At 44.7% G+C, this 115,343-nt stretch carries 112 protein-coding genes, 1 other RNA gene and 3 pseudogenes (1 of these 116 running past the window's edge); 87 read left to right on the top strand and 29 right to left on the bottom strand.

Translation table 11 applies throughout. The features are described 5' to 3' along the window. From ACE4RR_RS03610 to ACE4RR_RS03535, 16 genes are all read left to right on the top strand, one after another. A protein-coding gene (locus ACE4RR_RS03610) for an acyltransferase (RefSeq protein WP_375534032.1) crosses the window boundary here: on the top strand, positions 1-356 show its 3' portion. 136 nt of this gene lie to the left of the window's left edge; only the last 356 of its 492 coding nucleotides appear in the window; the start codon falls outside the window, past its left edge; its stop codon occupies positions 354-356. 180 nt (positions 357-536) lie between these two features. Further along, entirely contained in the window at positions 537-1,724 is a 1,188-nt protein-coding gene (locus ACE4RR_RS03605) for an ATP phosphoribosyltransferase regulatory subunit (RefSeq protein ID WP_375534031.1), read from the top strand. Continuing rightward, on the top strand, positions 1,717-2,355 hold the full coding sequence (gene hisG, locus ACE4RR_RS03600; protein WP_375534030.1) for an ATP phosphoribosyltransferase: 639 nt from the start codon (positions 1,717-1,719) through the stop codon (positions 2,353-2,355). The genes ACE4RR_RS03605 and hisG overlap by 8 nt, the downstream gene beginning before the upstream one ends. Next, positions 2,352-3,629, top strand: coding sequence for a histidinol dehydrogenase (gene hisD, locus ACE4RR_RS03595; protein WP_375534029.1), 1,278 nt, complete (start codon positions 2,352-2,354; stop codon positions 3,627-3,629). The genes hisG and hisD overlap by 4 nt, the downstream gene beginning before the upstream one ends. Beyond that, the gene (gene hisB / locus ACE4RR_RS03590; protein ID WP_375534028.1) at positions 3,626-4,216 is read left to right on the top strand and encodes an imidazoleglycerol-phosphate dehydratase HisB; all 591 of its coding nucleotides are present in this window, start codon (positions 3,626-3,628) and stop codon (positions 4,214-4,216) included. Before hisD ends, hisB begins: the two co-directional genes overlap by 4 nt. A gap of 20 nt (positions 4,217-4,236) precedes the next feature. Continuing rightward, entirely contained in the window at positions 4,237-4,884 is a 648-nt protein-coding gene (hisH, locus tag ACE4RR_RS03585) for an imidazole glycerol phosphate synthase subunit HisH (protein ID WP_375534027.1), read from the top strand. Beyond that, a complete protein-coding gene (hisA, locus tag ACE4RR_RS03580; RefSeq protein WP_375534026.1) occupies positions 4,877-5,611 on the top strand; it encodes a 1-(5-phosphoribosyl)-5-[(5-phosphoribosylamino)methylideneamino]imidazole-4-carboxamide isomerase in 735 nt (244 codons plus the stop codon). Before hisH ends, hisA begins: the two co-directional genes overlap by 8 nt. Continuing rightward, positions 5,611-6,369: an imidazole glycerol phosphate synthase subunit HisF gene (gene hisF / locus ACE4RR_RS03575; RefSeq protein ID WP_375534025.1), complete on the top strand. Its 759-nt coding sequence runs from the start codon at positions 5,611-5,613 to the stop codon at positions 6,367-6,369. Before hisA ends, hisF begins: the two co-directional genes overlap by 1 nt. Beyond that, positions 6,366-6,992, top strand: coding sequence for a bifunctional phosphoribosyl-AMP cyclohydrolase/phosphoribosyl-ATP diphosphatase HisIE (hisIE, locus tag ACE4RR_RS03570; RefSeq protein ID WP_375534024.1), 627 nt, complete (start codon positions 6,366-6,368; stop codon positions 6,990-6,992). The genes hisF and hisIE overlap by 4 nt, the downstream gene beginning before the upstream one ends. A gap of 197 nt (positions 6,993-7,189) precedes the next feature. Next, positions 7,190-8,239 carry a tetratricopeptide repeat protein gene (locus ACE4RR_RS03565; protein WP_375534023.1) on the top strand — a complete coding sequence of 350 codons (1,050 nt, stop codon included), beginning with the start codon at positions 7,190-7,192 and terminating at the stop codon, positions 8,237-8,239. A 169-nt stretch (positions 8,240-8,408) separates the two neighbouring features. Further along, positions 8,409-9,353 (top strand): thioredoxin-disulfide reductase, encoded by a 945-nt coding sequence (gene trxB / locus ACE4RR_RS03560; RefSeq protein ID WP_375534022.1) that lies wholly within the window; start codon positions 8,409-8,411, stop codon positions 9,351-9,353. 682 nt (positions 9,354-10,035) lie between these two features. Next, positions 10,036-10,530, top strand: coding sequence for an NUDIX hydrolase (locus ACE4RR_RS03555; protein ID WP_375534021.1), 495 nt, complete (start codon positions 10,036-10,038; stop codon positions 10,528-10,530). Then, a complete protein-coding gene (gene rapZ / locus ACE4RR_RS03550) occupies positions 10,527-11,417 on the top strand; it encodes an RNase adapter RapZ (RefSeq protein WP_375534020.1) in 891 nt (296 codons plus the stop codon). The genes ACE4RR_RS03555 and rapZ overlap by 4 nt, the downstream gene beginning before the upstream one ends. Continuing rightward, entirely contained in the window at positions 11,414-12,358 is a 945-nt protein-coding gene (locus ACE4RR_RS03545) for a gluconeogenesis factor YvcK family protein (protein WP_375534019.1), read from the top strand. Before rapZ ends, ACE4RR_RS03545 begins: the two co-directional genes overlap by 4 nt. Positions 12,359-12,403: 45 nt before the next feature. After that, positions 12,404-13,366 carry a DNA-binding protein WhiA gene (whiA, locus tag ACE4RR_RS03540; RefSeq protein WP_375534018.1) on the top strand — a complete coding sequence of 321 codons (963 nt, stop codon included), beginning with the start codon at positions 12,404-12,406 and terminating at the stop codon, positions 13,364-13,366. Positions 13,367-13,411: 45 nt separating this feature from the next. Further along, the gene (locus ACE4RR_RS03535) at positions 13,412-13,669 is read left to right on the top strand and encodes an HPr family phosphocarrier protein (RefSeq protein ID WP_375534017.1); all 258 of its coding nucleotides are present in this window, start codon (positions 13,412-13,414) and stop codon (positions 13,667-13,669) included. A gap of 326 nt (positions 13,670-13,995) precedes the next feature. On the opposite strand, the gene clpP is transcribed toward ACE4RR_RS03535, so the two are convergent. After that, a complete protein-coding gene (gene clpP / locus ACE4RR_RS03530; protein WP_375534016.1) occupies positions 13,996-14,574 on the bottom strand; it encodes an ATP-dependent Clp endopeptidase proteolytic subunit ClpP in 579 nt (192 codons plus the stop codon). Positions 14,575-15,012: 438 nt separating this feature from the next. Here clpP and rpoN point away from each other — a divergent pair, with 438 nt between their 5' ends. From rpoN to smpB, 12 genes are all read left to right on the top strand, one after another. Continuing rightward, positions 15,013-16,368, top strand: a complete 1,356-nt coding sequence (gene rpoN, locus ACE4RR_RS03525; RefSeq protein WP_375534015.1) for an RNA polymerase factor sigma-54 — start codon at positions 15,013-15,015, stop codon at positions 16,366-16,368. Positions 16,369-16,829: 461 nt separating this feature from the next. Then, a complete protein-coding gene (locus ACE4RR_RS03520; protein ID WP_375534014.1) occupies positions 16,830-17,861 on the top strand; it encodes a sugar-binding transcriptional regulator in 1,032 nt (343 codons plus the stop codon). 85 nt (positions 17,862-17,946) lie between these two features. Further along, the gene (gap, locus tag ACE4RR_RS03515; RefSeq protein WP_375534013.1) at positions 17,947-18,951 is read left to right on the top strand and encodes a type I glyceraldehyde-3-phosphate dehydrogenase; all 1,005 of its coding nucleotides are present in this window, start codon (positions 17,947-17,949) and stop codon (positions 18,949-18,951) included. A 195-nt stretch (positions 18,952-19,146) separates the two neighbouring features. Next, positions 19,147-20,331 (top strand): phosphoglycerate kinase, encoded by a 1,185-nt coding sequence (locus ACE4RR_RS03510; RefSeq protein ID WP_375534012.1) that lies wholly within the window; start codon positions 19,147-19,149, stop codon positions 20,329-20,331. A gap of 27 nt (positions 20,332-20,358) precedes the next feature. Continuing rightward, positions 20,359-21,120, top strand: coding sequence for a triose-phosphate isomerase (gene tpiA / locus ACE4RR_RS03505; protein WP_375534011.1), 762 nt, complete (start codon positions 20,359-20,361; stop codon positions 21,118-21,120). Then, entirely contained in the window at positions 21,113-22,648 is a 1,536-nt protein-coding gene (gpmI, locus tag ACE4RR_RS03500) for a 2,3-bisphosphoglycerate-independent phosphoglycerate mutase (RefSeq protein WP_375534010.1), read from the top strand. The genes tpiA and gpmI overlap by 8 nt, the downstream gene beginning before the upstream one ends. Positions 22,649-22,681: 33 nt before the next feature. Next, positions 22,682-23,965: a phosphopyruvate hydratase gene (eno, locus tag ACE4RR_RS03495; RefSeq protein ID WP_375534009.1), complete on the top strand. Its 1,284-nt coding sequence runs from the start codon at positions 22,682-22,684 to the stop codon at positions 23,963-23,965. 226 nt (positions 23,966-24,191) lie between these two features. Beyond that, a complete protein-coding gene (gene secG / locus ACE4RR_RS03490; RefSeq protein ID WP_375534008.1) occupies positions 24,192-24,422 on the top strand; it encodes a preprotein translocase subunit SecG in 231 nt (76 codons plus the stop codon). Between the two features lie 192 nt (positions 24,423-24,614). Then, on the top strand, positions 24,615-25,400 hold the full coding sequence (locus tag ACE4RR_RS03485) for an alpha/beta hydrolase (RefSeq protein ID WP_375534007.1): 786 nt from the start codon (positions 24,615-24,617) through the stop codon (positions 25,398-25,400). After that, a complete protein-coding gene (locus ACE4RR_RS03480) occupies positions 25,381-26,136 on the top strand; it encodes an alpha/beta hydrolase (protein WP_375534006.1) in 756 nt (251 codons plus the stop codon). The genes ACE4RR_RS03485 and ACE4RR_RS03480 overlap by 20 nt, the downstream gene beginning before the upstream one ends. Positions 26,137-26,196: 60 nt before the next feature. Then, on the top strand, positions 26,197-28,524 hold the full coding sequence (gene rnr, locus ACE4RR_RS03475) for a ribonuclease R (protein WP_375534005.1): 2,328 nt from the start codon (positions 26,197-26,199) through the stop codon (positions 28,522-28,524). Between the two features lie 124 nt (positions 28,525-28,648). Next, entirely contained in the window at positions 28,649-29,122 is a 474-nt protein-coding gene (gene smpB, locus ACE4RR_RS03470; RefSeq protein ID WP_375534004.1) for an SsrA-binding protein SmpB, read from the top strand. Between the two features lie 38 nt (positions 29,123-29,160). Here smpB and yunB (ACE4RR_RS03465) read toward each other — a convergent pair whose 3' ends face one another. After that, complete coding sequence (yunB, locus tag ACE4RR_RS03465; RefSeq protein WP_375534003.1) at positions 29,161-29,964, bottom strand: sporulation protein YunB; 804 nt, start codon at positions 29,962-29,964, stop codon at positions 29,161-29,163. 149 nt (positions 29,965-30,113) lie between these two features. On the opposite strand from yunB (ACE4RR_RS03465), the gene ssrA reads away from it, so the two are divergent. The 3 genes from ssrA to ACE4RR_RS03450 all read left to right on the top strand — a co-directional run bounded on the left by ssrA (position 30,114) and on the right by ACE4RR_RS03450 (position 31,375). Then, positions 30,114-30,477: a transfer-messenger RNA gene (gene ssrA, locus ACE4RR_RS03460) on the top strand. A gap of 130 nt (positions 30,478-30,607) precedes the next feature. Continuing rightward, on the top strand, positions 30,608-30,886 hold the full coding sequence (locus ACE4RR_RS03455; protein WP_375534002.1) for an ArsR/SmtB family transcription factor: 279 nt from the start codon (positions 30,608-30,610) through the stop codon (positions 30,884-30,886). Between the two features lie 105 nt (positions 30,887-30,991). Continuing rightward, positions 30,992-31,375, top strand: a complete 384-nt coding sequence (locus tag ACE4RR_RS03450) for a VOC family protein (protein WP_375534001.1) — start codon at positions 30,992-30,994, stop codon at positions 31,373-31,375. A gap of 108 nt (positions 31,376-31,483) precedes the next feature. Here ACE4RR_RS03450 and ACE4RR_RS03445 read toward each other — a convergent pair whose 3' ends face one another. The 5 genes and pseudogenes from ACE4RR_RS03445 to ACE4RR_RS03425 all read right to left on the bottom strand — a co-directional run bounded on the left by ACE4RR_RS03445 (position 31,484) and on the right by ACE4RR_RS03425 (position 42,019). Beyond that, complete coding sequence (locus ACE4RR_RS03445) at positions 31,484-32,431, bottom strand: NAD-dependent epimerase/dehydratase family protein (protein WP_375534000.1); 948 nt, start codon at positions 32,429-32,431, stop codon at positions 31,484-31,486. Positions 32,432-32,448: 17 nt separating this feature from the next. Next, on the bottom strand, positions 32,449-33,561 hold the full coding sequence (locus tag ACE4RR_RS03440) for a glycosyltransferase (RefSeq protein ID WP_375533999.1): 1,113 nt from the start codon (positions 33,559-33,561) through the stop codon (positions 32,449-32,451). Between the two features lie 790 nt (positions 33,562-34,351). Then, complete coding sequence (locus tag ACE4RR_RS03435) at positions 34,352-36,733, bottom strand: NTTRR-F1 domain (RefSeq protein ID WP_375533998.1); 2,382 nt, start codon at positions 36,731-36,733, stop codon at positions 34,352-34,354. 630 nt (positions 36,734-37,363) lie between these two features. Beyond that, a pseudogene (locus ACE4RR_RS03430) lies at positions 37,364-38,428 on the bottom strand (NTTRR-F1 domain); the annotation flags it as partial. 477 nt (positions 38,429-38,905) lie between these two features. Further along, positions 38,906-42,019: an NTTRR-F1 domain gene (locus ACE4RR_RS03425; protein WP_375533996.1), complete on the bottom strand. Its 3,114-nt coding sequence runs from the start codon at positions 42,017-42,019 to the stop codon at positions 38,906-38,908. A 313-nt stretch (positions 42,020-42,332) separates the two neighbouring features. Between ACE4RR_RS03425 and ACE4RR_RS03420 the strand changes: the two genes are divergently transcribed. Both ACE4RR_RS03420 and ACE4RR_RS03415 read left to right on the top strand, forming a co-directional pair. Beyond that, a complete protein-coding gene (locus ACE4RR_RS03420) occupies positions 42,333-42,542 on the top strand; it encodes a hypothetical protein (RefSeq protein WP_375533995.1) in 210 nt (69 codons plus the stop codon). Positions 42,543-42,616: 74 nt separating this feature from the next. Then, on the top strand, positions 42,617-43,951 hold the full coding sequence (locus ACE4RR_RS03415; protein WP_375533994.1) for a glycosyltransferase: 1,335 nt from the start codon (positions 42,617-42,619) through the stop codon (positions 43,949-43,951). Positions 43,952-43,989: 38 nt separating this feature from the next. On the opposite strand, the gene ACE4RR_RS03410 is transcribed toward ACE4RR_RS03415, so the two are convergent. Genes ACE4RR_RS03410 through ACE4RR_RS03400 form a run of 3 tightly spaced genes read right to left on the bottom strand, consistent with a single transcriptional unit; the run spans position 43,990 to position 46,877 of the window. Beyond that, entirely contained in the window at positions 43,990-44,685 is a 696-nt protein-coding gene (locus ACE4RR_RS03410; protein WP_375533993.1) for an N-acetyltransferase, read from the bottom strand. Positions 44,686-44,709: 24 nt separating this feature from the next. After that, positions 44,710-45,771: a Gfo/Idh/MocA family protein gene (locus ACE4RR_RS03405; RefSeq protein ID WP_375533992.1), complete on the bottom strand. Its 1,062-nt coding sequence runs from the start codon at positions 45,769-45,771 to the stop codon at positions 44,710-44,712. Beyond that, positions 45,768-46,877, bottom strand: coding sequence for a DegT/DnrJ/EryC1/StrS family aminotransferase (locus ACE4RR_RS03400; protein ID WP_375533991.1), 1,110 nt, complete (start codon positions 46,875-46,877; stop codon positions 45,768-45,770). Before ACE4RR_RS03400 ends, ACE4RR_RS03405 begins: the two co-directional genes overlap by 4 nt. 217 nt (positions 46,878-47,094) lie before the next feature. On the opposite strand from ACE4RR_RS03400, the gene ACE4RR_RS03395 reads away from it, so the two are divergent. Then, on the top strand, positions 47,095-48,936 hold the full coding sequence (locus ACE4RR_RS03395; RefSeq protein ID WP_375533990.1) for a nucleotide sugar dehydrogenase: 1,842 nt from the start codon (positions 47,095-47,097) through the stop codon (positions 48,934-48,936). A 525-nt stretch (positions 48,937-49,461) separates the two neighbouring features. Here ACE4RR_RS03395 and ACE4RR_RS03390 read toward each other — a convergent pair. Beyond that, positions 49,462-51,255, bottom strand: coding sequence for a prolipoprotein diacylglyceryl transferase (locus tag ACE4RR_RS03390; RefSeq protein WP_375533989.1), 1,794 nt, complete (start codon positions 51,253-51,255; stop codon positions 49,462-49,464). Positions 51,256-51,462: 207 nt separating this feature from the next. Here ACE4RR_RS03390 and ACE4RR_RS03385 point away from each other — a divergent pair, with 207 nt between their 5' ends. The 5 genes from ACE4RR_RS03385 (at position 51,463) to ACE4RR_RS03365 (ending at position 54,499) form a co-directional block, all read left to right on the top strand. Beyond that, on the top strand, positions 51,463-52,164 hold the full coding sequence (locus ACE4RR_RS03385; protein ID WP_375533988.1) for a BMQ_0737 family morphogenetic spore coat protein: 702 nt from the start codon (positions 51,463-51,465) through the stop codon (positions 52,162-52,164). Between the two features lie 78 nt (positions 52,165-52,242). Continuing rightward, positions 52,243-52,797, top strand: coding sequence for a hypothetical protein (locus ACE4RR_RS03380; RefSeq protein WP_375533987.1), 555 nt, complete (start codon positions 52,243-52,245; stop codon positions 52,795-52,797). Between the two features lie 13 nt (positions 52,798-52,810). After that, positions 52,811-53,119 (top strand): hypothetical protein, encoded by a 309-nt coding sequence (locus tag ACE4RR_RS03375; protein WP_375533986.1) that lies wholly within the window; start codon positions 52,811-52,813, stop codon positions 53,117-53,119. A gap of 151 nt (positions 53,120-53,270) precedes the next feature. Beyond that, complete coding sequence (locus tag ACE4RR_RS03370; protein WP_375533985.1) at positions 53,271-54,206, top strand: aldo/keto reductase; 936 nt, start codon at positions 53,271-53,273, stop codon at positions 54,204-54,206. A gap of 53 nt (positions 54,207-54,259) precedes the next feature. Then, a complete protein-coding gene (locus ACE4RR_RS03365) occupies positions 54,260-54,499 on the top strand; it encodes a hypothetical protein (RefSeq protein ID WP_375533984.1) in 240 nt (79 codons plus the stop codon). 255 nt (positions 54,500-54,754) lie between these two features. Here the strand turns inward: ACE4RR_RS03365 and ACE4RR_RS03360 are convergent, their stop codons facing one another. Further along, positions 54,755-54,913, bottom strand: coding sequence for a hypothetical protein (locus ACE4RR_RS03360; protein ID WP_375533983.1), 159 nt, complete (start codon positions 54,911-54,913; stop codon positions 54,755-54,757). Between the two features lie 164 nt (positions 54,914-55,077). After that, on the bottom strand, positions 55,078-56,766 hold the full coding sequence (ilvD, locus tag ACE4RR_RS03355) for a dihydroxy-acid dehydratase (RefSeq protein ID WP_375533982.1): 1,689 nt from the start codon (positions 56,764-56,766) through the stop codon (positions 55,078-55,080). 201 nt (positions 56,767-56,967) lie between these two features. On the opposite strand from ilvD, the gene ACE4RR_RS03350 reads away from it, so the two are divergent. From ACE4RR_RS03350 to ACE4RR_RS03340, 3 genes are all read left to right on the top strand, one after another. After that, positions 56,968-57,276, top strand: a complete 309-nt coding sequence (locus tag ACE4RR_RS03350; protein WP_375533981.1) for a hypothetical protein — start codon at positions 56,968-56,970, stop codon at positions 57,274-57,276. Between the two features lie 25 nt (positions 57,277-57,301). Continuing rightward, entirely contained in the window at positions 57,302-58,183 is an 882-nt protein-coding gene (locus ACE4RR_RS03345) for a DUF4097 domain-containing protein (RefSeq protein ID WP_375533980.1), read from the top strand. 71 nt (positions 58,184-58,254) lie between these two features. Then, on the top strand, positions 58,255-58,455 hold the full coding sequence (locus ACE4RR_RS03340; RefSeq protein WP_375533979.1) for a hypothetical protein: 201 nt from the start codon (positions 58,255-58,257) through the stop codon (positions 58,453-58,455). Between the two features lie 41 nt (positions 58,456-58,496). On the opposite strand, the gene ACE4RR_RS03335 is transcribed toward ACE4RR_RS03340, so the two are convergent. The 4 genes from ACE4RR_RS03335 to ACE4RR_RS03320 all read right to left on the bottom strand — a co-directional run bounded on the left by ACE4RR_RS03335 (position 58,497) and on the right by ACE4RR_RS03320 (position 62,058). Beyond that, entirely contained in the window at positions 58,497-59,903 is a 1,407-nt protein-coding gene (locus ACE4RR_RS03335; protein WP_375533978.1) for a DUF2254 domain-containing protein, read from the bottom strand. Positions 59,904-59,978: 75 nt separating this feature from the next. Continuing rightward, positions 59,979-60,929, bottom strand: a complete 951-nt coding sequence (thpD, locus tag ACE4RR_RS03330; protein WP_375533977.1) for an ectoine hydroxylase — start codon at positions 60,927-60,929, stop codon at positions 59,979-59,981. Between the two features lie 520 nt (positions 60,930-61,449). Then, on the bottom strand, positions 61,450-61,785 hold the full coding sequence (locus tag ACE4RR_RS03325) for a spore coat protein (protein ID WP_375533976.1): 336 nt from the start codon (positions 61,783-61,785) through the stop codon (positions 61,450-61,452). A gap of 12 nt (positions 61,786-61,797) precedes the next feature. Beyond that, positions 61,798-62,058, bottom strand: coding sequence for a hypothetical protein (locus tag ACE4RR_RS03320; RefSeq protein ID WP_375533975.1), 261 nt, complete (start codon positions 62,056-62,058; stop codon positions 61,798-61,800). 227 nt (positions 62,059-62,285) lie between these two features. On the opposite strand from ACE4RR_RS03320, the gene ACE4RR_RS03315 reads away from it, so the two are divergent. The 18 genes from ACE4RR_RS03315 (at position 62,286) to sufB (ending at position 83,646) form a co-directional block, all read left to right on the top strand. After that, positions 62,286-64,664 (top strand): 3-hydroxyacyl-CoA dehydrogenase/enoyl-CoA hydratase family protein, encoded by a 2,379-nt coding sequence (locus ACE4RR_RS03315; RefSeq protein WP_375533974.1) that lies wholly within the window; start codon positions 62,286-62,288, stop codon positions 64,662-64,664. Between the two features lie 36 nt (positions 64,665-64,700). Beyond that, positions 64,701-65,879, top strand: coding sequence for an acetyl-CoA C-acetyltransferase (locus ACE4RR_RS03310; protein ID WP_375533973.1), 1,179 nt, complete (start codon positions 64,701-64,703; stop codon positions 65,877-65,879). A gap of 27 nt (positions 65,880-65,906) precedes the next feature. After that, complete coding sequence (locus ACE4RR_RS03305) at positions 65,907-67,691, top strand: acyl-CoA dehydrogenase family protein (protein ID WP_375533972.1); 1,785 nt, start codon at positions 65,907-65,909, stop codon at positions 67,689-67,691. 237 nt (positions 67,692-67,928) lie between these two features. Further along, positions 67,929-68,288, top strand: coding sequence for an arsenate reductase family protein (locus ACE4RR_RS03300; protein ID WP_375533971.1), 360 nt, complete (start codon positions 67,929-67,931; stop codon positions 68,286-68,288). A 52-nt stretch (positions 68,289-68,340) separates the two neighbouring features. Continuing rightward, the gene (gene gcvH / locus ACE4RR_RS03295; protein ID WP_375533970.1) at positions 68,341-68,724 is read left to right on the top strand and encodes a glycine cleavage system protein GcvH; all 384 of its coding nucleotides are present in this window, start codon (positions 68,341-68,343) and stop codon (positions 68,722-68,724) included. 723 nt (positions 68,725-69,447) lie between these two features. After that, complete coding sequence (locus tag ACE4RR_RS03290; protein WP_375533969.1) at positions 69,448-71,202, top strand: ABC transporter ATP-binding protein; 1,755 nt, start codon at positions 69,448-69,450, stop codon at positions 71,200-71,202. A 20-nt stretch (positions 71,203-71,222) separates the two neighbouring features. Beyond that, positions 71,223-73,031, top strand: coding sequence for an ABC transporter ATP-binding protein (locus ACE4RR_RS03285; protein ID WP_375533968.1), 1,809 nt, complete (start codon positions 71,223-71,225; stop codon positions 73,029-73,031). A gap of 630 nt (positions 73,032-73,661) precedes the next feature. Then, the gene (locus ACE4RR_RS03280) at positions 73,662-74,090 is read left to right on the top strand and encodes an MFS transporter (protein ID WP_375533967.1); all 429 of its coding nucleotides are present in this window, start codon (positions 73,662-73,664) and stop codon (positions 74,088-74,090) included. Positions 74,091-74,254: 164 nt separating this feature from the next. Further along, positions 74,255-75,277: a methionine ABC transporter ATP-binding protein gene (locus ACE4RR_RS03275; RefSeq protein WP_375533966.1), complete on the top strand. Its 1,023-nt coding sequence runs from the start codon at positions 74,255-74,257 to the stop codon at positions 75,275-75,277. After that, positions 75,270-75,938 (top strand): methionine ABC transporter permease, encoded by a 669-nt coding sequence (locus ACE4RR_RS03270; RefSeq protein ID WP_375533965.1) that lies wholly within the window; start codon positions 75,270-75,272, stop codon positions 75,936-75,938. The genes ACE4RR_RS03275 and ACE4RR_RS03270 overlap by 8 nt, the downstream gene beginning before the upstream one ends. 21 nt (positions 75,939-75,959) lie before the next feature. After that, positions 75,960-76,853: a MetQ/NlpA family ABC transporter substrate-binding protein gene (locus tag ACE4RR_RS03265; protein ID WP_375533964.1), complete on the top strand. Its 894-nt coding sequence runs from the start codon at positions 75,960-75,962 to the stop codon at positions 76,851-76,853. A 109-nt stretch (positions 76,854-76,962) separates the two neighbouring features. Beyond that, entirely contained in the window at positions 76,963-77,367 is a 405-nt protein-coding gene (locus ACE4RR_RS03260; RefSeq protein ID WP_375533963.1) for a carboxymuconolactone decarboxylase family protein, read from the top strand. A 456-nt stretch (positions 77,368-77,823) separates the two neighbouring features. Continuing rightward, positions 77,824-77,970 carry a YuzK family famiily protein gene (locus tag ACE4RR_RS21525; RefSeq protein WP_483860803.1) on the top strand — a complete coding sequence of 49 codons (147 nt, stop codon included), beginning with the start codon at positions 77,824-77,826 and terminating at the stop codon, positions 77,968-77,970. 406 nt (positions 77,971-78,376) lie between these two features. After that, complete coding sequence (gene sufC, locus ACE4RR_RS03255; protein WP_375533962.1) at positions 78,377-79,168, top strand: Fe-S cluster assembly ATPase SufC; 792 nt, start codon at positions 78,377-78,379, stop codon at positions 79,166-79,168. A gap of 18 nt (positions 79,169-79,186) precedes the next feature. Continuing rightward, positions 79,187-80,497: a Fe-S cluster assembly protein SufD gene (gene sufD / locus ACE4RR_RS03250; RefSeq protein WP_375533961.1), complete on the top strand. Its 1,311-nt coding sequence runs from the start codon at positions 79,187-79,189 to the stop codon at positions 80,495-80,497. After that, positions 80,497-81,720, top strand: coding sequence for a cysteine desulfurase (locus ACE4RR_RS03245; RefSeq protein WP_375533960.1), 1,224 nt, complete (start codon positions 80,497-80,499; stop codon positions 81,718-81,720). The genes sufD and ACE4RR_RS03245 overlap by 1 nt, the downstream gene beginning before the upstream one ends. Continuing rightward, positions 81,707-82,153 carry a Fe-S cluster assembly sulfur transfer protein SufU gene (gene sufU / locus ACE4RR_RS03240; protein ID WP_375533959.1) on the top strand — a complete coding sequence of 149 codons (447 nt, stop codon included), beginning with the start codon at positions 81,707-81,709 and terminating at the stop codon, positions 82,151-82,153. The genes ACE4RR_RS03245 and sufU overlap by 14 nt, the downstream gene beginning before the upstream one ends. 95 nt (positions 82,154-82,248) lie before the next feature. Next, positions 82,249-83,646 (top strand): Fe-S cluster assembly protein SufB, encoded by a 1,398-nt coding sequence (gene sufB / locus ACE4RR_RS03235; protein WP_375533958.1) that lies wholly within the window; start codon positions 82,249-82,251, stop codon positions 83,644-83,646. Positions 83,647-84,161: 515 nt separating this feature from the next. On the opposite strand, the gene ACE4RR_RS03230 is transcribed toward sufB, so the two are convergent. Continuing rightward, positions 84,162-85,202, bottom strand: coding sequence for a hypothetical protein (locus tag ACE4RR_RS03230; protein WP_375533957.1), 1,041 nt, complete (start codon positions 85,200-85,202; stop codon positions 84,162-84,164). A 327-nt stretch (positions 85,203-85,529) separates the two neighbouring features. On the opposite strand from ACE4RR_RS03230, the gene ACE4RR_RS03225 reads away from it, so the two are divergent. From ACE4RR_RS03225 to ACE4RR_RS03185, 9 genes are all read left to right on the top strand, one after another. After that, positions 85,530-86,396, top strand: coding sequence for a DUF72 domain-containing protein (locus ACE4RR_RS03225; RefSeq protein ID WP_375533956.1), 867 nt, complete (start codon positions 85,530-85,532; stop codon positions 86,394-86,396). Between the two features lie 60 nt (positions 86,397-86,456). Further along, entirely contained in the window at positions 86,457-87,281 is an 825-nt protein-coding gene (locus tag ACE4RR_RS03220) for a sulfite exporter TauE/SafE family protein (RefSeq protein ID WP_375533955.1), read from the top strand. A gap of 41 nt (positions 87,282-87,322) precedes the next feature. Beyond that, entirely contained in the window at positions 87,323-88,714 is a 1,392-nt protein-coding gene (locus ACE4RR_RS03215; RefSeq protein WP_375533954.1) for a bifunctional metallophosphatase/5'-nucleotidase, read from the top strand. A gap of 65 nt (positions 88,715-88,779) precedes the next feature. Continuing rightward, positions 88,780-89,082, top strand: coding sequence for a YunC family protein (locus ACE4RR_RS03210; RefSeq protein ID WP_375533953.1), 303 nt, complete (start codon positions 88,780-88,782; stop codon positions 89,080-89,082). Positions 89,083-89,193: 111 nt separating this feature from the next. Continuing rightward, entirely contained in the window at positions 89,194-89,988 is a 795-nt protein-coding gene (locus tag ACE4RR_RS03205; protein ID WP_375533952.1) for a thymidylate synthase, read from the top strand. Continuing rightward, positions 89,985-90,470, top strand: a complete 486-nt coding sequence (locus tag ACE4RR_RS03200; RefSeq protein ID WP_375533951.1) for a dihydrofolate reductase — start codon at positions 89,985-89,987, stop codon at positions 90,468-90,470. Before ACE4RR_RS03205 ends, ACE4RR_RS03200 begins: the two co-directional genes overlap by 4 nt. 64 nt (positions 90,471-90,534) lie before the next feature. Continuing rightward, positions 90,535-91,347 (top strand): sporulation protein YunB, encoded by an 813-nt coding sequence (gene yunB, locus ACE4RR_RS03195; protein ID WP_375533950.1) that lies wholly within the window; start codon positions 90,535-90,537, stop codon positions 91,345-91,347. Positions 91,348-91,589: 242 nt separating this feature from the next. Further along, positions 91,590-93,113: a sodium-dependent transporter gene (locus ACE4RR_RS03190; RefSeq protein ID WP_375533949.1), complete on the top strand. Its 1,524-nt coding sequence runs from the start codon at positions 91,590-91,592 to the stop codon at positions 93,111-93,113. 1 nt (position 93,114) lies between these two features. Continuing rightward, on the top strand, positions 93,115-93,219 hold the full coding sequence (locus ACE4RR_RS03185; RefSeq protein ID WP_375533948.1) for a methionine/alanine import family NSS transporter small subunit: 105 nt from the start codon (positions 93,115-93,117) through the stop codon (positions 93,217-93,219). A gap of 299 nt (positions 93,220-93,518) precedes the next feature. On the opposite strand, the gene ACE4RR_RS03180 is transcribed toward ACE4RR_RS03185, so the two are convergent. Then, complete coding sequence (locus tag ACE4RR_RS03180; RefSeq protein ID WP_375533947.1) at positions 93,519-94,493, bottom strand: M23 family metallopeptidase; 975 nt, start codon at positions 94,491-94,493, stop codon at positions 93,519-93,521. Between the two features lie 143 nt (positions 94,494-94,636). On the opposite strand from ACE4RR_RS03180, the gene lipA reads away from it, so the two are divergent. Then, the gene (gene lipA, locus ACE4RR_RS03175; protein WP_375534207.1) at positions 94,637-95,599 is read left to right on the top strand and encodes a lipoyl synthase; all 963 of its coding nucleotides are present in this window, start codon (positions 94,637-94,639) and stop codon (positions 95,597-95,599) included. Positions 95,600-95,625: 26 nt separating this feature from the next. Here lipA and ACE4RR_RS03170 read toward each other — a convergent pair whose 3' ends face one another. After that, positions 95,626-96,213 (bottom strand): YhcN/YlaJ family sporulation lipoprotein, encoded by a 588-nt coding sequence (locus ACE4RR_RS03170; RefSeq protein ID WP_375533946.1) that lies wholly within the window; start codon positions 96,211-96,213, stop codon positions 95,626-95,628. A gap of 128 nt (positions 96,214-96,341) precedes the next feature. On the opposite strand from ACE4RR_RS03170, the gene ACE4RR_RS03165 reads away from it, so the two are divergent. Further along, positions 96,342-96,632 carry a YutD family protein gene (locus tag ACE4RR_RS03165; protein ID WP_375533945.1) on the top strand — a complete coding sequence of 97 codons (291 nt, stop codon included), beginning with the start codon at positions 96,342-96,344 and terminating at the stop codon, positions 96,630-96,632. Between the two features lie 162 nt (positions 96,633-96,794). Here the strand turns inward: ACE4RR_RS03165 and ACE4RR_RS03160 are convergent, their stop codons facing one another. The 3 genes from ACE4RR_RS03160 to glpX are packed head-to-tail and all read right to left on the bottom strand — an operon-like array spanning position 96,795 to position 98,386. Then, positions 96,795-97,070, bottom strand: a complete 276-nt coding sequence (locus tag ACE4RR_RS03160) for a hypothetical protein (protein WP_375533944.1) — start codon at positions 97,068-97,070, stop codon at positions 96,795-96,797. Between the two features lie 53 nt (positions 97,071-97,123). Further along, the gene (locus ACE4RR_RS03155; RefSeq protein WP_375533943.1) at positions 97,124-97,393 is read right to left on the bottom strand and encodes a DUF3055 domain-containing protein; all 270 of its coding nucleotides are present in this window, start codon (positions 97,391-97,393) and stop codon (positions 97,124-97,126) included. A gap of 18 nt (positions 97,394-97,411) precedes the next feature. Continuing rightward, entirely contained in the window at positions 97,412-98,386 is a 975-nt protein-coding gene (glpX, locus tag ACE4RR_RS03150) for a class II fructose-bisphosphatase (RefSeq protein ID WP_375533942.1), read from the bottom strand. Between the two features lie 155 nt (positions 98,387-98,541). On the opposite strand from glpX, the gene ACE4RR_RS03145 reads away from it, so the two are divergent. The 7 genes from ACE4RR_RS03145 to ACE4RR_RS03115 all read left to right on the top strand — a co-directional run bounded on the left by ACE4RR_RS03145 (position 98,542) and on the right by ACE4RR_RS03115 (position 104,575). Next, positions 98,542-98,991 carry a DUF86 domain-containing protein gene (locus ACE4RR_RS03145; protein WP_375533941.1) on the top strand — a complete coding sequence of 150 codons (450 nt, stop codon included), beginning with the start codon at positions 98,542-98,544 and terminating at the stop codon, positions 98,989-98,991. Positions 98,992-99,005: 14 nt separating this feature from the next. Next, positions 99,006-99,776: a TIGR01457 family HAD-type hydrolase gene (locus ACE4RR_RS03140; RefSeq protein ID WP_375533940.1), complete on the top strand. Its 771-nt coding sequence runs from the start codon at positions 99,006-99,008 to the stop codon at positions 99,774-99,776. A gap of 48 nt (positions 99,777-99,824) precedes the next feature. Then, the gene (gene yutH / locus ACE4RR_RS03135) at positions 99,825-100,841 is read left to right on the top strand and encodes a spore coat putative kinase YutH (protein WP_375533939.1); all 1,017 of its coding nucleotides are present in this window, start codon (positions 99,825-99,827) and stop codon (positions 100,839-100,841) included. Between the two features lie 190 nt (positions 100,842-101,031). Beyond that, positions 101,032-102,333: a homoserine dehydrogenase gene (locus tag ACE4RR_RS03130; protein ID WP_375533938.1), complete on the top strand. Its 1,302-nt coding sequence runs from the start codon at positions 101,032-101,034 to the stop codon at positions 102,331-102,333. Continuing rightward, the gene (gene thrC / locus ACE4RR_RS03125; protein ID WP_375534206.1) at positions 102,333-103,403 is read left to right on the top strand and encodes a threonine synthase; all 1,071 of its coding nucleotides are present in this window, start codon (positions 102,333-102,335) and stop codon (positions 103,401-103,403) included. Before ACE4RR_RS03130 ends, thrC begins: the two co-directional genes overlap by 1 nt. Beyond that, entirely contained in the window at positions 103,393-104,325 is a 933-nt protein-coding gene (gene thrB / locus ACE4RR_RS03120) for a homoserine kinase (RefSeq protein ID WP_375533937.1), read from the top strand. Before thrC ends, thrB begins: the two co-directional genes overlap by 11 nt. A gap of 127 nt (positions 104,326-104,452) precedes the next feature. Next, the gene (locus ACE4RR_RS03115; RefSeq protein ID WP_375533936.1) at positions 104,453-104,575 is read left to right on the top strand and encodes a hypothetical protein; all 123 of its coding nucleotides are present in this window, start codon (positions 104,453-104,455) and stop codon (positions 104,573-104,575) included. Positions 104,576-104,750: 175 nt separating this feature from the next. On the opposite strand, the pseudogene ACE4RR_RS03110 reads toward ACE4RR_RS03115, so the two are convergent. Beyond that, positions 104,751-104,972 (bottom strand): annotated as a pseudogene (locus tag ACE4RR_RS03110) (NifU family protein); the annotation flags it as partial. Positions 104,973-105,196: 224 nt separating this feature from the next. On the opposite strand from ACE4RR_RS03110, the gene ACE4RR_RS03105 reads away from it, so the two are divergent. Further along, positions 105,197-105,505, top strand: coding sequence for a YuzD family protein (locus ACE4RR_RS03105; protein WP_375533935.1), 309 nt, complete (start codon positions 105,197-105,199; stop codon positions 105,503-105,505). 127 nt (positions 105,506-105,632) lie between these two features. Here the strand turns inward: ACE4RR_RS03105 and ACE4RR_RS03100 are convergent, their stop codons facing one another. Then, complete coding sequence (locus ACE4RR_RS03100; RefSeq protein ID WP_375534205.1) at positions 105,633-106,703, bottom strand: NAD(P)/FAD-dependent oxidoreductase; 1,071 nt, start codon at positions 106,701-106,703, stop codon at positions 105,633-105,635. Between the two features lie 456 nt (positions 106,704-107,159). After that, a pseudogene (locus ACE4RR_RS03095) lies at positions 107,160-107,273 on the bottom strand (TetR family transcriptional regulator); the annotation flags it as partial. A gap of 238 nt (positions 107,274-107,511) precedes the next feature. Here ACE4RR_RS03095 and ACE4RR_RS03090 point away from each other — a divergent pair. From ACE4RR_RS03090 to dapF, 3 genes are read left to right on the top strand one after another with little or no spacing between them, the layout of a single operon-like run. Next, on the top strand, positions 107,512-107,748 hold the full coding sequence (locus ACE4RR_RS03090; protein ID WP_375533934.1) for a YuzB family protein: 237 nt from the start codon (positions 107,512-107,514) through the stop codon (positions 107,746-107,748). Positions 107,749-107,802: 54 nt separating this feature from the next. Beyond that, positions 107,803-108,054, top strand: coding sequence for a hypothetical protein (locus ACE4RR_RS03085; RefSeq protein ID WP_375533933.1), 252 nt, complete (start codon positions 107,803-107,805; stop codon positions 108,052-108,054). Between the two features lie 14 nt (positions 108,055-108,068). After that, on the top strand, positions 108,069-108,902 hold the full coding sequence (dapF, locus tag ACE4RR_RS03080) for a diaminopimelate epimerase (RefSeq protein WP_375534204.1): 834 nt from the start codon (positions 108,069-108,071) through the stop codon (positions 108,900-108,902). Between the two features lie 84 nt (positions 108,903-108,986). On the opposite strand, the gene mqnE is transcribed toward dapF, so the two are convergent. Then, positions 108,987-110,084 carry an aminofutalosine synthase MqnE gene (gene mqnE / locus ACE4RR_RS03075; RefSeq protein WP_375533932.1) on the bottom strand — a complete coding sequence of 366 codons (1,098 nt, stop codon included), beginning with the start codon at positions 110,082-110,084 and terminating at the stop codon, positions 108,987-108,989. A 213-nt stretch (positions 110,085-110,297) separates the two neighbouring features. On the opposite strand from mqnE, the gene ACE4RR_RS03070 reads away from it, so the two are divergent. Then, on the top strand, positions 110,298-110,519 hold the full coding sequence (locus ACE4RR_RS03070) for a Spo0E family sporulation regulatory protein-aspartic acid phosphatase (RefSeq protein ID WP_375533931.1): 222 nt from the start codon (positions 110,298-110,300) through the stop codon (positions 110,517-110,519). Between the two features lie 81 nt (positions 110,520-110,600). Next, entirely contained in the window at positions 110,601-110,954 is a 354-nt protein-coding gene (gene erpA / locus ACE4RR_RS03065) for an iron-sulfur cluster insertion protein ErpA (protein WP_375533930.1), read from the top strand. 434 nt (positions 110,955-111,388) lie between these two features. Here the strand turns inward: erpA and ACE4RR_RS03060 are convergent, their stop codons facing one another. Continuing rightward, positions 111,389-112,378 carry an NAD(P)/FAD-dependent oxidoreductase gene (locus ACE4RR_RS03060; RefSeq protein ID WP_375533929.1) on the bottom strand — a complete coding sequence of 330 codons (990 nt, stop codon included), beginning with the start codon at positions 112,376-112,378 and terminating at the stop codon, positions 111,389-111,391. A gap of 344 nt (positions 112,379-112,722) precedes the next feature. Between ACE4RR_RS03060 and ACE4RR_RS03055 the strand changes: the two genes are divergently transcribed. The 3 genes from ACE4RR_RS03055 (at position 112,723) to ACE4RR_RS03045 (ending at position 115,084) form a co-directional block, all read left to right on the top strand. Continuing rightward, complete coding sequence (locus ACE4RR_RS03055; RefSeq protein ID WP_375533928.1) at positions 112,723-113,934, top strand: NAD(P)/FAD-dependent oxidoreductase; 1,212 nt, start codon at positions 112,723-112,725, stop codon at positions 113,932-113,934. A gap of 476 nt (positions 113,935-114,410) precedes the next feature. Next, positions 114,411-114,545 (top strand): YuiA family protein, encoded by a 135-nt coding sequence (locus ACE4RR_RS03050; protein ID WP_375533927.1) that lies wholly within the window; start codon positions 114,411-114,413, stop codon positions 114,543-114,545. A gap of 209 nt (positions 114,546-114,754) precedes the next feature. Continuing rightward, positions 114,755-115,084, top strand: a complete 330-nt coding sequence (locus ACE4RR_RS03045; RefSeq protein WP_375533926.1) for a YuiB family protein — start codon at positions 114,755-114,757, stop codon at positions 115,082-115,084. An 80-nt stretch (positions 115,085-115,164) separates the two neighbouring features. Here ACE4RR_RS03045 and ACE4RR_RS03040 read toward each other — a convergent pair. Next, the coding region (locus ACE4RR_RS03040; protein WP_375534203.1) for an IS3 family transposase at positions 115,165-115,343 on the bottom strand (179 nt) is incomplete at its 5' end.

Here is a 115,343-nt window from a genome sequence, read left to right as displayed (position 1 = left end):
AGAACTGGCTTTACCGTACATTTCTACGAATGAACATCGGAGAAAAAACCGCTTTTGCTCTCATGGTCATGCCGGATGTCATGTTTCCTGAGAAAATAACCATCGGACGAAATTGTATTATCGGGTATAATACAACAATTCTCGCGCATGAATATTTAATAGATGAGTACCGGCTTGGCGATGTCATCATCGGAGATAACGTGATGATCGGTGCCAATACAACCATCCTGCCCGGAGTAACGATAGGAGATGGTGCGGTCGTTGCAGCAGGGTCGGTGGTGCATAAAGATGTCGCACCTGGCAGTACGGTCGGCGGTAATCCGCTTCAAATAATAAAACAATCCTCTCCACAATAAGCAGCTACGCTGCATGGGGAGGATTTTTTTCACCGGAAAAAAACGGAGTTAACAATTGACGCAGTAAAAAAACCGGTGTAAACTACACGTTATAATGCTTTATCTCGATAGTACATTAGCGAACTAAAGTAAAAAGTAAATGATCATACAGCAGCTAACGTTGAAAGGATGTATCCTCCCATGAGCACACCATTTATGTTTGAAAAGCCGGTTGGTATGCGTGACACGCTACCTTCCTACCATCAAACGAAACACAGCGTCAGAACCAGCATGGAGTCAGAAATCAGCAGCTGGGGCTATCTGCCGATTGAAACTCCTGCGCTGGAATATTATGATACGGTCGGAAAAGCCTCGGCCATTCTTGATCAGCAGCTTTTTAAGCTGCTCGACAAAGATGGAAACACCCTCGTTCTGCGGCCGGACATGACAGCTCCCATCGCACGTGTAGCTGCATCGAGTTTAAAAGACCAATCGTTTCCGCTGCGGCTTTCATATCACACCAATCTGTTTCGGGCCCAGCAAATAGAAGGCGGGCGCCCGGCTGAGTTTGAACAAATGGGAGTTGAACTTGTCGGCGATGGAACGGCTAGTGCAGATGGAGAGGTTATTGCCTTAATGGTCAGCGCACTGAAAAAAGCAGGACTGAAAAACTTTCAAATCGCAATCGGACATATTGGCTACGTAAACGCATTACTTCTTGATGTCGTAGGGAGCGAAGAACGGGCTGATGCACTGCGCCGTTATCTATATGAAAAAAATTACGTTGGTTACCGCCAGCATGTGAAAAGCCTGCCGCTGTCATCGATTGATGAAAAACGTCTGCTCGGGCTGCTGAATCTCCGCGGGGGTATCCATAAGCTGGGAGAAGCAAAGGACCTCGTTCAAAACGGACGCGCAGCAAAAGCTCTCGAGGATCTTGAACAGCTCTGGGAGGTGCTGGACGGCTACGGTGTCAGCGAGCATATGAAGATTGACCTGAATCTTGTCATGCATATGAGTTACTATACAGGGGTCGTTTTTGAAGGCTATGGAAGCCGGCTAGGCTTTCCATTATCAAGCGGCGGCCGGTATGATGAATTACTGCAGAAGTTTGACCGTCCGGCCCAGGCTACCGGTTTCGGAATCCGGCTTGACCTGCTGGCAGAAGCGCTTGGAGAAACGAAAGCGCTGCCTGAGCAAACGTGCATTGTCTGCAGCCGCGAACGCCGCAAAGAAGCGATCCAGGAAGCGGCAGCCAGAAGAAAAGAAGGCGAACTCGTTGTGCTGCAGGATCTGCAGGGTGTTGAAAATATGGATGAACTAAGCAGGGCGTTTGCAGACGTCGTATACTATATAGGAAAGAAAAAAGGAGGCAGCAGCGATGACTGAACCGTTAACGGTAGCGATGCCGAAAGGGCGTATATTTGAAGAAGCAGCAGATATGCTCCGTGAAGCAGGCTTCGCACTGCCGCCGGAATTTGATGATTCCCGTAAGCTGATCGTAGATGCGCCGGAAGCAGGGATGCGTTTTATTCTGGCAAAGCCGATGGATGTGCCGACTTATGTCGAGCATGGTGTCGCTGATCTCGGTGTTGCCGGCAAGGATACGATGATAGAAGAAAAACGAGATGTATACGAAGTCCTTGATCTAAAGATAAGTGAATGCTATATGGCTGTTGCTGGGCTGCCGGGCTATGAAAAAACAGATATAAATCCGAAGGTAGCTTCAAAATATCCTAACCTCGCAACTCAATATTTTAAAGAGCAGGGCGAGCAGGTGGAAATTATTAAACTGAACGGTTCGATTGAACTGGCTCCGCTGATCGGCCTTGCGGACCGCATAGTTGATATTGTTTCTACCGGCCGAACTCTCCGTGAAAATGGGCTGATCGAGCTTGAAACAATCGTTCCTATCACCTCTCGCGTCATTGTAAATCCTGTCAGCTACCGGATGAAGGATGAACTGATTGATGATATTGTGGAAAGACTGGCACGAGTAGTGGAGGAGGATGAATTGTGAATATTACGAAGCTAAGCAAAAACGTCAGCCTCAGCCGATCCGTTGAAAGCGGCACGGAAAAGCAGCAGGAATCAGTGGAAGCGATTATCCGCCAGGTAAGGGAAAATGGCGACAAAGCAATGAAGGATTTAACGGAAATGTTTGACGGCGCAAAGCTTGGAACATTTCTTCCCGATCCCGAAGAAACTAAGCAGGCTTATGAACTGGTGGATGAAAAAGCTCTAGGAGCGATAAGGCGTGCGATTGCCAATATCCGTTCCTTTCATGAACGGCAGCGGAGACAGTCCTGGTTCACGACAAAATCAGATGGAACAATGCTCGGTCAGCAGGTAACTGCTCTGGATTCGGCTGGCGTGTATGTCCCAGGAGGAAAAGCGGCCTATCCTTCGACAATCATGATGAATGTCATTCCAGCTCAGACAGCCGGAGTAAAGAATATTGTCATGTGCTCGCCGCCAAATAAATATGGGGAGCTCTCCCCCGCAGTTTTAGTTACGGCGGCCGAGCTTGGAGTGAAGACCATTATTAAAGCTGGCGGCGCCCAGGCGATTGCCGCCCTTGCATATGGTACCGAAACGGTTCCGAAGGTCGATAAGATCGTGGGACCGGGTAATATTTATGTAGCCCTTGCAAAGCGGGCCGTGTTCGGGCAGGTGGATATAGATATGATTGCCGGCCCGAGTGAAATCGTTGTGCTTGCAGATGAAACAGCTTCGGCTGCCGAGGTGGCGTCCGACTTATTGTCCCAGGCAGAGCACGATGAAATGGCGTCCTCAGTGCTTGTGACGACTTCAACTACGTTAGCGGAGGAAGTTGCCGCAGAAGTAGATAAGCAGCTTGAACAGCTTCCAAGAAAAGAGATAGCTTCCGCCTCTATCCGTGATTATGGAGCTATTTATACCGCCGGATCGATGGAAGAAGCGCTGGAAGCGGTCAATAAGCTTGCCCCCGAGCATCTCGAGCTGCTGACTGAAAATCCCCAGGCGCTGCTTGGAAAGATACGCCACGCCGGTGCGATTTTTCTCGGCCCATACAGCCCGGAGCCGGTCGGGGATTATTTCGCCGGCCCGAATCATGTTCTGCCGACGAACGGTACGGCCCGTTTTTCCAGTCCGCTGAATGTGGATGATTTTACGAAAAAATCCAGCATCATCTCCTATAGTCAAGAAGCATTTCTCAGAGACGCTGATGATATTGCCTCTCTTGCAAGACTTGAAGGACTGGAGGCACATGCACGTGCGGTGGAGATACGAAAAAGGGGAGAATCGAAATGACAGAACGGAAAAGCTCGATTGAACGAAACACGAAGGAAACCCAAATTCAGCTGGCAATGAATATAGACGGAGAAGGACAGAGTGAAATATCCACCGGGGTTCCGTTTATGACACATATGCTCGATTTGTTTACAAAGCACGGCCATTTTGATTTAACCGTGAAAGCTTCCGGAGATACCGAAGTAGATGATCACCATACGACAGAAGATATAGGCATCTGCCTCGGTGAAGTGTTTAAGGAGGCACTAGGTGATAAAAAAGGGATCCGACGCTATGGCAATGCCTTTGTGCCGATGGATGAAACACTTGCGCAGGTTGTGGTAGATCTGAGCAATCGGCCGCACCTTGAATTCCGTGCCCAATTCCCTGGGGAAAAAGTCGGAACATTTGATACAGAGCTTATCCATGAATTTTTGTGGAAATTTGCACTTGAGGCGCGGATGAACCTGCATGTAATCGTTCATTACGGCCATAACACTCATCATATGGCAGAAGCTGTTTTTAAAGCTATGGCTCGGGCGCTTGATGAGGCTACTCAGCTCGACCCTCGCGTAAAAGGAATACCGTCAACAAAAGGAATGCTTTAATAAAGAAAGGATGGGAAGCGATGATCGGGATTATCGACTATGGAATGGGAAATCTTCACAGTGTCAGCAAAGCACTTGAACGGCTCGGTCTCGACTATTTCCTATCTGAAGATCCAGAAGAGCTCGGCAGGGCAGATGGTTTGATTCTGCCTGGAGTCGGTGCGTTCCGCGACGCAATGACGCTCTTAAAAGAGAAAAACCAGGAAGATTTTATCCGGCAGTGGGCGGCAGATGGAAAGCCGCTTTTAGGGATCTGTCTTGGCATGCAGCTGCTGTTTGAAGGCAGCGAGGAGCATGGTGACACAAAAGGGCTCGCCCTGTTGAACGGATATGCCAGGCGTTTTACGGGAAAAGAAGAAAGTGGAGAAACCTACAAGGTGCCGCACATGGGCTGGAACAAACTCCGTTTTCATCAGCCGCAGCATGATGTTCTGCGGGAGGTCGAGGAAGGCCACGTATATTTTGTCCATTCTTATCTGATTCAGACAGAAGATGATGATGTCTTGATTGCTGTCAGTGAATACGGAGGAGAAGAAGTGCCTGCGGTGGTCGGGCGAGGGCGTATTCTCGGCACCCAGTTCCACCCGGAAAAAAGCAGCCACATTGGCGTAAAAATGCTTGAAAACTTCGGAAAGCTTGTGGCAGAAGGGAGCCGTACCTATGAGTAATTTTATTGTATACCCTGCAATTGATATGCGGGGAGGCAAATGCGTTCGTCTATTGCAGGGGGACTATGAAAAGGAAACGATATATGGAGATTCTCCTTTTGATATGGCCATGCGCTTCGCAGAGGCTGGTGCTTCCTGGATACATATGGTGGATTTAGACGGTGCTAAAGAGAAAAAGCTCATTAATCATGAGCACGTGATCCGTGCGGCTGCCGAGCTTAATGTTCAAGTCCAGGTCGGCGGAGGCATCCGGACGGCAGAAGACGTTGCCTATTACCTCGAGAACGGAGTAGACCGTGTCATTCTTGGAAGTGTGGCAGTGCAGCATCCAGAATTCGCTAAAGACATGCTTGCCAAGTATCCTGGACAGATCGCGATCGGACTTGATGCCAGAGACGGGTTCGTGGCGGTCAACGGCTGGCTCGAGACCTCTGAAGTTACCGCTGTAGAGCTTGGCAGAAAAATGGCAGAATACGGTGCAGAAATATTCATTTTTACAGATATTGCAAAGGACGGTATGCTCTCAGGGCCGAATGTTCAAGCGATTGCCGAGCTCGCCGAAGCTACCGGCCGCCATGTTATTGCCTCAGGCGGCGTCAGCAGTCTTGGTGACCTGAAGGTACTCACCGCACAAAAAGAAAAGGGTGTATCCGGAGCTATCGTGGGAAAAGCCATTTATACTGGTAAAATCGATTTGGAAAAAGCGATAAAGGAGGCTGCTCTCTGATGCTGACGAAACGAATTATCCCCTGTCTGGATGTGACAGAAGGACGAGTCGTGAAAGGAGTTCAGTTCGTAGACCTCCGTGACGCTGGAGATCCTGTGGAGCTGGCGGCTTTTTACGATGAACAGGGTGCTGATGAACTCGTGTTTCTTGATATCTCCGCTTCACACGAAGGGCGGAAGACGATGGTGGAGGTCGTAAAAGAGGTGGCTGGAACACTTGCCATACCTTTTACAGTAGGCGGAGGCATTAATTCCATTGAAGATATGAAAAAAATTCTACGGGCTGGTGCGGATAAAGTTTCGCTTAATACGGCTGCCGTAAACCGCCCCAAATTAATTACAGAAGGAGCCGATTACTTCGGCTCTCAGTGTATTGTCGTTGCAATTGATGCCAAATATGACGACACTTTGGACTCCTGGAGAATTTACACCCACGGGGGGCGGACACCGACGGACTGGGAAGTTACAGACTGGGCAAAAGAAGTCGTCAGCCGCGGTGCGGGAGAAATTCTGCTCACCAGTATGGATCAGGACGGTGCAAAAACCGGCTTTGATCTTCCGTTAACAAAAAGAGTGAACGAAGCAGTGAGTGTGCCCGTCATTGCATCCGGTGGAGCAGGGGCAAGGGAGCACTTTGTTGAGGTATTTGACGAAGCTGAAGCGGACGCGGCGTTAGCGGCTTCCATTTTTCATTACAAAGAGACCTCGGTCGAAGAGGTAAAAGAATACTTGCGTGGGAAAGGGGTGGTCGTCCGATGAACATCAAAAATTTAACCTTTGACGAGAATGGACTGATTCCTGCTATCGTTCAGGATGCTGCCAGCAAAGAAGTACTGACGCTTGCTTATATGAATGAAGAATCCCTGCGTAAAACAATCGCGGAAAAGGAAACATGGTTTTACAGCCGTTCCCGTCAGGAGCTCTGGCACAAAGGAGCCAGCTCCGGCAATACCCAGACAGTGGAGGATATACGCTATGACTGCGATCAGGATGCGCTGGTCGTTCTGGTCGTACCGGCCGGTCCTGCTTGTCACACGGGAGCCTACAGCTGTTTTTCTTCATCTCTTCTCGAGGAAAAAGTAACTTCGAAGAAGGATCGATTTGCTATAGTCAATGAACTCGAGAAAATAATTGCTGAGCGCGAGGCGGAAATGCCCGAAGGAGCTTACACGACCTATTTATTTTCGGAGGGTGTCGATAAAATCTTAAAAAAAGTCGGAGAAGAAGCGAGTGAAGTAATCATTGCTTCGAAAAACCGCGACGCCGAAGAACTGAAATGGGAAACCTCCGATTTACTTTACCATCTGCTTGTACTGCTCCGGGAACAAAAGCTCCCGCTCGATGAGGTGCTTGCAGTGCTCGAACAGCGACACAGTAAGTAATATTCGTATATTATGTAAAGTGTTGCAATATAGACAAAATTCATTGTTATGCATAAATACGGCTTATTCATGACAGTCAATGTTTACAAAGCTGTTCCTTCAGGAAATTTACAGGAGGGACAGCTTTTTTTACGCTTAACTTGATGATATACTTGCACTATTGCAAACGGGGTCACTTATGGAAGGAAAGGATTTTCATGAATACAACAACTAATAATAAAGGGCAGGTTATTCCTTTTCTGCAGAATAGTGAATATTTTTTCAAACGGGGCGTGCTGGCTTACCAAAAAAAAGAATTTCAACGCTCTGTAAAATATTTACGACGTGCCATTGAAATTAACCCGGAACAGGGCGTGTTTCAATGCCAGCTTGCTGCAGTTTACGCGGACATGTCTGAGTATGATATGTCGAATGACCTGCTTCATCATGTTCTTGACGAGCTTGACGAGACGATGTACGAATGTTACTTTTTTCTCGCCAATAATTATGCTTATCAAGGGCTTTTTGATAAAGCTCACGAAGCGGCAGTTATGTATCTTCACTATTCTCCGGAAGGCGAATTCACTGCGGATGCAAAGGATCTGCTCGATCTTCTCGGCATAGACCGGGAGGATGAAAGCGAGCTGGAGCATTCAGATACTGAAGATGAATTAATTCTCACCTATGAAAAAGCCGCACGTAAAATAGAAGAAAAGAAATATACAGAAGCAGAAGCACTGCTCGAGGATATTATTACTGATTATCCATCATACTGGCCTGCGTACAGTCAGCTTGCACAGGTTCTCTATTTAAAAGGACAGACGGAAGAAGCGCTTGCCTACACGAAGGATCTGCTCATGGAAATTCAGTACCTTCCTGCTGTCTGCCAAATGGCTGTATTTTATAATGATATGGGGCATGAACAGGAAGCAAAGGCTGCAGCTGCCACCCTAAAAAACACGGTACCTATGGACAGAGATCATTTATACCGGGTAGCTGCAACGCTCTGCCGGGTCCGTGAATATGAAGATGCCCACCGTTTCTTTCGGATGTTTTCCCAGCGCTTTATCACGGATGATGGAAATTTCTATTTCCAATATGGGGTGTCTTCTTATCAGACAAACCGGCCGAAGGAAGCAGTCAAGTGGTGGCAGTTTGCGAAAAAAGCAGGCCACAGAGGGGCAGCTCTTCTGATTGATAAATTTGAACACGGACTGCTGACTTCAAGCGATGTCATATACGAGGCGTCGTCCTTCCATCGTATGTAACCAGCAGAACCGCATGAAAATAAAAGTCTTCGGGGCTGATGAGCAGAATAGTAGACAGAGCTCAAGTCCTTCTCTATGATATAGTCGAGGATATAATTAAACGCTAATATAAGAATGGCTCTGCCATTCCAAGGGGACCATACGATGAAGAGAATAGGAGTGAATCGTTATGTCTGAGGACAAAATTTACGATGTAATTATAGCTGGAGCTGGACCGGCCGGCATGACTGCTGCTGTGTATACGTCACGCGCAGAAATGGACACACTGATGCTTGAAAGAGGGGTTCCCGGCGGCCAGATGGCTAACACAGAGGACGTAGAAAACTACCCTGGATTTGACCATATTTTAGGTCCAGATCTTTCAAATAAAATGTTTGAGCACGCCCGTAAATTCGGTGCTGAGTATGCTTACGGCGATGTGAAAGAAATCGTGGACGGGAAAGAATACAAAACAGTGCATGCCGGCGGAAAAGAATACAAAGCCCGTGCTGTCATTGTAGCCACTGGAGCGGAGTATAAGCATCTTGGCGTACCTGGAGAAAAAGAACTCGGCGGCCGGGGTGTTTCCTACTGTGCCGTTTGTGACGGTGCATTTTTTAGGGGAAAAGAAATCGTCGTTGTCGGTGGAGGCGACTCTGCTGTAGAGGAAGCCGTCTATCTGACCCGCTTTGCAAATAAGGTAACTATTATTCACCGCCGTGACGATCTGCGTGCCCAGAAGATTTTACAGCAGCGTGCCTTTGTCAACGACAAAATTGATTTTAAATGGAGCCATGTCGTGAAAGAAATAAATGAAGAAAACGGCAAAGTCGGCAGCGTAACACTGACCGACCTGAAAAAAGGCGAGGACTATGAATTCAAAACAGAAGGCGCCTTTATATATATCGGGATGCTTCCGCTGAATGCATCCGTAAAAAACCTCGGTATTCTTAACGAAGAAGGCTATATTGAAACAAATGAAGAAATGGAGACGGCTGTTCCTGGAATCTTTGCAGCCGGAGACCTCCGCGAGAAATCTCTGCGCCAGATAGTTACCGCCACAGGGGATGGTTCACTTGCAGCGCAGACAGCCCAGCATTATGTTGAAGAACTAAAAAATGCCGTGCAGGCATAATGAAACGTTAATCTGATTTAATTCGTTTGTAACACTTATGAAACACAATTAGGGGTATAATAAGATTAGTAATTGACCCCCTTTTATATAATGTTAGACGGCACAGACACTTCGTCTGTGTCATTTTTTTGTTTAAAATATGTAAATTTAGGCTCACGCTTTCCGCGGGGCTTATCTTCAACTAATTCAGTCTCAGCGAAGCCTCGTCAGAATGGATTTTCAGACTTCGCTGATCCCGACGTCGCCGCCTTCCGTTTTTTTTCTAAGTATAATCACCATAGTTTCTATCTGGAGAATATGGTGTTTTATATTTATGGAGATGAAGGACCACTATATCGTATAGTCCTTCGTACTGGCTTACATGCATGGATAATGGACGCTCTACCATCGAACCCCTCCCTTTTATGTATTACTGTCATTGTACAAAAAAAGAGTGACTTTCTTTTATAAATCAAAGAAAATCACTCTTTTTCGTTTTATCTTTGTTGATTCCACGATGAGCGATAAACGATTCGTGAGAAACCACAACAAACGTTAACAGCTCTTTCAGATTAGAAAGAACTTTTTAAGTGGCCTCCGGGTTTTACCCGCTTTTTCTTAATTTAAGATCATAAATAGTTAAAATAAATTGAGAGACAACCGTCACAAATAGTATAATAATAGGTAATGTGAGGTGATGAGCATGCAGCGAGTGACGAATTGTGTGCTGGAGGACGGCGGCAGCGTCCTGCTTCTCCAAAAGCCAAGCCGCAACTGGTGGGTGGCTCCCGGTGGAAAAATGGAGCAGGGAGAATCTGTTCGTGAGGCGGTAGTCCGGGAATTTTGGGAAGAAACTGGACTGATCGTAAAAAATCCGCATATTCGCGGAATTTTCACGTTTCTTATAATAGAGAATGATATTATCGTTTCTGAATGGATGATGTTTACCTTTGCTGCTTCAACCTGGGAAGGCTTGCTGCGGGAAAAATCACCGGAGGGGAATCTTGCCTGGCAGAAAAAAGCAAACGTTCCAGCGCTGGATATGGCACCTGGAGACAAACATATTTTTCAGCATGTGCTCGGTAACATGGATAAGGTGCTTTATGGTACGTTCCGGTACACCCCGGATTACAAATTGCTTGACGCTTCCTTTCAAGCCGATGAAGCTTCCGATGAAGAAGGGATGGATCGAAAATGAAACAGGGAAATGAAGAGATTCAGCTTGTTATCATAACCGGCATGTCAGGAGCAGGAAAAACAGTAGCCGTACAAAGCTTTGAAGATCTTGGCTATTATTGTGTGGATAACCTTCCTCCGGCGTTAATATCTACTTTTATTGAGTTGATTGAAACCTCTGGTGGGAAAATGAATAAAGTAGCGCTTGTCATTGACCTGCGCGGACGGGAATTTTTTGATCACTTATTTGAATCTGTAGATAAATTAAGCTCGAAAACAAATTTAACAACACATATTTTATTTCTGGACGCGAGAGATAATGTTCTCGTTCGACGTTACAAAGAGACGAGACGCTCCCATCCGCTGGCTGCAGAGGAAGCTCCTCTGGAAGGAATACATGATGAACGCCGTATTCTAGAGGATTTAAAAGGAAGGGCTCGTCAGATCATAGATACTAGTGATATGAAGCCGAAAGAGCTGCGCGAACGGATTATTCAGTATTATTCCGGCTACCGCAAGGATGCTTTTTCGGTCAACATTATGTCTTTTGGATTTAAATATGGCATACCAATTGATGCGGATCTAGTGTTTGATGTGCGATTTCTGCCAAACCCGCATTATATTGAACATCTTCAGCCAAAAACAGGGCTGGAGGAGGATGTGTCTTCCTATGTGCTAAAATGGACAGAAACAAAAGAGTTTATTGCCAAACTGCATGATCTGCTCACTTTTATGCTTCCACAGTATAAACGGGAGGGCAAAAGCCAGCTTATTATAGCGATCGGTTGTACAGGGGGAAAACACCGATCTGTTACCTTGACCGAATATCTTGCTGAAAAGTACATTGGTGAATATTCCGTCAGCACGAGCCACCGTGATATTAAGAAAAGTAAAGGGCTGCCGTCGTGAAAAAATCTAAAATTGTAGTAATAGGCGGAGGTACCGGACTTTCAGTACTTTTACGCGGATTGAAAAATTTCCCTGTGGACATCACGGCGATTGTAACGGTGGCAGATGATGGAGGAAGCTCCGGCCGTCTGCGCAAGGAATTGAACATCCCGCCCCCCGGTGATGTAAGAAATGTACTAATTGCTCTGGCTGAAGTAGAACCGATGATTGAACAATTATTTCAGCACCGCTTTGAAAATGGGCATGGTCTCACAGGCCATTCACTCGGAAATCTTCTCCTGGCCGGTATGACCTCCATTACAGGAGACTTTGCGAGAGGCATCAGTGAGCTTAGTACTGTACTAAATGTGAGGGGAAAAGTATTTCCTGCCTCTAATCAAAGCATCGAGCTTCATGCAGAAATGACCGATGGATCAGTAGTTTCTGGTGAATCCACTATTCCAAAATCAATGAAGGTTATTAAAAAAGTATTTTTAACGCCGAAAGCGGTGGAACCGCTGCCAGAAAGCTTAGAAGCAATTCAGGAAGCGGACTTGATCGTGCTCGGTCCGGGAAGCTTGTATACGAGCATTCTTCCAAATCTGCTTGTTCCCGGCATTTCAGAAGCAATTCAAGCTGCTGATGCACGTAAAATATATATATGCAATGTGATGACTCAACCCGGAGAAACAGACGGATTCACAGTCTCTGATCATATTGCTGCCATCAATACTCATACTGGCGGCAGACTGATGGAAACGGTATTTGTTAATAATGGTCATATTCCTGAGGATATTATCAAAAACTATGCAGAAGAGCATGCGGAGCCGGTCGAATGTGATGAAGATCGAATCCGTACCCTTGGCTGCAGAATAGTACAGGATGAATTTATGCTTCGAAAGGGAGCAATCCTGAGGCACGATGCTCTAAAGGTTTCGCAGGCATTACTTACAGAATTATAATTTCTGCTGATACAGACATGGAAGGAAGAAGGCGGTGAAGGAACCATGTCATCTTTTGCAGCTATGACTAAAAAGGAGTTAACCCAGCTTGAATCGGATGATTGCTGCGCAAAAGCCGAGCTTGCCGCCCTGATCAGAATGAATGGCTCCATATCATTTGGAAACGGGCAGCTTCAGTTGGATGTTTCAACAGAAAACGCAGCGATTGCCCGACGAATATATACCCTTATTAAAAGAGTATTCCCCGGCATTTCTGTTGAGCTTTTCGTCCGAAAAAAAATGCGGCTGAAAAAAAACAACGTCTACATGGTGAGGATGAAGGAAAAAGCGAAGGAGCTATTAAGTGAACTGAATATCATGCAGGATGGGTTTCAATTTATCCGGTTCATTTCTCCTGCGATTATCAGTGACACATGCTGCAAACGGGCTTACCTACGAGGAGCTTTTCTCGCAGGAGGGTCTATCAATCATCCGGACACTTCCTCATACCATTTGGAAATATTTTCCTTATATGAAGAGCATAACATAGCCCTGCGAGGACTATTGAATGAATTTCATCTAGCTTCAAAAAGTTTAGAAAGAAAAAAAGGGTTTATACTTTATATTAAAGAAAGTGAAAGAATCTCAGAATTTTTGAATGTAATTGGTGCTCATCAAGCGCTGCTGTATTTTGAAGATGTAAGAATCATGAAGGATATGAGAAATTCGGTCAACCGACTGGTGAACTGTGAGACTGCCAATTTAAATAAAACAGTAGGTGCCGCTTTAAGGCAGATTGAAAACATTGAACTGGTGGACGAGGAAATTGGTCTTGAAAACCTGCCCGACAAAATCCGCGAAATTGCAGAAATGCGCGTTAAGCATCAGGATGTGACGCTGAAGGAGCTCGGAGAGATAATCCCGAGCGGGCCCGTGAGTAAATCCGGTGTCAATCACCGCCTCCGAAAAATTGACGAATTAGCGAAAAAAATTCGGAATGGAGAAACGATTTCATATGAGAAAGCGTAAACAAAAGAATGATAACTTTTGCTATAGAGAATGGAGGAGATACGATTGATAGAAAAAACAGCCGAAGTAAAATTAAAAACGGGCCTGCAGGCAAGACCAGCTGCATTGTTTGTGCAAGAAGCCAATCGTTTTAATTCGGACGTAATTATTGAAAAAGGCGGAAAAAAAGTTAATGCCAAAAGTATTATGGGTATGATGAGCCTTGCTGTGCGTACCGGTGAAACGATCCATTTAATTGTCGACGGCAATGATGAAAAAGAAGCGTCAGAGGCACTTACGGCTTTTGTTGCAAAAGAAGAATAACGCAAAAAGCTCCGGCGCCATTCAGCTGCCGGGGCTTTTTGTGCAGCACGGTCCCCGGAATGTTATCTGGATGATTTTCCTGAAATAATATGTTGGCCGGGTGGTTCTTTTTCGGCGTCATTGCTGTAGCCGGAGAGGAGATCCGTTATTTGATTAATCTCAAAAATGCCAATATTGGAACCTGTGTCCGGCAAAATCTTAATACCATACTGTTGCGGAACATGTGGCCGGAGAAACAGCTGTAACTGCCTGCTGCTCAATATATTCGAAGGTACCAGGAATGATCACTAAAAAACCGCTGCGACAGCTGTCGCAGCGGTAAACTATTACTTATATAATACTTCATCAATCAAGCCGTATTTCTTGGAGTCCTCAGCACTCATGAAGTTATCACGGTCTGTGTCGCGTTCGATTACCTCCAGCGGCTGGCCGGTACGTTCTGCAAGAATTTTGTTCAGCTTCTCGCGCATTTGAATAATGCGGCGTGCATGAATTTCAATGTCTGAAGCCTGCCCCTGCGTTCCGCCCAGCGGCTGGTGAATCATTACTTCACTGTTCGGCAGTGCGAATCGCTTACCAGGCTCTCCGGCGGTTAAAAGAAAGGCTCCCATGGAAGCAGCCATACCTACACAAATAGTAGAGACTTTTGGTTTAATGTGCTGCATCGTATCATAAATCGCCATACCTGAAGTAATAGATCCGCCCGGACTGTTAATGTATAAGGAAATATCTTTTTCCGGATCATCGGCTGCCAGGAAAAGAAGCTGAGCTACAATAGAGTTGGAAATATTGTCATCGATGCCTGACCCGAGCATAATGATTCTGTCCTTGAGAAGGCGGGAGTAAATATCATACGCGCGCTCGCCCCGATTTGTCTGTTCAATAACTGTTGGTATTAAGTTCATATCCAATTCATCCTCCTGTCATATCATACTTTATTTTGATTTTTTATGGCTGGTCAGCAAAGCAGCCACTAAGTATCTTAGCTGATATTTTTATCATACTCCAATGGTCAATAATGGTCAAATAAAAAGGCAGGGAGAAAAAATATCATTTTATCGTCCCCGGCTGTCATAACCCATATTATTGCTCGGACAGTAGTTATAAGTTTTCGCCAAGCTGTTCATAAACCCTGCCTCTATCATAACCTTTTTTCGAATTGTTCAAACTTGTAAGGAGCCGTCAGGTTTTCTGCCATCATTTAATAGAATATTCGAACATTAAGGCCTTACATTGCGTTACAATAGTAATAGTATTGATACAAAATGACATCTTCCACAAAAGGACACATATGATATAATAGCGTGTAGTAAGCGCTTACAACACAGAGAGGAGGAAGCGCTGTGAATTTAGAGATGGGATTGTTTCAACAACAAACGATGAAGCTCGTCATGACGCAGGAACTGCGACAGGCAATTTCACTATTACAGCTTTCAACGCTGGAGCTGTCCGAATATATTGAAGAACAGGCGCTTGAAAATCCTTTAATCGACATTCAGGAAGCGACTTCTCCATTAAAAGAAGAACCAAGGTACGACATGCCGGTGATGTGGAACGATGAGTCCCCGGAATTTCAGGAAAAAGAGGAGCAGGAGCAGCAGTCGCCTTTTGACAGACTTATTGATACGGAGGATTCCCTGACTGACTATTTAATTCAGCAAATAAGATTTCTTGATATTTCAAAAAAAGATATGAAAATGCTGTTATATCTCGTCAGCAATGTCGGAGACAACGGATATTTAGAAGGAACATTTGAAGAAATGGCCGTTCGTTTTTCTGTGACGAGAAATGAATATGAGGGCTGGATCAAAACGCTGCAATCACTGGAACCCGCTGGAGTGGGGGCAAGATCTCTGCAGGAATGCCTGCTGCTGCAGCTTGAAAGAAAAACACCGAGCTTTCCTTTAGCGGAAACGATCATACGTGAACACCTCGAAGAGCTTGCAGAGCGCAAATGGACGCAGCTTGCAAAAAAGCTGGATATCACGCTCGAAGAAATTCAAAATGCGCATGATCTTATTCAGGAGCTGCATCCGCACCCAGGAGCAGCCTTTGGAGGAGGACACCCCGGCCATCTGCTGCCCGATGTCCATATTGAGCATGACGGCAGTGATTTTGTCGTTGTGCTGAGTGATGACAGCCTTCCCAAAATACGACTGAACCGCCAATACCGGCATTTACTTGAGAAAAACGAAGAAGGAGAAGCTACGGAATATGCCAAGCGCAAATACAAACAGCTTGTCTGGCTCCTGAAAAGTATTGATCAGCGCCAGCATACGCTCCGGGCGATCACTGAAGCGATTCTAAACCATCAGCGTGCTTTTTTTACGGAAGGTCCATCTGCATTAAAACCACTTACGTTACGTGAGATCGCGGAAGAAGCAGATGTTCATGAATCGACGGTCTCGCGCACTACTACCAAAAAATACGTTCAGACACCGCAGGGCTTATTTGAACTGAAATACTTCTTTTCTTCCGGCATGAACAATGGAGAAGGGGAACAGACGTCGACAGCAGTTATTAAATCAATGATGAAAAAGCTCGTAGAGGGAGAAGACAAAAGTAAACCGTTTTCAGATCAAAAGATTGCGGATCACATCAAATCAGAGCATGGGATTTCGATTTCTAGACGAGCAATTGCAAAATATAGAGGCGAGCTTCATATTTCCTCGTCCTCCAAAAGAAAAAGATATGTATAAATACCAATTCTACTCACCAGCTGTATGTTTTAAATGCAGCTGGTGCTGCTTATTATTTTATACAAAAATTGCGGTCTGGGGCACAACAGAAGAGCAAATATAAGAGTCACTTTTTGAACAGGCGGGGCGGACAGCATTTCTCCGGACACTCGTTCCGTTATCGGCATAAAAGTATGCTAAATCTCCTGATATTACAGTAATAGCGGATCTGCTGTCCTCTCGTTGCCCGATGGAAATCACGCTGTCCCTCTGTTCAGGTCTTCAGGCGGTTGTTTTCAGATTCTTTTGTATGTTTTAGATTTTTTACTTGTCACTATATAATAATCTTGTTACTATGAAAGTGAACATGATATGAATACCAACTGATTTTTTTTACCGTAAGCGGGACTAAAAATGTCTATGTGGGACAAAAAAAGTCCATATCCATCAAAATCTTCAAGAAAGGCGCTGGTTTATTACATATGAGAGACCTATTGGAACTGCAAAAGAAACTGCTGCCAGATGTTCTTGAAGTGATGGGAAAACGGTATAGAATTTTACAATATCTCCGCTTAATGCAGCCTGTCGGGCGCCGGACATTGTCGGCAAGCCTAAATATTTCGGAGCGGATTCTGCGGGGGGAAGTAACGTTTTTAAAAAATCAGAGTCTCGTTGAAATCCATCCAGCCGGGATGACACTGACTGATGAAGGCGAGTCGCTGCTCGAAGGACTCGAGGAGGCAATGAAATCTGCATTCGGTCTCTCTGATCTCGAGAAAGAAACTGCTGCCGCACTTCAGATCGGCCAGGTTATTATCGTTTCCGGGAATAGTGATCATTATGTCTGGGTAAAGAAAGAATTAGGGCGTGCCTGTGTCCAGCTGATGAAAAATAGAATTTCGCCATCGGATATTATAGCCGTGGCGGGAGGGACTACTTTAGCAGCAGTAGCTGAAATGATGCAGCCGCACCCAAATTTTCAGGATGTCATGTTTTTGCCTGCCCGCGGGGGGCTGGGTGAAAAAGTGGAAATCCAGTCAAGCACTATCAGCTCCACGATGGCCACTAAAGCACATGCCCACTATAAGCTGCTGCATGTTCCGGATCAGCTCAGCGAAGAAGCAAGAGAATCGCTCATCCACGAGCCGGGAATCAAAGAGTTAGTGCAGCTTTTACGACAGTCGAAGCTTGTTATACACGGTATCGGGGACGCTGCAACGATGGCAGAGCGCCGGGAAACAAGCTCTGCGACACTTGGCTCCTTAGGAAAAAAAGCAGCTGTCGCCGAAGCCTTCGGTTATTATTTTGACAGGGATGGCACCATTGTTCATAAGGAAAAAACAATCGGACTGCAATTAAACGACCTGACAGAGAGACAAACGGTTCTTACGGTAGCCGGCGGTGCTTCTAAAGCAGAGGCAATCGCAGCTTACATGAAATACAGGCCGAGTGATCTGCTCATTACAGATGAAGGGGCGGCCCGCGCACTGCTGGGCTATAAAATACCGCAATAATCCCCGGATGTACAGTTAAACAGGCAGATTTCCATTGATGCAGGTTAGAAATAAATTCTTATTATTTTAAGGAGGAAGATGTAACATGGCAACGAAAATTGGAATTAACGGGTTTGGAAGAATTGGACGTGTCGTATTTCGTGCAGCACTTAAAAATGACAATGTAGAGGTTGTAGCAATCAATGATCTCACAGACGCTGAAATGCTGGCTCACCTGCTTCGATATGATTCCGTGCACGGCAAGCTTGATGAAGAGGTTTCCGTGAATGGGGATAATCTAGTAGTAGGCGGCAAAGAAATCAGAGTAACTGCAGAAAAAAATCCAGCAGAAATCGGCTGGGACAAAGTCGGAGCTGAGATCGTCATTGAATCTACCGGCCGCTTCGCTTCCCGCGATGATGCTGCGAAGCACTTGGAAGCCGGCGCGAAAAAAGTTGTTATTTCTGCCCCTGGTAAGGGCGTGGACGGTACATTTGTTATGGGTGTTAACGAAAACACGTATGACCCATCCAAGCATGATGTTGTGTCCAATGCTTCCTGCACAACAAACTGCCTCGCACCATTCGCAAAGGTGTTGAATGACAAGTTCGGTATCCGCCGCGGAATGATGACTACTGTACACTCTTACACGAATGATCAGCAGATACTGGACCTGCCTCACTCCGACTATCGCCGTGCCCGTGCAGCGGCTGAAAACATTATCCCGACTTCCACGGGAGCTGCCAAAGCCGTAGCACTGGTCCTGCCTGAATTGGAAGGCAAGCTGAACGGAGGCGCTATGCGTGTTCCTACACCGAACGTGTCTCTCGTCGATCTCGTTGCAGAGCTGAAGCAGGATGTAACAGTAGATGACGTAAATAATGCACTGAAAGAAGCAGCGGGCGGGCCATTGAAAGGAGTACTCGGCTACAGCGAAGAGCCACTTGTATCCGGCGATTACAATGGTAATTCTAATTCTTCTACCATCGACGCTCTTTCCACAATGATAATGGAAGATAATATGGTGAAAGTCATATCCTGGTATGATAATGAGTTTGGTTATTCCAGCCGTGTCGTAGACCTCGTTGAATATATGGCCGCCCAGCAATAAGCAGCGGGCGGGCACTGCTGCACCACACGGGAAAAGAAGTGACGTTCTTTTCCCTTTTTTTATACTTATTAAGAAAAAATGAAGCGTTCGCCACCTGTATTTGACGGACTGCCAAGTTTTTTCTGTGAAATTTTATGTTCCTGAAGGACGAACTAAGGGAAACGTGTTATGGAAGCTAAAAAGGAGGTCTGATTCATGAACAAGAAATCAATTAATGATCTTGATGTAAAAGGAAAAACGGTTTTTTGCAGGGTTGACTTCAATGTTCCAATGGAGGATGGGAACGTGACTGATGACACACGAATCCGTGCTGCCATCCCAACCATTCAATATTTGACTGAACAGGGAGCCAAAGTAATTCTCGCAAGCCACCTCGGCCGTCCCAAGGGACAAATTGTGGAAGAGCTTCGACTTGGGCCGGTGGCTGTTCGTCTCGGAGAGCTGCTGAACAGCAACGTGAAGAAAGTCGATGAAGTTTACGGAGACCAGGCCAAGCAGGCTGCTGAGGCACTCCATGAAGGAGAGATTCTGCTTTTAGAGAATCTTCGTTTTGAAAAAGGGGAAGAGGAAAATGATGAGAACCTCGCCAAAAACATTGCTTCTTTAGCCGATATTTACGTTAATGACGCTTTTGGTGCTGCTCACCGTGCCCACGCTTCTACCGAAGGAGTGGCACGTCACCTGCCGTCGGCAGCCGGACTGTTGATGCAGAAGGAGCTTGACGTGCTCGGGCAGGCATTGTCTGATCCCAAACGCCCATTTACTGCCATTATTGGAGGCGCAAAGGTTAAGGATAAAATCGGCGTCATTGATAACCTTCTCGATAAAGTAGATAATCTTATCATCGGAGGGGGCCTTGCCTACACTTTTGTCAAAGCTCAGGGCCATGAAATTGGCAATTCCCTTTTGGAAGAGGATAAAATCGAGTCAGCCAAAACCTTTATGCAGAAAGCGCAGGACAAAGGCGTCCATTTTCACATGCCGGTCGATGTAACGGTAGCGGATGATTTCGGTGAACAGGCTGACAAAAAGGTTGTAGGCATTACAGAAATCCCTGCGGATTGGGAAGCTCTTGATATTGGACCGGAGACGATTGCAAATTACAAGAAGGTTATTCAGGAATCAAAACTTGTCATTTGGAACGGACCCATGGGTGTTTTCGAGCTTGAATCATTTGCAAAAGGGACAAAAGGTGTAGCGAGTGCGCTTGCAGAAGCATCAGAAACGTATTCTGTCATTGGCGGTGGTGACTCTGCTGCTGCAGTGGAAAAGTTCGGGTATGCCGATCAAATGAACCATATATCCACGGGAGGCGGAGCTTCTCTCGAGTTTATGGAAGGGAGAGAGCTTCCTGGCGTAGCGGCACTTGATAATAAATAATAACGATTCAGACAGGAGGAATATTTCATGAGAAAAGCGATTATTGCAGGAAACTGGAAAATGAACAAAACGCATAGTGAAGCAGTAGAATTTGTCTCTGCCATTAAGAACAGCATACCTGCTTCCAGCGAAGTGGAAACGGTTGTCTGCGCTCCTGCACTATTTTTAAAGGAAATGAACGATGCTTCCTCAGGAAGTGATGTAAATGTCGGCGCTCAAACGATGCATTTTGAGGATAATGGTGCATTTACCGGCGAAATCAGCCCGGCTGCGCTTGCAGACCTTAACATCCCTTATGTCATTATCGGCCATTCAGAGCGCAGGGAAATGTTTAATGAAACAAATGAAAGTGTTAATCAAAAATTACACGCCGCCTTCAGACACGGAATCACTCCTATTATGTGCTGCGGCGAGACTTTGGAAGAACGTCAAAGCAATGAAACAGAATCAGTGGTGCGTGAGCAGATAGAAAAAGGGCTAGCCGGACTAAGCGCAGACCAGGTTAAAAAAACAGTAGTAGCATATGAGCCGATCTGGGCGATCGGAACGGGGAAATCATCGTCTGCAGAGGATGCAAATGAAACTTGCGGAACGGTGAGAAGTGTTATTGAAGAGCTGTATGATACTGATACAGCTGAAGCAGTGCGTATTCAGTACGGCGGCAGCGTCAAGCCGGAAAATATTGACGGCTACCTGAAAAAGGAGCACATTGACGGGGCGCTGGTCGGCGGCGCCAGCCTGAAAACAGATGCCTTTGTTCAGCTCGTGGAGGCGGGAAAGCATGAGTAAAACGCCAGTAGCTCTGATTATACTTGATGGCTTTGCACTGCGGGACGAAGAAAAAGGTAATGCCGTAGCACAGGCTGACACGCCTAATTTCGACCGCTATTGGAAGAAGTATCCTCATACTTCCCTGAAGGCCTCGGGAGAAGCTGTCGGTCTGCCGGAAGGGCAGATGGGCAACTCCGAGGTCGGCCATCTCAATATCGGTGCTGGACGCATCGTATATCAGAGTCTGACAAGAATTAATAAAGACATTCATGAGAAAAAATTTGAAAAAAATGAGGCACTTCTGCGGGCAGTGGAGCACGCCAAAAAAAATAACAGCGCGCTGCATTTGTATGGCCTTCTATCTGACGGCGGGGTCCACAGCCACATTGAACACTTATTCGCTCTGCTCGATCTGGCCAAAAAAGAAGGCCTCGAAAAAGTATTTGTTCATGGTTTTTTAGACGGCAGGGATGTCGGCCAGCAATCAGCAAAAGCTTACGCAGAACAGCTCCGGATGAAAATGGAAGAGGATGGCGTCGGGGAGCTTGCGACGCTGCACGGACGTTATTATTCCATGGACCGGGACAAGCGCTGGGACCGGCTGGAAAAATCCTACCGCGCCCTTGTTTACGGAGAGGGGCCGCGGTTTAACAGTGCAGAGGAAGGAATTGAGAACTCCTATGCAGAAGAAATATGGGATGAATTTCTCGTTCCAGCTGTTATGACCAACGATAACGGGGAGCCCGTTGGTACGATCTGTGATGATGATGCCGTTATTTTCTTTAATTTCCGTCCGGACAGAGCGATTCAGCTTTCCCAAGTGTTTACGAATGAAGAATTTTCCGGGTTTGACAAAGGCGGCGCCCATCCGAAAAATATTCATTATGTGACGATGACAAATTACAGCGATACGGTTAACGCTGATGTTGCCTATCCTCCACAAAATTTAGTAAATACAATGGGGGAAGCCGTCTCAGATGCCGGGTTAAAACAGCTTCGAATCGCTGAAACGGAAAAGTATCCGCACGTAACTTTCTTTTTCAGCGGAGGTCAGGAGAAGGAATTTCCCGGAGAAAGCCGAATACTCATTGATTCGCCTAAGGTGGCAACGTACGATCTGCAGCCGGAAATGAGTGCATTCGAAGTGACGGAGGAATTGTTGAAAGAAATTACAGCGGAAGCGCAGGACTTTATTGTCCTCAATTTTGCAAATCCTGACATGGTTGGTCATTCCGGTGACCTGGACGCCACCATCAAAGCGGTGGAAACTGTTGATGAGTGTCTTGGCAGAATTATAGACCTTCTTAATGAAAAAGGCGGACATGCCATTATTACGGCAGACCACGGCAATGCAGACGAAGTTATTACCCTTAAGAATAAGCCGATGACGGCACATACAACGAATCCAGTGCCGGTGATTGTAACTAAGGAAGGACTTACTCTTCGTGAGGATGGTATTCTTGCAGACCTGTCGCCAACGGCTGTTGAACTGCTTGGTCTTAACAAGCCTGAAGAAATGACGGGGACTTCATTAATCAAAAAATAACAAAAAAATTAAGGTATAAAGGAGTTTGGAAATATGAGCATGATTACAGATGTTTATGCACGTGAGGTTCTTGATTCACGCGGGAATCCTACCGTAGAGGTTGAAATTTATACAGAAACCGGTGCATTCGGACGCGCTCTTGTACCAAGCGGTGCTTCGACCGGAGAATATGAAGCGGTCGAGCTGCGCGATGGCGGGGATCGTTTCATGGGAAAAGGCGTGACGAAAGCAGTTGATCACGTCAATGAAGATGTGGCACCGGAGGTCATTGGCATGGAAGTCACGGACCAGGCCGGCATTGACGAGCTGATGATTGAGCTTGACGGAACGGAAAACAAAGGAAAGCTGGGGGCAAACGCTATTCTTGGTGTTTCCATGGCATGCGCCCATGCAGCAGCCAATGACCTTGGAGTGCCGCTTTATGAATACCTCGGCGGCTTTAATGCAAAAACACTTCCTGTTCCGATGATGAACATTTTAAATGGCGGCGAGCATGCCGATAACAATGTTGACATTCAGGAATTTATGGTAATGCCTGTCGGAGCGAAGGATTTTCCACAGGCGATTCAGATGGGAGCAGAGATCTTCCATAATCTGAAAAAAGTACTGAAAGACCGCGGTCTGAATACGGCAGTTGGTGACGAAGGAGGCTTTGCTCCCGACCTTGCTTCAAATGAAGAAGCGCTCCAGACGATTGTTGAAGCGATTGAAAAGGCAGGCTACAAGCCGGGAGAAGAAATCCTCCTCGCGATGGATGCTGCCTCCTCTGAAGTTTATGAAGACGGCAAGTACAACCTCAAGGGTGAAGGTGTAATTAAATCATCGGATGAAATGATTGAATTTTACAAGGATCTCGTTGAAAAGTATCCGATCGTTTCCATTGAGGACGGCCTGGATGAAAACGACTGGGACGGCTGGAAAAAGCTGACGGATGCGATCGGCGATAAGGTTCAGCTCGTCGGTGACGATTTGTTTGTAACGAATACGAGCAAGCTTTCAGAAGGAATCGAGAAAGGGATTGGAAACTCCATTCTCGTCAAAGTCAATCAAATAGGTACGCTGACAGAGACATTTGATGCAATTGAAATGGCAAAACGCGCCGGCTATACAGCGGTTATTTCCCACCGTTCCGGCGAGACAGAGGACGCCACGATTGCTGACATCGCCGTGGCGGTGAATGCCGGCCAGATTAAGACAGGGGCACCTTCGCGCACCGACCGTGTCGCGAAATACAATCAGTTGATCCGGATCGAGGATGAGCTTGGGAGCACAAGCGTTTATCCAGGAAAGACTGCATTTTACAACCTTCGTAAATAATGGAACACATTGAAAGCCGCAGGGTTATTGGAGACCCTGCGGCACTTTTAGATTCAGCATGGAGGAATCTAGCAGACCCTGATGGCATCTCCGCAGGTATCATGACAGCTTTCATCGACGCTCCGTATTTTATCTATCTGCTGATGAAGAAATAGTGGTGTTGCCAATCACTCTTTCGTGTGATAGATTATAAGCAGTGTGATGTGAACGTGGAGGTGTCATCTTTTTGGAAACTGCATTATATGTTCTGTTAATTATTACTTCAATTTCACTAATCGCGGTAGTGCTGCTGCAATCCGGACGCAGCGCCGGGCTGTCTGGAGCTATTTCCGGCGGAGCGGAACAGCTGATGGGCAAGCAGAAAGCACGCGGCATAGAAGCATTTTTAAGCCGTGCGACCGTTGTATTATCCGTGTTATTTTTCGTTTTCTCTCTTTTGCTGGCATATTTCTTATAGAAATGAATCAGAAAATAGTTAAAAGGTATAAGAAGTGTAAAAACAGCAGGACTTGTTCTTGCTGTTTTTTTCATATGGGAAAAAGAGGACTTATGACGGGTATTTATGGGTATATTGGGAAGAAGGTACAGATAACTACTGGCAGGAGCGGAAGATAAACAGACGCTCGAAACAAAAGGATGAGGACAAACTATGATAGGCTGTTTATGTCTGCACGGATTTACAGGTTCTCCATGGGAGGTTGAACCGCTTGCGAACAGGCTCAGCAGACGGAAGGGCTGGCTTGTGTATACACCGGTACTGCCGGGTCATGATGATGGAGAGGAAATTACCAGCGCAACTCACCAGGCCTGGATCTACAAAGCGGATCTGGCGGCGAGAGAATTATTTTTACACTGCGACAAAGTATATGTGATTGGATTTTCTATGGGAGGCATGCTTGCAGCTTATATTGCTGCCCGTTATCCAGTAGAGCGGCTTGTTCTGCTTAGTGCGGCCGCCCAATACATTTCCCCGGGACAGCTCATGAGAGATGCAGGAGAAATTATTGAATCTGGCCTACGCGGAGAAATGAGAAAGCACCCGTGGTATCCAATCTTTAGTAATAAAATGAAGACCCCCATTAAAGCTGTCGCTGAATTTTATAAAGCTATCAGAGAAATCCAGCCTTTTATCAATAGAATAGAAGTTCCGGTTTTCATAGGGCAGGGGGTTCAGGACGGGCTGGTACCGAGAAGGAGCGCAGAATATTTATTTAAGGAAATCAGCGCTCCCGTCAAACAGCTGTATTTTTATGAACAGTCGAAGCATCTATTATGCCATGGCATTAATCGTGAGCAGGTATTGGATGATGTGGAAAAGTTTATCTTTATGGAAAAGCTGACAACAAAGAAAATATTTAAAAGTATAGAGATAGGAGCGGATGCTGTCCGCTCTCTTGAGGAAAGGGGAAAGCAGCATGAAAGTAGTACCACCTGAGCCATTCACATTTGAAGGAGGAGAACGGGCTGTTCTGCTGCTGCATGGCTTTACCGGAACGACCGCAGATGTGCGCATGCTCGGCCGATTTCTGCAAAAGCGGGGATATACATGTCATGCCCCGATTTATAAAGGACACGGGGTGCCTCCAGAAGAATTGATGAAAACAACTCCTTCTGACTGGTGGTACGACGTAGAGAAAGGCTTAGAGAAACTAAAAAATGACGGTTATGAAGAAATAGCGGTGGCGGGCCTTTCTCTCGGGGGGCTTATGACGCTGAAGGCAGCTTATACGTTCAACGTAAAAGGAATTGTGCCGATGTGCGCTCCGATGACCACGTCTAAGAATAAAGAACGTCTTTATCAAGGTGTACTTCAATACGCAAAGGAATACAAACAGCTTGAGAAAAAAAGTGACGAAGACATTGATAAGGAAATGGAAGCATTTAAGGGGACCACTTCAGATACACTTACTTCTATCAATGAATTTATTGAAGAAGTGCGGGAATCACTGGATATGATATATGCTCCGGCATATATTGCCCAGGCAAAGAAGGATGAAATGGTAGAGTTGAAAAGCGCGGAAATTATTCGTGATGAAATTTCTTCCGATGAGAAAAAGCTGCAATGGTATGAGGAGTCTCCGCACGTCATTACTCTCGGAAAAGAAAAACAGGAGCTGCATGAGAATATCTATCAGTTTTTAGAAAAGCTTGCCTGGGGAAAAGATAACTAGATAAAAGCAGACAACGATCTAACGAACTCAACAATAATATTTAGAAAGGAGCTGAAACAGTTGGATCAAGAACAAAAACAACAACTGCTGACTTATATGAAAGAAGAAGCTGTCAAACCGATGTCGATCGAAGAAATTCAAGAAGCGTTCGACTTAGGTGGGGCAGAAGAGACGAAATTATTAATGAAAACTTTAAACGAAATGGAAGAAAATGGAGATATTGTACGAACCCGCAGCAACCGCTATGGACTCCCGGAGAAAATGAACCTATTAAAAGGGAAAGTCCAGAGTCATGCCCGCGGCTTTGCATTTATACTGCCAGAGGACACAGGCTATGATGATGTGTTTGTCCCGGCAAGTGAGATCAACGGCGCAATGAATAAGGACACTGTACTCGTCCGAGTCCATCAAAAATCGTCCGGTTCCAAGCCGGAGGGAGCAATTGTAAGAATTTTGGAGCGTGGAACGACAAGAGTGGTTGGAACTTACTCTGATAACCGCTCCTACGGTTTCGTGAAGGCTGACGACAAACACATTGCAAACGATATTTTCATTCCGGAAAGAGCCGAAAACGGAGCGGTCGACGGCCATAAAGTCGTTGTAGAAATTACCAAATATCCGGAGGGGCGTTTCAGCGCGGAAGGTATGGTTGTGCATATTCTCGGCCATAAAAATGACCCTGGAGTCGATATTTTAGGTGTAATTCATAAGCACGGCCTTCCCGGTGATTTCCCTGATGAAGCAATAGGACAGGCTAAAGCGATTACGGATGAAATCGAGGCTTCCGAAGCGTCCCGCCGCCGTGACCTGCGTGAAGAAACCATCGTCACAATTGATGGGGCAGATGCGAAAGACCTTGACGACGCGGTCAATGTAAAGAAGCTTGATAATGGCAATTATAAGCTTGGCGTGCATATTGCTGATGTCAGCTACTATGTAACAGAAGGCTCTCCCATTGACGAGGAAGCATTTGAACGTGGAACAAGTGTGTATCTAGTCGACCGCGTTATTCCAATGATCCCTCATCGTTTGTCCAACGGCATATGCAGCTTAAATCCAAAGGTGGACCGGCTTACACTTTCCTGTGAAATGGAAATCACACCGGCCGGTGAAGTCGTTGACCATGATATATTTGAAAGCGTGATCCGTACCAATGAACGGATGACTTACAATGACGTACGATTGATTTTAGAAGAAAAAGACGAAGAAACGAGAGATCGTTATCGCGAGCTTGTTCCATTTTTTGAACAGATGGAAGAGCTGGCAGCAATTTTACGCAATAAGCGTTTCAGCCGGGGAGCGATTGACTTTGATTTCAAGGAAGCTAAGGTAAAAGTGGATAACGAAAGCAGACCTGAAGATGTCGTTCTGCTGGAGCGATCTGTTGCTGAACGGCTGATTGAAGAGTTTATGCTGTGTGCCAATGAAACCGTGGCAGAGCACTTCCACTGGCTGAAGGTTCCGTTTGTGTATCGGATTCATGAAGATCCCGATGAAGAAAAACTATCACACTTTCTCGAATTCGTTACGAACTTTGGATATGTAGTAAAGGGAAGTGCGAACACCATTCATCCACGCGCACTTCAACAAGTACTTGAAGAAGTAAAAGGGGAGCCGGAAGAGGCGGTGATCAGCACGGTCATGCTGCGCTCCATGAAACAGGCAAAATATGAACCGGAAAATGTGGGCCACTTCGGACTTGCTGCTGACTTTTATACTCACTTTACTTCGCCGATCCGCCGTTATCCCGATTTGATTGTACACCGGCTTATCCGCGAATATCTTGTGAACAAAAATATGGACAGCAAGACGAAAAAACATTGGAAGGACAGCCTTCCCGACATCACAAGGCATGCCTCCGAAATGGAGCGGCGTGCAGTAGACGCAGAACGAGAAGTCGACGAAATGAAGAAAGCTCAGTACATGGAAGACAAAATCGGAGAAGAGTTTTCCGGCATTGTAAGCGGGGCCAAAAATTTTGGCCTGTTTGTAGAACTTGAAAACACAATTGAAGGCATGGTTCATATCAGTTACCTCACCGACGATTATTATCATTTCGATGAAAAGCAGTATGCACTGATCGGTGAGAGGACAGGAAATATTTTCCGTATTGGCGATCAAGTCGAGGTCCGAGTCCTGAAAGTCAATGTGGAGGAAGCAGACATTGATTTTGAGATTGTCGGCATGAAGGAAAATAAGCCGAGAAAACGGAAGGACCGCCCGACGGTTATTGAAGGAGGTAAGCGTAAGAAAGACGCTTCCTCTACAGAGGATAACAGTGGACCAAAAGCGAAAAAAGGCCGACAAAAAGGGCGCAGGAAAAATAAAAAGAAAAAGCCATTTTTTGAGAACGCTCCAAAAAGAAAAGGTACTAAAAAGAAAAAATAAGCTTTTAAAAGCCCGGGTCCAGTAAAAAGATTCGGGCTGTGCCCGTTATAATTAACTGGATTGACGCTTGTTCCGTCCCTTGCTACTATTAAGGAACGAGTGATGAAAGAAAGGTGTACGGGAGATGGCAGAAAAAAACGAAGGAAGACTTCTCGCACAAAACAGAAAAGCCCGCCATGATTTTTTTATTGAGGAAACTTTTGAAGCAGGGATTGTTCTGAAGGGAACGGAAATTAAATCGATCCGCAACGGCCGGATGAATTTAAAAGACAGCTTTGCGAAAGTGGAAAATGGGGAAGTGTTTCTCCATAACGCACATATCAGCCCCTATGAAGACGGCAACCGTTTTAACCACGATCCCCTCCGGACAAGAAAACTGCTGCTGAAGCGCCGTGAAATTAATAAGCTGATTGGTGCAAGCCAGCAGTCCGGCTATTCAGTGATCCCTCTTAAGGTGTATATCAAAAGGGGTGTCGCGAAGGTATTAATCGGGCTCGCACGCGGGAAGAAAAAATATGATAAGCGCGAAGCTTTGAAACAAAAGGACGCGAAACGGGAAATGGACAGAGCAATCCGTTCCCGAATGAAGGGTGAATAATGTCTAAAGGAAAGGCCTGGCTGCAGATACAGCCAGGCTCATTCTGTCTCCACCTCTGCTTCCGGAATTAACACTTCTGTTTCCTGTTCATTTGTTTGCTCCTGTTCTTCCTCAGGAATAATCGCAGGTGCAGGGAGCCCGCCTTTTCCACTGCCGTTTTCGCTGTAAAAATTCGGAACCTCGCCCGGAATAAACATCATTCCTATCGGTATGGTCGTCTGTACAGTCTCAGTATTAGTGGCAAAAGGAATAATTATATTTACATCGACCATCAGCTCCAGCGAGACCCGGACCCACGTATTATTGATGCCGCGCTCCTGCACCTTTTCATTTAACTCGACGTCCACATCCCCAATAGCTGTTAATTCAACAGGAACAAGCGGACCAATCTGGGCAAGCAGCGCATTGTTCGTCACCCGGCCCAGAGGAATATTGTAAATCGATCCTGCGTTCAAATGGTTGGAGCTGCCGGGCAGTTCCCCTGCTTCCATATGCTTTAGAAACACCTGTGCTTCATCCACCGCATTCGTCACCACATGATTGTAGACGGTTCCATCAAAGCCGATCGAGGTAATTTCTCCATTATCATTCTTATCAATTTCAATCAGTTCAGTCATATCCACTTCCTGGAGCGTATCCTTTACTGCATGATTGATCGCCGTTGTAGCCATTTTCTGAGTTTCAAGATTGGCAATTTCCATCAGCGTCGGGGCGATCTGCTTATTGACCAGCCATATGCTCTGGGCTGTCAAAGCAGCAAAAATAATAATCGATAATAAAAAAACCGTTTTGAAGGATAACGGGTATTTACGTTTAGGAGAGCGGGCCTTCCATCGTTTCACACCACTTGCTCCTTTCCATCACGTATGCAAGCTTCAACACAGTGTATGCCAAATAAAGGATAACCATGCTTTCCCCTTGCATGAGAAATCAATTATGTTATAATTAAATATCCATGAGATGAGTGACATTATTTCATGCTGACCAACCTGGGGACGATTTGGCTTCGACAGGGATAGGTCGAGCTTAAGCTGCGAGCCGAGCTGGACAGTCTCGAAAAAGGTCCACGCCAATAATAACTGGCAAATCTAACGAAAACCTCGCAGTAGCTGCGTAAGTAGTTACCTGCGGATCCCACTCTCCATCGCCCATGTGGAGTGACCGGGGTCTCACTAATCAGTGGGCTACGCTGTCCGGCCTCCGCCTGAGGCCGGCTGAAGAGACTAATCAGGCTAGCCCTGCAGAGGCCCGTTACTAGGCCGATGCAGCGGCGAAATATAATATAGTGACTACGCTCGTAGACGCTTAAGTGCCGATATCTCTGGACGTGGGTTCGAACCCCACCGTCTCCACCATACATATCGATCTGAAATAAAGCTATTCGTAACTTGAAGCATAGGTTTGCCGTTTTGGCAGGCTTATGCTTCAATTTTTTTGTGCAAGATTATCTTGACAAGCAACCATAAGGTTGCTTATTATAGAAGTATGTTATGGGACAAAGATGCTGTATTCAAAGCTCTCAGCGACTCAACTAGAAGACTGATATTAGACGAACTATCCGAACGCAGTGAAGTGACGTTGTATGAACTGACGGTACGTCTTATTATGAAACATGACCTCACCATTTCGCGGCAGGCGATAGCTAAACATCTTGCAGTATTAGAAGAAGCCGGGCTTGTAAAATCAAAACGAAAGGGAAAATATCGGGTACTTATGTTCAACAACGAACCACTTAAAAATTTGTTGAAGGGTTGGACAGAATAATTTGGTTAACCACAGGAATTTTGACGAATGTGTGGGCCGTTTTGCTTTCAGAGTAATTGTGTGTAGAGCCCCCATACGTCGTAAATAAAAAGGAGGAAGAAGAGTATGAGAATAATTGTTACCAGTATATTTGTAGAAGATCAAGACAAGGCACTGAAGTTTTATTCAGAAACGCTGGGATTTGTAAAAAAGCATGACGTTCCTACCGGAGAGTTTAGGTGGATAACGCTCGTTTCGTCCGATGATCAAGACGGTACAGAGCTTCTGCTCGAACCGAATGACCATCCGGCCGCAAAAGAGTACCAGAAGAAGTTATTTGCAGAAGGCATCCCCGTAACTATGTTTGGTGTTGCCGATGTCCCCAAAGAGTATGAACAATTAACGAAACAAGGCGTGAAGTTTATTATGGAGCCTACTGAAATGGGGGAATTCACAATAGCTGTTTTTGACGATACATGCGGTAACCTTATTCAGATAGCGCAGAAGTAGCTTTTTGAAGAAATTTTGAATCAAGTTCATAAAGTATTACTTAACAAAGATTGAGCCATTCCTATGTAAAAAGCGAACCGGAAACAGCACCAGGTTCGCAGATAATAATTACTTCTTACTTACAATCCATTTATACGTTTTTTCAAGTCCGCGGTCAAGGCTGAATGTCGGTTTCCAGCCAAGCTCATCATGTATGAAGCGAGAGTCAATAAGGCGCCGTTTTACGACATCCACATTCCGTTCTGTCTGATAGTTAATTTTTCCCTGCGTGTTATTGGTGATCTTCAACACCGCCTGTGCGAGGGTCAGGATATTAGTTTCTATTCCTGTGCCTACATTGAATACTTTTCCGATTGCTGAAGGGTGGGTGCCTGCCAGCAATATAGCATCTATCCCATCATCAATGAACGTGAAGTCTCTTGTCTGAGTTCCGTTTCCATAGATAATTAAAGGAGAATGGGATAAAGAACTTTCAAAGAATTTTGCTACTACCCCGCAATATGGGTTTGATGATAATTGTCCAGGGCCATAAAGATTGGAGAGCCGTAATATGGAAATCGGCAGATTAAATGATTTTGTAAATACATCACAATAATGCTCCATTGAGAATTTACTTGCTGCATAAGGAAGGGAAATATTATAATAATTTTCTGGTGTGGGAAGAATGCTTGCGTCATTGTATACAGATGTCGTAGATGTATAAACAAATCGTTTCAAGTGTGGGTTCAATTCAAGTGTTTTCTTCAACAAAAAGTATCCTCCATACAAGTTAATATGGAAATCTTCCTCTATATTGTTCATAGATTGAACAAGGTTTCTACAGGCAAGATGAAAAATGATATCTATTTTTGGAAGCACCTCGTTTAATACGTCTTCATTTGTAATACTCTTTTGATAAAAGGTTACTTTATCAGAAATGGGGATGGAATCAGGGTTTCCAGTAGTAAGGTCATCTATAATATAAAGATGATCAGCAAAAGGAAGAATTCTACTGGCTAACATGGATCCGACAAAACCTGCTCCACCCGTAATTAACACACTGCCGTATGAGATCATAAGTTCAACTCCTATGATTACGAATCAGTACTATTTTTTTGTTCATCATTGGAAATAATTCCCATCTTCTTTTCTAACAAATCTTTATTGAACAAAACTCTGCTGTCCTCTGGCCGGTATTCCCTTGCTTTTTCATTGTGGGCATATGAATTCTCGAAATCCTGTAAATTATAATAGCAGACACATAACTGCAGATGAGGATACCACGTCGAATAGGCGGGATAAGTGAAGCTCCATTTATTCGGATCTGTCTCTAAAGTGGTCGCTAATTTATACCAAAATATTGCAGATGTAAACTCTCTTTTTCTCTGAAAGTTAAAGCCAATCCTGCTGCAGGTTTCTGGACGCGGTGTTCTGGAAAATTTTAATGACTCAAAGAGAGAGGCCAATTCATTATCCGTGTCATTAATAAACCTGTAACAGTCAGCACGGTTAATACACGCATAGACCTTATCCTCGATCCAGCCTTCTTTCATCTCGATATTTTTCGTGTAGCTTTCTATTGCTTTTTCATGGTGTCCGTTTTCTCTGAGTTCATTTCCGTAGTAAAAATAATCTCTGGCTCCAAACGTATCTCCGTTTTTAATTTTTTGCTCGTATATAGATAAGTTTCTTCCGACGGAATGACTGATTTTCTTATGGGTAATGGCAACGTCGGAATTAATAATGTGTCCGCCTACTTCAAGGTAGTTATGAGCTTCTCCTTTCCATTGAAAATTGCGGCTTCGCTTCACCAGTCTGTTTCTTCGATATTGCAGTGTGACATTGCCGAATTCATCAGTACCTGCGTTATAATACATGGACACAGAATCGACTGAAGGATCCAGTGTTACCTTCAAGGTTTTTAATTTATTACGATCCTCTTCAAGCACCACATCGTCCGCATCTAAATAAAGAATATAATCCTTCGTTGCATATTTGAAAGATTCATTTCTAGCATCTGTAAAACTTCCCGTCCATTCAAAGAAAAATAATCTGTCTGTATACTCTTTAGCAATTTCAACGGTGCGGTCTGTCGAACCAGTATCCACAATATTTATTTCATCCACCACATCCTTAATGGAATCCAGGCAGCGGGCCAGCACTTCTTCTTCGTTTTTTACAATCATACATAAACTAATGGTAACCATGAGAAGCTCCTTTCTATTCTCGCATTGAAAGTCATCTATATACTATATTGAATTTTTAGAGTTTTGATTGTATAAAAACCTACGTTTACGCTGGTTTTTGTAAGTATTAAAAAATCTACTGAGGGGAGGGGCCTTCAGGCAGTCTCGCTACCGTACAGTTATAGCTAAACGTAAAGTTGGCTCAGCCACCAAACTGAACTTCACCTGAACTTTTTCCTGTCCGCTAAGTTGAGGAATCGCTGAAAGCCGAGATTCAGTTTGACATGACAAAATACACTCTCCACGTCCGTTTTCCGGCGCGCGTAGAGTGTTCGTCCGCACTATCTTTGCATTTTGATCGCTTCTTTGGCTATGAGTTCCTCGTAGACCTGATTATAAAATATATCTCCATCGAAATTGTTATCTCCAGCATTTATATCGATAATCCGTATTTATCCCCTGAATGCAAAATCTAAACGATTACAAGCGGGGAAAGCTGTCATAACAAAGATTAATGAGTGTCTGAGAGAAAGAGATATCTTTTTCATTGAAACTACTCTAGCTGAGAAAAATGTTTTAATCAAAATTGAATCACTATCTTTGCAAATGTTTCCGCAGACAATAATAAGGGGCATTATGGAATAATGGATGATTATTTCCTGAATAGCTGAACTAGAATTTTATTGATAGTAATTCGCATTTTCTTGCTGCTACAATTAACAGTAAAAACGAACCTCCTACTTATAGTAGGAAGTTCGCTTGGTCTAATACAGGTTCTATAGCTTGGTGGACTCGTCAGAGAGTACCCTAATTACGGATTTACTGCTACCCAAAAAGGGTCAGACCCTACAGAAATCGTTGTAAAAACATCATTGGTAATTCCACTAATTCCAGATACAGTATTATCACTGCCACCGCTGTTTGCTACGTAAATCGCGTTTGTTAGAGGATTGACTCCTAAACCAAAAGGTTGTGTACCTACCGTAGTTGTATCTATGACAGAATAATCAGATCCATCAATTATTGATACAGTATTATCTCCTTGGTTTGCTACATAAATACGGTTTGTAATAGGATTAACTCCCACTCCCTGTGGATCGGAGCCAACAACGATGGTAGAAACGACGGTATTCGCAATTCCATCAATTACTGATACAGTACTATCAGGATTTGCATTTGAGACATAGATTTCGTTTGTCGCAGGATTGACTCCTACACCAATTGGATTCGATCCGACAATGATCGTATCAATAACAGTATTAGTAGATCCATCAATTATTGATACAGTATTATCTCCTTGGTTTGCTACATAAATACGGTTTGTAATAGGATTAACTCCCACCCCCTGTGGATTGCCACCGACAATGATGGTAGAAACGACGGTATTAGTAGCGCCATCTATGACGGCTACTGTATTATTACCTGCTACTGCAACATAAATGAGGTTTGTTGTAGGATTGACTCCTAAATAAAGTACAGTATTACCGATAGGAATCGTATCAATAACCGTGTTTGAAACTCCATCAATGACGGATACATCATTACTAGTAAAATTTGCTGTATAAATACGATTTGTTGAAGGATTTACTGTGATTCCCCATGGATTTGTTCCTACGGAGACTGTATCAATGGTGGTATCGGTAAAACCATCAATGACGGATACATCATTACTAGTAAAGTTTGTGACATAAATACGGTTAACAGCTACAGGATTAGTTGCCCCAGTCGCGCCGGTAGGTCCTGTCGCGCCGGTAGGTCCTGTCGCTCCAGGCGGTCCGGTGGCTCCAGTGACTCCAGTGGCGCCAGTCGGTCCTGTCGCTCCAGTTGGCCCTGTTGCTCCAGTGACACCAGTGGCTCCAGTGGCGCCAGTCGGTCCTGTCGCTCCAGTTGGCCCTGTTGCTCCAGTGGCGCCAGTCGCGCCGGTGACTCCAGTAACGCCAGTGACTCCAGTGGCCCCGGTCGGTCCGGTGGCTCCAGTGACTCCAGTGGCCCCAGTGGCGCCAGTCGGTCCTGTTGCTCCAGTTGGTCCTGTCGCTCCAGTTGGTCCTGTTGCTCCAGTTGGTCCTGTCGCTCCAGTTGGCCCTGTTGCTCCAGTGGCCCCGGTCGCGCCGGTGTCTCCAGTAACGCCAGTGACTCCAGTGGCGCCAGTCGGTCCTGTCGCTCCGGTAGCGCCAGTCGGTCCTGTCGCTCCAGTTGGCCCTGTTGCGCCAGTTGGCCCTGTTGCGCCAGTGGCCCCAGTCGCGCCGGTGTCTCCAGTAACGCCAGTGACTCCAGTGGCCCCGGTCGGTCCGGTGGCTCCAGTGGCTCCAGTGGCTCCGGTTGCGCCGGTCGGTCCGGTAGCGCCAGTCGGTCCGGTGGCTCCGGTAGCGCCGGTCGGTCCGGTAGCGCCAGTCGGTCCGGTGGCTCCGGTCGCGCCGGTGGCTCCAGTAGCGCCAGTGACACCTGTGGCGCCAGTCGGTCCGGTGGCTCCAGTGGCTCCGGTAGCGCCAGTCGGTCCGGTAGCGCCAGTCGGTCCGGTGGCCCCGGTCGGTCCGGTGGCTCCAGTGGCTCCGGTCGCGCCGGTGACTCCAGTAACGCCAGTGGCTCCGGTTGCGCCAGTGGTCCCAGTCGGTCCGGTGGCTCCAGTGACCCCAGTGGCTCCGGTCGCGCCAGTGGCTCCAGTAGCCCCGGTCGGTCCGGTGGCTCCAGTGGCCCCGGTCGCGCCGGTCGGTCCTGTAGCCCCTGAAGAATCTACGGTTAATAATGCTACATCATCAACCAGAATGGGAGAACTTCCTGCAAGGGGAAGTTTTTGGATAAGCAAAGCCCCAAAGGATGTACCAGCTGGAGCAGCACTCGTCGTTTGATAAATTTCCAGCCAGTTTACGCTGGCTGGAAGTCTATTTGCCGCAATATTTATATTGAGACCAAAACCTAAAGGGTTAAATAAAGCATCATAGTATTCCATAATGATTAAGATTTGAGGGCTTGGGTTGTTATTTACTTTAGAAAAAGAGGCGACAAATTCAAAATTTTCCCCTTCATCTACAGTAAATGTCTGGGTCAATAAAGCTACGTTTGCAGGGGGCGATAACAGAGCACTAAAATTTCCTGAATGACTTGCTGTAGAAACAACAGAGGCATTAAAACCGGCCCAGGGTGCCAGCACTCCTGTTTCAAATCCACCATTGATTATTCTATTTTCAATTGCCAACTAGATTCACATCCTTCCATAATATTAGTAGAAGAAGAAAAAGAAATCCTCAACGTATATTTATAAATTTTTTCATCAAAGTTTGTAATTTGAACACCATATCATTGGGGAACAGAAATTTATAAACGATCTAAGAAAAATATGATTTACACTTTATCAGTTCGTATCAGTCAATTATTGAAACGGCTTCGGCAATTGCCGAAGCCAATTAAAGCTGAATAATTAGTTAAACACTATTGCGTTTAAAGCCTTCGTATTAGCTGTAGCTGTGAGGAGATTTGTTCCGGAAATCGTTACCGCAATTTCATAGGTGTGTGTGCCGTCTCCAGGTTCATCTACCCAGGTCATATTTGGTATTTCACTGTATAAACGGACCGTTGCAGCAGGCTTATCATCTTCATTATCTTCACTTAAGGTGGATATTGCTACACCATTTCTATAAAGAGTATAAGTGATAGTGTACTGGAATGAAGTTGCAAGGCCGACAATTATATCTACTTCCACCATTGAGTCTATTTTTACTATTTGTTCTTCCGTTGTTGTAACTTCAAGAGATAGAACACTAGTTTCTTCATCGATATTTATAGCTTCTGCGTCCAATGATTGTACCGACTCAAGTACGGAGTCTCCTCCTGCAGGTCCAGTAGCCCCAGTGGCTCCGGTCGGTCCAGTAACGCCGGTGGCTCCCGTAGCGCCGGTGGCTCCCGTAGCGCCGGTGGCTCCCGTAGCGCCGGTGGCTCCCGTAGCGCCGGTGGCTCCCGTAGCGCCGGTGGCTCCGGTCGCGCCGGTCGGTCCGGTAGCGCCAGTGGCACCAGTGGCACCTGTAGCGCCGGTCGGTCCAGTAACGCCAGTAGCACCCGTAGCGCCAGTGGCACCAGTGGCACCTGTAGCGCCGGTCGGTCCAGTAACGCCAGTAGCACCCGTAGCACCAGTGGCACCAGTGGCACCAGTGGCACCTGTAGCGCCGGTCGGTCCGGTAGCGCCAGTGGCTCCCGTAGCGCCGGTGGCTCCCGTAGCGCCGGTCGGACCGGTAGCGCCCGTGGCACCAGTGGCACCTGTAGCGCCGGTCGGTCCAGTAACGCCAGTAGCACCCGTAGCGCCAGTGGCACCTGTGGCACCTGTAGCGCCGGTCGGTCCAGTAACGCCAGTGGCACCTGTAGCGCCAGTGGCTCCAGTAGGACCCGTAGCACCTGTAGGTCCCGTCGCCCCAGTAGCTCCATCGCTTTCAACTTCTAATAAAGCTACATCATCGACGAAGACAAAAGGAGCGTTAATCGCACTGACTGGTTTACTAATAATTACTTGGGCCTGAGTAGCTGTAGGAGGTGCTGCGCTTGTGGTTAAATAGACTTCCAACCAAGTGTCATTTACCACATAAGGCAGACCGCCTAAATCCACAAAAGTATCTAAGCCCGTGCCTACTACCATGTCTGCCGCATTCAAAAATAATACATCTAAATTAATGATAGGACTGTTTTGTGTGTTAGATTTTGATAAGGAAACTAAAAATTCGAACATTTGCCCTTCACTAATTGGTACGGTTTGAGAAAGGGAAGCAACAACAGATCCAGATGCAAATCTCGCTGAAAAATCTCCGGTGTGCGCCTCATTTGCAATGGTGGTGTTAACTGCAGTCCACCCTGCTAAAGTTCCTGTCTCAAATCCGCCATTAACAAGCAGATTATTAATAGACAATAGTATCTCCTCCTGTTATAAGTTATTTCAATAAAGCCATTGGCTAATATTGAAACTCCCGATATCTTATGTCTATAAAAGAAGCTTGTATAGGGGAACAAACTATAATAATGTCCAATCTAGAAGGATTTGTGCTAAAAGCTATCATTTTATTTAATGAAATTATTACCAATGGGGTTCAAGATTGTAAGAGAGTTAAAAATTGAAAACCAATATCTTCGTATACCAATATGTATTTTACATAGTAAAAAGGGCACATATTTTATCCCTCTTTCATTAAATAACGGATTTCGGATAAAAATTGAACTAAATTAACAATAAATCTCTAGAATTCAAAAAAACCTGGCAGGGTAGCGATGATTTAAAACAGTTACAAAACGAAGGGGCTAAGACTGTATTCAACTAACTTTCCATTCAGCTTATGAGCATCACTGTTTACACTAAAAAAGCGGCACTCAAGAAGAGCACCGCCATGGTCTAAAACACAATAATGTTAAAATTTCTATTTAATACTGATAGAGAGGTAATGTTGGATGTTGCTGTTACAATCACACGAAGTTGATAAGTGTTAAGTCCAACGACAGGCGTTGTATCTACGAATGTGTCTGCGATCGGTATACGCTGAGTACCAGCATTACTCCCGTTTCTATTGGTAGTACGAGATTCTAATAACACCCCGTTTCGGTATATTCTAAACGTGTAAGTCACACTAAAATTGGCTGTGTTTACGAATTCCACTCCAGAAGCATAGTCGATTTTCATGATGTCACCAGAAACAGCGGTAATAGCGATGCTGTTAGAAACTACTTCTGTATTGAGAGGAGGAAAAACAGCAAGTGTAGCATCGTTTTGATTCGTAAATATAACTGATCCTGGTCCAGTCGCGCCGGTGGCACCTGTAGCGCCAGTAGGCCCCGTGGCCCCAGTAGCGCCGGTAGGTCCAGTAACGCCAGTGGCACCTGTAGCGCCGGTGGCACCTGTGGCGCCGGTAGCGCCCGTGGCCCCTGTAACTCCCGTGGCGCCCGTCGGGCCGGTAGCGCCTGTGGCTCCAGTTACGCCAGTAGGCCCAGTAGGCCCGGTGGCACCTGTGACGCCCGTAGGCCCGGTGGCCCCTGTTGCTCCTGTGGCCCCAGTAGCGCCCGTGGCCCCAGTAGGGCCGGTAGCGCCTGTGGCTCCAGTAGGGCCGGTAGCGCCTGTGGCTCCAGTTACGCCAGTAGGCCCAGTAGGCCCGGTGGCACCTGTGACGCCCGTAGGCCCGGTGGCCCCTGTTGCTCCTGTGGCCCCAGTAGGCCCGGTGGCACCTGTGACGCCCGTGGCGCCCGTAGGCCCGGTGGCGCCGGTAGCGCCCGTAGGCCCGGTGACACCTGTTGCTCCGGTGGCACCCGTAGCACCCGTAGCACCAGTGGCACCAGTCGCGCCGGTGGCTCCAGTAGGCCCAGTAGGGCCGGTGGCTCCAGTAGGCCCTGTAGTGCCAGTGGCACCTGTAGGGCCGGTGGATCCAGTCGCGCCAGTCGCGCCGGTAGCGCCCGTGGCACCAGTGGCACCCGTAGTACCTGTGGCTCCAGTGACCCCAGTGGCCCCTGTAGGGCCGGTGGCACCAGTAACGCCTGTGGCGCCAGTAGTCCCAGTCGCGCCGGTGGCACCTGTGGCTCCTGTGGCGCCCGTAGGCCCAGTCGCGCCGGTAGCGCCCGTGGCACCAGTGACGCCAGTGGCACCTGTTGCTCCGGTGGCACCAGTCGCGCCTGTGGCACCTGTTGCTCCTGTGGCGCCGGTAGCGCCCGTGGCCCCGGTAGCGCCGGTGGCACCTGTTGCTCCTGTGGCGCCGGTAGCGCCCGTGGCCCCTGTGACGCCAGTAACACCCGTGGCGCCAGTAGGGCCAGTCGCGCCTGTGGCACCAGTGACGCCCGTGGCGCCGGTAACACCCGTGGCGCCGGTAGCGCCAGTGGCGCCGGTAGCGCCCGTAACGCCAGTGGCACCTGTTGCTCCGGTGGCACCAGTAGCGCCGGTGGCACCTGTTGCTCCTGTGGCGCCGGTAGCGCCCGTGGCCCCGGTAGCGCCGGTGGCACCCGTAGGTCCGGTGGCACCAGTAACGCCTGTGGCGCCAGTAGTCCCGGTGGCCCCTGTGGCTCCTGTGGCGCCCGTAGGCCCAGTCGCGCCGGTAGCGCCCGTGGCACCAGTGACGCCAGTGGCACCAGTGACGCCAGTGGCACCAGTCGCGCCAGTGGCACCTGTAGGGCCGGTGGCACCCGTAGCGCCGGTAGGCCCAGTCGGACCGGTGGCCCCGGTCGCACCAGTGGCACCAGTGGCACCAGTTACGCCAGTGGCACCAGTGGCACCGGTGGCCCCTGTAACGCCGGTGGCGCCGGTAGCGCCGGTGGCACCTGTAACTCCCGTGGCCCCTGTAACGCCTGTGGCGCCAGTAGTCCCGGTGGTTCCTGTTGCTCCTGTGGCGCCGGTGGCTCCAGTGACACCTGTGGCTCCAGTTACGCCCGTAGGCCCAGTAGGCCCGGTGGCTCCAGTAGCACCGGTGGCCCCTGTAACGCCGGTGGCGCCCGTAGGGCCGGTAGCGCCCGTGGCGCCCGTAACGCCAGTGGCACCAGTGGCACCAGTGGCACCGGTGGCCCCCGTAACGCCAGTGGCACCAGTGGCTCCAGTAGCACCGGTGGCCCCTGTAACGCCGGTGGCGCCCGTAGGCCCAGTCGCGCCAGTGGCACCAGTGACGCCCGTGGCACCAGTAACACCCGTTGCGCCAGTAGGCCCAGTCGCGCCAGTGGCACCAGTGACGCCCGTGGCACCAGTAACACCCGTGGCGCCAGTAGGCCCAGTCGCGCCGGTGGCTCCAGTTACACCGGTGGCACCGGTAGCACCAGTGGCGCCGGTAGCGCCCGTAACGCCAGTGGCACCAGTGGCTCCAGTGGCACCAGTAGGACCCGTTGCTCCGGTTGCGCCTGTTACTCCAGCTGGACCAGTGGCACCAGTAGATCCCGTCGCTCCTGTGGCGCTTGTTGCTCCAGTTGGACCAGTGGCACCAGTAGGTCCCGTCGCTCCTGTTGCGCCTGTTGCTCCGGTTGGACCAGTGACACCAGTAGGACCCGTTGCTCCGGTTGCGCCGGTAGTCCCTGAAGAATCTACGGTTAATAATGCAACATCATCAACCAGTATGGGAGAACTTCCTGCAAGGGGAAGTTTTTGGATAAGCAAAGCCCCAAAGGCTGTACCAGCTGGAGCAGCACTCGTCGTTTGATAAATTTCGAGCCAGTTTACGCTGGCTGGCAGTCTATTCGCCGCAATGTTCATATTGAGGCCAAAACCTAAAGGGTTAAATAAAGCATCATAGTATTCTACAATGATTAAAATCTGCGGACTTGGGTTGTTGTTTACTTTAGAAAACGAGGCAATAAATTCGAAATTTTCTCCTTCATCTACAGTAAAGGTCTGGGTCAATAAAGCTACGTTTGAGGGTGCCGATAACAAAGCACTAAAATTTCCTGAATGACTTGCTGTAGAAACAACAGAGGCATTAAAGCCGTTCCATGGCGCCAGCACCCCTGTTTCAAATTCGCCATTGATTATTCTATTTTCAATAGCCAACTAGTTTCACATCCTTCCATAATGATAGTAGAAGAGAAAAAAATAATTCTTCCACGAAAATCTATAATCTTTTCAATAAAGTGGTACTAAAGTGAAACTCTACTCTCGTTATTCTATGTCTATAAAGATCAGCTTGTTTAGTGAAGGAATCTATTCTTAAACCTATTATGAATAAATGCATGAACAACCATTTATTGCTATGGAAGCGTGCAGCCCTTTGAATTTATTGTAAAAAGCAAAGCAAATGAGGCACCTATCTGCACCTTCTTACTCTAAGTACATAAAATAAAAAGAATAAAGAGAGGTGATTCATATGGAAAGCTCTGAAAATAAACCAAAGTTTGTAAAAAGAGGAAAATGCGCCTGTGAAGGAATCGGGACGAAGCGTGAATCCAGGTTAGTGAAACCAACTGGGATCACCAAAGTCGCTTCTGAATATGTTAAGGCACCAAAAAACAGATCCAGAAAGGCAAAAATCCGTGAGTTGTCTACTTTAGCAAGAAAAATCAGGTACGGAAAATAAGTTCTTCTATTAAATAAAGAGTCGCTATGACTCTTTTTTTTACTAGGTACCAAAACTGGGGGAGGGCAGTGGCAGTGAAAGAAGTAACAGCCAAGGTTTCAACCATTATTAATGAAAGTAATTTAATAGATTCAAAAGAAGAGAATGAGGCAGTATTTTATGCTCAACAAGCTTTAGAAGAACTGAAGCAGAAAGGGAATATCAAGAATGCATGGCTGTGGGTATGGAGAGGATTAAATAAGCACTCGGAAAATATTATTTTATTGCAAATGATGGTTTTGTTATCCCGGTCTTTAGGAAGAGAAAAAGAGGCGTTGAGATACGGGGAAAAAGTAAAAACCATACCAGGGGACGTTTCAAACGACTTATATGCTCCATCAATTTACAGTGAAAATAAAGGACCAAAAATATTACATGGCACGATGGAAATAGCAAATCAAATGAATACTATCTCAAAAGGATTAACTCATAAAGGGTATGTGTGTGAAACGTTGACATATTATGCGTTTTATCTTGGTTATCAATCGGATTATCTTTGGGATCTTTCCAAAGAGAAAAACAAGCAGGAGCTGCCTAGCGACTTATTAAAAGTAAGCAAGGAATTTATGAAGCATATTGATATTTTTCATTTTCATTTCGGCACGAGCTTCACTCAAAATAATTCTGATCTGCAGATGTTAAAAGCGTGTAAAAAAACAATGCTGATGCATCATTGGGGAAGCGACGTCCGGATACTTTCAAAGGCATTAAAAGTAAATCCATTCGCGAAAGCAAAAACAACGAACGAAGCTATGATCAAGCGGAAGCTGCAGTTCTTATCCCAATATATTCCCTGTTGTATTGTGGCTGATCAAGAAGTTTATCAATATGTAAAAGAGTATTATAAGAAAGTGTTTATTGTCCCTTTAATGGTGGATCTTGACAATTATAAGCCGGTAATACAGGCGGAAAACCCTAAAATTAAAATCGTGCATGCTCCGACATCCCCGGAAGTGAAAGGAACCACTTATGTTTTAAAAGCGATAAACAATCTGCAGAAATCCTATGATATTGACTTTCAATTGATACAGGGGAAATCTCATCAAGAAGCTAAAAAAATGTACCAAACGGCAGATATTGTAATTGACCAGCTTCACATTGGAAGCTATGGCCTTCTCGCTGTAGAAACAATGGCGATGGGAAAACCAGTGGTATGCTGGATAAGTGATTACATGAAAAACCATTATCCAGCTGATCTTCCGATCATATCGGCCAATCCCGATACGATTGAGGAAAAGCTGAAAGAGCTATTAAATAACCGTGATATGCTGAGCTCTTTAGGAATGAAAAGCAGACAATACGCAGAAACTCATCATGATATGCATAAAAACAGTCAGCAGATGCTGGAAATTTATCAATCACTCTCCTAATAAAAACCAATCGGTTCAGCACCGATTGGTTTTTACAATTATGCATTTATTGACTTGGACGGATTTCCTACCACAATGGAGTTTTCTGAAACGTCCTTTGTTACTACGGCGCCGGCACCGACAATCGCTTTCTCTCCAATGATTATCCCAGGAAGTAAGGTAGCGTTATTTCCAATTTTACAGCCTTTTTTAAGAACCGGTCCCTGGTGCGTATAATTACCTTTTCCCATGTATTTGTCGTTGGAGGAGGAAAAGCACGGCCCAATAAATACATCATCCTCGATAATCATATCAGCGGTCACATAAGAAGAAGTCTGGATTGTAACGCGTTCGCCGATCATTGTGTTATTTTCGACGATTGCGTTTCGTCCAATAATACTTTCCTTTCCAATCATTACTTTTTCTCTTACGCTCGCCAAATCACCGATAAATACACCGCTGCAGATAATTGTATCCCGATATAAAACAGAATTGCTTCCGATTGTAACATGATCGCCGATGACAAGAGGCTGGAGTGATAGAGAAGGTTTTCTGGCCATCTTATTATTGGAGGATGGATATTTCCCTATCGTTGTTGCATCTGAGATGGAAACATTATTTCCTATAAAAGTATCCTTTTTAATAACTACATTGTGGCCGATAACCACATCGTTACCAATGGTCACACTATCTTCAATAACGACATTGCTGCCGATTTTCAAATTCTTACCGATCTTTACAGTTGGATCAATCATATCACTGCCCCTTACAGAAAGTGTTTAATTTTTCCCGGCCATATCACCTGTTGAAAAGTTAGTAACCGGCAGGGTGATTACATTTTTACTCGTGCTTGATTGATAAATAGCAAATATTGCTTCCAAAGCTCTCTTCCCTTCACGGGCGTTCATAAGAAGATTTTCTTTTTTAGTAATAGCTGCGAGAAAATTTTGATACATTAAATAATGTTCATTTCCTTTCAACTCGCCATTCACCAGTTCTTCAGCTGTTTCACCCATTCCAGAAATATAACAGTGCTCCACAGATGTAATCCCAGGTCCTAAACAGATGGTGCCTTTTTCACAAAAGAGTGCCATAGAATAACCGATGTTTTTTGGCTGAGTGATCGTATTTGCTTCGATCACTCCTTTTGCTTTGTTTTTAAACGACAGCATGGCGGCTGCAATGTCTTCGGTTTCTTTTACATCGGAAGTATTCATCACATCTCCATAGACGGTTTCAATATCTCCCATCAACCATATCAGCAGATCAATCAGGTGAATGCCCTGGTTTATAAGCATTCCTCCATCCTGCTCCCAGCTCCCTCTCCAGCCGGCGGAAGTATAATATTCTGGTGTTCTGTTAATTCTGATGGCTGCCGTCCCAAAATATGGCTTTCCAAGGCTGCCATCTTCCAACAGCTGTTTAATTTTTTGCATGAGGGGGTGATAGCGAAGTTGATGACAGACAAGCACCTGTTTATCGTGAATATCGGACAACTTTATGATTTCATCGGTGTCTTTCATTGAAAGTGCGAGTGGTTTTTCCAGGATGATGTGTTTTCCCGCAGTTAATGCCTGCTTTGCGATTATGGCGTGCAGCCCGGATATCACCGAAATAACGACTACATCTATGTCCGGCTGCTTCAGCAGATTGTTATAATTGCTGAACATTTTAATATTTGTGTTCGATCCTGTTTTTTGCTTGTAGTACTGGATGGCATCTTCCATCCTGCCGGATTGCAGGTCACTCACTCCCTGAAGTGACAATTCTGGAAAAGTACTGATGGTGTCTAAATGTTTATTAGATATATAGCCGCAGCCAATTAATCCAATACGAATCATTTTTTCTTCACCTCAAAGCTTTGTAAAGCAGCGATAACTAAATCCTGTTCCTTTGTACTTAGAAAAGGGTGAAGAGGAATGGCAAATAATCGTTTGGACAGAGCTTCGGCAACAGGGAAGTCACCTTCTTGGAAATTAAGGTATTTATATGCGGCCTGCAGATGAACACAGCAAGGGTAGTAAATTCCTGTCTGAATTTTTTTCTCCATTAAATACTTAACCATCTCATCTCTGCAGGGGGATTCTACACAAAATAAATGATAAACATGTTTGGTGTTTATATTTTTTTCTGGACATTGAATGTTGGTCGTATTTTTCAGCTTTTCCTTGTACCTATCTGCAATGGTAATTCTGTTATTATTCCACTCATCAATGTGTTTCAAGCTGGTTAACAATATTGCTGCATGTATTTCATCCAGTCTACTGTTAAAGCCAATTTCATCATGAAAATATTTTTTACTGCTTCCATGTGCCCTTAAAGATCTTATTTTTCCTGCAATAACCGGATCGGACGTGGTAACAATCCCTCCATCTCCTGCAGTGCCTAGATTTTTGGTTGGAAAAAAAGAAAAACAAGCTGCGTCCCCTAAATTGCCGGCCATCCTGCCGTTATATTGTGCTCCAAAAGCCTGGCAGGCGTCTTCAATAACAATCAAGCCATGTTTAGAAGCAATCGCAGTAATTTCATCCATTCTGGCTGGCTGCCCAAATAAATGAACCGGCAATATAGCTTTTGTGGCGGAGGAAATTTTGTCTTCCAGCTTTCCAGGATCCAAATTAAAGGTCTTCCGTTCTATATCTGCAAACACCGGAGTGGCTCCGACCTGGGTAATCGCTTCAGCGGTCGCGAAAAAAGTAAAAGGAGTCGTAATCACTTCATCTCCTTCTCCAATTCCGTAAGCTTTTAAAGTCAGTACTAATGCGTCCGTACCGTTTGCGACAGCTATCGCATCAGCAGTGCCTATCCGATCAGCGATATTTCTTTCAAGTTCTTCTACATTAGGACCTAAAATATATTGCCCGCTTTGTAAGACGGAGTTGATTTTTTCCATCAATTCATCATGAATAAAGTCGAATTGTTTCTTAACGTTTAGTAAAGGAAGCATTCCCTCACCCCTTGCCATAAATTAATTAGCAGTATCATTCTTTGTTAATTTATTGTCAGGTGGGTGGAAAAGGCACGGCATTAACCTTGTTTGAAGAAACAATTGGATAGAATTCATTTTAATAGGGTAGAAAGCCTTTTTTCATTTAAGCCTGTAACTTCACCTTTTTAAAGAGCATATATCAAGAATAATCAGGCTGAATGAAAGGAAAATATATATGCTATCTCAAAAGGAAACGATTCTAGTGACAAATTGTCTGGAATTAGATGGATTTCATTTAAGTCTGCTTCTCTTAAAGATGGGCTTTTTTGTTATAGGTATTGAAGAGAAGCAATCCAATACAAGAAATAAAGATATGTTAAAACAAGCAAGAAAGTTAATCCTGGAGGAAAGTGAACAATTTTGTTACTTGAGCCAAAGTAATGAAAAGGGGATTAAGCATTGGGAAGGAACCGAAATTTCATTTGTCGTTTTATTTCAAAAGGGCGATTCCACCGATATCAATGAACAATTTATCACCTTTCTCTTAGAATCCGGAATGGACGTAAAACGGATAGCAATCATACAAGGGAATGCCGGCCAAAGTCATCATTTAGCTGATGCCATTCGCAGATGGAAGGAAATGCGGATGGAGGTAGTGGAGGTTCAGAATCCGGTCGTTCGTTCGAAGGATAGAAACGTCAGGAGGAAAGTGGAGGATGTAATCAGTAATATAGGTGAAAAAATTAGAAACCATTTAACATCTCCAAAAAATATTAATGACGAGTCATTGGATAATAAGCAGACAGTAGTGGGCGTAGTTGGTCTTGGATATGTGGGCCTGCCGGCGGCCGTTGGATTTGCGGGGAAGTATAAAGTGATAGGTTTCGATATTAATAAACAAAGAATAGACAGTCTTAAAATGCATGTAGATCATACAGGAGAAATGACTAAGGATGAGCTGAAAAATTCGTGCATTCAATTTACGAATGAAGAAGCAAAACTTCGTGACTGTGACTTTATTGTGGTTGCGGTTCCTACCCCAATTAATGATGGAAAAGAACCGGATCTAAAGCTGCTTGAGAGAGCTTCTGCCACCATTGGGAGAAATTTATCTGCAGGCACTATCGTGATATTTGAATCCACGGTTTATCCTGGTACAACGGAGGAAGTATGTATCCCAGTATTAGAAGCATATTCTTCCATGAAAGAAGGAGTGGATTTTCATGTGGGGTATTCTCCGGAAAGGATCAATCCAGGAGACAAAGAGCATGTATTTGAAAACATCGAAAAAGTAGCATCCGCAACAAATATCGAAGCTTTAGAAAAAATATATGGATTGTACCAAAAGGTGTTAACTGCAAAAGTACACAAGGTTTCTTCCATAAAAGTAGCGGAAGCATCGAAGATTATTGAAAACACGCAGCGAGATATAAATATTGCATTCATGAATGAGCTCTCCCAGATTTTTCATAAGCTGAACATTGACACGTATGAAGTGTTAAAAGCCGCCGGCACAAAATGGAATTTTCTCCCTTTTACTCCTGGATTGGTGGGAGGACATTGCATTGGAGTGGATCCGTATTATTTGATCCATAAATCCAAAGTGGAAGGATACCAACCGAGATTTTTAGCTGCAGCCAGGGAACTTAATGATGGAATGCCCGAATATATTGGAAATAGTTTATTGAAATTAATATACGATCACCAATTAACGGAAAGTGAAATAACAATAACGATGCTTGGCATCACTTTTAAAGAAAATATTTCTGATATGCGAAACTCGAAGGCGTTAGAAATAGTAAAGTTCCTCCAATCTCATCCTTTCCAAATACAAGTTTGTGATCCTCACATTACTAATGAGCAATTTCAGGATGAGGGACAGACCACACTTCGGAAAATTAATGAATTAAAAGAAGCAGACGTGGTCATTTTTGCAGTACCTCATAATGAATTTATCCAAATGAATCAGGATACCTTTCGAAGTCTTTTCAAAAAGCAGAAAAGTATCTGTATGGATTTGAAAGGCATTATTTCTGAAGATATGCTTGCAAAAAATATAATAATGTGGAGACTTTAAACAAGATAGGCTAAGGCATTTCGCTAAGTCAATAGCGAAAGTCTTAGCTTTTTTATTAATTAAATAAGTATAGATTTAGTTGATTTCATCTCTGCAGGCGGCCGCTTTCCGAGGGGCTTGTCTTCAACTAATTCTGTCTCAGCGAAGCTTCGGCAGAATGGATTTTCAGACTTCGCTGATCCCTCCGGAGCGACCGCAACGCTTCACCGTATTTACCATTTTTTTACTTCTGCAAAGCTTTCTGTTGTTCTTTGACAACAAAATATTTTTTTAGAGATATTATCACCTTCTAACCTACTGGTATATCAACCTTTCCGGAGGGAGTCGCCGCCTTCTGTTCTTCAATCTAAGTATAATTGCCATACTCAAGATTTAATGGATGAAGCAAACTGATTCAGCAAATATTTGTACAATCCAACTATTTCACCAAACCGCGAAAAACGAAAGTGGATTTCCACTGTGGTTTCAAGACTATAAGAAGAAAAACTTGGCTGGTCGCCAAGTTTTTCTTCTGCTGGATTTTTCTTAATAGGTGGTGCTATATATTTTTTCCCATAATATTTGTAAGATTGTTTTATTTTGATTTTCCTTGCTTACGCTTCCACTGACATCCTCCATAGTATAATCTGGATTTTCGTCAGATTTTTTTTCGGAAGGCTCAGCCTTGTAGGAGGTGTTTGATTCTTTTCCACCTGCATAGTAATAGGAATTTGAAGAAGCAGAAATTGGGCTTTGCTGGTGCTTCTTCTCAGCCTCTATAGCAGGTAAGTTCCTATTCTTGTTTTCAGCCGGTGCTTCGGTTTGACGTTCGGCTGCTTGCTGCTGGGAAGCAGGCATCGCATTCTCAACCACTTCGTTGTCTACCTCTTGAGTCTGAGGTTTGGCAGCCTGAGTTTCGGAAGCGTTCAACTTATTGTCAATGGATGAGGAAGCTGGAGTCGGTTTCTCAACAGTATTATCAGCCAAATGTATTTCTTTACCTGGTTCGGCAGCTGTTTCGGACGCTTCCACATGGGCCTCAGATGCCGGTACATCAGACACTGAATTTTCAGAGGCTGTTTCTGACCGATGTCCTGTCTTTCCCATTTCTGACGTTTTTTCAGCCAATACTTCCATGTTATTAGTGTCCCAAGTAATTTCCGATGACTGTTCCGCTGCCACATCTGCTGCTTCTTTTGAAGTAGATAAAACCGAGTCATTTATTTTGGATTCACTGGAAGTTGATTTTTCCATTGGATTATCGTGACGTGCCTCATAATAAGTGCGGTCCCGATAGTCATAGTCAGATGCCGGGACCGCTTTTTTTTTCTTTACCTGACTTTTTACGTAGTCTCGTTTTCCAACGGATTCATTTTTTTTTTCGCGTGTGAAGGTTTTCGCACGCTGCACATATGCCTTTTCCGATCTTGAAGCCTTTGGCTGTGCTGAATTATTTTTTGTTGGCAGTGAATGAACCGATCTCGCTTTTTGAATGTCCCGAAAGGTTACTTGTTTTGGCTCGCTTTGCTGATGGGGCGAGTTGTTTGCTGCATTATTTTTCAACAATTGTTTCATTTCAGCTATTTCTTGCTGCAGAGCATCTATTTTTTTAGACTGTACATCCTTTTCATGATTCATCTGTGAATTTCCCCCGGTGCTTGAAGCTGAAAAATTTCCGTTGTTGTTTGGAAATGAGTCTTCACTTTCGTAAAACATATTATCCGTACTCTCCTCTCCGGATTCTGGAGCCATTTCAATTGTTTTAGGCTCTTGCTTTTCTCCTTTAATGGATAGGGTATGAATAACTTGATTAAATGGTTTATCTTTTTGGCTTAAATTTTCTTCATTTAATAGAAGAACATGCTGAAGGGAAATATTTTTTTCGAACATATCTTTTAGGTGATCTAATTTAGTATGAAGGGAGATGTTTCCTGCCAGAAGCTTCTCATATAAGCCTTGAAAAAGCTCTACTTTTCCTTTTTCTTCTGATAAACGGTGCTCCAGTTCGTGAATTTTGTTATAGCAGTCGGTTAATGAAGATTCAAGATCAGACGTAGTCTGCCTCTGAGATCTAATTAATTTGCCAAGTTCATTTATTTCATTCATCTTTTCACCCAGGCTTTGCTGTATATTTTTCTTTTCAGAAAGAGTTTTTTGAAAAGATTCATTTACCTTATTAAGGACATTTTGATTGTATTCGTATTCCTTCTTTACATAAGAAAGCTCTTGTTGAAGCTGGTTTATTGGATTTTCTCCAATTTTTTGATCCTTTTCATTTAATATTTGTTGAAGCTGACTCGAAAAAATGGAGACGAATTCTTTATGACCTCCTTGCTTCATAACAATCACCCTCACGTTCTTATTGGTTATAGAATATAATATGCGTACAAATGCCCAACTGTGACAAAAAATGAGTGGGCAGGCTTTAACCTGCAATGAATAAGTGTTGTGAAACTAAGCCCAAAAGTTATGTAACCAGTAACACAGAGTTAATGGGAGACATAGCATGATACGGAAGAAATTAATTCACGAAGGAGTAGATTCTTTATGGAAAACCACCACCACCGCAAACCCGTTGGCCCAGAGCTTTTATGTATAAATGCAGAGAAAGTGTACGACTGGGTTATCCTACAGGCGGATGTCAGTCAAAATGTTTCCGCTGAGGACATCGGGCCGCTGGCTGTTGATCCCTGTGGACCGGCAGTTAGTAATTTATCCGCTGATTGTTTCCTGATTGACCCGATTACTGGAGACCCACTGCCAGAAAACGCAGAAATCCCAGTCAGTGAAATCGGGGAGCGCCAAAGCAGAAAGTTTGCAATCGATCGTTCAAAAGTCAAGCTTCAAAAAGTTACATTCTTAAAGACGTTGACCGTCGTAGTTGAATTTAGTGGCCTCGACGGCACCACACCATTTGTTGAACAGTCTGCTCCAATCGAAATTGAAATTCCTGAGTCCATTTTTCTGTGTGCTCCGGATGGAACAAGATTGCTTGTAAGATTAACAGATGTTGAATGCAGCGTACGAGTGAATTGTACAAATGGAGTACTTGCAAGTGTGGACATTGTGTTAAGCCTTTGTCAAAGTGTTCAAACAGTGGCGGATGTTACCCTTGAACTAAAAGCAGATTTCTGCCAGCCAAGAGATATTCTTGTTGATCAATGCCCTTCTCCTGCCATTCCACCGCAATGTCCTGCGCTGTTCCCTGGCCATGACGATGACTGGTGCCCTGACCATGACGATAGCTGATAATTATTGTTAATTTACTTGCATAGAATAAAAGGGGATACTCATCCCCTCTTTATTCATGTAAAGAAGGTGTTTGAAATGGGAAGGAAGACTTTTCAGGATTTTTCAAAAAAACTCTCCCAGCTAGAAAGAGATATGGACCAAACTCATCGTAAAGTAAAAGAATTAATTACAGGCCTCCGCACCGACTCGCCACCCTCAAAAAATCTCATCTGCTACTTTAATTATTCACTTCTTCTAGTAGAGGAAGACCCCGCTTCAGACTTAGTTATTATTGGTAATTTTCATGTAAAAAATCTGTCAGCTGACTCCAGCTATGCTCCCATCATTTTATTGAAAATCGATTCGGACAGCTCTTTTGATTTCTCTGGAAAGTATTTAAGACCTAATCAATCAAATCAGGCTTATAAATTCACGTGGGAAAGGCTTGAGCTTGAGCACCTTGACTCGCACACACAATATTGCCTAAAGCCTATTGATCAAAAAAAAATATTGCCAAATCAGCAAATATTATTTGAAAACTTTCAGGTTAAATTTTCTGCAGAGACGTCTTTTACCATGGATGGGTTTGTTTACTCCGATGGAAATAACGATGGCCAGCCTGCCTTGAACTCTATTATTATCAATGCGTAAGCGAGGTGTGGGGATGAACAGTGAAAATAAAGATCTGGAAGAGTTAATAAAAAAAATGGTTATAAAAAAATTAGAGGAAGAGATGAACCAGCCTTCTTCATACCTCGGCCAGGGAGGTGGAACGACCATTAATATTGCTCCGCCAAATGATGCGATGCTTTTGCTTTACTTATATTTGATGAAGCATAAAGATGAACCTCTGGCAGAAGAGGGGGAAGACCTTGTGAACTGGGAAGAGTTAATAAATAAAGTGGACCTTTTACAGAAAAAAAACATGCAATTTCTACATGAAATTTCAAAGAATGCAAAAGTCTCTGACTAAATAATGACTTAACCCGGGGCCGGCCGCAGCCCCGGCTTTTTTTGTTTAGGGACACTTAATTATTTGTTGGGCTGCCCATGTTTTACAGTTCATGTAAGTGGTATAGGAATAAGTGGAAAATATCAGCATGAAACGGAAGGGAGATTTACTAATGAATACACGAACTACAATTGGCCGGACAGGCATTGAAGTGAACCCAATCGGACTTGGGACAAATGCGGTCGGAGGGCATAACATTTATCCGGACCTTGATGAAGAAAAAGGAAAAAATGTAGTCCGCACAGCGATAGAGAACGGAATGGATTTTCTGGATACAGCATTTATTTACGGACCAGAGCATTCAGAGGAGTTGACCGGAGCGGTTGTAAAAGAGTACGACCGCAGCAGTGTGGTTATTGCGACAAAGGGGGCTCATGAATTCAAAGGCAATGAGGTTGTAATTAATAATTCTCCCATGTTCTTGAAGCAGCAGGTGGAAAACAGCTTGAAGCGGCTGCAGACAGATTATATCGATTTGTATTATATTCATTTTCCGGATGAAGACACTCCGAAGGATGAAGCGGTTGGAGCACTGAAAGAACTAAAGGACGAAGGAAAAATCCGTTCCATCGGCGTATCCAATTTTTCCCTGGAACAGCTCAAACAGGCCAATAAAGACGGTTATGTCGGTGTTATCCAATCAGAATATAACTTGTTCAAACGTGAAGCAGAAAAGGAATTACTCCCGTATGTCCAGGAAAACGGGATCTCATTTGTTCCATATTTTCCTCTTGCTTCCGGATTACTCGCAGGAAAATATAACCGGGATACAACATTTGCTGAAGATGATATCCGCAGCGGCAGTCCGCTTTTTCAAGGGGAAAATTTTTACCACAACCTTAAAAAAGTGGAACAGGTCAAGGATATTGCAGCAGATAAGAATGCCGATACCGCTCATGTCGTACTTGCCTGGTATTTAACGCATGATGCCATTGATACGATTATTCCAGGGGCCAAGCGGAAGGATCAGGTTATCGATAATCTAAACACGCTGAACGTAGAGCTTACACAGACAGACATTCAAAAGATCAGCGATATATTTTCATAACCGGTTTAGTTAGATTCAGCACCGGGAAACGCAATCACAGGAGGCTTGATAAAATGGCAAGATTGAGATTAAATACACTGAAGCCCGGAGAAAATTATACAGCGCAGGAGTTAGACAGCTTTGTTACGACAACCGATGTCGCTTTGCTTTCTACGAATGCCAATCAGCTGTTTACTGATCCTGATCGACAATATAAAGTCGTCCATGAATTTGAAGGCTTTTTTGAGCATTCGTCAGATGACGGCGAGAAATATTTCCGTGAAAAGAAAGCGTACGTCGTAGAAAAAGCTTAATGTAAGTAGAGGAGGCTGTTCCAATGTGTGGAGCAGTCTTTTTTTGTTGATAAAGGATTTTTTCGGTGGAAATGTTGTAGGTATCAGCGGAAAGCTCAATTGCAAATGGGGATTCGATTAACGAAGGAGTGGAAAGACAGAGGTAAGCTGTGAAATCAATCACCTTATGGTGAATAACAGCGCAAACGGTGGAAAAAATTGTGGATCAGCTGTGCTTCTGGCCGATCCTTTCCGCAGACAGCGTTTCGCAACTCCTCAGGGGATTTCCCCTTTGGCGTAACTGGTTTCCACCGCTACTGCAAGTGTTTTCACTTTTGGGAACGGCGTATCCACCATTCCCAGCTCGCTTTCCCGCCGAACTTTTTGGTTTCCAGTGTTGCTTACACTTTTCCCTGCTTCCGTGGCTTTTTCCACCGATGATGTCCGCTTTCAATCACAAGCGTTTCAGCTGCCTTGTGAGCAGGGAACCTCCTGTCATCATCTTCAGCATTTGCTTTTTCCGTCGAATATGCTGTAGAAAGCTTTCGAATACATGTCATAAAAAAAGCTCAGCCTCACTGGCTGAGCTTAAGCAGATACTATAAATTTTTATCGGTGACAGCACCCTGGGCGCTGGAGGAAACGAGCTTGGCATATTTGGCTAGGATTCCGGTTTTATAGCGAGGCTCTGGTGCCGTCCAATTTCTTGCGCGCTCGGCCAACTCTTCCGTGCTCACCTGCATGTTGATTTCTTGTGTTTCACTGTCGATAACGACTGTGTCACCTTCCTGCAGAATACCGATCGGTCCTCCTGCTGCGGCTTCTGGTGCCACATGGCCGATAACGAAGCCGTGTGAGCCGCCGGAGAAACGTCCATCGGTCATAAGTGCCACTTTACCGCCGAGGCCTTTCCCGACGATCATCGCAGTAATCGAAAGCATTTCCGGCATTCCCGGTCCGCCTTTCGGTCCGACGTTACGGAGAACGAGAACGTCACCTTCTTTGATTTCATTGTTGCCGATCGCTATTGTAGCTGCTTCTTCACTGTCATATACGCGGGCCGGACCTTCAAAGCGGCTGATTTTCTGACCGGACATTTTGGCAACTGCGCCCTCAGGAGCAAGGTTGCCGCGCAGTACCACAAGCGGACCGGTCGGCTTCAGCGGCTCTGCAAGAGGGCGGATGATAACCTGACCTTCTTTTAGTGCCGGTGCCTCGGCAAGATTTTCTGCGAGTGTTCTGCCTGTAACGGTAAGGCAGTCGCCGTGCAGGAGGCCCCCTGCAAGCAGTTCTTTCATGACTGCAGGAACGCCTCCGATTTCATAAAGGTCCTGCATTACATATTTACCGCTCGGCTTCAGATCAGCAATGTGAGGGACCTTTTCCCGGATGACCTCAAAATCCTCATAGCTGAGATCGACTCCGGCAGAATGAGCGATAGCTGTTAAATGCAGGAAAGCATTAGTGGAGCCGCCAAGGGCCATAACCACAGTAATCGCATTTTCAAATGCTTTCTTCGTCATAATGTCACGCGGATAAATGTCTTGTTTCAGCAGCTCGACAACCATCTCGCCGGCCTGCTGGCATTCAGTCTCTTTATATTTATTAATGGCAGGAGTAGAGGAAGAGCCTGGAATGCTCATTCCAAGTGCTTCGACAGCAGCTGCCATCGTGTTTGCTGTGTACATGCCTCCGCACGCACCGGCTCCCGGACAGGCGTGGCATTCCACTTGATATAACTCTTCATCATTGATCTGGCCTTCCTGGTACTGCCCGACTGCTTCAAAGGAAGAAACGATGTCGATATCTTTCCCATTAAGTTTTCCGGGTTGAATTGTACCGCCGTAAACATAGACTGAAGGAAGATTCAAGCGGCCGATAGCCATCATGCATGCCGGAGTTGTCTTATCGCAGCCGCCGATGGCAACCAGGCCGTCGAGACGTTCAGCCCCGGTGACAGTCTCGATAGAATCAGCGATAACTTCCCGGCTCGGCAGGGAATAATTCATTCCTTCATGTCCCATTGCAATACCATCGGAAACAGTAATAGTGTTAAATATAAGTGGAGCTCCTCCGTTGCTGGCAGCGCCGGTTTTTGCTTCACGGGCAAGGCCGTCAATATGTACGTTACAAGGCGTCACTTCACTCCACGTGCTCGCAATCCCTACCATTGGTTTCTTAAAATCTTCGTCTTCAAATCCAACGGCACGGAGCATGGACCGGTTAGGCACGCGGTTCACGCCCTCGCTGATCACTTTGCTGCGTATGCGCAAATCTTTATCTTCCATACTATTCATCCTCTCTTCTCCATTCAAACTATTTCACTATCTATTAATAGATAATACTAGGAACAGCGAAAGCAATCAAATACATATCCTTCATCCGCCTGAAGACGGAGAGAAAATCATTCTTGGCTCTGTCGTCTTCTAAAGGTTCTTCAAGGTAAAATAAAAATAATAAGAAAAAAGAAAGATCGAGGAGGAAATATGATGCTTGATGGGAAAAGAAATAAGATATTGGCCTTGGTCATACTTGCGGCTGTTTTGGTCATATTCTTAGGAGACGAAATCTTCGGACTGCTTGCACTTGCAGCCGCTGTTGCCTCTTTTTATGGAGGGGTTAAATTAATTCGCACGAAAGAGTCAGGGGCAATGCACCTTGGAGGTCTCGCGTTAATCATATTTGGAGCGTTTATTCTTGCCGGCTGGCTTCCATTTTTACTGACAATAGCAGCTATTGCGGTAACTGCTTATTTGATCTGGAAAGGCTGGCTGTCTAAGAAAGCCAATATTTCATGAGAACGCAGCGGAAAAGGAGAACTGAATGAAAAAATTAGCTGGAGTTTTTTTAATTCTCGTTGGCTTACTTATTATTGCGGGGACTTTATTTTCTACTGTCATTGAATGGAAGCCGGCTCCTCAGGACGGAGCGGGCCAGGCTGTTACGGAATCTGAGCTGGGGAATACAGACAGAATTGAGGTAAACTTCTCTTCGGCGGATATCAATATAGAAACGCATAACAAGGATACAGTGGAAGTCGTTTCCCTATCGAATTCCTCTGAGGATGAGCCCGTGGTAAGTCAAAATGGCTCCACGATTTTAATTGAACAAAAACGGAATCACTGGTGGCCGGATTTTTCCTTTGTTTTATTTCAGAAACGGGAGTGGACGGTGAAAATACCGGAGGATTTTCAAAAGGAGATCTCGCTTTACGGGAGCTCTGGAGATGTATCTGTAGCTGGTCCATTAAATTTAGGAGTATTTGCTGCTGATCTGAGCTCAGGTAATGTAGAGGTTGATGAGGTGAAAGCAAAAGAACTCAGTATTTCCTTAACTTCGGGCGATCTGATGATTCAGGACTCAGAGGCTGAACATGCATCCCTTGAAACCACTTCCGGGGATATGGAGGTATTGACTTTCTCTGGTGCGATGGAAGCGGTGTTAACGTCAGGGGATTTTGAAGCAGAGTGGGAAGAAATGTCAGGCCGAATAGACATTGAAGTGACATCTGGAGACGTGGAGATTATTACAGGCGGCGCAGACCTGGAACTGGATGTCGAAGTGTCCAGCGGGGACATTGAAAACGACATTCCATTAGACTCATTAACTTCCCAGGAGGAGCGGTCTTTACGAGGAACAAAAGGAGAGGGAGATATACCACTTACGATTCGCACGACTAGTGGAGATGTTGAACTGAAGGAATGATACACAGGCAGTGAATAACAGACATATGTCCTGCCTTGCCGCATAAAATGGTTGGGTAAGGAGGCGATGCGGTGAGACAGCCGATGTTTAAATTATTTCTGCTGATGATTGTCTTTGTTCTATTATTTTTTCTAAGCGTTACCCATTTACAAGGAATGCCCGCCGTTGTCCTTGAAATATTGGGCTTCGCTGGAATGATGTTTGTGATTTTTTACGGACTGTTAGTATCAAAGGAAAAAGAAAGCAGCGGTGGATACCAGGAAAGAGAATGATTCGACAATACACAAAGCCGGCAGTGACTGCTCCCGGCTTATTATTCGTTATTTCTGCTGCCGCTTCTTGATTCTTTTAGTTCTTTTTCGAAGTCTGGATATTCAGTTGTGAATCCTGTAAAATCTGCAATTTCCTTGATGCTTTTGTAATACTGGTCTTCATTATGAGTAAAGGCAAATTCATGCTTGTAGCCGCGGGCAACAGTTTTGGAAAAGTCCCAGCAGCAGGAATGGTTATCCGATGAGATAGACTGGACGAGCAGGCGCATGGCCTGAAGAATTTCTGTTGTAATTACCGGGTCATCCTTCGCATACATGCTGATATGGGCGTAGGCTTCATGCAGGTAATAATCAAAGGATTGTTCTTTGATTATTAATCGTAAATCATTATTATCATCTGACAAATATGGAGTGAATTTTGTCACCTTTGCGATTGAGAGCAGTAAGTCCGAAAGCTGATTGACCGCATTGGCAGCGGTTTCCGGGTCATCATTACCGATAGATTTGATCGCAATTTCTTTTAACTTAGTCACCCCGAAAGCCGTATCCTGTACTTCTGTTTTTTTATGGCCCAGGTACAGGAGGTTCCGGTATTTTCTTTCGTTCAGTTTCTTGTCTTCATCGAGACTCCACATCGTCAACAGCGGTGTCTGCTCCAGTACGAAATCTCCGACACGCCGTTCTAAACGGATAATAATATTGTCCTTGCCCGCTTCTTTGACTAATCGTTTAAAATCAACAATCTGTAAGTAGCCGGATCGACCTGCCACAATACAGATCCCGTCCGATTCCTTAAGTCGGTTATAGTCAATGGTGTTAGGGTTTTTTGTCCTGTATGGTTCAAGATCTTTCAATAAAGTAGTGAGTATACTCCACTGCGATTCAGTTTTCATATTATAAGTGAGGTTCGGCACCTGCATCCATTTTACAGCGTGATTGATGAAAAACACGAAATTTGAAAGAGCGAGAAAGGCGACGATTACTGTTAAAATTGGAATAACTACATACATTTCAGCCAATTGTTCACTTAATGTGAAAAACATAAAAAGGTTGTACAAAAAGCAGGCATTAAAAATTCCCAGTACATGCTGCGTTTTTCTGTCTGCGATGAAACTGAGCAGCATCCGCGGTGTAAACTGGCCGGAAAAACTGGTAAGTACCACGAGAATGGAATTGAAGGTAAACGCATTTAAGGTTAGTATACCTGCGATTAATGTACTGACAAGAATATGAGTCAGCTCATAGTTCGTCTGAAAAAACATCGGCACCGTATCGGCAAGACCTACGACAAAGTCGAGCCAGTACGATACTCCGGCTATCAGGACTGCCGCTATGGCATAGAGGATGGAGCTGAACCAGAGGTTGGCCCTCAATTCATACCAGAATTGATGCCGGGACATGCTGAAAATTCTTCGCAGCGGTTTTGGGAGAATTCGTTTTATATTCATATGCAGGGATCCTTTCACAAGTAAAATAAGAACACCTTAAAAGCAGTCCCTTTTTAAGGTGTTCTTGGTGACCAATTATTTTTTCCCCGCAAATGTAATGTTTGAAACATTTTGGAGACGATCTTTATTTGGAGCAATCGATGAAATATTGTCACGGTTGGCAAGAAATTCCGGCCGCGGATCCTTCCCGGAGAATGGATCTGTTAATTTGTTCTTCACGGAATTAAAGACGAAGAAGACATTGCTGCGCGGATATGGTGAAATGTTACCTGCTGAACCGTGCATCGTATTGCATTCAAAGAACAGGACGGAACCGGCTGGTCCAGTAGCACGATCAATTCTTCCGCCTGCCCGATCCACGAGCCATTCCATACTTTCATTATCAGGAACGCCTGTCTCCTGCTTCTGCAGGGACGATTTAAAGTTTTGATCCGGAGTTTCACCAGGGCACGATACGTACCATTTGTGGGATCCCGGTATAAGCATAAGAGGACCGTTGTATTCATAGTTGTCCGTTAAAATGATGGAGCAGCTTAGGGCGCGCATGTTCGGCATGCCGTCCTCTGCGTGCCAAGTTTCAAAGTCCGAATGCCAGTAGAACTCCTTACCTTTAAATCCTGGCTTAAAATTTATTCGGGACTGTGTAATATAGACCTGGCTTCCCAGCAGCTGCTCTGCGGCGCGGACTATCCGGTGATTTTTGGCAAGTGCCTGGAAAAAACCGCTGTCCTTATGAATCTCAAAAACGGAACGAATTTCATTGCTGCCAGGCTCCTTAATGACATCGTCGGTATCGCGCTTTTGGTTCATTTTCATTGTTCGTTCAAGCTCACTTTTCATGATGGAAACTTCATCATCATTAAAAAGCTTTTCAAACATCAGGTAGCCATTGTTTTCGTAAGATTTCAGCTCCTGTTTGGAAAGCGGTCCGTTTTCGTACTCCTTATTTTGATGAACGACTGGATCCTTTCTTTCCATAATATGTGTTTTGTTTCCTTGACGAGTCGGATAAAGATCGACTGCCATGACACTTCACTCCCTTTAAGAATAGGCTAATAATGACTTGTCGTTACGACTGTTACCCATGTAAAAATTGGAGTAAACATGCTAAGCTGAAAAAAATTTTTAAAATATTCTTGTAATACCGCTGCTCACTCACTTACAGAGATTTCAAATCTTTTTTGCAGAAATCACCGAATTTTGTTTCTGGACTTCTCAGAGTATGCGGAGATCATGAAGGAAATAAAAGGGGCTGTATCATAAATGATACTCGCCCTTTTTCATGGTAAAAAAAGCAGAGGACAAGTCCTTCGCTTTCCGTGGGAAGCGCTTCAGCTAACCGGGCGAAACCCGCACCCGGCGGATCTTCAGCCGCTGCTCTTCCCACTGGAGTCTTCGGACTTGTCCACTGCTATCTTCTATTTAGGATACTACTTTTTCTATAAAGAAGGGGCTTTTGCTACAGCCCCTTCTTTATAGAAAAGATTAATCTTCTAAAGGGGGCAAGCGAATGTATTAGTGTTCACTGGGCTTTGAAGAGAGTTACCTATTGGGTCATTCCAGCAGAAGGAAACTGCTGCATATAGCCTGTAAATTGCTGATACGTCTGATCAAGGACTTGTGTCTCCGCTGCTTCAAAGCTGTACCAGCCTTTTTTAAACATCAGGTTGAAAAGACTGCGCTGACAATTCTGCGCTTCATTAAAGATAAGTGATATATCGTTGTATAGGTTTTCATGGCTTGCTTCATTCAAAGCAATGCTGTAGGAATTTGTAATTTGTTTTTCTGTTGTCACCATATCGTTGATGAAATCCCGGTCATTCATTTCCGGAGTTTTCGGTACGGTTGTTTCAGGGTTTTGAATTTTAGTTTGTCCTGGCATAATTTTTCCTCCTTAATTCATAGGGACTGATTGTGAACCTGACTGCAGGTGAGGTAATAGCTGTTTGTAGTGGCGTTCATGCATCTGGGCCGTTTTTTCGAGCTCTTGTTTAATCTCCATATCCGAGCATTGTTTTGCAAAAAATGCTGCTTTTTTTGCTGCATTCAGATTCCACGTCAACATATCGGCCAGATACAGTTGATCCTTCACTGTAATTGTCTGAGGCGGCTGGGGCATTACATTTTGTGTACTTGCTGTTTGCTGCTGTTCCATGCAGAAACCCTCCTTTTTTTAGCATCTGTTTTAATATGAACAACTGGTGTTCGTTTATTCAGAATGGAGATAAACGATAAAAATTTTCTGTCTTTTCTATTGCCAATACCGCGGAAATATTTTATAGTTAAAATAGAAAATGAACAGTTATTCAGTTATTTTTTTGAGCGAAATATGAATGAATATTCATTCAAGAGAAAGCGATTTACACGAGAAGGAGGAAGACCATGAAAGGCAGCATAACAAAAGCCGCTGTTCTCGGTTCTGGAGTGATGGGATCCGGTATTGCAGCGCATCTCGCGAATGTCGGAATACCCGTACTGCTCCTGGACGTAGTTCCTAAGGATTTGACTGAGCAGGAGAAAGCGCAGGGTCTCACGTTAGAGAATAGAGAAGTCCGCAATCGTTTAAGCAGCAGCGCACTGAAAAAGCTAGTTAAGCAGAAGCCGGCCCCGCTGACAGTCAAAGATAACCTTGCATTGATTGAAGCTGGCAATATGGAAGATGATATGCCGCGGCTTGCCGAGGTAGACTGGATTATCGAAGTGGTCGTCGAAAACCTGCAGGTAAAGCAGCAAGTGTTTACAAAGGTTGAAGAAAATTGGAAGCCGGGCACTATAGTCAGTTCTAACACCTCTGGTATTTCCATTAATGAAATGGTAGAGGGACGATCTTCAGAGTTTCAATCTCATTTTCTCGGCACCCATTTCTTTAACCCGCCCCGCTACCTGAAGCTTCTTGAAATTATTCCTAATAAGAATACAGATAACAGAGTGCTGGCATTTATGAAAGCGTTTGCGGAGGATGTTCTTGGTAAAGGGGTTGTTGAAGCGAAGGATACACCGAACTTTATCGGAAACCGCATCGGTACGTATGGGCTGCTTGTCACAGCAGAAGAAATGCAGAAAGGCGGCTGGTCTGTTGGAGAAATAGATTCAGTGACCGGCCCGGCAATCGGCAGGCCGAAAAGCGCGACCTTCCGCACGCTTGATGTCGTAGGGCTCGATACCTTTTTACATGTAGCCAGAAATGTCCACGACCAGGTGGCAGGGGCAGAAAAGAAGATATTTGACCCTCCGCATTTCATGAAAAGCATGGCTGAAAAAGGCTGGATTGGAAGCAAGGCAGGACAGGGCTTTTACAAAAAAGAAAAAAGTGGCGAAATTTTAGAGCTGAACCCGGAAACCTTTGAATACATTCCAAGGAAGAAATTAAAGACAGCATCTACAGAACAGGCAAAGCTGGCAAAATCACTTCCGGATAAAATAAAAGCTCTTGTATACGCAGAGGACCAAGAAGGGGAGCTTGTATGGAATATATTGAAGCCTGTTCTGCTGTATTCTGCTGAGAAAAGCAGCGAGATTGCCAATAATATTGCGGCAGTGGATGAAGCGATAAAATGGGGATTTGGCTGGGAGCTCGGGCCGTTTGAAACCTGGGATGCGATTGGAGTACAGAAGTCAGTAGATCGCATGGAAGCAGAAGGAGACACTGTTCCTTCCTGGGTCAAGCAGATGCTTGCCGACGGATATACATCATTTTATCAGTCTTCTGCTGAATATTATCACGAGGGAACCTATACATCCAAAGACGTAAATAAAAAAGAGATCCATTTACAGACCCGGAAAGAACAGGACAACGTCATTATGAAAAATGGCGGAGCTTCGCTCATAGATATTGGAGACAATGTTGCAGCACTTGAATTTCATTCGCCGAACAATTCGATCGGCCTTGATGTCATGCAGATGATCAATAAGTCCATTGATGAAGTAGAGAAGAATTATAAAGGGCTTGTGATCGGAAATCAGGGGAAAAACTTCTGTGTTGGTGCCAATCTAATGATGATCCTTATGGAAGCGCAGGATGATAATTTTATCGAAATCGACATGGTGATCCGGCAATTTCAGGGGGCGATGGCAAGAATTCGTTATGCGAACCGTCCTGTTGTTACAGCTCCACATGCTATGACGCTCGGCGGCGGGGCGGAAATCTGCCTGCCATCTTCGAGTATCCAGGCGGCTTCAGAAACGTATATGGGGCTGGTTGAAGCGGGCGTAGGGCTTATCCCGGGCGGTGGCGGAAATAAGGAGCTGTATATGCGCCATATTGAAAATCTGTCGGAGGACGGAAGTGCAGACCTGCTTCCGATTGCAAATAAAGTATTTGAGAAAATCGCGACCGCACAGGTTTCCACCTCAGCGGATGAAGCTAGGAAAAACGGATTCCTCAGTGTTCGGGACAGTGTTATTTTCAACGGTGATCATGTCATTTACAAGGCAAAGCAGAGGGCCATCCATTTGTATGAAGAAGGCTATCAGGCTCCGCAGCGCAGGAAAATACCGGTAGTTGGGGAAACAGGATATGCAGCGATGAAGCTCGGTGCTAAGACGATGCAATTTGGCGGCATGGCATCTGATCACGATGTGAAAATTGCAGAAAAGCTTGCCTTCGTGTTATCGGGAGGACGGGTGCCAAAAAGAACATTCGTCGATGAACAGTACCTGCTCGATTTAGAAAGAGAAGCTTTTTTAAGTCTCGTCGGGGAACCGAAATCACAGCAGCGAATGCAGCATATGCTGACAAAAGGAAAGCCGCTGCGTAATTAACATGGAAAAAAAGCATGAAGAATGGAGGGAATGCTGGTGAAGGAAGCGGTTATCGTATCCGGTGCCAGAACACCGGTTGGTAAAGCAAACAGAGGCACATTAGCAAACACCCGCCCCGATGATCTCGGTGCGCTTACGATAAGAGAAACTTTGAACCGGGCAGGCAGCATTGAGCCTGGAGAAATAGAGGATGTCATTATTGGGTGTGCCATGCCTGAAGCAGAACAGGGCATGAACATGGCAAGAAATATTTCAGCTCTTGCCGGCCTGCCGCACACTGTGCCGGCAATTACGATCAATCGATACTGCTCATCAGGACTGCAGAGTATTGCATTTGGAGCAGAACGTATCATGCTGGGCCAGTCCAGCGCAATTGTCGCTGGTGGTGCAGAATCGATGAGCCTGATTCCGATGGGTGGTCATGTGATTGCTCCAAATCCTACGCTTGTCGATGAAGCCCCTGAATATTATATGGGCATGGGCTACACTGCTGAAGCAGTCGCAGAGGAGTTTGGAGTCAGCCGTGCGGATCAGGATGCTTTTGCTGCAGAAAGTCACCGCCGTGCAGCAGCAGCGATAAAAGCAGGAAGATTTGAAGAAGAAATTGTACCGGTAGAGGTAACAAAAAGATCAGTCGGATCAGATCATAAATTAAAGGAAAAAAAGATTACTTTTTCAATGGATGAAGGGGTTCGTCCGGAAACCTCAATGGAGGGGCTTGCAAATCTGCGGCCGGCTTTTCATCCGAAAGGGACTGTTACTGCAGGAAACGCTTCTCAAATGAGCGACGGAGCTGCATCCGTACTGTTGATGGACAAAGAACGAGCAGAAGCGGAAGGACAAAAGCCGCTTTTGAAATTCCGGTCATTTGCAGTAGCGGGAGTACGTCCGGAAATTATGGGGATTGGACCGGCAGCTGCGATTCCAAAAGCTCTGAAAATGGCCGGCCTGGAATTAGCGGACATCGGGTTAATTGAATTGAACGAGGCCTTTGCCTCACAGGCTCTGCAGGTTATTAGAGAACTAAACATAGACCATGAAAAGGTCAATGTTAATGGGGGAGCGATAGCACTCGGCCATCCGCTCGGGTGTACTGGTACAAAGCTGACTATTAGTCTCATGCATGAAATGAAGCGCAGAAATGAGCAGTTTGGAATTGTCACGATGTGCATTGGAGGAGGCATGGGGGCCGCCGGAGTATTTGAATTAATGTAGGAAAAGTTAATTGGGGAGGTTGAACAAATGAGCAACACTATTGAGCTTGGTATAAAAGGCGGAGGGTTTCTCGTAGAGAATGTTCGCGCGGACCAGGTATTTACACCGGAGGATTTCACAGATGAGCATAAAATGATTGCAAAAACGACAGAAGATTTTGTTCTCGGTGAAGTTGCCCCGCACGTAGAGGAAATTGAACAGCACCAATTTGACATTTCCGTGAAGCTTTTAAAGCAGGCAGGGGAGCTTGGACTGCTCGGCGCAGACGTACCGGAAAAATACAGCGGACTCGGACTTGATAAAATCAGCTCATCGCTAATAACAGAGAAATTTTCGAGAGCTGGTGCTTTCTCATTGAGCCAGGGCGCTCATGTCGGGATAGGCTCTCTGCCGATCGTATTTTTTGGAAACGAAGCGCAGAAGAAAAAATATCTTCCCGAACTTGCGTCGGGGGAGAAGATTGCCGCTTATGCGCTGACAGAACCAAGTTCAGGATCTGATGCACTAGGCGCAAAAACGACTGCCGTATTAAATGCTGAAGGCACACATTATGTGTTGAATGGAGAAAAGCAGTGGATCACTAATTCAGCATTTGCTGATGTATTCATCGTTTACGCGAAAATTGATGGTGAACATTTCAGCACCTTTATTGTTGAACGAGATTTTGAAGGAGTGTCAACAGGGCCGGAAGAAAAGAAAATGGGAATCAAAGGATCATCCACGCGTACTCTGATTCTTGATGAGGTGAAGGTTCCAAAGGAAAATCTGCTTGGAGAAGCCGGTCGCGGTCATATCATTGCCTTTAATATTTTGAATGTGGGGCGCTACAAGCTCGGCGTCGGCTGCGTTGGGGGCTCTAAGCGGGGTATTGAGCTGGCAGCAGCTTATGCTAATGAACGAAAGCAATTTAAAACGCCGATCGCACGGTTTACTGCCATTCAGGAAAAGCTAGGAACGATGGCTTCTGAAACATTTGCACTCGAAAGCTCTATTTATCGTACCGGCGGCTTATTTGAAGAGCAGCTCGGCAAGCTGACAGAGGAAGAACAGGAAGACGGTGCAAAGGTCGCGAAGGCGATAGCAGAATACGCAATTGAATGCTCGCTGAATAAATTTGCAGGCTCGGAAACTCTTGACTTTGTAGCAGATGAAGCAGTTCAAATTCATGGCGGCTATGGCTTTATGGCTGAATATGAGGTCGAGAGGATGTACCGGGACTCCCGAATTAACCGGATTTTTGAAGGAACCAATGAAATAAACCGTCTGCTTGTTCCCGGTACAATTATGCGAAAAGCCATGAAGGGTGAACTTCCTCTGCTGCAAAGAGCCCAGGAGCTTCAGCAGGAAATTATGGCCATGATGCCGGAGGAGCCGGGAGATGCTCCCCTTGAACAGGAAAAACATTTGTTGAATAATGCGAAAAAGGTATTTTTGCTGGTAGCCGGAAATGGTGCTCAAAAATACGGAGAAGCGCTCGAAAAAGAGCAGGAACTACTCATTAATACGGCGGATATCGTCAGTGACATTTATTCGATGGAGTCGGCCATTCTGCGCACAGAAAAGGCAATTGCTAAGAATGGAGCAGATAAAGAATCTACGAAGCTCTTATTAACACAGGTGTTTTCACAGGAAGCAATGAACCGTATTGAAGCAAACGCCAAAGAATCCATCATTCATATGGAAGAAGGCGACAGCCTCCGGACAATGTTGTCTGTTCTGCGAAAGCTCACCCGCCATACCCCGACTAATGTTGTGGCTAAAAAACGTTCAATTGCTGAAAAAGTTCTTGCTGAGGAACGTTACGTAGTCTAAAAACTTTTGTTATCCAATTTGAGGCCGACTGGCCGGCCTCAAAAATTATATATCTTCTTTCTTTTGAAAGGCATTCTCCTCTTTGCGAAAAAGGTTCTGAGCTTAATGGCCAGGACCTTTTTCCAATGAAAAAAGTGAAATTTTGAAATTATTCGGGAAAAAAATTGCGTTTTGGTCGAGAAATCATAAAAACTGGGCTATAATAGAATAGGAAATCCTGAAAAGGAGCAGAAGAAAATGGCACTTACATATTATGGGTACCCGCCATGCGGGACATGCAGAAAAGCAAAAAAATGGCTTGACGCAAATGATATGAATTATAAAGAATTTCATATCGTGGAGCAGCCCCCGAACCGAAACGAGCTTCAGGAAATGCAGAAGAAGAGCGGTTTGGATGTAAAGAAATTCTTCAATACAAGTGGAAAGAAATACCGGGAACTTGGCTTGAAGGATAAATTAAAAACAGCGTCTGAGGACGAAATGTTTGATATTCTTTCTTCGGATGGTATGCTGATAAAACGCCCAATCATCACAGATGGGAAAAACGTTACAATTGGGTTTAAGGAAAGCCAATTCGAGGAAGTATGGAAGAAGTAAAGTGTTCAAAAACGTAATTGATGAAATAATTTTTGAAATGGAGGACTAAGAGATGAGCTTGCCAAAAGACTTAAAGTATTCTGAAGAGCATGAGTGGGTAAAACAGGAGGACGGCAAAGTCCGTGTCGGCATTACTGATTTTGCACAGTCTGAGCTTGGAGATATTGTATTTGTGGAATTACCGGAAGTAGGAGATGAAGTAAAAGCAGATGATCCTTTTGGAAGTGTAGAATCTGTTAAAACAGTTTCCGAATTATATGCTCCTGTGAGCGGAAAAGTAGTGGAAGTGAACGAAGAGCTCGATGATTCTCCTGAATTTGTAAACGAGTCTCCGTATGATAAGGCGTGGATGATTGTCGTCGAACCATCGAATGAGAGCGAACTCGACGAACTCATGTCAGCGGAGGAATATGAAGAAATGGTGAGTGAGGACTGATCATTCGTTTATGAACAGGAGTACATAGAGACTGCTTCCATTGCGGGAGCAGTCTCTTTTTTCTTTTATTTATAAATCGCTTTCACGGGCGGCACCTGTGAACAGAGGAGCAGGCGAATGCTCATAATAGCAGATTCTTTTTATAAAAGCGGCTGAGGCGTTCGTGGCGCGCCCTGCACCAAATGACTTCCCTGGTAATATGGCACGAGCTATAATATCTGCTTAAGAAAAGAATATATTTTCTATTGGAGTTTGTAACGGCATGTCTTTCCTAACGAATCTCCGGACTGGTTCCGCAATCAGCCTAATAGAGACCCAAATTTTCCTCTTTTTCGGAAAATAGCGTACCTCATGTCCGCATTCAGCTCGAGGGAGCGAGGGATTTCGGGCCAAGCAGTGTGAAGGAGCGGCTCCAGCATGCTGAAAAACGTGGAGGGCCAAAAAGCTGACCCACCATTCGATCCGGCATGTGCATTTCTAAATGGAATTTAATTAGGGAGGCGAATTATTTTCTTCAAAACGTAATAATCTTTAAAAAACTTAAAATATTTGCATTTTAAGCAGCTTATTCAACTTATGTCACCAATGCGAACCAATACGCTTAATCCCTTGAGAATACGGGCTGTCCTGCTTCTCGCCAACTACTTCGAAACCCGATATAGTTATTATTACGTCGCTAAAAAATGGAAATGTAATGTGTCTGCTGCTAAAAGGAGGGATAGTATGAACACGTTTAAGAGGTTAAAAGAGTTTTATTGGCCTGATCGAAAATTGTTCTTCACTTCTATATTTTTTCTAATTATTATGACTACCTTAACGATGGCATACCCAATCGTGCTTCAATACGCAATTGATGAAGTAGTTATTGCTGAAAATCTGAGCCTTCTGCCTTATCTCGTCGTCGGTTTTCTATTAATTACTGTCTTAAAAGCAGCTGCTACTTATATTCATCAATATTTCGGGGATCTGTTTGGAATAAAGGCAGTGTATCGTTTGAGAAACCGCTTATACGATAAGCTGCAATATCTGCCTTTCCGCTTTTATGATAATGCGAAAACGGGAGATTTAATGTCACGGCTGACGGCGGATGTGGAAGGCTTTCGATTTTTTCTTTCGTTCGGCTGTGCCCAGTTGTTAAATCTGGTGCTTCTCGTTACGTTCAGTTTTTCTGTCATGATGTTTTACAGTGTTCAGCTAGCTCTTGTTTCTCTCGCTGCCATGCCTTTCTTAGCTGTGGCGGTGTACCGATTTGACAAACGGGTTCACCCTGCTTTTAAGGATATTCGTAAATCCTTTGCTTCGTTAACGACAAAGGTACAGGAAAATGTAAGCGGAATGAGCACCGTTAAATCATTATCAAAGGAAGATTTTGAAATCGGGCGCTTTAATAAACGCAATATTCACTACAAGGATAAGTATCTGCACACATCAGGCATCTGGGCTAAATATTTTCCTTTTATGGAATTGATCGGGAACATTTGTGTGGTGGTGCTGCTTGGCTTCGGAGGCTACCTTGTTATTCAGAATCAACTTCAGCTTGGGCAGCTTGCCGCCTCCTTCAGTCTCATTTGGTATATAATCGGACCGCTGATGAATCTTGGGTTTATTATTAATACGTTTTCGCAGTCAAAGGCATCGGGAGAGCGTCTCCTTGAAGTACTGGATGAACATGAGGATATTCAAAACAAAGCTGATGCCAGAGAGGTGAAGCGCTTAAAAGGGGATGTCTTGTTTAAAGGAGTCTCTCACACGTACCCTGGGGAGAATCAGCAGGCACTCCAAAATGTCACATTTCATGCGGAACCTGGGGAAACAATTGGATTGATCGGTGCAACTGGAGCCGGGAAAACAACAATAACTCAGCTCATTGCCCGTTTTTATGAAGCAGAGGAGGGGGAAGTGCTTCTAGACGGTATGCCGGTTTCTTCCTATCGTATAGAAGATCTAAGGCATCAAATTGGATTTGTCCTGCAGGAGTCATTTCTTTTTTCTTCGACGATTAAGGATAATATTGCATACGGACTGCCGGACGCGAGCATGGAAGAAATTGTGGATGCGGCCAAACGTGCTCAGGCTCATGAGTTTATCGAAGAAATGGAGCATGGCTACGATTCTGTACTCGGTGAAAGAGGGATGGGCCTATCCGGAGGACAAAAACAGCGTATCGCCATTGCAAGAGCAATTCTTATTAACCCTGGAATTCTTGTGCTTGACGATGCCACCTCTGCGGTGGATATGGAAACAGAGCATCGGATTCAGGCTGCTTTTCGAGAAGTGATGAAAGGTAGAACCACCTTTATAATTGCTCATCGTATTTCCTCTCTAAAGCATGCTGATCAGATTCTTGTTCTTGAAAATGGAAAAGTAATCGAGGAAGGCGTGCACGAGGAGCTTTTGAAAAGAAACGGTGCTTATAAAGCAATTTATGATATTCAATTCCAAGATAGAGATGCTGTCCTTCAACAGCAATCATCGTAATGAAAAGAGGGTGACTGCCTGTGGATCAAAACAGAGCCGCCAGAGGCAGGTTTCGCTATTCTGAAGACAACGTCATCGATAAGGCGTTTAACTGGAAGCAAATGCGAAGACTGCTTAAATATATGAAACCGTATTCGAAAAAACTGCTTCCGCTTGCTGTAATCGCTATGCTCATTAGTACCGGAGTGAGGCTGGCCGCTCCGGTGATGATTGGGCGGACAATTGACGAGGCGATCGCACCTGGCAATTGGAATCTGCTTATTATTATAACTGTCTCTATTGCTGCCATGTATGCACTTTCGTGGGTGGCGAATACTTACAGAATTAAGTGGATTAACCAAATGGGGCAGTATGTCATTTATGATTTGCGAAGAGATTTGTTTAATCACCTTCAAAAGTTGTCGCACCGCTTTTTTGATCAGCGTTCAGCGGGATCGGTGCTCGTCAGGGTCACAAACGATATAAATTCCCTGCAGGAGCTTTTTACAAATGGTGTTATTAACTTACTGATGGATGTAGTAATGCTTGTCGGTATTTTCACGATTTTGTTCATTATCAGTCCAGAATTAACAATAGCCATCATGATAGTACTTCCAATAATGTTTTACATTTCCACAAATTTACGTCGTAAAATCCGCCGGACTTGGCAGCTCGTAAGGCTCAAGCAATCGGTGCTTAATTCACATTTGAATGAAAGCATTCAGGGAATTCGTGTCACTCAGGCATACACGCAGGAAAAAGAAAATATTCTCTACTTTGATGACTTAAACACAGATAACTATGATGCGTGGGACAACGCCACGAAAAAAAGTGCAATGTTCCGTCCGTTGGTGGAGCTGTGTAATGCTGTTGGGACTGCTGTATTAATTGGTTACGGAATCTATTTAATTAATGCGCAATCTATTTCCATCGGAGATTTTGTCACGTTTGCAACTTTTCTCGGCATGTTCTGGGAGCCGATTTCCAGACTTGGCCAGATTTATAATCAACTGTTGATGGCTATGGCTTCATCTGAAAGAATTTTTGAATATATGGATGAAAAACCCTCTGTTCCTGAAAAAGCTGACGCAATAGAGATGGAGGAAATGAAGGGTGATATCCGCTTCGAAAATGTTGAATTCAGCTACGATGAAAGCAAAAAAGCTTTGCATGAAATGGATCTGCATATGAAGCCGGGTGAAACATTTGCACTAGTCGGCCACACAGGCTCAGGTAAAACAACGATCGTTAATCTTATCAGCCGGTTTTACGATCCTACGAAAGGAAGAGTACTGCTTGACGGGGTTGACCTGCGTGATATGAAGCTGAACAGTTTACGTTCTCAAGTAAGTATTGTTCTTCAGGATACGTTCATCTTCTCTGGAACCATCATGGAAAATATCCGCTTCGGACGTCCAGATGCATCCGATGAGGAAGTGATGGAAGCGGCTTATCATGTTGGGGCAGACGGATTTATCCGCGATTTGAAGCATGGGTATGAAACCGAGGTGGAGGAGCGAGGAAATGTATTATCCGTTGGACAAAGGCAGCTTATTTCCTTTGCCAGGGCATTGTTAGCGGATCCGAGAATATTAATTCTTGACGAAGCGACAGCATCTATTGATACCGAAACAGAGCAGATTATCCAGGAGGCGCTGAAAACACTCCTTGAGGGCAGAACAGCTATTATGATAGCTCATAGACTTTCTACTATTCGGGAAGCAGATCAGATTGTGGTGCTCGATCATGGGCGCATGATAGAAAGCGGCAGCCATCAAGAGCTGATGGCCCAAAATGGAGAGTATTTCCGGCTAGTCCGCGCTCAGTTCAATGTGCTTGATGCCGGATAACTTTTCTGAAGGATAAAAATAAGTCTCCTATGTTGAAATTTTTTCAGCATAAGAGGCTTTTTTTTGATATTATATTTAGGGTGACGAAATAAATGAATCTGCTGTTTTAACAGTTACCATTAATTTAATCAATTTCATAAGTTCTTTTTTGAAAGAGTTAAACTACCTACAGATTTGCATTTGATTACTCTTAAATGTGAAAAGAAAGAGCGGGTTGATCAGAGCCGAGCAAGTGAGATTGCGCAGAAATGATCAACCTCATTTTACAACCTCTCTTACATAAATGAATCAATTTCATAAGTGCTATTCAGAATTTAAAACACGAACATTTTGATTGTAGCGAAAGGCAACGACTCCAGGTCGATTAAACCCGGCCACGTCCTGTGGCCAACATCGACACTAGCACGTCCTGTGCGCCGTGGGAATAGCTTGAGGTGAAGACCCCGCAGGCAGCTTTTTTGCTGCTGAGGAGGCTGAGGCCAAGCCCACGGAAAGCGTTTGCCTGAAGCGAAAATCGAATGATATAGATAAAATATCTTTTAATATTCGTAAATATTGTTGTGAAATTAACTTTTGAAATTCATTCAAATATTAAAAAAGGCGTTGGCCGGGGGAAATAGGGTGTAGAAAATGAGTACAATTATCGGTGACTGGGCGCAGCAATTTAAAACATATAACAAAAATGTAAGATTATTTCTAATTGCTTCTATACTTTCGAATATAGGCATGGGTATATATATGATTATATACAATTATTATATCCGCGAAATTGGTTTTGCTGATGATGTGAACGGGCGGGTTATTGCTTCTCAGGCAGCGGCGACTGCTATTGCTCTGCTTCCGGCCGGCCTATTAAGTGATAAAATAGGCCGTAAAAAAGTGATACTTGCTGGAGCGTTGTTTGTAGGGGTAAGCCTGGCTGTTATGGGGCCGGTATCCACCTCGCTTGTTATAGCATACGGTGCTTATTATGGATGGGCTGCTGTATTTACGATTACCTGCTTTTTGTATTTGATAGGGTCCATTTACTTTTTTCTTGTTTTCAGAAACAGAGGATAACTTCGTTTGTTTACCGTTTGACACTCCGCAAGAGCCATGCTATGATTTTTTAGGTTCATATATAGAATTCTCGAAATCCGCCTGCAAAGAGCGGATTTTTATGGGGCGTTGTTCTGAGTATTCAGATAAGTTTAATATGGATTTATGAAGTGAGGAATGTAAAGATGATAACGCTGAATAAACTATCCAAAACCTTTCATACAAAAAGCGGTGATATAACTGCGGTTGACAATATTAGTTTATCGATTGAGGAAGGCGAAATCTTTGGGGTTATCGGGTACAGCGGGGCCGGTAAAAGTACGCTGATCCGCACATTGAATATGCTTGAGCGTCCGAGCAGCGGCGTGGTGGAAATAGCCGGCAGGGAGATGTCCAGTCTTTCCGGGAAATCACTTCGTCTCGCACGCCAGGAAACGAGCATGATCTTTCAGCACTTTAATCTGCTCTGGTCCCGTACGGTCCTTGAAAACATAATGTTCCCGCTTGAAATCGCAAAGGTTCCTGCGAAACAGCGTCTAGCAAGAGCAGAAGAACTCATTGAACTGGTCGGCTTAAGCGGCCGCGGCGATTCTTATCCATCCCAGTTGAGCGGAGGACAGAAACAGCGTGTCGGTATTGCAAGAGCACTTGCTAACAATCCCAAAGTGCTGCTCTGTGACGAGGCAACATCTGCTCTGGATCCGAAAACAACGGATTCAATCTTAGAGCTGCTCATGGATATCAATAAAAAATTGAAACTGACGATCATATTGATTACCCACGAAATGCATGTCATCCGGAAGATCTGTAACCGTGTAGCTGTTATGGAGGATGGAAAGGTAGTGGAACACGGCCCGGTGCTTGACGTATTCAGAAATCCTCAGCAGGAAATGACGAAGGAATTTGTTAAGCAGATTACTGAACCGGAAGAAACGATGGAAACGATTGCGGGGCTGGTCGAGAAAGGCAGTGGACCAGTGATAAAGCTGATGTTTTTAGGTGAGGATGCGGAGCAGCCTATTATGACAGAATTGATCCGAACCTGCGGAGTCAGCGTCAATATTGTACAGGGAAAGGTTTCAAAAACTCTTGACGGCAGTTACGGAACGTTATTCGTGCAGTTACAGGGGAAAGAAGGCAACATTAAAGCAGCACTTCATTTTCTGCAGGAGCAGCGTGTCGAAGCGGAGGTGCTGACAAATGATTGAATCTTTATTTCCAAATGTAAATTGGGAAAGCATGGGCGAAGCTGCACTTGAAACCATATATATGAGTGCTATTGCTGTTACAGCTACTTTTATTCTCGGTACTCTGCTGGGATTAATTTTATTTTTAACAGATAAAGGGAACCTCTGGCAGAACCGGTCGATTCATGCCGTTGTCGCTGCTGTCGTAAATGTTTTCCGGTCCATTCCTTTTATTATTTTAATTATCTTACTTATTCCGTTCACGAATTTTATCTTAAACACAATGCTGGGGCCAAGCGCTGCCCTCCCGGCCTTGATTGCAGGTGCGGCGCCGTTTTACGCCAGAATGGTAGAAATTGGTCTCCGAGAGGTCGATAAAGGTGTGATTGAAGCGGCCCAATCAATGGGAGCGGGCCAATGGAATATTATCAGCAAAGTCCTGTTGCCAGAATCAATGCCAGCTCTCATTTCTGGAATTACTGTTACTTCGATTGCCCTTGTTAGTTATACGGCAATGGCCGGGGTCATCGGAGCGGGGGGACTGGGAGATCTAGCTTATCGTGAGGGATATCAGCGCATGGCAACTGATGTCATAGTCGTGGCAACTGCTGCGATATTATTAATCGTCTTTTTATTACAATTGCTAGGTGATTGGCTTACCTATAAAACAGATAAACGATAACATTTAGGGGGATTACACATCATGAAGAACGTATTGCAATTATTATTTGTCTCATTACTCATTCTAGCTCTAGCCGCCTGCGGATCAAGCGAAGAAGGAAAAGAATCCGGGGACGGCTCCGCTCAGGAAGAGAACACTGAGCTGACGGTTGGCGCATCCAACGTTCCGCATGCTGAAGTACTTGAATTCGCTTCCGACCTGCTTGAAGAAGAAGGCGTTGACCTTAAAATTGAAACATTTAATGACTACATTATTCCAAACCAGGCACTGAACAGCGAAGAAATTGATGCTAACTACTTTCAGCATATTCCTTATTTTGAATCTCAATTAGAAGAAAACGATAACTATGATTTCACAAATGCCGGTGGTGTTCATATTGAACCAATAGGTGTTTACTCTCAGGAATATGACAGCCTGGACGACCTGCCGGATGGAGCAGAAATTATTATGAGCAGTTCTGTTGCCGACCATGGCAGGATTTTAATGATGCTTGAGGAAGAAGGGCTGATTACGCTGGAAAAGGGAGCAGGAATTAACGCTGCAATAGACGATATTGCAGAGAATCCGAAAAATCTCGAATTCCGTGATGATATTGAAGCAGCTACCCTTCCGCAGGCTTTTCAAAACGGAGAAGGCGATGCTGTTCTCATTAACTCCAACTATGCGCTGGATGCAGGTCTAAATCCAGGTGAAGATGCGATTGCAATTGAAGATGAAAAAGACAATCCTTATGTAAACATTATCGCTGTCCGATCCGGTGATGAAGAGCGAGAAGAACTTCAAACACTTGTAGAAGTGCTGCAGTCCGAGGAAGTAGCCGAATACATGGAAGAAGAATACAAAGGCGCAGTTGTTCCTTCCTCTGCGGAAGATGTAGAGTATGAAGAAGGCGGCTCTGCTGCTGAAGAAGAATAAGAGTTGAACCCCCTGTCACTTAAATAATAGTCCCGGGGGTTTTTACTGACTCCGACTGAATGGTACAGCCCAACCTTTCACATACTAACGGAAAAAGGAGGGGCTTCATATGCAGCAGGAACAACAACAGCAGCAACAGGACAAAGACAATTCAACAGCTTTTATTCAGGACGCGCTTCAGGAGTATAAAGAGGGACTTGGCAAGTTTGCAGAAAAAATGCCGCACATTGCCCGCAAATATAATGCCTTCACTGAAACTTGTTTTGCAAAGGGAGTACTGTCTCAAAAGGAAAAGCAATTAATTGCTCTTGGTATCAGTGTCTATTCCCAGGATGAATATTGTATTATTTATCATACAAAAGGATGTATTGATCAAGGCTGTGATGAAAAAGAAATATTAGAAGCAATTGGAGTAACTGCAGCGTTTGGCGGGGGCACAGCCATGAGTCAGGCCGTTACCCTGGTACAGGAAGCGATAAATGAATTTTCCGGAAGCCAAAGCAAGTCACATTAAATATCTTACAAAGATACTCAGTCAGCAATGTGTGTTGTAACAAACAGCTGTATGTAGATGAAAAAAAATAAGTGGTAACAGCTATATATCTTAGACGCTGTTGCCATTTTTCATTATATTGATGCATCGTACATTTTCAAACAAAACTCATGGAGCTTGTTATCTTTAAAATAAGATATAAATTTCATGCCAGGCATGTTAATAACAAATCGCGTGATCAGGGGTTTTTAACGTAATAAAGTCTACAAAATGGCAGGAATCTTTAGAAATATCCAGCTATTTTAATGATGAGGCAGGATATTCCCATTCACTTTAGAACAGTTATCAATGTAAGAAAATATAACGACAAATGGTTTTTGTTGGAAATGTCATTCCGTGCTATTCTTTTTGTGGGTTTTAAAACAAAGAAGGGATGGATTATTTATCCATAGTTTACAGCTTAACCCCACATCAGAAATGGAAAAAGCAATGCACTTTTCACATGGCTGCGGATACGCTGAATACAGCCGCAGTTTGGAGAAACGGATGGAAGTAGAGGTCTCCAGAGAATCGGATTATCTTAAATCCTGCCAGCTGGCAGCAGAATTTCAAAACAGATCGTAATACCAGACAAAGAGACAAAAAGAAATAGCTTATAATAGGAAAAACCGGAGAGACGCTCCGGTTTTTTTGTTATGATCTGGTGCCCGCCTATGAGCGAAGAAGCTTAGATGCAATAAAGTTGTATGAGAAGAGTTTTTCCTTCTCTTACCATATCTGAATGCAGGTATTTTCCTTAACGCCATGATTTGATATAATGTTCAAGGATTAGACAAAACTAAGGGGGTGTTCCGAAAGAAATGCAATCTTTTGGGAGCTCCCTTTTTCAAATGTAGTTAAAGCTGAGGTGAAAAGTGCTACGTCTTGAAGTCAGTTTGGATTTGTTATAAGATTATAATGAGAATAAATTGAGAATGATAAGCTTTTATAAAGCTATTCTTTAATAATGAATCGATGGAGGTATCACCTTATGTCTGCACCTAATTTAAAGATCGAAAATCTTTCCGTAGAGATTGAAGGTTCTGAAATTATTAAGGATTTCAACCTTGAAATAAATGGCGGAGAGATCCATGCAATCATGGGACCGAACGGAACAGGTAAGTCTACACTTGCCTCTGCAGTTATGGGACACCCGAAATATGAGATCACTAAAGGATCTGTTCATATAGACGGAAAAGATGTTCTTGAAATGGAAGTTGATGAGCGTGCACAGGCAGGTTTATTTCTTGCAATGCAGTACCCGAGTGAAATCAGCGGGGTAACAAATGCAGACTTTATGCGCTCAGCTATCAATTCCAAGCGTGAAGAAGGCGATGAAATTTCGCTGATGAAGTTTATCCGCAAGATGGATGAAAAAATGGATACACTTGATATGGATCAGTCTTTTTCACAGCGTTATTTAAATGAGGGCTTTTCCGGCGGCGAAAAGAAGCGTAATGAGATTCTTCAGCTATTGATGCTTGAGCCGAAAATTGCCATTCTTGATGAGATCGACTCTGGTCTTGATATTGATGCGCTGAAAGTAGTGTCCAAAGGTATTAATGACATGAAAAGCCCGGACTTCGGCTGTCTTATCATTACTCACTACCAGCGCCTGCTGAACTATATCACTCCGGATAAGGTCCACGTGATGATGCAGGGACGCATTGTGAAATCAGGCGGAGCAGAGCTTGCACAGCGTCTTGAGGCAGAAGGCTATGACTGGATTAAAGAAGAACTCGGAATCGAAAATGAAAAAGTTGGAGAGCAGCAAAAAGCGTAATTGCAGGGAGGTTATAGAATGTCAGTGGATACAAAATGGACGTATGATGAACAATATGTTAAAGAGTACTCCCAACACCGGGGAGAGCCTGACTGGCTGACAGAGGAACGCCTTGCTGCAATTCGTCTTGCGGATAAGCTCGAGCTTCCAAAGCCTGAAAAAACAAATATTAAAACGTGGAATTTCACTTCCTTTAAGCATGATGGAACGCCTGCAGAGACGCTGCAATCGGCGGAGGAGCTTCATGAGGACGTTCAAAGGCTTATTGATACGAGTACAAATGAGCAGAATCTTATTGTTTACCGGGACGGAAAACCAGTGTATCAGACAATAAGCAGCAATTTAAAAGAGCAGGGTGTTTTATTCGTAGACCTGGAGACTGCAGCAAAAGAGCACAGCGAGCTTTTGAGAAAGTATTTTATGAGCCAGGCGGTCAATGTGGATGAAAACCGGCTGAATGCCCTGCACGTGGCCCTCTTAAACGGTGGAACTTTTGTGTATGTACCAAAAAATGTGGTTGTAGAAGCACCGCTTCAGACTGTGAATTGGCAGGAGGACCCTGAAGCCGGACTCTTTAACCATGTGATTATTGTGACGGAGGATAACAGTGATGTAACCTTCCTTGAGAATTATGTTTCCTTTAATAAAGATAAGCAGGCTGTCGCAAATATCATCTCTGAGGTATATGCAGGCCCCGGCTCCAAAATATCTTACGGAGCGGTCGATCATTTTGAAAAAGGCGTGACCACTTATGTGAACCGCCGCGGCTATGTGGAAAAAGACGGCCGTATCGACTGGGCTCTCGGACAGATGAATGAAGGAAATACTGTATCAGATAACACGACACTTCTTCAGGGAGAAGGATCTAACACAGATTCTAAGTCAGTTACAATCGGCCGCGGAGAGCAGAGCCAGAATTTTCTCACCCATATTATACACTACGGAAAGCATTCCGACGGTCAGATTCTAACGCATGGCGTCATGAAGGATAGTGCATCTTCTATCTTTAATGGAGTGACGAAGATTGAGCATGGAGCTACGAAAGCAAACGGTGAACAGACAGAGCGTGTGCTGATGCTGAGCGAACGTTCCCGCGGAGATGCCAATCCAATCCTATTAATTGATGAAGATGATGTTACGGCAGGCCATGCAGCTTCTGTAGGAAGAATAGATCCATTGCAGATGTTCTATTTAATGAGCCGGGGGCTCTCAAAAACAGAAGCAGAACGCCTCATTATTCACGGCTTCCTTGCCCCTGTGGTAAATGCCCTGCCGATTCAAGCGGTGAAGGAGCGCTTAACGGAAGTTATTGAAAGGAAAGTTTATTGATGGATGTACAAGAAATCCGCCGTCAATTTCCAATACTGCAGCAAGAGGTAAACGGTCATCCGCTCGTTTACCTTGACAGTGCAGCTACCTCTCAAAAGCCCCTTAAGGTCCTTGAAGTGCTTGATGATTACTACCGCCGTTACAACTCAAATGTCCACCGCGGGGTCCACACACTAGGAAGCATGGCTACAGATGGATATGAAGGTGCCCGCGAAAAAGTCCGTTCCTTTATTAATGCAGCCAGTACGGAGGAAGTTATTTTTACCCGCGGAACGACAACAGCAATTAATAAGGTAGCATACAGCTATGGATACGCTAACCTGCAGGAAGGCGATGAAATAGTTATTACGCCGATGGAGCACCACAGCAATATTATTCCGTGGCAGCAGACGGCAAAATCAACTGGCGCGACACTGAAGTACATCCCTCTTCAGGATGATGGCACTCTCTCCATGGAAGACGTGAAAAATACGATAACAGCCAACACAAAAATCGTCGCTGTTATGCAGGTTTCCAATGTATTGGGAACAATCAATCCAGTGAAAAAAATCGCTAAAATCGCGCATGATAATGGTGCAGTTATGCTTGTGGACGGCGCTCAAAGTGCGCCTCACATGAGAGTGGATGTCCGGGACATGGATTGTGATTTCTTCGCTTTTTCCGGCCACAAAATGGGCGGACCTACTGGAATTGGCGTATTGTATGGTAAGAAACAGCTGCTTGAAAACATGGAGCCTCTTGAATATGGAGGGGAAATGATTGATTTTGTGGATCTGTACGAATCTACATGGAAAGAGCTGCCCTGGAAATTCGAGGGTGGAACCCCGATTATCGCCGGCGCCATCGGGCTCGGTGCCGCGATCGATTTTATCCGGGATATTGGAATGGAAAACATTGAAGCTCATGAAGCAAAGCTGGCACAGTATGCGACCGACAAGCTTGTTGAAGTTGAAGGACTGAGAATATACGGCCCCAATAAACGAGCAGGACTTGTAACTTTTAATATAGATGATGTCCATCCGCATGATGTTGCCACTGTTCTTGATTCTGAAGGTATTGCTGTAAGAGCAGGCCACCATTGTGCTCAGCCTTTAATGAAATGGCTGAATGTAGCAGCGACGGCAAGAGCCAGCTTTTATATCTATAATACGGAAGAGGATATAGATGCATTAACGGATGGACTGATTAAAACAAAGGAGTATTTCGGTGATGTCTTCGCATAGTAACCTTGACACGCTGTATAGGCAAGTGATCATGGATCACTATAAAAATCCACGTAACCGTGGAGAGCTTGAAGATCAAACACTTCATGTCAATATGAACAATCCTACCTGCGGAGACCGCATTCAGCTCCAGCTCAAGGTGGAGGATGACAAAATCTCTGACGCGAGATTTGTCGGAGAAGGCTGCTCCATCAGTTTATCGTCAGCTTCTATGATGACGGAAATTGTTAAAGAGAAATCAGTGGATGATGCTTTAGAGCTTGCAGATATATTTTCGAAAATGATGCTTGGGCAGGAATATGATGACGAAAAATATGATCTTGGAGATATTGAAGCATTGCAGGGAGTGACAAAGTTTCCAGCAAGGATTAAATGTGCTACACTTGCATGGAAGGCCATGGAAAAAGGGCTGGATGAAGAAGAAGACAATTAAATAATTCTAGTCCCGGAAGGCTGCAGGGTCCCGGGCTGCATAACCAGTTCTCAGGTAATACTGAAAGCTGAATTTCCCACAAGGAGGTTTTTAATATGGCAAAGAAAATGCCGGAAATCGGGGAATATAAATATGGTTTCCACGACAAAGACGTGTCGATATTTCGTTCGGAACGAGGATTGACAGAAAAAGTTGTCCGTGAGATTTCCAAAATTAAAGAAGAACCGGAATGGATGCTGGACTTTCGTTTGAAGTCATTAAAGATTTTTTATAAGATGCCAATGCCTCAATGGGGCGGCGACCTTACTGGACTCATTTTCGACGATATCACTTACTATGTTAAGCCGTCTGAACGCTCGGAGAAATCCTGGGATGAGGTTCCAGAAGAAATTAAGAATACTTTTGATAAGCTCGGTATACCGGAAGCAGAACAAAAGTATCTTGCCGGTGTGTCTGCTCAGTACGAATCTGAAGTAGTGTATCACAATATGAATCAGGATTTGGAAGAGCAGGGTATTGTATTTAAAGATACCGATACAGCACTGAAGGAAAATGAGGATATTTTCAGAGAGCACTTTGGAAAAGTAATACCTCCGTCTGATAATAAATTCTCAGCGTTGAATTCAGCTGTATGGTCCGGCGGATCGTTCATTTATGTTCCTAAAGGAGTAAAGACGGATACGCCGCTTCAGGCCTATTTCCGCATTAACTCTGAGAACATGGGACAATTTGAGCGTACCTTGATCATCGCTGATGAAGACAGCTCCGTCCACTACGTGGAAGGTTGTACAGCGCCGGTTTATACTACGGATTCACTGCACAGTGCTGTAGTAGAAATCATCGTTAAAAAGAACGCATATTGCCGTTATACAACGATTCAGAACTGGGCTCCGAATATCTATAATCTCGTAACAAAGCGTGCGGTTGCTGATGCTGGAGCTACAATGGAATGGGTCGACGGAAACATCGGTTCCAAGCTCACGATGAAATATCCATCAGTTATTATGAGAGGTGAAGGAGCAAAAGGAACGATTCTTTCCATTGCCATTGCCGGAAAAGGACAGCACCAGGATGCCGGTGCGAAAGTAATGCACCTTGCTCCAAACTGTTCTTCCACTATTGTGTCGAAGTCTATTTCCAAGCACGGCGGAAAAGTAACCTACCGCGGTATCGCGCACTTTGGGCGTAAATCGCAGGGATCTTTCTCCAAAGTAGAGTGTGATACGCTGATTATGGATAATGAATCGACGTCCGATACAATTCCTTATAATGAAATCCTGAATAACAATATTACACTGGAGCACGAAGCGACTGTTTCTAAGGTTTCAGAAGAGCAGCTCTTCTATCTGATGAGCCGCGGAGTTTCTGAACAGGAAGCAACAGAAATGATTGTAATGGGCTTTATCGAGCCATTCACAAAAGAACTTCCAATGGAATATGCCGTGGAAATGAACCGGCTGATCAGCTTCGAAATGGAAGGTTCTATCGGTTAATTCATTGAAGTTTCTCAAGAAATAAAAACAGGGTCACCAATTAATTGGTGGCTCTTTTTTTTAATACCTTAAGAAAATCTATGCTTATTAAAGGAATCAATTTCAAAAGTCTTGCATCTGCGGTTGAAATCCACTTCGCTTTTCGCGGGCAACGCTTCAGCCTCCTTGGGAGGAAAATCGCTCCCAAGGGGGTCTTCAGCCGTTGCTTTTCCCGCAGAAGTCTACGTACATTTCAACCGCTTACTTATGTAAGAATAGAAATTATGAAATTCATTCAAAAAAATAAAAGTATTATAAAAGCTAAGGCTTTCGCCTTTTGGATCTGCCTGCAAACATAGAAAAAAGCAGGCAAAAGCCTGCATAAATGGGTTGTGAAAAGTGATTCTTTTAATTAATAGCCAATCCTGCACTAGCATAACCGGTAATAGAACCGACAAGGGTGATTTTGTTATTGATTGAAATATAACTTTCTTTGTTAAATGAAGAGGGGAAACTTATATTAGAAAAAATAAGAATTATAAAGCTGTTAAAGCAGCCAACCATGGAGTTAAATTTAAACTGACGTCACTAGTGTTTAATATCTGACCTACTGCAAGAGCTGCTACATTTTGTTCCCTGAAATTTATGGGGGAAGTTTGCAATGCAGATCCATAACCAGAAGCCATGCCGCCATAAGACGACCCGTTATTTTGGTCCCTAATTACCAAGTAGTATGCTGTATTAGCAGCTATAGAGTAGGCTGCGGTCAATGGTAAAACGAATACTCCGGGTGTTAAAGCTCCTGTATAAATAGAAGTAGTCGCCACTACTTGTGCTGTAGATATACCGGTTGGAATTGCAATAGCCATCTGAAATTCACCCGGAGAACCGATTTGATTAATATAACTTGCTAAACGATCAACTGTTACAGCACTAGAGTTGTTAAACAATAGAGCTCCGAGCACTTGATTATTACCTCCACCTTCATTAAATGCTATAATTCTGTCAACAGAACCTAATGTTGTCGTTTGTAAGAAAGTACCTTCTCCTCCCGCTGCTCCAGTTGCACCGGCAGGTCCAGTAGCTCCCGTGGCCCCGGTAGGTCCGGTGGCTCCAGCAGTGCCCGTAGGTCCCGTCGGCCCGGTGGCCCCAGTAGCGCCAGTGGCTCCGGCAGCGCCCGTAGCACCGGCAGGTCCAGTAGCTCCCGTGGCCCCGGTAGGTCCGGTGGCTCCAGCAGTGCCCGTAGGTCCCGTCGGCCCGGTGGCCCCAGTAGCGCCAGTGGCTCCGGCAGCGCCCGTAGCACCGGCAGGTCCAGTAGCTCCCGTGGCCCCGGTAGGTCCGGTGGCTCCAGCAGTGCCCGTAGGTCCCGTCGGCCCGATGGCCCCGGTAGCTCCAGTAACGCCGGCAACCCCCGTAGGCCCCGTCGGCCCTGTAGGTCCTGTAGGTCCTGTAGGTCCTGTAGGTCCCGTGTTAACTACCCAACTGGGTGTTCTTCGAGGAGCTGAAGTCTTGCAGAGCACTTTACCTGACTCATGGCAGATTATTTCAGGATAACAAGGTTTCTTTTTCTTTTTCATAGTATTCACCTCCTCATTATAGACTATTAATATGCTTAGAACCCCTTCCAGCCACGGCTAATACCGGTAATTCCATTTATAATAACTGCCCGTGTTTGTACTGTAAAAAGAGAAATATGTGTAATAGACTATTAAAGAGATTTGATAATCAGATAACATAATAATGTAGTTTTCAAAATGATTTACCTTCATATATTTGTGATATAATTTATGAAACGTCAAATAGTTTGAACTTTATATCTGCAGGTAAAATAAGTACATGTAACAGGCGGACCAGCTCTGGGGTTCGCTTTTCTGTTTACCATGTACGAACGGGAGGGGACAGCTTTGTTAGAAGTAGGATTAACAGGGTGGGGAGACCACGATTCCATTTATCCAGAGGGCACCAGGCAGACAGATAAACTCCAGGCCTACAGTGCTCACTTTCCAATAGTAGAAGTAGATTCTGCTTTTTATGCGGTACAGCCGCTGAAGAATTATCATAAGTGGATCAAAGACACGCCGGATCGTTTCTCTTTTATTGTAAAAGCATATCAGGGCATGACCGGACATGAACGTGGAGAAATTCCATTTGCAGATCATGAAGAAATGTTTAAAGCTTATGTTGAATCGATAAAGCCTGTAGTAGAAGCAGGAAAGCTCTCTATGGTTCTCTGCCAGTTTCCACCGTGGTTCGATTGTACAAAGGAAAATGTCGCTTATCTGCGTTATGTCAGAGAAAAGCTTACAGACTTTCCCTGCGCGCTGGAATTTCGTCATCAGTCGTGGTTTGCTTCGGAATTTAAAGAAAAAACGTTGACATTTATGAAGGAAGAAGAGTGGATTCACAGCGTGTGTGATGAGCCGCAGTCCGGTGAAGGATCTGTCCCGATGGTACTCGAAACAACGCATGCTGATAAAACGCTCGTACGTCTTCACGGCCGTAACGTCGAAGCATGGAGAAAACCGGTGAAGGGGGAAAACTGGCGGCGTGTCCGATATTTATATGATTACTCGCAGCACGAATTGAAGGAGCTGCTTGAGAAAATAAATAAGCTTCAAAACGGATCTAAAAAGGTATGTGTAGTATTTAACAATAATTCAGGAGGACATGCGGCAGGAAACGCGAAAACTTTTTTAAAGATGGCCGGAGTTTCATACGAAGGTCTTGCCCCTCGGCAGATATCCTTGTTTGAAAATCATTCGGAAGAATAACTGTCTGTAAGCTGCAAACAACCTTTTACTTGTTTGATACATAGAGAAAAGAGGGTAATAATGGATTGGCTTTTACTCATTGTCATTGGATTTTTTGCTTGTCTGGCCGGCAGTCTGATGGGGCTGGGAAGCGGAATTATTATCGTGCCTGCGTTGATGATACTAAGCGCAATAAGTCCTCTTTTAACCGATATTACCCCGCAGACAGCTGTTGGCACCTCGGTGCTGATTATGATTGTCACCGGCTTATCCTCTACCATCGCATATATTCGGCAGAAGAAAGTAGATTATAAATCAGCTCTTATTTTTTTCTCTGGAAGTGGTCCGGGTGCATTAATCGGAGTATGGCTGAATAAAGGGGTGGATGGAGACCCTTTTCTGATTATTTTTGGAACCTTTATGATCATTGTTTCCTTCGGTCTCGTGTTCCGGAAGAAGTTGAAGCCGCTGCGGATCAGAGGAAAAGGGATCCGCCGATATTACAAAGATGAAGCCGGGAGTGAAATTGAATATGGTTTTACACCGTGCATTGCGATATCATTAGGTTTGTTTGTCGGGCTGTGCTCCGGTCTTTTTGGCATCGGAGGCGGGTCGATACTTGTCCCGGCAATGATTGTATTATTCGGATTTCCACCACACCGGGCCGTGGCTACTTCGATGCTGATGGTTTTTTTGTCTGCGATTGTAAGCTCTCTCAGTCACATCGCCCTTGGAAATATTGATTGGGGTCTTGTGTTAGCTCTTATTCCCGGCGCATGGGTGGGAGCGCAGATTGGAGCGGAAATTAACCGGCGTTTGAAAAGTGATACACTAGTAGTAATACTGCGGATATTCCTCATATTTGTGGGCATCCGCTTAATTTGGCAGGGTGTGACGGGGATATGATAATTTAAGGAAGTATTTGTTCTGATAAAGGCGGTGCTGACATGACCTCAATAATACCTTTACATATATATCACACGAATGATCTTCACAGTGAATTGTCACAATGGCCATCCGTAGTTTCCTACATGAAGAGCCAGCGCTCCTTTCACGAAAAACAAGGAGAGACTGCGTTATTTTTTGATTTAGGAGATCATACCGACAGGGTTCATCCCATAACGGAGGCCACAAAAGGAAAAGCAAATGTCAGGCTTTTGAATGAAGCCGGCATTCACCATATTACGATCGGCAATAATGAAGGCATCACTTTTTCTAAAGAGGAGCTTGACGAGCTTTATGATGAAGCTTCTTTTACAGTGCTGCTTGCTAATTTATTTGATGAAAAAGGAAATCGTCCCCGCTGGGCAGAACCTTACGACTTATTACGTACGAAGGAAGGTCTCCGCATCGGACTGATTGGGCTGACTGTGCCGTTTTACCCGTTTTATAAAGAATTGGGCTGGGATGTCCAGGATCCATTCAAGTGGCTTCCCGAGCTGCTGGAGAAGGTGAAAGAGCAGTCTGATATTGTTATTCTTCTTTCTCATCTCGGGTATCCCGATGACGAGGAAATAGCTAGAAAATTTAACGGCATAGATGTAATTCTAGGGGCACATACCCACCATCTATTAAAGCAGGCTGTGAACATTAATAATACGTTAATTGCTCAGTGTGGAAAGAACTGCTATTATGCGGGCGAAATTAAATTGTTGTACGACCAGGATAGAAATAAGGTGATTCATTCAGAAGGAGCTGCTGTGTCAGTTCGACATGAAAGGCCATCTCCTGAAACGAAAGCATTGCTTGCCTCTCTTGGCGAGGAAACCGATAAGCTATTAGAGGAGCGAATTGCGCATCTGTCCAGGGAAATTGCTGTGTCCTGGACCGAACCTTCCGAATTTGCCAAGCTTCTTACTGATGGAGTGAAAGAATGGTGCGGCGCAGAAATAGCGATGCTCAATTCCGGATTATTGCTTGATTCTTTACCTTCAGGTCCGGTTACAAGAAAAGATATTCACCGGCTCTGCCCTCACCCGGTCAACCCATGTCTTGTCCATGTAAAAGGATCCGTCCTTAAAGAAACGATCGCGGCTGCGTTTACAGAGAAAATGATCCACCTGCCTTTGAAAGGTCTCGGGTTTAGAGGAGTGAAACTCGGCAGAATGGAGTTCAGCGGCATGACCGTTGAATTGGATGAGTTGTCATCCTATGTTAAGCAGATTTTAATTGGAAGCGAGCGGATTGATCCGAAGAAAGAATACAAGCTCGCCACAGCGGATATGTTTACGTTCGGTCCGCTGTATCCCGGACTTGCGCAGTGTACGAAGAAGAAATATTTCATGCCTGAAACGATGCGGGATGTGCTTGCGTACACTCTTAGTAAACAATACGGGTAAGCAGGTAATGTGCTGAATCCCTCTTCCCCTTATCATCATATGATGAAGAAGAAGGGGGAATACAGGTGGTAACTTTGGATACGATTCAACTTGAAAATAGAACATTTCAAACGATTACTGTGGAGCTTCCCGAGACGACACTGCTTATTGTAAAAAGCCAGATCGGCTATATAATGTGTGGAGCGCTCGACATCGAAGTGCTTGATGGCAAATGGCCGGACCGAAAAATTGTGGCGGGCAGAGCGATGGGAGTAAGAACGCTCGATCAGCTGCTGCAGGCACCGCTCGAATCAGTAACGATAGCTGCCGGAGAGCTTGGCTGGAAGAAGGGGATGAGTGGCAGAGAGGCCCTGCTTATAGGAGTATAAGGAAAGAGCGCTGTCTCGAAAGGCGGCGTTTTTCCTATTTTAATGAACTGCTATTTATGCCATTAACTGATATAATGATAAAATACATAATTGTGCTTGGAGGAATAATCTATGAAGCAATATCTGGATTTGTGCAGCCATATACTCAATAATGGTCAGGAGAAAAGCGACCGCACCGGCACCGGCACGATCAGTACGTTCGGCTGGCAGATGCGGTTCAACCTGGACGAAGGATTTCCTGTCCTCACGACAAAAAAATTACATCTGCGCTCTATTATTCATGAGCTTCTCTGGTTTTTAAAAGGGGACACCAATATCCAATATTTAAAAGATAATAAAGTGAAAATCTGGAACGAATGGGCAGATGAAAAGGGAGATCTCGGGCCGGTATATGGAAAGCAATGGCGTTCCTGGGAAGGTGCTGATGGAAAAACAGTAGACCAGATTTCCGACGTGATCGACCAAATTAAAACAAATCCCGATTCACGCCGCCTGATTGTCAATGCATGGAACGCGACAGAGATAGATGATATGGCGCTCGCTCCATGCCACTGCCTGTTTCAATTTTATGTAAACAACGGCAGGCTGTCCTGTCAGCTTTACCAGCGCAGTGCTGATGTTTTTCTCGGCGTTCCATTCAATATTGCTTCCTATGCGCTCCTTACAAAAATGACAGCTCAGGTATGCGGGCTCCAGGCTGGTGAATTTGTTCACACGTTTGGCGATGCACATATTTACCTGAACCATGTTGATCAGATTAAGCTTCAGTTGGGACGTGAGCCGAGGCAGCTTCCGGAAATGCATATTAACCCGGAGATATCGTCGATTTTTGACTTTTCGATCGATGATTTCGAGCTGCAAAACTATGACCCTCATCCACACATCAAAGGAGAGGTATCAGTATGATCACGCTCGTGGCGGCTCTTGATAAAAACAGAGTAATTGGAAAAGACAATGAAATGCCATGGCATCTGCCGGCAGACCTGAAGCATTTCAAGGAAACGACGAGCGGTCACACGATTATGATGGGCCGCAGGACGTATGAATCCATCGGCAGAGCTCTGCCCAATCGCCGGAATATTGTGCTCACCTCTAACAAAAGCTTTAGAGCTGCAGGCTGCGAACTGATTCATTCATTTGAAGATTTGAAAAAACTTGCTCAAGGGAAGGAAGAAATTTTTGTAATCGGCGGTGAAACTATTTTTAAAGAAATGCTTCCGCTTGCTGATAAAATGAACCTGACCTTTATTGAGGAAGAATTCGACGGGGACACTTATTTTCCGTCGTGGGATGACGATGAGTGGATAAAGGTGTCAGAAGTTCAGGGAACAGTCAACGAAAAAAATCCTTATCGACACAGATTTGTGTTGTTAAAAAGAAAAAGATAGTGTGCTTGAACCCGGACTCTCCAGCATATACATAAAAACAGGCTAAGGAGGGACGGGTTTTCTTATGGGCAAACGGAAACGAGTGTTCAAGACAATGAAATCCCGCCCGGCAAAGAAACCGGCGCTTTCATGGAAATCACCGCTTCCCTTTAAATATGTCTTCATTCTTTCTCTGTTTTTCTTTCTACTGCTTACGATACAAGCACTCTGGTTCGTTGATCACGGTATTCGGCCGACACTGATGGCCATTGCCCGCACAGAAACGCAAAAAATTGCGACAGAGGCTATTAATGAGGCAATCGCAAGCAATATCATTCAGGATATCGATATGGAGAACATGCTTAATATCGAAACGGACGAGGAAGGGCAGGTGACTTCTGTCCGTTTCAATGCACGGACATATAATCAGATCCTTGCTGACATTACCTCGCGAGTGCAGATTTATTTGAAGCAGGTTGAGGACGGAAAACCGGGAGCATTATCCGGAAGAATGGAAAAAGACAGCCGCGTAGAGAATTTCAAAGAAAAAGGAATTGTTCATGTGATCCCGCTCGGACAGGCAACAAATAATGCTCTGCTTGCTCAGCTGGGGCCGCAGATTCCAGTGCGTTTCACACCCATAGGAGAGGTAAAGGCTTCTATGAGTGAATCCATTTTCGAATCAGGGATTAATAACACATATTTACGTGTTTCCGTTGATATTGAAGTAGACGTTCAGGTGGTTATTCCTTTTGCAGCAGATAACGCTGCAGTTGCTACTTCTGTCCCAGTAGGAATGGTGTTCATATCTGGAGATGTTCCTCAATTTTACAGCGAAAACGATGGGGAATCTCCTGCCCCGGCGTTTCGAGAGGAGGAGATAACGAAAAATGAATAAAAGATAAAGAATGTACCCGCCCGAAATAATTTTGACAAAATAGGTAATAATAATTATAATAAAATAGCGAATTATCAGTAAACGGAGACTGGGAAGGGGGCTTTTCGGGGGATACATCTGTTCACTGGAGAAAGACACAACGCCTTCTTAGACAGGACCTGTGGACAGTCGGGGTATTTTTTCTGAATATTTTTTATTTTATAATTATCATTAATTTTTATTATGAAAGGAGAACGTTTAAGATGAGAGAACAATGGGGTACGCGTGCAGGTTTTATCCTGGCAGCAGTCGGCTCTGCTGTCGGTCTTGGTAATATTTGGCGCTTTCCAGCTACCGCATATGAAAACGGGGGCGGTGCCTTTTTTATTCCATATTTATTTGCATTGCTGACAGCTGGGATTCCGCTTTTAATTATGGAATTTACTATAGGTCATAAGTACCGGGGTTCTGCACCACTTAGTTTTTCACGTATGAATAAGAAAGCAGAATGGATTGGGTGGTGGGCAGTTTTTGTAGCCTTCGTCATCTCAACTTATTATTCAGTTATTATCGCCTGGGCGATTTCCTACAGTATTTTTTCTTTCAATCAGGCGTGGGGAGAGGACACAGAAGGCTTTTTATTTTCAGAATATCTTCAGTACACTGATCCCGGACAGTTTGGGAGCATTGTTCCCGGCGTTCTGATTCCATTGATTGTTGTGTGGGCCATTACATTAGGTGTATTGTTCCGAGGGGTTAAAAAAGGTATTGAAATTGCAAACCGTATTTTCATACCGGCACTAGTCATTATTTTCTTAATCATTTGTATCCGGGCTGTTACTCTGCCAGGAGCAGCAGAAGGACTGCAGGCATTCTTCGAGCCAAACTTCGAGGCTATCACCTCAGGCGGAGTATGGGTAGCAGCCTACGGTCAGATATTCTTCAGTTTATCGATAGCATTTGCGATAATGATCACCTACTCCAGTTACCTGCCAAAGAAATCTGATGTGACGAACAATGCATTTATCACCGGCTTCAGTAATTCCAGCTTTGAGCTCCTTGCCGGTATCGGTGTGTTTGCAGCATTAGGATTTATGGCTTCCCAGGCAGGAGTGCCTGTTCAGGAAGTTGTAGCAGGCGGGGTAGGTCTCGCGTTTGTTGTATTTCCGCAGATTATCAGTGAGTTTCCAGCATTAAGCGGATTATTCGGCTTTCTGTTCTTTGCCTCACTTGTATTAGCTGGTCTGTCCTCTCTAATTTCCATCTCAGAAACCTATGTTAAAGGTTTCTCAGAAAAATTTGGAATTTCGAGAGCGAAGTCCGTTGCTTTCGGCGGTGGCCTGGCAGCCCTGTTGTCACTAATGTATGCTACACAGGGTGGTCTCAATATACTCGATGCTGCCGACTACTTCATCAACCAGTTCGGTGTCGCATTAGTAGGTCTCGTTGAAGTTGTTGCGATTGCATGGTTCTTAAAGCAGCTGACTCCGCTGCAGCAGCACGCCAATGGAATTTCAGACATTCCGCTCGGCCGCTGGTGGAAAGTATGCTTAGGTGTAATCACACCAATTGTGCTCGGCTATATGATGTTTGATCTCTTCCGTCAGAACCTTATGAAGCAATTTGACACAGATAATGGTAACTATGAAGGATATTCAGATCTGTTTATTTTCTCAAGCGGCTGGATGGTGGCAGGTATTGCGCTTGTCGCAGGAATTATTTTCTCCCTGATCCGCTGGAACAAAAAAACACAATTAGAAGAATTATATGACGAGGAGGCGAAATAATATGACTGCGAGTGCCATTTTCATGATGGTCATCGGAATTGTAATAATTTGGGGCGGAATGATTGCAAGTATTGTTCACGCCAGAAACGTTTCCAAAAAATCATAAAATAATTAAAAAAGCGGCCAGTCAAGAGACTGGCCACTTTTTTTAATTCATTTTAATTCATAGTGGTGGAGACGGACAGGAGATCCGTTATTTGATCAAATTTCACTTTTTATGAATCCTTTTATTGAATAACTTGAGGTGTGTTATTTACCTGTATGACAGTGAATTCGGCTCCTTTACAGCCGATAACGGAACCCCATGTCCGGCAATGTTATAAAAAAGTGTTGTTTAAAGAAAATAGCGGAATCAGTGTCCGGAGAAGCGGCAATGGATTTCGGCAGACTATAGATGCTCAGTTCTTATAAGTCAGTTTGTTCCCATGCTCGTAAGGATGGGTAAGGATCATAGGACCATTCCGTATAGCCATTATCACGGTAAATTCCGTAATGGAGGTGCGGGGGAAATTTTCCCTGTGTGCCTGGTTTTCCATAACCAGAGCTTCCTACGTATCCTATCACATCACCTGGAGCCACAAGACTTCTCATTTTAATTCCGTCCTCGAAGCCGCTGAGGTGAGCGTAATAATGATAGGAATTTGTCAGGTCGCGGATCCCAATTCTCCATCCGCCAAATTTATTCCATCCTTTTAGCTCTACAACGCCATAGGAGGTAGCTCGGACAGGAGTCTGGTAACCGGCAAAAATATCAGTTCCTTCATGAATGCGGCGTCCTCCCCAGCCCCGCCGGTCTCCCCATGTACTGCGGTAGCTGTAATTATACTGCTTAGGCAGTGGAAATGCATGCTCCTCAAGGTCCAATTTGTTATATTTTTGATAAAGTGCAGCATGACCGGAAATGATATTTACAGCCTGATCTCTCTGATAATAATCCCACAGACCGATTTGGATGTTATCTTCGTCAAAGCCATAATCCGCCAAATAATCAGCAAAGGTAAAAAGAACATCTGCATCCTCGTCAAGCGACGCTTTTCCGTTATCGTTTCCATCTTTACCGACGCCTTCAAAAAGAGAAATGGTTGTTGGATCCTCAGAATTTAGGTCGGGATTCAGAGGCCCGCTCCATTCTTTTGGTGCATAATAAATACTAATCAGCCCTTCGGCGTCATCCCGGTCCGTACGTGTATTTCGAAGGCCGCGTTCATATGCATCTGCTCCGGCCAGCCAATACCATGGAATTTGAGTAACGGCTTCCATTTCTTTATATAGAAGTAGTCTATTCTCGTTGATGGTATCTGGAGATTTTTCTGCTGCTGCGTTAAGATGAAAGCATATTAAATAACTGAACGAGCATAAGGTAATCAGAGTTTTTTTCATAACATACCGTTCCTTTTTGTATTGGTTAGTTTTATTTTCTCCATGCCGCGAAAAGTTATGAAGTTAATGATTGGTAACAAAACAGGAAAGTTGGCGGCACCAGTCAGCACGTGTTAAAGTAAAGAGTAAATGAATTTCATGTCATACATAGTTGCGGCAGCACCTCCGCAGCCAAGATAGAGAATGGAGTGATGAGGTTGGCTAAAACAGAAGAGTATCTTCGCAAACCTGAGTGGCTGAAGATTAAATTAAATACGAATGAATCCTATAAAGGCTTGAAAAAAATGATGAGGGAAAAAAACCTTCATACCGTCTGTGAGGAAGCCAGATGCCCGAACATACATGAATGCTGGTCAGTCCGTAAAACCGCTACATTTATGATTTTAGGCGACGTTTGTACAAGAGCCTGCAGGTTCTGTGCGGTGAAAACCGGACTTCCTAATGAATTGGACTGGGGAGAGCCGGAGCGTGTGGCAGAGTCGGTCGAACAGATGGGGCTTAAGCATGTGGTAATCACTGCTGTAGCAAGAGATGATCTAAAGGATGGTGGAGCTGCGGTGTTCGCTGAAACTGTCCGTGCGGTACGCCGACGCAATCCATTAACAACCATTGAAGTACTGCCATCCGATATGATGGGGATTGCCGATAATCTTGAGATTCTTATGGAAGCAAGACCAAATATTCTTAATCACAACATCGAAACCGTGGAACGGTTAACCCCGAGAGTCAGGGCAAGGGCAACGTATAAGCGGTCTCTTGAATTTTTGCAGCGTTCTAAAGAAATTCACCCGGACATTCCAACGAAATCGAGTCTGATGATAGGCCTCGGGGAAACAAAAGAAGAGATTATCCAAACGATGGATGATCTGCGCGCCCACGATATCGATATCATGACCATCGGCCAATATCTGCAGCCGACGAAAAAGCATTTAAAGGTCCAAAAATATTATACACCGGAAGAGTTTGCTGAACTAAAGGACATTGCTATGACTAAAGGATTCAGCCACTGTGAATCCGGTCCGCTTGTCCGCTCTTCCTACCATGCAGATGAGCAGGTGAATGAAGCCCAGGTACTCGAAGAAGCAAACAAATATAAAGAAGCCTGATTGATGGTAAAAGAAAGACCGGATCTCTACATGGAGCCGGTCTTTTCCTTATCCGTCACAGGCTGTTCTGTTGCATTTCGCATATCATCAACGGTTTTCTCCAGTGCGACGTGGTTTTCTTTTGAACGTGCCTCCGTGCCGTAAAAGGCTTCCAGATCTTCAATCATTGAAGGATTATCTGTAATGACCGTTTCGTAAAAATAAGGAACCATCGCCTCGGTCATCTGCTTCACGTGCTCGGCGGCTTCGTCTCGATTTTCACTTGCTGTCTCGTAAGCAACCAGGGCATACTCATTAGTAATCAGTACTCCTGCTTCTTTTACGTCCGGGGACTGAACGAGGATACTGCTGATGCCTTCAGCAGTCCGCTGGCGGTCAATCACATCATGAGCACTCATTTCCCGGTCGAGCTCAGCTTCATTTTCAGCGTGACGCTTAAATCCGAAAAGATTTTTTTTGCTGATTTCTTCATCGCCATTCGTGTCATTTTGGACAAAATCAAGAGGATGCTCCGGGCCGTATTCAGCTCCAAGGTCCCCTTTATTTTCGCTATTGTCCACAGCACAGCCCCCGGCAAAAAGAACCAGGGCGAGTGCAGCTGTCATTTTTTTCATTTTTGATCACCTCTTTTCTTTTAGTATGGGTTAAAGAGGCTTTATTTTATGTAGTATCTCGTGGAGAAGAGCAGGGAAATAACGAGAAGTGTGGTATAATATACTAGAATGAAATGAGGTGGTACCGCATGATTCAAGTACATGGACAACAGTTTGAATTAATTGAAAATGTTAAGGACGGCTGGAACGAAGAAGAATTTAAAGAACGTTATAGTGAAGTCCTGAATAAATATGATTACGTCGTAGGAGATTGGGGTCACAATCAGCTGCGCCTCCGCGGTTTTTTTCATGATGCGAAGAAAAAGGTATCCTACGATGCAAAAATCAGTACACTGTACGATTATATTTATGAATATTGCAATTTTGGCTGTGCTTATTTTGTGTTAAAAAAAGAGCGGAATGTGGAATCAGCAACTTAGAAAAGGGTTCAAATGCTACTTACTACTTAAGAAAACGGAGTCAGGATAGTTATCTATCCTAACTCCGTTTTTTCTATTTGTTCATTTTTTTCTTGGGAAGCGTAGTGTAAGAATTTAAATTTCAGGTTTTTAAATCAAATATATTTCACAGAGACTCAATAATTATTTATCCTCATTGTCGTGAACGGGGTGTGCCACGGGATATTTTCTTGGAATATCTTCATGAAGGGACTTATTTTCATAATTAAAGGCGCTGTAAGAGCGCTGTCCCTTTCTCCAGGGTGATGTTTTGCCAGGCTTTTTATTAATTGGTGAGCCGTACGGGCCTTCTGGAAGTGTCTCCGGAAAAACATAGTCGCGTTTTGCTTCAACGTTTGCAAAGTCATCGTATTCTGCTGATTCGTGAGCCTGTCGATTTTTCTTATAATCCTTTTCCACGTAAGTCTCCCTCCTCTGCGGTAGTATTCCACACAGTGAAGGAAGTATTCTTTTTATACTACTTCGTGAAGAAAGGAGCGCAGCTCTTCTGCGGCTTCTTCATTCAGATTATATGCGTGTTCGAGATAACCGGGTTCGTCAAGGTCGTCTGGTCCAATGATAGCAAAGCGGTTGGAGAGCATATCAAGAATTAAATGCTTTCCATAATGCCTTGAGGTAGATGTGATGGCAAGGTCAAACCGTTCACTTTCCCCCATAAAACTGACGAACCGTGTTTTTGTATCTTCCATATCATCGTATAAGTAGAATCGTTCTTCCTCCATTACAATTCTCCTTTCAAATTAATCTTCTTCCATGACAAGGTGAGGCTTGTGGTCGAGACGGTGATGGGCTTTGATGTAGCGTACTGTTCTCGTTTTGGCACGCATAACAATTGAATCGGTCTCTGTCAGGTCACCTCCGAGAAAACGAACGCCTTCAAGCAGTTCTCCAGAGGATACACCGGTTGCCGCAAATATAGCATCGTCTCCTTTTACCATATCATCTAGTCCAAGCAGTTGTCGTGGATCGTCAAGTCCCATGTTCCGGCATCGTGCAGCTTCGTCTTCATTATCTGGAACGAGACGTGCCTGCATATCACCACCGAGGGCTTTGATGGCAGCAGCAGAAATGACCCCCTCCGGAGCCCCGCCGGTTCCGACAAACAAGTCAATGCCTGTTTGAGGAAGGGCGGTGGCAATGGATGCACCGACGTCCCCATCACCAAATAGCTTAACACGAGCCCCTTTTTTCCGGATCCGCTCCACAAGCTGATGATGGCGCTCGCGGTCCTGGATAATGACAGTCACGTCCCGTACTCGTTTATTTGTCATTTTAGCAACGATATCAATTGTTTTTTCTATCGGATCATCTAGCCGGACAAGACCTGCCGCTTTCGGGCCTACAGCAAGTTTTTCCATGTACATATCCGGTGCATGAAGAAGGGTGCCGCGGTCAGCTACTGCAATGACTGCCATCGCATTTGCGCGGCCATTGGCGACGATATTTGTTCCTTCAAGCGGATCTACCGCAATATCTACTTCAGGGCCAATGCCGTTTCCAACTTTTTCACCAATATACAGCATTGGTGCTTCATCAAGCTCACCTTCTCCGATAACCACGGTGCCGCTGCAGCTGACTGAGTCAAACATAGTTCTCATTGCCGTTGTTGCTGCATCATCTGCTTCTATTTTCTGTCCGCGGCCGAGCCATTGAGCTGACGCAATCGCGGCGGCCTCCGTCACACGGACAATTTCAAGTGCTAATTCACGATCCAATGTAAATCCCTCCATGTCATGGTATAACAAAATATAAGGTCGTTTATATCCTATCATAATTCAGGGGGGCTGGAATAACCGAAGCGGTGAGAAGTTCTGGTAAACATATGATATACTGGGCGTTAGCAACTTTTATAATATACGGAGGAACTGGTATGTATTTTGTTGATCGAAAGAAAATAGAAGCCAAACTCCATTATATGGAGCAAATAAATAGTATATATTCTCAGCTTCTTGAAACAAAGGGCGATCTTGCAGATCTGGCGCTGGAGCGTGCTGCACAGGGATGGATTGAAGCAATCATTGATACTGGAAATGAGATGATTGATGGTTTCATTATGAGGGATCCAGGAAGCTATACTGATATAATTGATATTTTAGAGGATGAAAAAGTGCTGCCAAACACCGAGGCAGAACAATTGAAAAATGTCGTGAACCGCAGAAAAGAGCTCGTGCAGGAGTATACTTCGATTGATCATACAGCTCTGCTGGCAACGCTTAATAACAACCTTGATGCGATTCGCGCATTTCCAGCCCGCATCCGCTATTATTTAGAACAAGAACTTGGTCCTGTGTCTGCGTTTTTGCCAGAGGATAAGAAGTAAAGGAGACAAACATCATGAAACATTATAAAGCGTATCTGCTTGATCTGGATGGTACGTTGTACCGCGGAAAAGAAGTGATACCAGAAGCAGCTTCCTTTGTACATAAATTGAAAGAGCGTGAGATCCCGCATTTATTTGTCACGAACAACTCTACAGCCTCTCCAGAAGAAGTGGCATCCAGACTTCAGCGGATGGGCGTGCCAAGTGAGTCAGGGCAAATTCTTACCTCGAGCATTGCAGCGGCGGCATATTTAAAGACGAAGCCGGTCGATCAGACTGCCTATATTATTGGAGAAAAAGGGCTGCATCAAGCTCTGAGAGACAATGGGATTACCGAAGACCACCACAGTCCAGGTTTTGTAGTCATCGGACTCGACCGCCGGATATCCTATGAGAAATTAGCAGCAGCTTGTGTAGCCGTTAGAAAAGGAGCTGTTTTTATTTCTACCAATGCCGATACTGCGCTGCCGACAGAAAAAGGGCTTGTTCCTGGCAATGGCGCAATGACCGCTGTAATTACGACGTCCACCGGCGTCGCGCCCCAATTTATTGGTAAGCCAGAAAAAATAATGATGGAGCAGGCTTTAACCAGGCTTGGCACGAAGGCTGAAGAAACAGCCATGATAGGCGATAATTACGATACTGATATATTGGCGGGTATCCGGGCAGGCATTGATACGATTCACGTGAATACCGGGGTAACCAGCACTGATGTAGTATTGGCTAAGCCCGTTCACCCGACTTATTTGTTAAGCTCTATGAATGAATGGGTATTGTCATCATGACTTACACATACATTCAATACAAACGCATATAAAAAGGGGCGGTCTGCCTTGCTGGAAAGACAAATCCACGAAAAATATGGTTTGTATGTAACGGAGATCTATAACGCGGGGGCTTACAGAGCTTTTCGGAGTAAGGATGAACAATATGCTATTGTTCCCATGCATCCCTGGAGTGAAGAGGAATGGCAGCAGAAGCTCGAATGGTCAGATCTGCTGATGCAGATGGGAGAAGACTCGGTCGGGCAGTATATCCCTCCTGAGCAGGGGGAAATGTCTGCAAGAATAGACGGGGAAAGCATTCTGCTGTTTAAAATTCCAGAAGCTTCCTCCAGAAGAGGCACCGCAGAAGGAGAGGCCCTGGCAGACTTTCATCAAAAAACTATGATGCTCTTTCAGCCTGAATTGACGAGCATTTACTCTGAGCGCTGGGCCTTATGGTGGGAGAAAAGAATGGAACAGCTCGAGAGCTGGTATTTACAGGTAAAGCAAAAGGAGCGTTATTCTCTCAAAGACCGTTTCTTCCTCCAAACATTTCCTTATTATATCGGAAGAACTGAAAATGCGATTCAATGGTTGAAGGAAATGCAGTGGCGAAGTGCTGGAATGGAAGCTGCATCACTTGCCCATACCGCGTATAGTCCCTCCACCTGGCCTATTTTTGAGGATAGAATGGATGGAGTTAAGCTTCCGGGCGATTGGATGTATGACCACCCAGCCAGAGACACAGCGGAATGGATTCGGCACGGACTGAATGAAAATAAACATCCGACAGAAATAGAGATTTTTCTGAAGAATTACAGGGACACGCTGCCGATCAGCACAAGCGGATGGCAGTTAATGTTTGGGAGGCTGCTTTTTCCGTATGATTATATGGAAGAAATAGAAAAGATGTATTTATATGAAGAAACGAGTGAACAAAAGGAATCACTGACCCCGCTGCAGAAAATATGGGACTCGGAGCCTGAATACCTTCAGCGGTTGACAGAGATGGCTATCGGCATATTTGAAATGGACCGGCCGCTGCCGGCATGGCTCCTTGACGAAACAGCAAAAGTTTATTATTAAATTAACTGAGCCCGTCTCTTGTAATAAAACAAAATAAGCTATATAATGTCCATTATATATAGACATTTGTTTTTCTGATGAATACACCTTCGTCTGCATAATTGACATTTTGTTTCCTATTATGACATGATATGAACGGTTCAAGGAAAAACATAAGAGGATCGGACAGGCGCTAAGGAGTGGAGAGAATATGGATCGTGGTGTAACAATTGGCTTGCTTGGTCTGGGTACCGTCGGAAGCGGCGTTATCCGGATCATCAGCGAGCATCAGGCAGAGCTTCATCATCAGATAGGGTGCCCGGTGGAAATAGGCAGGGTACTTGTGAAAGATAAATTAAAACAGCGTGATTTTGATATAGATGAGCTGAAATTAACGGAAAACGCAGCGGATGTCCTTACAGACCCTACTATAAATGTAGTTATTGAGGTAATGGGAGGCGTGAAGGAATCACGCCAGCATATTACAGACGCCCTCCGCAATAAAAAGCACGTAGTAACAGCAAATAAGGATTTAATGGCATTGTACGGTGCGGAGCTGCTGAAGGTAGCAGAAGAAAATGGCTGCGACTTATTTTATGAAGCCAGTGTTGCCGGCGGGATCCCTGTGATCCGTGGACTGACGGAGGGGCTCGCTTCAGACCGCATAACGAAAATGATGGGAATCGTTAATGGCACGACCAACTATATTTTAACGAAAATGAGTGAAGACGGGCGTGACTATGAGGACGTATTAAAAGAAGCACAGGCGCTTGGTTTTGCTGAGAGCGATCCGACTTCTGACGTCGAAGGACTGGATGCGGCCAGGAAAATGGCAATACTTGCAACCCTCGGATTCTCGATGAATGTTGATCTTGAGGATGTAATTGTACGCGGGATCACTACAGTTACAACGGAGGATATGAACTACTGCGAGCAGCTTGGCTACAAACTGAAATTAATCGGTTTGGCCAAGCGTAAAGACGGACGGGCTGAGCTGACCGTCCAGCCGATGCTGCTGCCGCTTAATCATCCGCTTGCCGCAGTTCAGAATGAATATAATGCTGTATATATTTATGGAGAAGCAGTGGGAGAAACAATGTTTTACGGGCCGGGGGCCGGATCCCTTCCAACAGCGACAGCCGTTGTTTCTGATCTGGTTACGGTTATTAAAAACATGCGGCTTGGCGTCAGCGGACGCTCCATTCATTCTCCGCTGCATAGAAAGCAGCTTCAGACAGATGAAGATATTGAATCAAAGTATTTTCTTCGTCTGCACGTAAAGGATGAGACAGGATCATTTGCAGCGCTGACCTCGTTATTCGCCAAGGAAAATGTCTCCTTTGAAAAGCTCTTACAATGGCCTTTGGAAGAGGAAGTTAAAACAGCTGAAGTCGTAATCATTACGCATACAACTAACAGAGCAGTATATGAGCGAATATATAAAGCTTTAGAGGATATGGACGTCGTTATCGACGTAAAGAGCAGTTATCGAGTTGAAGGGGGACAATCATGATGAGCACCTGGAGAGGATTGCTTCGCACGTATAAGGATATGCTGCCGGTGAATGAAAATACACCGCTGTTAAGCTTAAATGAGGGCAATACTCCGTTAATTTCACTGGAGAGATTATCCGAGAAATGGGGAGTGGAGATTCACGTAAAAACCGAAGGAACCAATCCAACCGGATCCTTTAAAGACCGCGGTATGGTAATGGCTGTAGCAAAAGCAAAGGAAGAAGGCAGTGAAGCAATTATTTGTGCCTCCACAGGTAATACCTCTGCATCAGCTGCGGCATATGGTGCCCGTGCCGGACTGCGCTGTATTGTCGTTATACCGGAAGGGAAAATTGCACTTGGGAAGCTTGCCCAGGCCGTTATGTACGGGGCAGAGGTGTTTGAGATTCAGGGGAACTTTGATAACGCTCTTGATATTGTGCGATCCATCAGCAAAAAAGAACCGGTGACGCTCGTGAATTCTGTAAATCCTTATCGGATTGAAGGTCAAAAGACAGCTGCTTTTGAAGTATGTGATGCATTAGGAGGAGCGCCGGATATTTTGGCTATACCCGTTGGCAATGCCGGCAACATCACTGCCTACTGGAAAGGATTTAAAGAATATAACGAAGCACATGGCACCGGACTTCCGCAGATGAGAGGATTTGAAGCGGAAGGAGCTGCAGCCATAGTTAAAAACAAAGTGATCAATGATCCGGAAACGATCGCCACCGCGATCAGAATCGGTAATCCTGCGAGCTGGGATCAGGCGGTGCGGGCAGCAGATGAGTCAAATGGTCAGATTGATATGGTAACGGATGAAGAGATTCTGGAAGCTTATCAGCTGTTAGCTCAAAAAGAAGGAGTGTTTGCTGAACCGGCTTCGTGCGCTTCGATTGCCGGTGTGAAAAAGAAGCTGGAAAGCGGTGAAATCTCTAAAGGATCAAAGATTGTCTGCGTGCTGACCGGAAATGGCCTGAAAGATCCAAGTACAGCGATCGATACTGTTACTGTCAAACCGACAGTACTTCCAAATAAGGAGGAAGCCTTCCTCGAACAGATAAAAGGAGGAGTGTATCGTGGCAGCTAAAAAATTAGTAATAACCGTTCCAGCCAGCTCAGCCAACCTTGGCCCCGGCTTTGATTCCATCGGAATTGCAGTGAATAGATATTTAACAATTGAAGCAGAATCTGCTGCTGACTGGAGCTTTGCATCAGATTCACCGGAACTTGAAAACGTTCCTTCAGGAAAGGACAATCTTATTTATGTGGTGGCAGAGGAACTAGCGAGAGAGCTGGGAAAAGAACTTCCTCCCTGCCGTGTGAAGATGTACAGTGACATACCACTCGCACGCGGTCTCGGCAGCAGTGCTGCAGCCATCATCGCCGCAATTGAACTAGCAGATCAATTGACCGGCGCAGCAATGTCGAAAGAAGAGAAAATGAGATTTGCAAGCCTGTGGGAAGGCCACCCTGATAATGTTGGTCCCTGCTTGTACGGGGGTCTCATAGTGGGCAGCCATTCTGATGAAGATACCAATATAGTGCATTGCGGTGTTCCTGATATCGAACTTGTGCTTGCTATTCCTGCCTCAGAATTAATGACGAAAAAAGCGCGGGGGATTTTACCTGAGCAGCTTGGGTATCATCAGGCTATAAAGGGCAGCTCCATCAGCAATGTTCTGGTAGCGGCACTGCTTCGTGAAAACTGGGAACTGGTCGGAAAGATGATGGTGAGAGACGTCTTTCATCATCCTTATCGGGAGAAGCTTGTTCCAGGCTTAGAATACATTATGAAAAATGTCAGAAACTATGGTGCTTATGGAGCTGCCCTGAGTGGTGCAGGTCCTACGGTACTTTGTCTTGCCCCTAAGAATAAAGGTGTAGATGTCAGAGACGCGCTGCAGCGGGATTTCCAGCATTTTCATGTTCAGACAGCCCAGGTTGCTGCTTTCGGCTCCAGAGCCCGCTATGTATCTGTCCCGCAAAATATAACCGCAGCGTCTTCGTGACTAAAATGATGCTGAAGAAAAGCTAAGGCATGTCACCCGTTCAAATGGTGAAAGCCTTAGCTTTTTAATATTATATGCAGAATGCCCATCCTGTAGGTAGGGTCTGCTGTGTAAAAAGGGGCAGCCATTGATTGTGGAAACCGGAGAGGTGCGGAGGAAAAAGCTGAGGCTGCGTGGAAACCGAACCAGAGTGGGGGATAACACGTGCGGATCCGGGGAAACCCCACACGGAGCGGTGGAAACGAGTTAAGCGAAACGGGAAAAGAGTCTTGTACCCGTGGAAAAGGGAGCTCGAACAGGGAAAACGCTGCGACTGCGAGGAAACAGGAATGATACGGTGGAAAAAGCCACGGCTGCGTGGAAAGCGGATCAGTGATAGACAAAAAAAGATGCGCCGGCAGAAACCGGGCGCATCTTTTATTTCATTAAAATACTTGTTCGAGTTCAACAACACCAGGCACTTCTTCTAAAAGAGCACGTTCAATACCTGCTTTAAGTGTAATAGTTGAGGATGGGCAGGAACCGCATGCTCCCATCAGCCTAACTTTCACAATGCCGTCTTCAATATCAACCAGCTCCACGTCTCCTCCATCGCGGAGTAAGAACGGGCGCAATTTTTCTAAAACTTCTTGAACCTGAGCATACATATCTTCAGCTGTTTGTGGCATAGTATCCTCTCCTTTCTTTCCCTTATTATAGTATGCAGCGTGGAAAAATTCCACTCATCACATCAATAAGGGCTACATCCATATTCTACTATGAATGAAACGGCAATGACAACCAAAGCACATGAAAAATCAATTCTATTCTGGGAGGGATTTGTCAATTGGAATAGATTCCATGTACTATAAAGGAAAAGGAGAGTGCAGCCATGAAGAAGCCGATCAGTATAAAAATTTTTGGTGCAGAAAAGAAATGCCCAAGCTGTGTAAATTTACCTTCCAGCATGGAAACAAAAGAATGGCTCGAGGCTGCTCTGACAAGAAAATACCCTCAGCGTTCTTTTCATTTTGAGTACATTGATATTGAAAAAGGTCAAGCCGGTTCCGATAAAGATATCGTCGATCGAATAGAGGAGGAAGAGTTATTTTATCCGCTTGTGACAATAGAAGACGAAATTGTTGCAGAGGGAATTCCCCGCTTGAAACTTTTGTATAAAAAAATTGAAACGCTTCCGTGAATAGCTGGTGGAACGTTATTGCCAGGCAGGGTAAATAATTACATCCACTCGTACAATGTCAATGCTGCGGAATTCCATTTAAAAAGCCCAGGCCGTAATCAGCCGGGGCTTAAAAATATTTATTATCTTATACTCCAGAATGGTGCTTATACATCCACAGCACTCCGCTTTTTAGTAATCGTGCTACCCGGCCGGTTAATGCAGTTTCTCCCATGACGCCAAATCCGTGCTTTTTACCTAGAGAGCCAAGTACACCCTTCAGCTTTATTTTAGGAAGCGTTTCTGGGATTGGTTCGTTTTTCCATCTCTTTTTCAAAACCATCGCGATTTGTTCTGCCTGTCCTTCGGCAAGCTGAGCACTTGGGGCGTGAGGAAGGCTGGCACAGTCTCCAACCACAAATACATTTTCATCATCAGGGAGATGGTGGTGATTCGTAAGGGTCACGCGTCCCTTCTCATCTTTTGCGACATCAAGGTCGCGCACCACTTTATTAGGCTGGATGCCGGCAGTCCAGATTATTGCATCGGATTCCGTTTTCTCATTATGATTGTATAGAGCTTTAGCCTCTACCTGGGTAATATTTGAATTGCTGATAACCTCTACTTCATGTTTTTCAAACCAGTCCTGCACGTAATTGCTGAGCCGTTTCGGGAACATCGGCAGAATAGTATCTCCGCGGTCAAATAATTTGATGTGCAGATCGGTTCGGCTTTCACGGAGTTCGCTGGCAAGCTCCACTCCACTTAGTCCCGCTCCTACGATAGAGACAACAGATTTAGCGGGCAGGTTGTTTAGCACTTCATAGGTTCTGCGGGTGGCTTCCATGCTCTGGATGCTGTAGGTGTTTTCTTTTGCTCCGGGAACACCATGATATTTATCCTCACAGCCAAGACCAATCACTAACGTATCATAGGAAAGAGGGTCCTCACCTTTCATATAAATAAGCTTGTCGTTCCGATCTATTCTGTCCACTGTGCCAAAGTGCAGGTGAAGACGGTCATGCTCAGGAAAAGCGACACGTACATCGTGGTCTGATTCAGTTCCTGCTGCTAATGCATAATACTCTGTTTTCATACAATGATATGGAAGTTTATCAATTAGTACGAGCTCTACATCCTTTGGCAGATCGTTTGGAAGCAGACGCTGCAGAATCCGCATGCCTCCGTAGCCGCCGCCTACAATGACCAATCTTTTCATAGTGTGATGTCCCCTTTGCGTGAGAATACTTTTCAGGCTTGTATGCAGGATCTGCATGACTTCATCAAGAAAACCCTCTCTAGTTTCATTCGTGCTTTTTGCAAGTGTATAATAAAAATGACTATTGATTACGTGTGCCCACTGGCGTGTGTTTGTATCCTTTTTTATCGCCTTACTTCGAATGCATTCATTTAAAATATCTTCCCATTTTGTGAGCAGATGCGCGTCACTTTCAATGACATGCTGCCAGACCTGCCTCGTCAAGGAGGGATTTAGATGATAGTCTCCGAGAAAATAACTAAAATGAGCCCGCAGCTTCGACAAAAAGGCCATCCGCTGCAGTCCGTATGTGCGGATATAATTATCGACTTCATATAGACGATCCTCTGCGAGTGACTGCATAATCGATTCTTTTGTAGGAAAATAGTTGAAAAAAGTCCCTTTGGCGACTTCGGCAGCTTCAGTTATTTCCTGGACGGTTGCTGCTTCAAATCCTTTTTCCCGGAAAAGAGCAACTGCAGCCTGCAGAATATTTTGTCGCGTCTGCTCTTTTTTTGCTGATCGATTCATTGCTACCTCCCCTGATTATCGTCGTTATGTATTCTGGCGGGAGTTAGTGGTTTATATATAAAAATGACCTCGGTCAATTAAGATTATATCGATTTTGTGACTGCTTTACAACACACCGAAAAATATTCGCACAATTTCGTTGATTTCAATGAATATCCGACAAATCTGCAATTCAATGGATTGACTTATATTTTGTGCAAAGGTAGGATAATTGCAGAACCATAAAGAGGTGAATACAATGAGACCAATTATAGAGTTTTGCCTGAGCAATCTGGCAAGTGGATCTCAGTCAGTGAAAGAGGAGCTAGAGAAGGATCCTAATCTTGATATTATAGAATATGGCTGTCTCGGGAACTGTGGACAATGCGCCGTAAGCATGTATGCGCTGGTGAACGGTGAAGTTGTTGAAGGAGAATCACATGAGGAGCTGCTCGGCAATATTTATCAATATCTTGAAGAAAATCCAATGTTCTAATGCGGCGTCTTTCCCTCAATGGAAAGACGTTCTTTATAGGAAGGAGTAACGGACATGGAGTTAATCCCTTTTGAAAACAGCTGGCCGTATGAAAAAGTAGGTACGGATATTTATATAGAAGAATGTCCGTTCTGCGGGGAACACAATGTATTAACGTATTTAAAGCCCGCCCAGCTCAAACGGGCAGAGGAAGAAATTAAAACGGCACTCGTGATGCCATGCTGTAATGGAAAAATGGTTATCGTTAAAGCTGACGGTGATTATTTTTGGACGACAAAACAGCTCCGCAAGAGGGGGGACCACTAGTGCGTTTTACAAAAATGCACGGCCTCGGTAACAGTTATATTTATGTGAATGAATTTACTGAAGACCTGCGTGAAAGTGAACTAGCAGAACATGCTGTAAAGGTATCTAATAAAAACACGGGTATCGGATCTGATGGCATGATTCTGATCGGTCCCTCGGAAACTTCCGACATTCGCATGCGCGTTTTTAACTCTGATGGGTCAGAAGCAAAAAATTGCGGGAATGGACTGCGCTGTGTTGCAAAATATGCTTATGAAAACAAGCTGGTTGATAAGCCTGTATTTACGGTTGAAACGCTGAGCGGGCCCGTGAAGGCAGAGGTTCACACCACTAAGGCAGGGTCATTTGTAGATCAGGTAACGATAGACATGGGTAAACCCCGTCTATTTAAAAAAGATATCCCAATGGCAGGTGAGCCTGAATCTAAAACAATTAACGAAGCAGTCACAGCTGCCGGCCTTACAATGAAAATGACAGCGGTCTCGATGGGTAACCCTCACGCCGTGTTTTTCGTGGAGGATATCGAAGCTGCCCCAGTAAAAGAAGCTGGGCCAGTGCTTGAAAAGCATTCCATGTTCCCTGAATGGGCAAATATTGAATTTGTAGAAGTTATCTCTGAAACGGAAATGAATTTTCGCGTATGGGAGAGGGGATCTGGTATTACGAAGGCCTGTGGAACCGGTGCCTGTGCCGCTGTCGTAGCGGCTGTGCTTACCGGGCGTGCCGGCAGGGGCATTCCAATTATTGTCCACCTTCTCGGCGGAGATTTGCAGATTACTTGGAATGAAGATGGCCGGGTATGGATGACTGGTCCTGCTGAAGTTATATGTGAAGGAAGCTTTTATTAGGGGAGCCACGAAACTTCTGTACTTTAAAAAGGAGCTGATCCATAAGTCAGATTAACCGACTTTACGGAACAGCTCCTTTATTTGTTAATATTTCTTTATAACATTGTAAAATGTGTCTCTTTCTACCGGCTGCTTATTAGCCCCTTTGATTAAGTGAATCAGCTCTTTGCGCGTCAGTCCCTGTGAAGTCAGTGCTCCAACGGAATGAGAAATTCTTTCCTCAATCAATGTGCCATGAATGTCATCGGAACCAAATGTCAATGCCATTTGAGTCAGCTGAGCGCCGATATTTATCCAGTAAGCTTTGATATGGTCAAAATTATCAAGCATCAGCCTGGAAATTGCGATCGTACGCATATCATCGTAAGCAGAGGTTCTTCTGTTCCAGCCTGCCTCTGCTTTTCGTGGCTGCATCGCAAGAGGGATGAATACCATGAACCCATTGGTTTTGTCCTGGAGGTCGCGCAGTCTGTCCATATGAATTAAGCGTTCTTCAAAAGTATCGATGGAACCGTACAGCATTGTCGCATGTGTTTTCATGCCGAGGCCATGCGCAAGTTCATGCGCTTCGAGCCACTCGTCTGTGGAAGCTTTATCCGGGCTCATTTTTGCACGGTATCGTTCAGTCAAAATCTCCGCACCGCCGCCGGGCAGTGTATCAAGCCCGGCTTTCACCAGTTCTTCTAAAACTTCCTTCATAGACAGTCCGGAAAGCCGTGCAAAAAATTCAATTTCCGCACCAGTATATGCTTTTACGGTTGCTTGAGGGTAATGTTTTTTGAGTGCACGGACGGTGTCTAAATAATAATCAAAACCAACATCGACGTTGTGGCCGCCGACAATGTGAAATTCTTGAATATTATCATTCCAGCGCTTTTCCACGTATTCGAGGAGCTCCTCCTCATGCATTGTGTAGGCGCCTTCCTCGCCGGGCTTTCGCTTAAAACCGCAGAAGCTGCAGCTTGCTTCGCATACGTTGGTCGGATTAATGTACATATTTTCAATGAAATAAACATTGTCTCCGTTTCTGGACTGATTTACTTCATTAGCGAGCTGGGCTACGGTTAAAAGATCAGGTGTGTCATATAAGTAAAGGCCGTCATCAATGGTCAGTCGTGTTCCATTTCTGACCTTGTCGGCAATCTCAAGTAATCTGGCATCCTGCGTGAGAGTTACAGCCATTGTATCCATCCTTTCTTCTTTCTCCACACATACAATACAACTTTCATTATACAACTAGAAATTAGGAAATTAAAGAGAAAGGCAGGAACACGAAAGACCGGGGTAGAATATTATAAAAGATGTAGGAAGATAATTGTTTTTATATGGATAATAAGATAGAATGTAAACAAACTTTTTCGGTGGTACACTAAAGCGGTCTGGGAGGGATAAGAGGTGTCAGAAATTAACAGGTATGAGGCGCAGGGGGATAAACTAGAAATACTAAGAAGGAAAATGGTCCGCGCTGCGTCCATATATGGTTTCGATCATCCGCTTGTCTTGCATTACAGCCGCAGGATTGACCAACAGCATAATAACCTGCTCGGTTTAAACAATTCGAGAGCCTCAGTAGGTGAGGAGTCAGTATCTGAACGTAAAAGCTGGCAGATGATTTGAATATAAGAATAAAAAACGATATAATTTTTTTACAAGGGATAGGCATCCCTTATTTTCTCCATGAGAAAAGGAGGGCTAAGCATGATTACTGTTACTGATGCTGCTGTAGAGCAGATTAAAGCAATGAAGGAAGAAGAAGGCGATCAGAACCTGAAGCTGCGCGTTGGAGTGAAAGGCGGCGGCTGTACTGGACTTTCCTACGGAATGGGCTTTGATTCTGAAAAGAATGAAGGCGATGAAACGTTAACAAGAAACGGTCTGGACATTGTCGTTGATAAAGAAAGCGCCCCTATGCTGGAAGGTGTCGTTATTGATTATAAAGAAAATATGATGGGCGGCGGGTTTACAATTGAGAACCCGAATGCGATTGCTTCCTGCGGCTGCGGTTCATCTTTTCGAACAGCAACCAACGCTGGATCGCCGGAAGATTGTTAAAACCAAATCAAATAGGCCGGGACATAATGGTTTCTTAAGAGAAAAAATAACGCTTCCGATTATCGAAAATGATAGTCGGAAGCGTTTCGTTTGATAAAGGAAAGCTGAGGCTGTGGCCTTTTGGCGAGACTTGTCGCTTTCAAAAACGGAAACGAAATCTTAGGCCGATGGCTGTAAGCGGACAAGAGATCGTTAATCTATTAAAATGAACCATTTTCTAATGGCTGGCGGACATCAGGTACGCTATTTGTCTGAATAGCGTGGAAATAGGTTATGGCCAGAGCGGAACTCATGTCCGGGCAAATCACAAAACCAGGCTGTTTGGAGCAATTAGCGGATCCAGTGTCCGTAGAACCAGCTGCTGCTCGGCAGCGATCAACTGCCGAGGGTTTTGAAACGTTCGCCGCAGAAAGCGTCTGCCGATAGGTTTTACATCAAAACATGTGAGAGCTGTGGCCGGGCTGTAGCTTTGCTTTCGGATCCATATATGCTTTTGCATTATTGACTGCAGTAGGAGCTTCTCCAAAACCAGTTGCAATCAGCTTTACCTTTCCTTCATAGGTGGCAACATCGCCGGCGGCATAGATTCCGGGGATATTCGTTTCCATCCGCGAATTTACTTTAATTACATTTTTTTCAATCTCCAGACCCCACTCTTTAATTGGTCCGAGTGAGGAAACAAACCCGTAATTGACGATAAGTGAATCAATGTCTACTGTCTGCGTTTTTTCTCCTTTTACTTCCTCAAGGACAACCTGCTGAATATTGCTTCCATCACCGATTACATCAGAAATTTGGTAGGGGGTCACAATATTTACACCGGATTGATGCAATTGTTCTACGCTGTGTTCGTGGGCGCGGAATTTGTCCCGGCGGTGTACAAGAGTCACATCCGCTATCGGATCGAGCATATTGGCCCAGTCCACCGCAGAGTCTCCGCCGCCGCAGATCATGACCTTCTGCCCAGCAAAGGTTTTCAAATTGTTTACAAAATAGTGCAGATTTGAATCCTCATATGGCCTCAGTCCGTCAATCTTCAGCTTGCGCGGCTGAAAGGCACCAACTCCGGCGGTGATCACAATTGTTTTTGAATAATGAATATCCTCATTTGTATGAAGCTCAAACAAGTCCCCGTCTGTTTTAATTACGTTCTCAACAGATTCCTCAAGTACAACTTTCGGGTGAAACGGCGTCATCTGCTCCACAAGATTATCAACCAGCTCCTGGGCTCTTACCTTGGGAAATCCGGCAACATCGTAAATATATTTTTCAGGGTATAAAGCCGAAAGCTGCCCGCCAAGCTGCGGCATGCTTTCAATAATTTTCACTTTAGCCTGTCTCATGCCGCCATAGAATGCGGTAAATAAACCTGTCGGGCCGCCTCCGATAATGGTAATATCATAAATGTCATTGTCCAATGCCAATACATCCACCTCCAGCAATTACTTCTCTGCATTTTACTTTTCTCTTCCCATTATAAGCATATGACGGTGTGATTTAAAAGGAACTGTATCGCATGCCGAAGGAAGAGCAGGTTCTAGATTCGTTTTTTTTGCGTAAGGGGTTGAAATTTGACAAGAAAAGAAATATTATAATACATGAGTTTTGTGACAGTTTTACGTACATAGGCTATCATTTATTTTTTATTATGAAGCTCGGCAAGATGAGCCGTGTTTTTTCTGCGGCAATGTACGTGAAATAGATCACAATATCGGAGAGAGAAGGCAGACATATAAATTATGCCAAAAAATCTAAAAAAATGGGTGTGATGAAATTGGCAACAAAGCCGAATATATTAATTCTCGGTGCTGGATATGGCGGTATGGTTACCGCTACAAAGATTACAAAGGAACTGGGACATAATCAAGCGAATATAACTCTAGTGAGCAAGCACGATTACCATTATCAGACAACCTGGCTTCATGAACCGGCAGCAGGCACGATGCATCATGACCGGACACGGATGCAGATCAGTGACGTCGTGGATATTAACAAAGTTAATTTTATTCAGGACGAGGTTGTAAATATTCACCGCGAGGAAAACAAAGTCAGCTTGAAGAATACCGGTGAGGTTGAATTTGATTATCTCGTGACAGCTCTCGGGGCCGTACCGGAAACGTTCGGCGTTGGCGGTGTTTTTGAGCATTCCTTTAACAAATGGACAGTCAATGGCGCCCGCCAGCTAAAAGAGCATACCGAGTATATGTTTGCGAAATACAACAATGAACCGGAGCCAAGAGAGGAATACCTGACCTTCGTCGTAGCCGGCGCAGGCTTTACGGGCATGGAATTCATTGGAGAGCTGAGCGAACGTATGCCTAAGCTCTGCAAGGAATATGATATTCCATTAAATAAGGTGAAAATGTACGTGATTGAAGCGGCTCCTACAGCACTTCCCGGCTTTGATCCTGAGCTTGTAGAATATGCTATGAATCTCCTTGAAAACCGTGGTGTTGAATTCAAGATCAACACGCCGATAAGTGAAGTAACTGCTGATGGGGTTACGCTGAAGGACGGCGAAGAAATAAAATCCTCCACAGTCATCTGGGCAACTGGTGTCCGTGGAAATCCTGTCATTGAAAAAGCAGGATTTGAAAACATGCGCGGCCGTGTAAAGGTAGAAAAGGACCTTCGTGCCCCGGGTCATGACAACATTTTTATAATCGGGGACTGTTCGCTGATGATTAACGAAGAAACTGAGCGGCCGTATCCTCCAACCGCACAGATTGCTATGCAGCAGGCTGAAACTGTTGCCAAAAATCTCCATGCGCTCATTAAAGGAGAATCTCTCCACGAATTCAAGCCGGATATTAAAGGAACAGTAGCTTCCCTTGGAGGCAAAGAAGCCATTGGCGTGGTAGGCAATAAGAAATTGTTCGGCACCTCTGCCAACTTTATGAAAAAAATGATCGATAACCGCTACCTCTGGATTTTGGGCGGTACAGGTCTTGTTCTGAAAAAAGGGAAGAATCCCTTTTAAATAATCAAAAAAACCGTTCTGTGGCAAGTGATCCGCAGGATGGTTTTTTACATTATTTCATTATTTCATTTTCGCACGAGGAATCCACGAGTGTGCTTTGCAGGCACACGTGTGTGGGTGGGTTCCAGAATAGGGCTATTACGTGTTCCATTGGCTTTTCACGCGCTTTTTTGATATTTCCACGCACCACACTCAATTTCTCCTTTCCACTCGATTATCAAACTCACCACGCCTCCCACTACTTTTCCCGCCAAAAAGGGATAGGATGGTTAACCCAACAATATCAAGGTCTTATTGGCTCTTACATTATGCGTATTATAAATGTGAAAAAGTTTAATATTTAATGTCAGCCTGAGAAAATAAACGATGATTGCGCTTACACGACTAAAATAGGTATGTAAGAAAACTTTTCAAGGGTTCCGTAATTTGATATATTATCTGAAAATTCAAAAATAAAAAAGGAGTGGAAAATGCTATTGAAAACGAGAAATTCACGCCCAGGAAAAGCATGCCCATATTGTGCAGGGAAAGGCTACCAGCAGCTGCTTACCGGTGGCACCGAAACGTGTTATTCATGCGGGGGAGACGGAAAAAATAAACAATATTCCTAACCGAAGAAAGCCAAATATATGGCTTCTTTTTTTTCTCTACGATAAGAGTTAGGAAAGCCGCCTCACTCATAGAAGACAACTGAAGCGGACCGGGACGCTTCACAATTTGGTCAAAACTGTTCTGTATAATAAAAGAACTGGTGATGTACATATTGACTTCATGCACTGCCTTCTGTACACTATCACTGTTTTCTAAGGGGTGAATTACATTGTCTGGAATTGGGAGTCTGCCGCAGCTGGTCATTTCTATGATCTTATTCATTTTGTTGTTTTTCGGAATTGGGTTTTTATTAAATATGATTCTGCGTTCAACGTGGATTATGGCATTTTTATATCCGTTAATTGTAATTATGATTGTCGACAGTGTCGGAATCTTTGATTATATTTTCACACCAGGCTCGTCCTTTCAGGCGCTTGGTGAGGATTTTGCTGCTCTTCAGTTCGTGGATATACTTATTTTAACAAGCGGATTTATCGGCGCAATTATTTCAGGAATAATTATAAAAATGCTCAGAGTAAGAGGATATCAAATGTTTTAGCGCCGGTGATTACCGGGGCTTTTTTTATTCGTGGGAGTTTTGTCTTGAAGGGTAGTGAACCCCAAAAGTTAGAGTTTTTATTATGCAGCTGATTGGCTGGTTTGAGTTCGGTATTGTACCGGACTCAAACCAGCCAGTTTTTCTTTTATTCTTTCGTGATTATAGTAATCCATGTACCTCTCTATTTTCTGTTTCAATTCAGTATAAGAAATCAATGGTTCTCCGTAATACATTTCTTGTTTCATAATGCCGAAAAAGT

Origin of the sequence: Alteribacillus sp. HJP-4 (assembly GCF_042139015.1) — a bacterium.
Taxonomy (GTDB): domain Bacteria; phylum Bacillota; class Bacilli; order Bacillales; family Marinococcaceae; genus JBHIKY01.
Note: the sequence above shows the minus strand (reverse complement) of the source record. Positions and strands in the feature narration are given on the sequence as shown.

Excerpts from the sequence above, each read along its gene's own strand:
- whiA (WP_375534018.1), top strand. The coding sequence starts at position 12,404 with ATGTCATCTTTTGCAGCTATGACTAAAAAGGAGTTAACCCAGCTTGAA.
- ACE4RR_RS03105 (WP_375533935.1), top strand. The coding sequence starts at position 105,197 with ATGAAGAAGCCGATCAGTATAAAAATTTTTGGTGCAGAAAAGAAATGC.
- ACE4RR_RS03365 (WP_375533984.1), top strand. The coding sequence starts at position 54,260 with ATGGCAAGATTGAGATTAAATACACTGAAGCCCGGAGAAAATTATACA.
- ACE4RR_RS03200 (WP_375533951.1), top strand. The coding sequence starts at position 89,985 with ATGATCACGCTCGTGGCGGCTCTTGATAAAAACAGAGTAATTGGAAAA.
- ACE4RR_RS03185 (WP_375533948.1), top strand. The coding sequence starts at position 93,115 with ATGACTGCGAGTGCCATTTTCATGATGGTCATCGGAATTGTAATAATT.
- ACE4RR_RS03450 (WP_375534001.1), top strand. The coding sequence starts at position 30,992 with ATGAGAATAATTGTTACCAGTATATTTGTAGAAGATCAAGACAAGGCA.
- ACE4RR_RS03170 (WP_375533946.1), bottom strand. The coding sequence starts at position 96,213 with ATGAAAAAAATGACAGCTGCACTCGCCCTGGTTCTTTTTGCCGGGGGC.
- hisF (WP_375534025.1), top strand. The coding sequence starts at position 5,611 with ATGCTGACGAAACGAATTATCCCCTGTCTGGATGTGACAGAAGGACGA.
- ACE4RR_RS03420 (WP_375533995.1), top strand. The coding sequence starts at position 42,333 with ATGGAAAGCTCTGAAAATAAACCAAAGTTTGTAAAAAGAGGAAAATGC.
- ACE4RR_RS03380 (WP_375533987.1), top strand. The coding sequence starts at position 52,243 with ATGGGAAGGAAGACTTTTCAGGATTTTTCAAAAAAACTCTCCCAGCTA.
- ACE4RR_RS03565 (WP_375534023.1), top strand. The coding sequence starts at position 7,190 with ATGAATACAACAACTAATAATAAAGGGCAGGTTATTCCTTTTCTGCAG.
- ACE4RR_RS03315 (WP_375533974.1), top strand. The coding sequence starts at position 62,286 with ATGAAAGGCAGCATAACAAAAGCCGCTGTTCTCGGTTCTGGAGTGATG.
- mqnE (WP_375533932.1), bottom strand. The coding sequence starts at position 110,084 with ATGGCTGTAACTCTCACGCAGGATGCCAGATTACTTGAGATTGCCGAC.
- ACE4RR_RS03275 (WP_375533966.1), top strand. The coding sequence starts at position 74,255 with ATGATAACGCTGAATAAACTATCCAAAACCTTTCATACAAAAAGCGGT.
- ACE4RR_RS03410 (WP_375533993.1), bottom strand. The coding sequence starts at position 44,685 with ATGATTGATCCAACTGTAAAGATCGGTAAGAATTTGAAAATCGGCAGC.
- ACE4RR_RS03390 (WP_375533989.1), bottom strand. The coding sequence starts at position 51,255 with ATGAAGCAAGGAGGTCATAAAGAATTCGTCTCCATTTTTTCGAGTCAG.
- ACE4RR_RS03270 (WP_375533965.1), top strand. The coding sequence starts at position 75,270 with ATGATTGAATCTTTATTTCCAAATGTAAATTGGGAAAGCATGGGCGAA.
- clpP (WP_375534016.1), bottom strand. The coding sequence starts at position 14,574 with ATGAACTTAATACCAACAGTTATTGAACAGACAAATCGGGGCGAGCGC.
- ACE4RR_RS03100 (WP_375534205.1), bottom strand. The coding sequence starts at position 106,703 with ATGAAAAGATTGGTCATTGTAGGCGGCGGCTACGGAGGCATGCGGATT.
- ACE4RR_RS03510 (WP_375534012.1), top strand. The coding sequence starts at position 19,147 with ATGAACAAGAAATCAATTAATGATCTTGATGTAAAAGGAAAAACGGTT.
- ACE4RR_RS03245 (WP_375533960.1), top strand. The coding sequence starts at position 80,497 with ATGGATGTACAAGAAATCCGCCGTCAATTTCCAATACTGCAGCAAGAG.
- ACE4RR_RS03055 (WP_375533928.1), top strand. The coding sequence starts at position 112,723 with ATGAAATTGGCAACAAAGCCGAATATATTAATTCTCGGTGCTGGATAT.
- ACE4RR_RS03385 (WP_375533988.1), top strand. The coding sequence starts at position 51,463 with ATGGAAAACCACCACCACCGCAAACCCGTTGGCCCAGAGCTTTTATGT.
- sufU (WP_375533959.1), top strand. The coding sequence starts at position 81,707 with ATGTCTTCGCATAGTAACCTTGACACGCTGTATAGGCAAGTGATCATG.
- tpiA (WP_375534011.1), top strand. The coding sequence starts at position 20,359 with ATGAGAAAAGCGATTATTGCAGGAAACTGGAAAATGAACAAAACGCAT.
- ACE4RR_RS03290 (WP_375533969.1), top strand. The coding sequence starts at position 69,448 with ATGAACACGTTTAAGAGGTTAAAAGAGTTTTATTGGCCTGATCGAAAA.
- gap (WP_375534013.1), top strand. The coding sequence starts at position 17,947 with ATGGCAACGAAAATTGGAATTAACGGGTTTGGAAGAATTGGACGTGTC.
- ACE4RR_RS03520 (WP_375534014.1), top strand. The coding sequence starts at position 16,830 with ATGAGAGACCTATTGGAACTGCAAAAGAAACTGCTGCCAGATGTTCTT.
- ACE4RR_RS03145 (WP_375533941.1), top strand. The coding sequence starts at position 98,542 with ATGTATTTTGTTGATCGAAAGAAAATAGAAGCCAAACTCCATTATATG.
- ACE4RR_RS03480 (WP_375534006.1), top strand. The coding sequence starts at position 25,381 with ATGAAAGTAGTACCACCTGAGCCATTCACATTTGAAGGAGGAGAACGG.
- ACE4RR_RS03325 (WP_375533976.1), bottom strand. The coding sequence starts at position 61,785 with ATGCCAGGACAAACTAAAATTCAAAACCCTGAAACAACCGTACCGAAA.
- ACE4RR_RS03165 (WP_375533945.1), top strand. The coding sequence starts at position 96,342 with ATGATTCAAGTACATGGACAACAGTTTGAATTAATTGAAAATGTTAAG.
- ACE4RR_RS03400 (WP_375533991.1), bottom strand. The coding sequence starts at position 46,877 with ATGCTTCCTTTACTAAACGTTAAGAAACAATTCGACTTTATTCATGAT.
- hisG (WP_375534030.1), top strand. The coding sequence starts at position 1,717 with ATGACTGAACCGTTAACGGTAGCGATGCCGAAAGGGCGTATATTTGAA.
- sufD (WP_375533961.1), top strand. The coding sequence starts at position 79,187 with ATGTCAGTGGATACAAAATGGACGTATGATGAACAATATGTTAAAGAG.
- smpB (WP_375534004.1), top strand. The coding sequence starts at position 28,649 with ATGGCAGAAAAAAACGAAGGAAGACTTCTCGCACAAAACAGAAAAGCC.
- thpD (WP_375533977.1), bottom strand. The coding sequence starts at position 60,929 with ATGGCAGTCGATCTTTATCCGACTCGTCAAGGAAACAAAACACATATT.
- dapF (WP_375534204.1), top strand. The coding sequence starts at position 108,069 with ATGCACGGCCTCGGTAACAGTTATATTTATGTGAATGAATTTACTGAA.
- gcvH (WP_375533970.1), top strand. The coding sequence starts at position 68,341 with ATGAGCTTGCCAAAAGACTTAAAGTATTCTGAAGAGCATGAGTGGGTA.
- erpA (WP_375533930.1), top strand. The coding sequence starts at position 110,601 with ATGATTACTGTTACTGATGCTGCTGTAGAGCAGATTAAAGCAATGAAG.
- ACE4RR_RS03140 (WP_375533940.1), top strand. The coding sequence starts at position 99,006 with ATGAAACATTATAAAGCGTATCTGCTTGATCTGGATGGTACGTTGTAC.
- ACE4RR_RS03230 (WP_375533957.1), bottom strand. The coding sequence starts at position 85,202 with ATGAAAAAGAAAAAGAAACCTTGTTATCCTGAAATAATCTGCCATGAG.
- ACE4RR_RS03180 (WP_375533947.1), bottom strand. The coding sequence starts at position 94,493 with ATGAAAAAAACTCTGATTACCTTATGCTCGTTCAGTTATTTAATATGC.
- yunB (WP_375533950.1), top strand. The coding sequence starts at position 90,535 with ATGGGCAAACGGAAACGAGTGTTCAAGACAATGAAATCCCGCCCGGCA.
- hisA (WP_375534026.1), top strand. The coding sequence starts at position 4,877 with ATGAGTAATTTTATTGTATACCCTGCAATTGATATGCGGGGAGGCAAA.
- ACE4RR_RS21525 (WP_483860803.1), top strand. The coding sequence starts at position 77,824 with ATGGAAAAAGCAATGCACTTTTCACATGGCTGCGGATACGCTGAATAC.
- ACE4RR_RS03085 (WP_375533933.1), top strand. The coding sequence starts at position 107,803 with ATGGAGTTAATCCCTTTTGAAAACAGCTGGCCGTATGAAAAAGTAGGT.
- ACE4RR_RS03375 (WP_375533986.1), top strand. The coding sequence starts at position 52,811 with ATGAACAGTGAAAATAAAGATCTGGAAGAGTTAATAAAAAAAATGGTT.
- ACE4RR_RS03345 (WP_375533980.1), top strand. The coding sequence starts at position 57,302 with ATGAAAAAATTAGCTGGAGTTTTTTTAATTCTCGTTGGCTTACTTATT.
- ACE4RR_RS03370 (WP_375533985.1), top strand. The coding sequence starts at position 53,271 with ATGAATACACGAACTACAATTGGCCGGACAGGCATTGAAGTGAACCCA.
- hisB (WP_375534028.1), top strand. The coding sequence starts at position 3,626 with ATGACAGAACGGAAAAGCTCGATTGAACGAAACACGAAGGAAACCCAA.
- ACE4RR_RS03555 (WP_375534021.1), top strand. The coding sequence starts at position 10,036 with ATGCAGCGAGTGACGAATTGTGTGCTGGAGGACGGCGGCAGCGTCCTG.
- ACE4RR_RS03130 (WP_375533938.1), top strand. The coding sequence starts at position 101,032 with ATGGATCGTGGTGTAACAATTGGCTTGCTTGGTCTGGGTACCGTCGGA.
- sufB (WP_375533958.1), top strand. The coding sequence starts at position 82,249 with ATGGCAAAGAAAATGCCGGAAATCGGGGAATATAAATATGGTTTCCAC.
- ACE4RR_RS03155 (WP_375533943.1), bottom strand. The coding sequence starts at position 97,393 with ATGGAGGAAGAACGATTCTACTTATACGATGATATGGAAGATACAAAA.
- ACE4RR_RS03605 (WP_375534031.1), top strand. The coding sequence starts at position 537 with ATGAGCACACCATTTATGTTTGAAAAGCCGGTTGGTATGCGTGACACG.
- ACE4RR_RS03405 (WP_375533992.1), bottom strand. The coding sequence starts at position 45,771 with ATGATTCGTATTGGATTAATTGGCTGCGGCTATATATCTAATAAACAT.
- gpmI (WP_375534010.1), top strand. The coding sequence starts at position 21,113 with ATGAGTAAAACGCCAGTAGCTCTGATTATACTTGATGGCTTTGCACTG.
- ACE4RR_RS03440 (WP_375533999.1), bottom strand. The coding sequence starts at position 33,561 with ATGGTTACCATTAGTTTATGTATGATTGTAAAAAACGAAGAAGAAGTG.
- rapZ (WP_375534020.1), top strand. The coding sequence starts at position 10,527 with ATGAAACAGGGAAATGAAGAGATTCAGCTTGTTATCATAACCGGCATG.
- hisIE (WP_375534024.1), top strand. The coding sequence starts at position 6,366 with ATGAACATCAAAAATTTAACCTTTGACGAGAATGGACTGATTCCTGCT.
- ACE4RR_RS03300 (WP_375533971.1), top strand. The coding sequence starts at position 67,929 with ATGGCACTTACATATTATGGGTACCCGCCATGCGGGACATGCAGAAAA.
- sufC (WP_375533962.1), top strand. The coding sequence starts at position 78,377 with ATGTCTGCACCTAATTTAAAGATCGAAAATCTTTCCGTAGAGATTGAA.
- hisH (WP_375534027.1), top strand. The coding sequence starts at position 4,237 with ATGATCGGGATTATCGACTATGGAATGGGAAATCTTCACAGTGTCAGC.
- ACE4RR_RS03350 (WP_375533981.1), top strand. The coding sequence starts at position 56,968 with ATGCTTGATGGGAAAAGAAATAAGATATTGGCCTTGGTCATACTTGCG.
- ACE4RR_RS03445 (WP_375534000.1), bottom strand. The coding sequence starts at position 32,431 with ATGATCTCATACGGCAGTGTGTTAATTACGGGTGGAGCAGGTTTTGTC.
- ACE4RR_RS03305 (WP_375533972.1), top strand. The coding sequence starts at position 65,907 with ATGAGCAACACTATTGAGCTTGGTATAAAAGGCGGAGGGTTTCTCGTA.
- eno (WP_375534009.1), top strand. The coding sequence starts at position 22,682 with ATGAGCATGATTACAGATGTTTATGCACGTGAGGTTCTTGATTCACGC.
- ACE4RR_RS03455 (WP_375534002.1), top strand. The coding sequence starts at position 30,608 with ATGTTATGGGACAAAGATGCTGTATTCAAAGCTCTCAGCGACTCAACT.
- ACE4RR_RS03190 (WP_375533949.1), top strand. The coding sequence starts at position 91,590 with ATGAGAGAACAATGGGGTACGCGTGCAGGTTTTATCCTGGCAGCAGTC.
- ACE4RR_RS03320 (WP_375533975.1), bottom strand. The coding sequence starts at position 62,058 with ATGGAACAGCAGCAAACAGCAAGTACACAAAATGTAATGCCCCAGCCG.
- ACE4RR_RS03220 (WP_375533955.1), top strand. The coding sequence starts at position 86,457 with ATGGATTGGCTTTTACTCATTGTCATTGGATTTTTTGCTTGTCTGGCC.
- ACE4RR_RS03280 (WP_375533967.1), top strand. The coding sequence starts at position 73,662 with ATGAGTACAATTATCGGTGACTGGGCGCAGCAATTTAAAACATATAAC.
- ACE4RR_RS03260 (WP_375533963.1), top strand. The coding sequence starts at position 76,963 with ATGCAGCAGGAACAACAACAGCAGCAACAGGACAAAGACAATTCAACA.
- ACE4RR_RS03265 (WP_375533964.1), top strand. The coding sequence starts at position 75,960 with ATGAAGAACGTATTGCAATTATTATTTGTCTCATTACTCATTCTAGCT.
- ACE4RR_RS03485 (WP_375534007.1), top strand. The coding sequence starts at position 24,615 with ATGATAGGCTGTTTATGTCTGCACGGATTTACAGGTTCTCCATGGGAG.
- ACE4RR_RS03335 (WP_375533978.1), bottom strand. The coding sequence starts at position 59,903 with ATGAATATAAAACGAATTCTCCCAAAACCGCTGCGAAGAATTTTCAGC.
- ACE4RR_RS03395 (WP_375533990.1), top strand. The coding sequence starts at position 47,095 with ATGCTATCTCAAAAGGAAACGATTCTAGTGACAAATTGTCTGGAATTA.
- ACE4RR_RS03090 (WP_375533934.1), top strand. The coding sequence starts at position 107,512 with ATGAGACCAATTATAGAGTTTTGCCTGAGCAATCTGGCAAGTGGATCT.
- ACE4RR_RS03205 (WP_375533952.1), top strand. The coding sequence starts at position 89,194 with ATGAAGCAATATCTGGATTTGTGCAGCCATATACTCAATAATGGTCAG.
- thrC (WP_375534206.1), top strand. The coding sequence starts at position 102,333 with ATGAGCACCTGGAGAGGATTGCTTCGCACGTATAAGGATATGCTGCCG.
- ACE4RR_RS03215 (WP_375533954.1), top strand. The coding sequence starts at position 87,323 with ATGACCTCAATAATACCTTTACATATATATCACACGAATGATCTTCAC.
- ilvD (WP_375533982.1), bottom strand. The coding sequence starts at position 56,766 with ATGGAAGATAAAGATTTGCGCATACGCAGCAAAGTGATCAGCGAGGGC.
- trxB (WP_375534022.1), top strand. The coding sequence starts at position 8,409 with ATGTCTGAGGACAAAATTTACGATGTAATTATAGCTGGAGCTGGACCG.